Consider the following 107,080-nt stretch of genomic DNA (forward strand, 5'->3'; position numbering starts at 1 on the left):
GCATGTCGTCCGGCGAGATCTTGCCGCCGTCCTTGAGCTTGGACTCGATCAGGTCGTTGATCCGCTGGCTGCGCGAGCCGTAGCCCCAGTCCCGGGTGAGGAGGTAGGGGTACTTCTTCTCGTCGATGACCGACTGGTTGGCGGTGACGATGTAGCCGCGCTTCGGGTTGTACTCGTAGGGCAGCTCGGCGTAGGGGACGTAGCCCTTCCAGTCGTACGAGGAGTCCCAGCCGGGCGCGGGCAGGGTGCCGTCGTAGGCGGTGCCCTTGGTGCGGACCGGGATCTTGCCGGGCGCCTGGTAACCGATGTTGCCGGCGGTGTCGGCGTAGATCAGGTTCTGGGACGGGACCTCGAAGTCCTTGGCCGCGGCCCGGAAGCTCGTGAAGTCCTTGGCGCGGTTGAGCGCGAAGACGGCGTCCATGGACTTGCCGGGCTGCAGGGCCGTCCAGCGAAGGGAGACGCCGTAGCCGGTGCCGCGGTCGGGGGCGGCGTTGCCGACGGGGGCCGTCTGACCGACCCTCTCCAGTTCGGTGGAGCGGTCGGAGACCAGCGGGCCGTGCTCGGTGGAGCGGATGGTGATGGGGCGGTCGTCCTCGCCCGCGACCTTGATGACCTCGTCGCGGGTGACGAACGCCTTGGTCTTGCCGTCGACGACGTAGCCGTCGGTGCCGATCTTCTCCAGGTAGAGGTCGGTGACGTCGGCACCGAGGTTGGTGAAGCCCCAGGCGATCGAGTCGTTGTGTCCGATGATCACGCCGGGCATGCCGGAGAAGGTGTAGCCGGCGACGTCGTAGCGGCAGGTCGCGGAGACCGAGCGGCAGTGCAGGCCCATCTGGTACCAGAGGGACGGCAGCATCGGCGCGAGGTGCGGGTCGTTGGCGAGCAGCGGCTTGCCGGAGGTCGTGTAGTTCCCGGAGACGACCCAGGAGTTCGAGCCGATGCCGTTGCCGTTGGGGCCGAGCAGGGCCGGGATCTCGTCGAGGGCGTCGGAGAGCGCGGCGAGCTGGGACTGGATGCCGTTCTGCCCGCCGGAGGTGCCGGTGCCTCCGGAGGCCGCGTCGCCGCCCTCCTTCGGCTCGGCCTCGGGGTCGAACTTGCCGGTGACCTTGTCGACGGCGCCGCGGTCGACGATCGGCTGGTGCAGCTCGTACGGGTACCCCGGGTAGAGGTCCTTGATCTGCTGCGGCTTCAGCCGGCTGGTCATCAGGGAGCGGTCGATCTCGTCCTGCATGTTGCCGCGCAGGTCCCAGGCCATGGCCTTGAGCCAGGCCACCGAGTCGACCGGGGTCCAGGGCTCGATCGTGTAGTCGCCGGTGAAGGCCAGGGCCGCGTACTCGACGGAGATGTCGGCCGGGTCCCGGTCCTTGAGGTAGGCGTTGACGCCCTCGGCGTAGGCCTGGAGGTTCTTCTTGGTCTCCGCCGACAGGACCTTGTCGTACTCCTCCTGCGCGACCTTGCGCCAGCCGAGGGTCCGCAGGAAGGCGTCGGTGTCGACCTGGCTCTTGCCGAACATCTCGGAGAGGCGGCCGGCCGTCGTGTGACGGCGGACGTCCATCTCGTAGAAGCGGTCCTGGGCCTGGACGTAGCCCTGCGCGCGGAACAGGTCCGCCTCGTTGTCGGCGTAGATCTGCGGGATGCCGTTGGCATCGCGCTTGACCTCGACGGGTCCGGAGAGCGCGTCGAGGCGGATCGAGCCGGTCGTCTGCGGGAAGGAGCCGCGGACGGTGCTGACGCCCCAGTACGCCCCGTACCCGACGCCCGCGACCAGCGCGAGCACCAGGACGAGGACGATCAGGCGGGCTCGCCGTCCCTTCTTCTTCTTGGCAGGGGGCGCGGTCGTGTTGGAGGGCATCGCTGTCCTTCGAGGGGCAGGGTGGTCCTGGAGTACGGGAGCAACCTTAGGCGCAGCGTCCGGAGGCCCCGGACGCGGAGTCAGGAAGAGATCCGTTCTTATACGGACTGTTGTGCGATCACACACCAAGAGGGCGTCAAGGATGCGTTAAAGATTAGGTAAGGTAACGAAGTACCGGTGCCGCAGGAACGATCCCTTCGCGGCGCCCGGAACACCTTTGAGGGGAAGGAACGGCCACTGACTGTCCATCAGCTCAACGAACTCCTGCTCATCTGCTCGCTCGTGCTGCTCATCGCTGTCGCGGCGGTGCGCATCTCGTCCCGGAGCGGGCTCCCCAGCCTGCTGCTGTACCTCGGGATCGGGGTCGCCATAGGGCAGGACGGCATCGGCAACGTCGCCTTCGACAACGCCGAGCTGACCCAGGTGATCGGCTATGCCGCACTTGTGGTGATCCTGGCCGAGGGTGGCCTGGGCACCAAGTGGAAGGAGATCGAACCCGCGTTGCCCGCGGCGGTCATGCTGTCGACCGTCGGCGTCGCGGTGAGCGTGGGCATCACGGCGGCGGGGGCGCACTACCTCGTCGGGCTCGACTGGCAGCAGGCCCTCATCATCGGCGCCGTCGTCTCCTCCACCGACGCCGCCGCCGTCTTCTCCGTGCTGCGCAAGGTGCCGCTGCCCTCACGCGTCACCGGCGTCCTCGAAGCCGAATCCGGCTTCAACGACGCCCCCGTCCTCATCCTGGTCGTCGCCTTCTCCACCGTCGGACACGTCGACGCCTGGTACGTCCTGGTCGGCGAGATCGCCCTGGAGCTCGCCATCGGCGCCGCCATCGGCCTCTCCGTCGGCTTCCTCGGCGCCTACGGGCTCCGCCGCATCGCCCTGCCCGCCTCCGGCCTCTACCCGATCGCCGTCATGGCCATCGCGGTCGTCGCCTACGCCGCGGGCGCCATGGCCCACGGCTCCGGCTTCCTCGCCGTCTACCTGGCCTCGATGGTGCTCGGCAACGCCAAGCTGCCGCACGCCCCGGCCAACCGCGGCTTCGCCGAGGGTCTCGGCTGGATCGCCCAGATCGGCATGTTCGTCCTGCTCGGTCTGCTCGTCACCCCCCATGATCTCGTCAACGACTTCTGGCCCGCCGTCGTGATCGGCCTCGTGCTCACCGTGGTCGCCCGCCCCACGGAGGTCCTGGTCAGCCTCCTCCCCTTCCGCATCCCCTGGCAGGAGCAGGCCCTGATGTCCTGGGCCGGCCTGCGCGGCGCCGTCCCGATCATCCTGGCCACCATCCCGATGGTGGCCGAGATCGAGGGCAGCGAACGGATCTTCAACATCGTCTTCGTCCTGGTCGTCGTCTACACCCTGGTCCAGGGCCCGACCCTGCCCTGGCTGGCCAAGGCCCTGAAGCTCGGCGACCAGGGCGAGGCCGCCGACCTCGGCGTCGAGTCCGCGCCCCTGGAACGGCTGCGCGGCCACCTGCTCTCCGTGGCCATCCCGGAGGCCTCCAAGATGCACGGCGTCGAGGTCGCCGAGCTCCGGCTGCCCGCCGGCGCCGCCGTCACCCTGATCGTCCGCGACGAGAAGAGCTTCGTCCCCGGCCCCGCCACCGTGCTGCGGCGCGGCGACGAACTCCTCGTGGTCGCCACCGACCCGGTCCGGGACGCCGCCGAACGCCGGCTCCGGGCGGTCGGCCAGGGCGGCAAACTGGCCGGCTGGCTCGGCACCGGCGGCACGGCGCCCGTCCCGCCGGACCACCCCCCGACCGGCTTCCGTCGCCCCTTCCGAAAGCCACCCCGGCAAACATCCGGTTAATCCCAGGCCTCAATTCGAACCGGAGGGCGCTTTCCCAGGCGGGAAGGCGCCCGCCCCTGTACCATGAAGGCACACCAGATCGAACCAACTCTGCCTGACGCAGAGCTGGCGCGACCGTATGGCGGCCGAGGCGCCCTTCGCAGTGGGGCCCGGTATCTACCGCAGTTCCGCGCAAGAGGACAGCTCTCGGCGACGCCCGCACCACCATGCCCGGGCCCGCTACCAGGCGGCAGAAAGGCATGGACCGTGGCGTCCACGGTCGTCGCGGAGAAGCGGCCCGGCTATGGCCGGCTGCTGCGCACCCCCGGTGCTCTCTCCTTCCTCCTTCCGGGCTTCGCCGCCCGCCAGCCGTTCGCGATGCTCACCATCGGCATCGTCCTGCTCGTCCAGCACACCACCGGCTCCTACGGCAGCGCGGGCGCCGTCGCCGCCGTCACCGGTGTCTCCATGGCGCTGTTCGCCCCGCAGAGCGGCAAGCTCGCCGACCGCTTCGGCCAGCGGGCCGTCCTCGTCCCCGGTGTGCTGATCCACACCGCCTCCGTCTCCCTCCTCGTCGCGCTGGCGCTCTCCGGCGCCCCGATGTGGGCCCTGTTCCTCGCCGCCATCCCCTCCGGCGCCTCGGTGCCGCAGGTCGGCCCGATGGTCCGGGCCCGGTGGGCGGCGAAGCTGGACAACACTCCGCTGATGCCGACCGCCGCCGCCTTCGAGTCGGTCACCGACGAGTTCACCTTCGTCGTCGGCCCGGTCCTCGCCACCGCCCTGTGCACCGGCATCCACCCGGCCGCCGGCCTGATCACCGAGGCCGCGCTCACCTTGATCGGCGGCCTCTTCTTCGCCGCCCAGCGCAGCACCCAGCCCGCCTACGGCCTGGCCGCCGCGGCCGGCCACGCCGACGGCGAGCCGCACCGCTCGGCCCTGTCCGTCCCCGGCGTCCGCGTCCTGATCGTCGCCTTCCTCGGCATCGGCTCGGTCTTCGGCGGCATGCAGGTCTCGCTCACCGCCTTCTCCGAGGAGATCGGCAACCCGGGCGCCAACGGCCTGCTGTACGGCATCTTCGCCGCCGGCAACATGCTGGCCGGCATCGCCATGGGCGCCGTCGCCTGGAAGATCGGCCCGCGCCGCCGGCTGATCCTCGGCTACGCCGGTCTCACCGTCGCCGCCTCCCTCCTGTGGTCCGTCCACTCCGTCCTGCTGCTCGGCGCACTGGGCCTGGTCGTGGGTCTGTGCATCGCCCCGGCCCTGATCACCGGCTACACGATCGTCGAGACCCTGGTCCCCGCGACCTCCCGCACCGAGGCCTTCACGTGGCTGACCGGCGCCGTGGCGCTGGGCCAGGCAGCCGCCGTCACCGTCGCCGGCCGGCTGGCCGACGCGCACGGCGCGAGCACCGGTTTCCTGGTGCCACTCGGCGGCACCCTGCTCGCTCTGGTCACGCTGGTCGCCCTCCGTGCGCGGCTCGCACCCCACGCGACGAGCCGGGTCGCGGCACGTGGTATCGGTCACCGAGTTCCCGTGCCGGTGGACTGAACCCGCGGAATACGTCACTATGGATCGTCGTTAGCACTCGATGAGTGTGAGTGCCAGGAGGAAGACAAGTGCCGACCTACCAGTACCAGTGCACCGAGTGCGGCGAGGGCCTCGAGGCGGTGCAGAAGTTCACGGATGACGCCCTGACCGAGTGCCCGAACTGCAAGGGACGCCTGAAGAAGGTGTTCTCCGCGGTCGGCATCGTGTTCAAGGGTTCCGGCTTCTACCGCAACGACAGCCGCGGCTCGTCGTCCAGCAGCACGCCGGCCTCGTCGAAGTCCTCCTCGACCTCGACCTCCTCTTCGTCGTCGACGACGTCTTCCTCGTCCTCCTCGGACTCGAAGCCGGCGTCGTCCTCCAGCTCGTCGAGCTCCTCGTCGAGCTCGACGTCGGCGGCCTGACCTCCGTCTCTTCCGTTCTTCCCGGTGCCCCGTCGCTTCCCGCGGCGGGGCACCGGCGTTTTTCGGACGTCCTCGGCCGTCCCCCGGCCGGACCCGCCGGCCCCGGACTGTCGGTCGGACGGGATGGCTAGGGTGGCCACCATGGCGACCCACAGGACTGATCGGACAGCCGCCCGGACGACCGTCGGGGGAACAGGACCGGCGGCGGACTCGTTCGCGGACATCGGCGTGATCGGCGGCTCCGGGTTCTACTCCTTCCTGGACGATGTGACCGAGGTGCCGGTCGACACCCCGTACGGCAGCCCCAGCGACTCCCTCTTCCTCGGTGAGGTCGCCGGCCGACGGGTCGCCTTCCTTCCCCGGCACGGCCGGGACCACCGGCTGCCACCGCACCGGATCAACTACCGCGCCAACCTCTGGGCCCTGCGCTCGGTGGGCGTGCGCCAGGTCCTCGGGCCGTGCGCGGTCGGCGGGCTGCGCGAGGAACACGGCCCCGGCACCCTCGTCGTACCCGACCAGCTGGTCGACCGGACGAAGGCCCGCGCGCAGACCTACTTCGACGGTGAACCCCTGCCCGAGGCCTGGGGCGGGGCGGTGCCCCAGGTGGTCCACGTGACCTTCGCCGACCCCTATTGCCCCGACGGACGGCAGGTGGCCCTGAAGGCCGCCCGGGGCCGGGGCTGGGAGCCGGTCGACGGCGGCACGCTGGTCGTCGTCGAGGGCCCCCGCTTCTCCACGCGCGCCGAGTCGCGGTGGCATGCGGCCGCGGGCTGGTCGGTGGTCGGCATGACCGGCCACCCCGAGGCCGTCCTCGCCCGGGAACTGGGACTCTGCTACACCTCCCTCGCTTTGGTGACGGATCTGGACGCGGGCGCGGAGACCGGGGACGGGGTCTCGCACACCGAGGTCCTCCGCGTGTTCGGCGAGAACGTCGGCCGGCTGCGCGACGTGCTCTTCGACGCGGTCGGCGCGCTTCCCGCGACGGTCGACCGGGACTGCCTGTGCACGCGGGCCCACGACGGGTGGGACCTGGGGATCGAACTGCCCTGACCTCGGGGCCGGGGTCGGGCCGGTGAGGGCTGGCCGCCCGCGAGGTCCGGACTCGTTCCAGGTTCGCCGACCCCGGGCCACCGCGGCAATCGCTCGCGGGGGTGAGGAAGTTATCCACATACGCCTGGTTTTCCACAGGCCCGAGCGGGATCGCGACAGGTGCGGGACGGTGGACCCGGTTCGCCGACAGGTGGACCCCGCTCGCCGGACCGTCCGGTGAACGGCCGTGCCACGACAGGCGGTTGCGCGATGACCACGAACTCCTGCCTCACCCACACCCCGGCCTCGGTGCCCGCGCCGTGCGGGCTCCCCTCCTTCGATCCGCTGCGCGTGCGCGGCGCGCGGCTACGGCTGCGCCGGGCGCTGCGGCGCAGGCGACGGGCGCCCGCCGCGGTGCTCGCCATGACGGCGGCCGCGCTCGCGGCGGCCGGCGCCGCCGGGGCCGACGACCCGGCCCCGCAGCCTCCTCCACCACCCGCCCGGGCGGCGCACCGGCCGGCCGTCGTACCGCTCGTGTCCGCGCCGGTGCGGATCGCCGACGCGGCCACCGTACGGCTGCTGCGACCCGGCGACCGGGTCGACGTGATCGCCGCACCCGACTCCATGACGGGTGCGACGGGAGAGGCCCGGGTGGTCGCCTCGGGCGCGCGAGTGGCCGAGGTGCCGCGGCCGGGCGAGACCCGGCCGGACGGCGGGGCCCTGATCGTCCTGTCCGTTCCACGGTCGACGGCGACGGCTCTCGCCGGGGCGGGGATGACATCCCAACTGGCGGTGACACTGTGCTGATTCGCACGGACGCACTGTCAAGTCACCGTCCCGTGTGTACGGATTGGACGCGTTCGCGCCGGGCGCGGCGTAATGGCTCCGCACACTGCACACGCGACGAAAGGCACCTTGGTGGCCGAGAAGAAGGAAAGTCTGCTGGGAGGCTTCAAGGCCTTCCTGATGCGGGGGAACGTGATCGACCTGGCGGTGGCGGTCGTCATCGGCGCCGCGTTCACCAACATCGTGAACTCGGTGGTCAAGGGCATCATCAACCCGCTCGTGGGTGCCTTCGGCACGAAGGACCTGGAGGGGTACTCGTCCTGCCTCAAGGACCCGTGCAAGATCGTGAACGGCGAGATGCAGGGCATCCAGATCCAGTGGGGCCTGGTGCTCAGCGCCGTCCTCAGCTTCGTGATCACGGCGGCAGTCGTCTACTTCCTGATGGTCCTGCCGATGGCCAAGATCCTCGCCAAGCGCGCCGCGCACGACAGGGCGAAGGAAGGCGTCCAGGAGACCCTGGAGGTCAGCGAGCTGGAGGTGCTGAAGGAGATCCGCGACCACCTGGTCTCCCAGCGCGGCCCCAGCTCGGGGTCTCCGGCGGGTTCCAGCACCTGAGGCGGCGGGGCGCACCCCACCTCCTGACCGACCGTCCCGGTCGGTGTCAGAGGTGGTGCGGCGGCTTCTCGTCGAGGAAGCGCGCGAGGTCGGCGGCGCTGCCGCCGGCCGGAGGCCGCTCACCCCACCCGCGGTCCGTGTCGTCCGCGGACTGCTGGTCCAGCGGATCGTCGAAGACCAGTGCCGGCCGGGGTCGGGAATCGGAATCGTTGTCGGACTGCTTCGCTGCTCGCGATCCGTGGGCGGGGGCGGTGCTCATGTTTTCAGGGTACGCCCGGAGCACCGCCCCGTACCCTCCCGATCCGGGCTCTGATCTGCGGGATTCCGCGCCTCGGTCCCGTCATCGGTCCTTGTGCCGGTCCGTTCACCGGTCCTTCGGGTCGAGCAGCCAGAGGCCGAGGACGACGAGGAACGACAGGACCAGGAATCCCGCGCCCCACCAGGCGGTCCCGGTGTCGCCGGACATCCACTCGTCGACCACGACGGTGAGCCCCCACAGCTGGCCGATGACCACCGTCAGGGCCAGGGTGAGGCGGGCGGTGAGCTTGGAGGAGCGCTCCGGTTCCTGCTCGGTGCCTGCGCCCGGGCCGGGGCCGGTGTGGCGGATACGGGGGTCTCCGTAGCCGCTGGTGGGGCGGATCTGCGGGTAGCGCTCGTGGACCGGGCGGTTGAGCCGCGGCTGGGCGCTGCCGGGGGTGTAGACGGGTCGGGGTGGCGGGCTCCCGGGGCCGGCGGGGTCGCTGGGGCCAGCCGGGTCCTTGGGGAAGGGGGTTTCGCTCATGTCCGTCGGCTCCCTTCGGCGGCGGGAGCACCGGCGCCAGGGCAGCCGAGGCGTTCGGCGAGACCGGGACGTTCGTCGCCGAGCTGGCGGCACAAGCCCTCGCGGACACTTTCTCCAGAGCGCGTGGTGCCCACGGCCCAGACGCTGCCGTCTGTCTCCTCGACCAGGAGCACCTTGGGCAGGCCGCGGGGCGGTGGGCCCGCGGTGACCTCGCCGGTGCGGGCATCGAAGACGCCCTCATGGCAGGGGCAGTACAGCTCGCCCTCGCTCCCCCGGTCGTTGCGCCAGAGCACGGCGCAGGCGAGGTGGGTGCAGACGGCGGAGTAGCCGGCCAGGGTGCCGTCGGCGAGACGGATGGCGACGGCACGGTCCTCGTCGTCGGGGTAGCGGAAGGCGATCGAGTCGCCGGGCAGGAGCTGGTCGGCGATCCTCTTCGGCTTCGGGGCGCCGTCGTCGCTGTCGCCGTGGCGGTGCAGGATGCCGGAGGCGACGCCGATGCCGCCGACCGCGAGGCCGCCGGAGACGGTGGCGACGATCCGCAGGTAGTCACGGCGGGTGGTGAGCGAGTCGGCGGCGATCCGGTCGTGGAGGGCCGCGTGGGCGGCGTCGGCGGGCCGGTTCGGGTCGCCCGGGTCGGTGACCGCGCCGGCGCCGGTGTCCGGGGGTGGTTCGGTGAGGCTCATCGGACATCCACTCCGTTGACTTCGACGATGGGCAGACCGCCGGGGACCGGCCACTGGACTCTGTCGGCGGGGACGACCATCGCCACTCCGGTGGAGACGGTGGTGGACCCGAAGGTGAAGGAGTCGGCGACCTCGACGCCGGGGCGTTCGGCGCGGAGTTCGTCGAGGGTTCCGTAGAAGAGGGCGCCGGTGGGGCAGACGGTGGCACACATGGGGGCGAGGCCGTAGGCGGTGCGGTCGTAGCAGAGGTTGCACTTCATCTGCAGCTTCGCCTGGAGGTCGATCTTCGGGACACCGAAGGGGCAGGCGTTGACGCAGTTGGCGCAGCCGATGCAGCGGGTGGTGTCGGCCTGCTGCACCACGCCGTCCGCGGTCACCAGGATCGCGTCGGCGGGGCAGACCTCGGCGCAGGGGGCGACGGGGTCCTCGCAGTGCATGCAGACGGTGGGAAGGGAGGCGACGGAGTGGCCCTCGTCGGGGTAGTCGAGGTGGATCATCGACTTGCCGCGGTGGGAGTCGCATTCGCGGCAGGCGGAGACGCAGGCCTGGCAGCCGATGCAGCGGCCGGGGTCGATGAAGATCGTGCGTCCCATCATGTGCGGCTCAGCTCCTCTCCGAGGTGCCACGGCCTTGCGGGGACGTGGGCGGCAGGGGGTCGTCGCGGGAGACCTGGGTCTCCGGGTAGGCGACGTGGCCGGGGGCGGTGGGCGGTGCGGGGACCTCGTCGATGCGTTCGGCGGCCTCGATGCGGGCGGCGCAGACCTTGTACTCGGGGATCTTCGACCGGGGGTCGAGGGCGTCGATGGTCAGCGCGTTGGCCGCGGTGGGCACGGGCCAGTGATAGGGGACGAAGACGGTGTCGGGGCGGATGGCCTCGGTGACCAGGGCGGGGAAGACCTCGCTGCCGCGTCGGGTGACGACCCGGACCGGGTCGCCGTTGCGGAAGCCGTGGGAGGGGTGGACCTCGACCCAGGGGCGCGGGGTCTGTTCGACGAGGGCACCCAGGCGGCGCGTCTGGTTGCCGGAGAGGAAGTGGGCGACGGTGCGGCCGGTGGTGAGTGAGAGGGGGTATTCCTCGCTGTACGGGTCCATGGGCGGGTGCCATTCGACGACCTGCATATGGATCTTGCCGTCGGCGTGGTAGGTCCGGCCGTCCTCGAAGAGGCGGGGGGTGCCGGGGTGGTCGGTGGAGGGGCAGGGCCAGGCGATGCCGCCGGTCTCCTCCAGCCGGTCGTAGGTGATGCCGAAGTAGTCGTTGACCGTGCCGGCCGAGGCGATGCGCAGTTCCTCGAAGACGGCGCGGGAGTCGGGGAAGGCGAACTTGTCACCGGCGCCGAGGCGCTTGGCGAGTTCGCACATGACCCAGGTGTCGGTGCGGACGCCGGCCGGGGGTTCCTGGGCCTTGTTGTGCTTGACGACCCGGGCCTCGGCGTTGGCCATGACGCCTTCGTCCTCGGCCCAGACGGTGACGGGGAAGACCACGTGCGCGTTGGCCGCGGTCTCGGAGAGGAAGAAGTCGAATTGGGCGTGGAACTCGGTGGTGTCGTAGCCCTCCTTCACCGTGGCGTAGTTGGGGAGGGAGACGAAGGGGTTGTTGCAGATGCCGATGAGGCCGCGGATCTCGCGGCGCTGCATCTGCCAGACCATCTCCATCATGGAGGTGCCGGCGGGCGGGAGTTCGGCCTCGGCGATGCCCCAGATCTCGCAGATCTGGCGGCGGTGCTCGGGGTCGGAGATGGAGCGCCCGCCGGGCAGCAGGTCGGACTTCTGACCGTGCTCACGGCCGCCCTGGCCGTTGCCCTGGCCGGTGATGGTGCCGTAGCCGGCACCGGGGCGGCCGATGTTCCCGGTGGCGACGCACAGGTTGATGATCGTCAGGCAGTTCTCGACGCCCTGGGAGTGATGTTCGACGCCGCGGGCGTGCCAGGCCATGGCCTTGCCGGCGCCGGCGAACATGCGGGCGACCTGGACGATCTGTTCCGCGGGGACGCCGCAGATCTCGGCGGAGCGGGCGGGCGGGTATTCGGCGACGGTCTCCTTCACCTCCTCCCAGCCGGCGGCGTGGGCGGCGAGGTAGGCCTCGTCGGTGAGGCCCTCGGCGACGACGACGTGGAGGACGGCGTTGAAGAAGGCGGAGTCGGTGCCGGGCCTGAGTGCGACGTGGATGTCGGCGGTGCGGGCGATGGCGGTCTCGCGCGGGTCGACCACGATGAGGGTGGCGCCGCGGTCCCGGGCTCCCCAGAGGTACTGGGTCATCACGGGGAAGCATTCGCCGACGTTGGAGCCGGCGATGAGCAGGCAGTCGGTGAGGAGGATGTCGGAGAAGGGGTTGCCGGCCCGGTCGATGCCGAAGGAGAGCTTGTTGGCTCCGGCGGCGGAGACCATGCACAGTCGCCCGTTGTAGTCGACGTGCCGGGTCTTCAGGGCGACCCGGGCGAACTTGCCGACGAGATAGGTCTTCTCCGAGAAGAGGCTGGCGCCGCCGAGCAGACCGAAGGCGTCGTTGCCGTACTCGGTCTGGATGCGGCGGATCTCGGCGACGGTGAAGTCGAGCGCCTCGTCCCAGCCGACCTCGCGGAACGGCTCGTCGCGATTGCGGCGCATGAGCGGGGAGGTGAGCCGGTCGGGGTGGTTGACCTGCTGATACGCGTTGATGCCTTTGGGGCAGAGCCGCATCCGGTTGATGTCGTGGTTGCGGGGTTCGACGCCGAAGACCTTGCCGCCGTGGTCGACACGCAGATACATGCCGCACTGCACGCCGCAGAAGCAGCAGTGGGTGGGGACGAGGGTCTCGCCGTTCTGGTCGGCGTGCCAGCGGTCGGCGGGGATGCCGCCGGCGTCGCGGAAGTCGCGGGTGCCGGGCGGGGCGACAGAGGGGTCAAGAGGTAGCGGGGAGGTCACTTGAAGCCCTTCTTGACATGGGTGAGGTAGGCGGTGCCCCGTAGGACGCGCTTGCAGCGGGGGCAGTACTCGGCCCATTCGTCGAAGTCGAGCCTCAGATCGCGCATGGTGCCCTGGAGGTTCTCGACGTAGGGGGCGGTGTCGATGGGACGGCCGCAGCGGCGGCAGCCGAGCAGGCCGTCGGCGCTGACCTCGCCGGGGGCTCCGGCCGCGGCGGCGGCGCCGGTCACGGCACCGGCCGTGGCGGCCGGCTCGCCCTTGCGGCGGGCGGTGTACTTGAACAGCTGCATGCCGACGGCGGCCGGCCGCTGCACGATGTGGAAGAACTTCCCGAAGGGGATGTAGATGAGGGTGAAGACCACGGACACCATGTGGAGGATCGCCAGGAACTCGTAGCCGCCGCCGTGCAGGAAGATCGAGGAGAAGGTGAGCAGCAGGCCGGTGACGGAGATGACGATGAGGGCGATCAGCGGCACCAGGTCATAGGCGAAGCGCTGACCGGTGATGGCGCCGCGGTCCTTCATCCGGCGCCACAGGAAGTAGGAGGCGCCGGGGATGACGAGGACGGCGGCGATGTCCAGGCCGTGGAACATGAGCCAGCCGACGACGTTCAGCGCGTCGAAACCGAGGATCTTGAAGCCCCAGATCCGCATCTCGTAGCCGGGCCCCGAGCCGGTGGAGGAGGTGAAGGTGAACCAGCCCCAGGTCAGCGGGAAGGTGATGAGGGCGGCGAGCACGCAGCCCCAGAAGATCAGCTGGTGAGCAGCCCAGCGGGCGTGCGAGCGGGCGCCGAGGAACTTCTGGAAGCCGAGGTAGGTGGCGATCATCCGGGGCAGGGCGGTGGGCGCCCTGCGGAAGTTCTCGACGGAGAAGAGTGCCCGCCAGCCCTGCTTGAGCAGGCGTCGGGCGCCGGGGGCGGAGACCCACACGGTGTAGCGGTAGGCGACGCCGAAGGCGAGGAAGACGGTGGCCACCGCGTACGGAAGGAGGGCCGAGTCGAAGTCCCGCAGCAGCCGGCTGCCGAGGACGATCGCGAGGATCAGCAGCACGGAAACGGCGACCCCCGCGAGGGTCGCACGGCGACGCACCTGGGCGGGGGTCTGCGGCGGTCGGTCGGCGACGACGGGCGGCGGCTCGGCGGGGGCCTGCGGTGGCTCGATCACGCGGCCACCCTAGGGCTGAACAGCCACTTTCGCCCTTTTTGCACCACCGATGGGTGAGTCCCTGACGGATGGACCCGGAAGTCGGCGGGTCAGACCGCGTACAGCCCGTGGCCCCGGAAGACCTCGCGGGCGGAGGCGATCTGGTCCGGGGTCGGGGACGGAGTGTGGTGGAGGGTGAACGGCTTGGCGAGTGCTCGCCATTTCGCTTCGCCGAGCTTGTGGAAGGGGAGGATGTCCACGCGGGAGACATTGCCGAGGCCGCCCGCGAAGGCGGCGACTCCCTCGATGTTGGCAGCATCGTCGGTGAGTCCGGGGACGAGCACGAAGCGGACGTGGACCTCCTGGCCGAGGTCGGCGAGGCGGCGGGCGAAGTCCAGGGTCGGGCCGAGCGGTCGGCCGGTGACCTTCTTGTACGTGTCCGGGTCCCAGGACTTGATGTCGAGAAGCACCAGGTCGGTGTCGCGCAGCAGGGCGTCCGTGGCCCGGGCGCCGAGGAAGCCCGAGGTGTCGAGGGCGGTGTGCAGACCGAGCTCGTGCTTCATCCGGTGCAGCAGCTCGCCGGTGAAGACGGGCTGGAGCAGGGGCTCGCCGCCCGAGACGGTGGCCCCTCCGCCGGAGGCCGCGATGAAGCGGGTGTACTTGCTCGCTTCGGCGACGACGGCGTCGGCGGAGGTGCGCTTGCCGTTCCGCATCCGCCAGGTGTCGGGGTTGTGGCAGTAGAGACAGATGAGGGGGCAGCCGGAGAGGAAGGTGACGAAGCGGGTGCCGGGGCCGTCCACGCCGGTGGACAGGTCCCAGGAGTGCACCGACCCCTCGGCGGTGCGGTGGGTCACCGCGGCGGCCGGGGTCGCGGGGAGGGGCGGGATGTCCGAGCCGAGGAGTACGGCCATGGCAGGCCTCCTGTCCGGGAGGAACGAGGTCGAAGGGAGGGGTGCAAAGGGGAACCGGGGCTTCGCGCGCGCGGCGCCGGGGCTCGGGTGAGGGTCGGGTCCCGGCGCCGCACGGGTCGGTGAGGGCCGGCCGGTGAGGGCGGAGGCTGACGGCCGGCCTGCGGGCAAGGGCTACAGGGAGCCGTGGAAAGTGCGGTTCAGGACGTCGAGTTGCTGTTCGCGGGTGAGGCGGACGAAGTTCACCGCGTATCCGGAGACCCGGATGGTGAGCTGCGGATACTTCTCCGGGTGGGTCATGGCGTCGAGGAGCACGTCGCGGTTGAGGACGTTGACGTTCATGTGGAAGCCGTCGCTCGCCATGTAGCCGTCGAGGACTCCGGCGAGGTTCTTGATCCGCTCCTCGGGGGTGCGGCCCAGGCCGTCGGGGGTGACGGTGTTGGTCAGCGAGATGCCGTCCTCGGCGTCCTCGTACGGGAGCTTGGCGACCGAGAGGGCCGAGGCGACGTAGCCGTGGGTGTCTCGGCCGTTCATCGGGTTGGCGCCCGGGGAGAACGGCTCGCCGGCGCGGCGCCCGTCGGGGGTGTTGCCGGTCTTCTTGCCGTAGACGACGTTGGAGGTGATGGTCAGGACGGACTGGGTGTGTTCGGCGTTGCGGTAGGTCGGGTGCTTGCGCACCTTCCTCATGAACTCCTCGACCAGCCAGACCGCGATCTCGTCGGCGCGCTCGTCGTTGTTGCCGTACGCCGGATAGTCGCCCTCGATCTCGTAGTCGGTGGCCAGGCCGGTCTCGTCGCGCAGGACGGTGACCCGGGCGTACTTGATGGCGGCCAGCGAGTCGGCGGCGACCGAGAGTCCGGCGATGCCGCAGGCCATGGTGCGGCGCACGTCGCGGTCGTGGAGGGCCATCTCGACGCGCTCGTAGGCGTACTTGTCGTGCATGTAGTGGATGACGTTCAGCGCGTGGACGTACACGCTCGCCAGCCACTCCATCTGCTCGTCGAACTTGCCCATCACCTCGTCGTAGTCGAGGACGGCGGTGGTGACGGCGCCGGTGTCGGGGCCGACCTGGGCGCCGGACTTCTCGTCGCGGCCCCCGTTGATCGCGTAGAGGAGGGTCTTGGCGAGGTTCACGCGGGCGCCGAAGAACTGCATCTGCTTGCCGACGGGCATCGCGGAGACGCAGCAGGCGATGGCGGTGTCGTCGCCGAAGCGGGGCCGCATCAGCTCGTCCGACTCGTACTGGACGGAGGAGGTGTCGATCGAGACCTTGGCGCAGAACTCCTTGAAGCCCCGGGGGAGCTGCGGCGACCAGAAGACGGTCATGTTCGGCTCGGGGGCCGGGCCGATGTTGTAGAGGGTCTGCAGATAACGGAAGGAGGTGCGGGTGACCAGCGGACGGCCGTCCTCGCCCATGCCGGCGATGGACTCGGTGACCCAGGTCGGGTCGCCGGAGAACAGCTCGTCGTACTCGGGGGTGCGCAGGAAGCGGACTATGCGCAGCTTGATGATGAAGTCGTCGACCAGTTCCTGGGCCTGCGCCTCGGTGAGGAGGCCGGCTTCGATGTCGCGCTGCAGATAGACGTCGACGAAGGTGGAGGTGCGGCCGAGTGACATCGCGGCGCCGTTCTGCTCCTTCACGGCGGCGAGGTAGGCGAAGTACAGCCACTGCACGGCCTCGCGACCGGTGCGGGCGGGGCCGGAGATGTCGTGGCCGTAGGAGGCGGCCATCTCCTTCAGTTCGCCGAGGGCCCGGATCTGCTCCGCGAGCTCCTCGCGCAGCCGGATGGTCTCCTCCAGCGAACGGTTTTCGGCGGGGAGGGAGTTGAGCTCGTCCTTCTCCTGCCGCTTCACCTCGATCAGGCGGTCGACGCCGTAGAGAGCGACGCGGCGATAGTCGCCGATGATGCGGCCTCGGCCGTAGGCGTCGGGGAGTCCGGTGACGATGCCGGCCTTGCGGGCGGCACGGATCTCGGGGGTGTAGGCGTCGAAGACACCGGCGTTGTGGGTCTTGCGGTACTCGGTGAAGACCTTCTCGAGGTCGACGGAGACCGGGTAGCCGTAGGTCTCCAGGGCGCCGGCGACCATGCGCCAGCCGCCGTTCGGCATGATCGCGCGCTTGAGCGGGGCGTCCGTCTGGAGGCCGACGATCAGTTCCCTGTCGCGGTCGATCCAGCCGGGGGCGTGGGCGGTGATGGTGGAGGGGATGTCGTACGCGACGTCGTACACGCCCTTGGCGCGCTCCTCGGGGAACCTGTCCGTGATGGCCCGCCACACGGCGGTGGTCCGCTCGGTGGGGCCGGCGAGGAAGGAGTCGTCGCCCTCGTACGGGGTGTAGTTCTGCTGGATGAAGTCGCGGACGTCGATGGCGTCGCGCCAGAGTCCGCCCTTGAAGCCCTTCCAGGCGCCGTCGTTCACCGTCGCTTCAGCAGGGGTCGCCGTCACTGCCCGCACCGCCTTCTCGATCTTCTCGAACTCTCGGAACAGCCGTTCGCTTGTTTCCATTGCACTCCGCCCGATCGATCGAACCGGTCGGCAATGGTCACCACTCGACAGCCGAAGGTCCCTTTCCGGATATGGGAGAAGGCCCCGCCTCGGCAGGGCCTTTCCCGGCGTCCGGCAGGGCCGGTCAGCTGGGGGCCTCGGCGCCCTTGCGGGCGTAGAACCACCAGGTCACGACGATGCAGCTGAGATAGAAGCCGACGAATCCCCACATCGCGCTGGTCACGGCCACCGAGCCGAAGAGGGCGGGGATGAAGAAGAAGCCGTAGGCGGCGATGGCCGAGGTGAAGCCGGTGACGGCACCGGACTCCATCTCCGCCTGCTTCAGCGCCCGGGCGTGTTCCGGGGTGCCCTCCGTCAGGCCCTTCAGATGGGTCCCGCGGAAGATCACCGGGATCTGGCGGAAGGTCGAGCCGTTGCCGATACCGGAGAAGAGGAAGGCCGCGAGGAAGCACAGGAAGAAGCCGAGGAAGGAACCGCCGGCGCCGCCCGAAGGAAGGAAGGTGATCACTCCGATGATGGCCGCCGCCATGCCCACGAAGGACAGGATCGTGACCCGAGCGCCGCCCCACTTGTCGGCGATCCAGCCGCCCGCCCACCGGGCGAGGGCGCCGACCGCCGGGCCCATCCAGGCGTAGGTGGCGACGGAGTAGTCCGGGAAGGTGGTCTTGATCAGCATCGGCAGGGCCGCGGCGAAGCCGATGAAGGAGCCGAAGGTGCCGACGTACAGCCAGGTCATCAGCCAGTTGTGCTTGCGCCTGAAGATGATCTTCTGCTTACGGAACGGGGTGGAGGCGACCTTCAGGTCGTTCTGGCCGAACCAGGCGACGGCGGCCAGGACGACGACGACCGGGACCCAGACGAAGGCCGCGTTCTGCAGGTGGACGGGGGTGCCGTCGGCCTTGTGCTGGGCGGAGCCGATCGCGATCGTCGACCAGGTGATGACGATCGGGGTCAGCAGCTGGACCACGGACACGCCCAGGTTGCCGAGGCCGCCGTTGATGCCGGTCGCGCTGCCCTTCCTCGCCTTCGGGAAGAAGAAGCCGATGTTGGCGAGGGAGGAAGCGAAGTTGGCGCCGCCGATGCCGCACAGCGCGGCGATGGCCACCATCACCCCGTACGGGGTCGACGGGTCCTGGATCGCGATGCCCAGCCAGATCAGCGGCACCACCAGGACCACCGTGGACAGGGCGGTGAAGCGCCGCTGCCCGATCATCGGGCCGAGGAAGGTGTAGAAGATCCGGGCCGTGCCGCCGGTCAGGCCGGGGATGGCCGTCAGCCAGAACAGCTGGGAGGTGGAGAAGCCGAAGCCGACGTCCTTCAGATTGGTCGCGGTGACCGACCACACCTGCCAGACCACGAAGGCAACGAGCAGCGCGGGGACCGCGATCCACAGGTTGCGGTTGGCGACCTTGCGGCCGATGGACTTCCAGAAGAGCTCGTTCTCCGGCTCCCAGTCGGTGATCGGCCGGCCGGGACCGTACTGCTCCGCGTCGTACGAGACGGGCGCCGGCCCGCCCGTCGTTCTGCTGTCCTGGACTACGGAACCCATGACGCTTCCCTGACTTCCCTGAAATTCCCTGGTTTTCCCCGCACTTCGCCGCACGAGGGACGCACATCGACGTGAGGACTCGGTGTGCCGCCCTTCCAGGCTCCGCCCGCGCCCCGGGCGGCGTGAGAGCCGATCGTCGGCAGAGGGGATGGGCCTAGGTCCCGTCGGTTCCGGGCCGTAGGGACGTCGGGTAGGGGCAGGGTGACCCCTGGGTCGGGGAGGCACCGGGCGGGACGTACCCGAACACGGTCCGGCGCCCCGCGTCCGGAGCCTCCCGTCACCGTCGGTGTCGCGCTGGGCGCAGGCCGGACGGGCGTGCTGTTCTGTCGTGCATGACGCAACCTTTTCTTCCGCTCACCGCGCGGTCGCGCGACGAGGCGCACCGGGCGGCCACGCCCCTCGAGTTGTTCTTCGACCTGTGCTTCGTCGTGGCCGTCGCCCAGGCCGGGGCCGAGCTCGTGCACGCCGTCGCGGAGGGGCACGCCGGGACCGGGATCCTGAACTACGCGATGGTGTTCTGGGCCGTGTGGTGGGCCTGGATGAACTTCACGTGGTTCGCCTCGGCGTACGACAACGACGACGTGCTCTACCGGGTGGTCACGCTCGTGCAGATCGCCGGCGTGCTGATCCTGGCCGCCGGGGTGTCGCGGGCCTTCGCGGACCACGACTTCCTGGTCGTGTACATCGGATACGTCGTGATGCGGCTCGCGCTCTCCTCGCAGTGGCTGCGCGCCGCGCACCACGCCACCGACCCGGCCGAGCGGACGATGTGCCGCCGTTACGCCGCCGGGGTGGTGGCGTGTCAGATCGGCTGGCTGGCGCTGCTCTTCGTGCCCGAGGACGCGCGGCCGTGGGTGTTCCTGGTGATGGCGCTGGCCGAGATGGCGGTGCCGGTGTACGCGGAGAAGGACGTCACCACGCAGTGGCACCCGCACCACATCGCCGAGCGCTACGGCCTCTTCACCATCATCGTGCTCGGCGAGACGATCGCGGCGGCGACGGTGGCCGTGAAGTCGGGAGTCACCGAGAACGACGCGCTCGGCGAGGTCCTGCCGATCGCGGCCGGCGGGCTCCTCATCGTCTTCGCCGCCTGGTGGATCTACTTCGTCGTGCCCGCCCACGACCGGCTGGCCTCCAACCGGCAGGGCTTCCTCTGGGGCTACGGCCACTATCTGATCTTCGCCTCGGCCGCCGCGATCGGCGCGGGCATCGAGATCGCGGTCGAGCAGGCGGTCGGGGAGGCGCACATCACCACCCTCGCCGCGGCCTCCGCCGTGACCATCCCGACCGCGATCTTCCTGATGTGCGTGTGGCTGCTGCACGCCCGCTACTTCAAGGTCGGGCTCGCCCAGCAGGCCGTACTGCCCGTGGCGTCCCTGGCGATCCTGATGTGCTCCTTCGCCGGGCACTGGGCAGTGTTCGCGGCCGGTCTGGTGGCCGCCGCGACCGTGGCGGTGGGTGTGACGCTCACCGCCACCAACCCGGCCACCCGCCGGCCCCGCTCCACCACCCCGTCCGCCCGCGCCTGACCGGGCATGACCGCGCCCGACCGGGCTGCCTGAACGGACCTGAACGGGCCCGAAGGGACAGGCCGGACCTCGACAGGGCCCGATCGCGCTCCCCTCGGTCACAATTCCTCACATGATCTTCCGGCTGCTCGGTCCGCTCACCGTCGGCGATCCGCCCGTGCCCGCCGCCGTCGGCGGTCCGCGGGTACGGGCGCTGCTCGCGCTGCTCCTCCTCGACGCGGGCCGGATCGTGCCGACCGGGCGTCTCGTCGACGGGCTGTACGGGGACGAGCCGCCGGCCGGGGCCGCGAACGCCCTCCAGTCGCAGGTCTCCCGGCTGCGCCGGGCGGGGCTGCCGGAGGGGGTGACGGTGGAGCATTCGGCCGCCGGTTACCGGCTTGCCGGGGTCGGCGGCGAGGACGTGGACGCGCTGCGTTTCGAGCGGCTGGCCCGGGAGGGGGCCAGGGCCGGGGCGGCCGGGGACGCCGTACGGGCCGAGGAGCTGCTGCGGGAGGCGCTCGGGCTGTGGCGCGGGCCCGCTCTGGCGGACGTACGGGAGGCTCCGTACGCCGAGGGGCAGGCCGCCCGCCTCGACGCGCTGCGGCTCGACGCCCTGGAGGAGTGGGCGGCGGCCCGGCTCGCGACCGGCGGGGATCCCGCCCCGCTGGTACGCGCGTTGGCCCAGGCGGCGACGGCGCATCCGCTGCGCGAGCGGCTCCGGGCGCTCCAGATCCGGGCGCTCGCCGGAGCGGGGCGGCAGGCGGAGGCGCTCGCGGCGTACGAGGAGGTGCGCGGGGCGCTCGCGGAGGCGCTGGGCGCGGACCCTTCCGCCGAACTGGCCGCGGCGCACCTCGCGGTGCTGCGCGGCGAGGCGACGTCCCGGCCCGCTGCCGCCGCCCGGCCGCCGGTGCCGCTGACCGACTTGGTCGGGCGGGAGCGCGAACGGGAGCGGTTGGGGGTGCTGCTGGCCGCCGCGCGCCTGGTGACCCTGGTCGGGCCGGGCGGCGCGGGCAAGACGCGACTCGCGCTGGAACTCGTACAGCGGGAGCAGCAGCGGGAGCGGCAGCGGGTTGAACCAGGCGCCTTCGAGGCGGTGTTCGTGGACCTGAGCGCGGTCGGTCCCGGGGAGGTGGCGGGGGCGTGCGCGCGGGCGCTCGGGGTGCGCGATGGGGGCGCGGACGCGCTTCTGAGGGCACTCGCGGGCCGGGCGGTGCTGCTGGTCGTGGACAACTGCGAGCACGTGGTGGCGGAGGCGGCCCGGCTCGTACGGGTGCTGTTGGCCGGTTCCGGCGGGCTGCGGGTGCTCGCGACCAGCCGGGAGGCGCTGGGCATCACGGGCGAGTCGCTGCTGCCGCTGGGCGCGCTGGCGGCGCGGGCGGCGGAGGAGCTGTTCCTGAGGCGCGGGGCGGCGGCCCGGCCCGGATTCGCGGAGGCGGTCGCCGGCCCGGACGCGGACCCGGACGCACGCGCGCGCGTGCGAGAGGTCTGCGCGGCGCTCGACGGGCTGCCGCTCGCCCTGGAACTGGCGGCCGCCCGGCTGCGGACGCTGACCCTCGGCGAACTGGCCGACCGGCTGGGGGACCGGCTCGGGGACCGGCGAGGAGACCGGCGAGGAGACCGGTTCCGGGTGCTGTCGCGGGGCGACCGGACGGCGCCGGAGCGGCATCGGACACTGGCCGCGGTGGTGGACTGGAGCTGGGAGCTCCTGGACGAGGAGGAACGGACGGCCGCGGCACGTTTCTCGGTGTTCCGGGGCGGTGCGACGGCCGAGGCGGCGGCCGCCGTGTGGGGCACGGACCTCGCGGACGCGGAAGACCTCCTGGCCTCGCTGACCGAGAAGTCGCTGATGGAGGCGGGGTCCGACGGGAGCACTGGCAGCCGGTTCCGGATGCTGGAGACCGTCCGCGCCTACGCGGCGGGCCGGCTGCCCGCCGACGATCCCGCCCACGCCGCCCACACGGCCCACTTCCTGGCCCTGGCCCGCGCCGCCGACCCGGAGCTGCGGGGCCCTGACCAGCTCGACCGGCTCGCCCGGCTCGACGCCGAGGACCCGAACCTGCGGGCCGCGCTGCGCCGGGCGACCCCGGCGGACGGGCTTCGGCTTGTCGCCGCGCTCACCGGGTACTGGTGGCTGCGCGGCCTGCGCGGGCAGGTCGCGGGCCTGGTGGCGGAGCTCCTGGAGAGAGTGGACGCGGCGGACCTGGTCGACCGGGGCGCGGGGGAAGTCCTGGACGGACTCGGCGAGGAGTACGCGCTGTGCGTGCTGACCGCCGGGGCGCGGGACCCGGAGCGACCGGAGCGGCTCGCCCGGGCGCGCAGGCTCCTGAGGGAGCGGGCGGAGCCGCTGCGGCAGCCGTTCACGGCGTTCCTGTGGGCGACGGCGGTCGGGCCGGAGGACCGCCTTCCGGTCCCGGCCGACGCCTGGTCCCGCGCCCTCGGCCTGGCCGGGCAGGGGCACCTGGCGCTCGCGCACGGCGACCGGGACACGGCCGAACAGGCCCTGACGGCGGCCCTCGACGCCTTCCGCGCCCTCGGCGACCGCTGGGGCACGGCCACCGCCCTCGAAGGCCTGGCGGGCCTCTCCCCCGAGCCGCTCCCGCTGCTCGCCGAGGCCCTCGACCTCTTCGAGTCCCTGGGCGTCGCCGAGGACATCGTCGACCTGCTCGGCCGCCGCGCCGCCCTCCACGAGGCCGCCGGCGTGCCGGAGGCAGCCCTCGCCGACCGGGCCCGCGCGGCCGGGACGGCCCGGAGGGCGGGCCTCCCTGACCCCGGCTGACTCCTGTTGTCGGCGGCGGTCAGCACGCGGTGCGCGGTCCGTCAGCGCGCCCCGCCACTCTCCTTCCCGACACGGCGATCGCCCGTTCGCCGGCACCGCACTCCGACCGGAGGGAACCGCCATGCAGCACCACCACAGCACCACCGAGAGCAGCCGGCAGAGCAGCCCGCTCCCCCGCACCGCGCTCGTCACCGGTGCCTCCCGCGGCATCGGGCGCGCCATCGCCCGGCGCCTCGCGCGGGACGGAATGGTCGTCGCCGTGCACTACGGAAGCGACGCCGCCGCCGCGCAGGAGACCGTGGAACTGATCGCCGGCGAGGGCGGGCGGGCGTTCGCCGTGGGGGCCGACCTGACGGGCCACGAGGGCGTGCTCGCGCTGGTCGAGGGCGTACGGGCCGGGCTCGCGGCCCACGCCGGGGACGGCGGGCTCGACGTGCTGGTCAACAACGCGGCCGTCACGACGTCCGGCGGGCACCTCCAGGAGGAGACGGCCGAGGCGTTCGACCGCGTCTTCGCGGTGAACGTGCGGGCCCCGTTCTTCCTGGTGCAGCAGCTGCTGCCGGTGCTGCGGGACGGGGGCGCCATCGTGAACATCGGGTCCGCCGTCACCCGGATCTCGCTCGCCGACGAGCTGGCGTACGCGATGACGAAGGGCGCCATGGAGACCTTCACCCGGACGCTCGCGAACGTCGTCGGCGCCCGCCGGATCACCGTGAACACGGTCGCGCCGGGCCCGACGCAGACGGCCTCGCTCACCGCCGCGATGGCGGCGGTGCCGCAGCTGGAGGAGATGCTGATCGCCGGTCAGGCGCTGCCCTGGGTGGGGCAGCCGGAGGACATCGCCGATCCGGTGGCGTTCCTGGCCTCGCCGGGCGGCCGCTGGATCACCGGCACGGTGGTCGACGCCTCGGGCGGCACCTACCTCGGGCCCAAGCGCTGACGCCCGTACCGTGACGCCCGTACGGCATCCCCTGCCGCCGACTTCCGTGCTACCCAGGACGTATGACTGAGCAGCAGCGCACCGAGCAGCAGCGCAAGGGACCGCTCGACGCCCTCACCGACGTGGCCGGCCTCCGGGTCGGCCACGCGCGCGTGGCGGGGGAACGGGCGCTGTCCGGCACCACCGTCGTGCTCGCACCCGAGGGCGGCATGGTGGCCGCCGTGGACGTGCGGGGCGGTGGGCCGGGCACGCGGGAGACGGACGCGCTGGATCCGCGCAATGTGGTGCAGCGGATCGACGCCGTGGTCCTGACCGGCGGCAGCGCTTACGGGCTCGACTCGGCGGGCGGGGTGATGGCCTGGCTGGAGGAGCAGGGGCGCGGGGTGCGGGTGGGGCCCGATCCGGCGCACGTGGTGCCGGTGGTACCCGCCGCCTGTGTCTTCGACCTCGGCCGGGGCGGGGACTTCGCGGCCCGGCCGGACGCCGCGACGGGGCGGGCGGCGGTGACGGCGGCCGCCACGAGCGGGCCGCACGCGCGCGTGACGACGGGCGCGGTGGGCGCGGGCACCGGGGCGGTGGTCGGCGGCCTGAAGGGCGGGGTGGGGACGGCGAGCACCGTGCTGGAGTCGGGGATCACGGTCGGCGCGCTCGTGGTGGTCAACGCGGTCGGTTCGGCGGTCGATCCGGCGACGGGCGTGCCCTTCGGCGCGTACTTCGCGGGCGGCCGCCCGGACCACCCGGAGCCGGCCGTGCACGAGGCGGCGCAGCGGCGGCTCGCCGAGGCGCGGGCGAGGCTCGCCCCGCCGCCGCTGAACACCACGCTCGCGGTGGTCGCGACGGACGCGGCGCTGACCCGGGCACAGGCGCACAAGCTCGCGGGGACCGCGCACGACGGCATCGCTCGCGCCGTCCGTCCGGTGCATCTCCTGAACGACGGCGACACGGTGTTCGCGCTCGCCACCGGGGCGCGCGAACTGCCCTCCGCGCCGGGTCCGCTCGCCCTGAACGAGATCCTCGCGGCGGGCGCGGACACCGTCACACGGGCCATCGTGCAGGCGGTGCTCGCGCCCACTGCCGGGGCCTACGGGCCTGGTGGGGACTTCCCCGCGTACCGGGAGCTGTACGGGGGCGCGCACGACGGCTAGCCCGCGCCGTCGACTGCCGGTATACCGAGGGGAGTTGGGGAATATGCCACAGGGGCGTGGGAACTCGTTGTGCGCCCCCGTTCGTTTTCCCGAACGCCGGACACGATGTCAGACCCAGGGACTACGTTTAGCAAGCAGCAAGTGACATGCGGCGACGGCCTGGAGACCCTCTTGAACGATCCGCAGGATCAGTCACACGATCCGTACGAGACGACCGAGACCCACCTTGAGCGACTCCTCGGCCGGGCGCTCAACTCCTTCGATCTGCCCGACTCCACGATCGAGCGCCTGGAGTCGGCCCTCGCCCACTCCACCGCGCTGTACTCCTCGCACCACAGCGCGTCGCTGCACCGCACCACCTACCGTCACACCTATCTGCTCCCGGACGGCACGGCGCCGAGCCTGTGGGAGCTGGTCCACAACTCCGGCCGGGGCGGCACCGACCAGCACGAGCTGTACGTGGAGGAGGCCGAGGCCCGGCTCGCCGCGTCGCGGCTGCCGGCCGGGCCGTCGCTCGGCTGGACCGCGGAGCGTCCCGACGGCACGCCCGTCGACGAGGACGGCGACCTGGAGATCCTCAGCGCCCTCCTCGCCCGCCCGATACCGGCCCAGCCGAGGATGTACACGCCGGACGACTCCGCGGACCACGCGCGCCGGGTGCTGCGCCGCGCGGAGAACGCGGACCGGCCCGGCGAGGCCACGGCGCGCCGCCTGCGGCTCGCCTTCGCGCACCACATCACGCAGGCGCTCGGGCGCCACTGCTCCGCGGAGGGCGGCCGGGACGCCGGCTTCACCCTCTACGAGCACCAGTTCCTGCTGGTCGACGGCAGCGAGCTGAGCCTGTGGGAGGTCGAGCACACGGCGACCCCCGACGGGCGTCACATGTGCGAGGTGTACGAGGAGGAGCGCGCCGCGCGCGAGGCGATGGATTCCCGCAGCCGCCGCAGCCGGGTTCTGTGACGGCCCGCGGCCGGGTCCGCTGACGGTTCGCGGCCGGGTTCGCCGACGGTTCGCGGCCGGCCCCTGGCATGACGAAGGGGCGGCGCGCATCCGGTGCGCGCCACCCCTCCTCGTACCCCTGTTGAGTCCTACGACTGCCTGGGCCCGGGCCTGCCGGGTCAGGAGACCAGCTCGGGCTCCTTCGCCGCCGGGCCTTCCGGGGCGCCCGGAGCGTCCGAGGCCTCGTCGTCGCCACCGCCCTCCAGGTGCTGCTTCGGCTTGGCCGGGAGGGCGAACATCACCAGGAAGATGCCGGCGAGCACCACGGCCGCCCAGCCCAGGGAGTTCTGGAAGGCCTCGGTGAAGGCCTTGCCGGTCTCCTGCGGGAAGGCCTTCAGCCGCTGCTCGTCGATGGCCCCGAAGAACACCACCGAGACGAGGCCGAGGCCGAGCGCGTTGCCCATCTGACCGGTCGTGTTGATCAGGCCGGAGGCCGAGCCGGCGTGCTCGCGCGGCACCTCGGAGAGCACGGCGTCGGTCAGCGGCGCCACGATGAGGCCCATGCCGAGGCCCATGACGACCAGGGCCGGGATCATCTGCCACGGGTGGATGTCGGTGCCGTAGCGGCCGGCGAGGAAGAAGTAGAGCAGGATGCCCGCGCCCATGGTCAGCGCGCCCGCCTGGAGCACCTTGCGGCCGAAGCGCGGCACCAGCTGCTGCACGGAGAGGCCCGCCGCGGTGGAGACCGCGATGGAGAACGGCACACCGGTCAGACCGGCCTTGAGCGGGCTCCAGCCGAGGCCGATCTGCATGTAGAGCGTCCAGACCAGGAAGAAGATGCCCATCACGACGCCGAAGGTCAGCTGGACGGCGATGCCGCCGGCGAAGGACTTCACCTTGAACAGCGACAGCTCGACGAGCGGGGAGCCGTCCTTCTTCGTCTTGTACTTCTCGTACGCGACGAGGGCGCCGAAGACGAGGACGCTGCCGGCCATCATCAGGTGGCCCCACAGCGGCCAGTCGAGCTCGCGGCCGCGGGTCAGCGGGTAGATCAGCATGAGCAGCGCGACCGTCACCAGGAGCACGCCGACCATGTCGAGCTTCAGCGCCTTCGGGGCCTTGGACTCGGTGATGAAGCGGCGGCCCAGGATCAGGGCGACGATGCCGACCGGCAGGTTGATGAGGAAGATCGGGCGCCACTCCAGGCCCGCGATGTTCCACTGGGTGAGCAGCGCGCCGAGCAGCGGGCCGGAGACCGCGCCGAGGCCGATGATCGCGCCGAACAGGCCGAAGACCTTGCCGCGCTCGTGCGCCGGGAAGGTGGCGTGGATGATCGACAGGACCTGCGGCACCATCATCGCGGCCATCGCGCCCTGGAGCAGACGGGAGCCGACCAGCATCTCCTGGTTGGCCGCGAAGCCGCACAGCGCGGAGGCGAGGGTGAAGCCGGCGGTGCCGAGGAGGAAGAGGCGCTTGCGGCCGTAGATGTCGCCGAGCCGGCCGCCGGTGATCAGACCCGCGGCGAACGCGAGCGCGTAGCCGGCGGTGATCCACTGGATGACCGCGGGCGAGGTGCCGAGGTCCCGCTCGATGCTGGGGATCGCGATGTTGACGATCGTGGCGTCGACCAGGTCCATGAAGGCGGCGGTCATGACGATGGCCAGGGCGATCCAGCGTCTCCGGTCGGTGGCGGCCGCGTCGGGAACGGCCGCGGGGAGGGCGTCGTGTGAACTCATACGAGGAAGCTAGGAGTCATATAGGTCAGCTCATGTCCTAGATGCGCCGCATGCTGGATAACATGACGGACACACCGGCACGACTCCTGAATCTGCTGTCGCTCCTCCAGACCCCGCGCGAGTGGCCGGGCAGCGAGCTGGCCGAGCGGCTCTCGGTCTCGCCGCGCACGATCCGCAGGGACATCGACCGGCTGCGCGACCTCGGCTATCCGGTGGAGGCGAGCAGGGGCGCGGTGGGCGGTTACCGGCTCGTGGCGGGTACGGCGATGCCGCCGCTGCTGCTCGACGACGAGGAGGCCGTGGCCATCGCGGTCGGACTGCGGGCCGGGGCGGGTCACGCCATCGAGGGTGTCGAGGAGGCCTCCGTACGGGCTCTGGCCAAGCTTGAGCAGGTGCTGCCGTCGCGGCTGCGGCACCGGGTGTCGACCCTCCAGAACGCGACGATCCCGCTCACCCGCGGGGACGGGGCCACCGTCGCGCCGCAGACCCTGACCGCGCTCGCGGGCGCGGTGACCGGGCAGGAGAAGCTGCGCTTCGGCTACCGGGCGGGCGACGGCACGGAGAGCCGGCGGCTCGTGGAGCCGTACCGACTGGTGTCGACGGGGCGCCGCTGGTACCTCGTCGCGTACGACCTGGGGCGCGAGGACTGGCGCACCTTCCGGGTCGACCGGGTCACCGAGCCGTTCCCGACCGGGGCCCGGTTCGCGCCGCGCGAGCTGCCGGCGGGGGACGCGGCGGCGTACATGGCGCGGTCGATGGCGCGGGCGCGGGCGCAGGGCGAGGTGGACCTCGACGTGGAGTTCGCCGCGCCCGCCGAGTTCGTCGTGGCCCGGCTGCCGGCGCATCTGGTGCCGGTCGCGACCGGCCCGGACCGCTGCCGGCTTCGGGCCCGGGTGGCCGACTCGGTGGAGTGGCTGGCCCTGCGGCTCGCCCTGATGGACGTGGACTTCACCGTCCACGCGCCGGATCCGCTGATCGCGTACATGCGGGACCTGTCGGCGCGGCTGGCGGCGGCGACGGAGCCCGCGTGACGGGCCGGACGGGGGCGCGCGCCCGCCGTGGGGGGTGCGCGGGGGCCGTTCCGGTGGCCACGTCCCCCGCTCCCGTCGGTGGGCGCCGGCCTGGCGGGGGGGGTGGGGCGAGGCGGCTCCCGGCCGGTGGGTGGGGTGCGGCTCCGCCCCCGGCGGGGTTCGGGTCGCCGGGGGTTCGCTGTCGGGCGCGCTAGGCCACCGCGTCGAAGCCGGTGTCGCGGGCCATCTTCTTCAGTTCCAGGAGCGCGTGCTTCTCAATCTGGCGGATGCGCTCGCGGGTCAGTCCGTGCTCCTTGCCGACCTCGGTGAGGGTGCGCTCGCGGCCGTCCTCGATGCCGTAGCGCATACGGATGATCGAGGCCGTGCGGTTGTCCAGCTTGTCGATCAGGTCGTCGAGCTCCTCACTGCGCAGCAGCGTGAGGACGGACTGCTCGGGCGAGACCGCCGAGGTGTCCTCCAGGAGGTCGCCGAACTGCGTCTCGCCCTCGTCGTCCACGGACATGTTGAGCGAGACCGGGTCGCGGGCCCAGTCGAGGACGTCGGTGACCCGCTCCGGGGTCGAGCCCAGCTCGGTGGCGATCTCGGCGGGCTCCGGCTCGCGGCCGTGCTCGCGGTTGAACTCGCGCTGGACCCGGCGGATGCGGCCCAGCTCCTCCACCAGGTGGACGGGCAGCCGGATGGTGCGGGACTGGTCGGCTATGGAGCGCGTGATGGCCTGGCGGATCCACCACGTCGCGTACGTGGAGAACTTGAAGCCCTTCGCGTAGTCGAACTTCTCGACCGCGCGCACCAGGCCCGCGTTCCCCTCCTGGATCAGGTCGAGCAGCGGCAGTCCGCTGCGCGGGTAGCGCCTGGCCACGGCGACGACGAGCCGCAGGTTGGACTTGATGAACAGGTCCTTCGCCCGCTCGCCCTCGGCGACCAGCGCCTCGAGCTCCTCGCGGGTCGCCGCCGTCTCGGTCTCGCTCTGTCCGTCGAGGATCTGCCGGGCGTAGACACCCGCCTCGATCGTCTGGGAGAGCTCGACCTCCTTGGCGGCGTCGAGCAGGGGCGTGCGCGCGATCTCGTCGAGGTACATGCCGACCAGGTCGCGGTCGGCGATCTCCCCGCCCACGGCGCGAACGCTGCTTGCCCGGCGCTCTCCGCTCGCGGCGGAGGTCTGACGACGGGCGACGGCACGGGTTGCCATGCGTGCTCCCTTGCTGAGTAGGTCGCGACACCCTCGCGGGTGCCCTGCATCCGACGGAAACAACGACTGGAATCAGGACAGAATTCCCACCCGGCACATGGATTTTCGCGATCATGCAGTATCCTGCGCCGCCGACACGTCGTCGGCATGCCGCCCGACCACCCGCCGCGACCCGCGGACACGCAGGTCAGGGCGGGCAAAGCGGGCGATCCGGGCCCTCCCGCAGGGCCCACCACGACGACGTCGCCAGGACGCCCGTGAGACGGCCGTCACATCCGGAGCAGTGGCGTCCTCGGCTCCGCTCCACTGCCGAAGACGCACCCGCCGCCCTCCCGGTTGCTCAGCCGAACTGGACCGAGCGCTTGGCGAGCCCCATCCAGAAACCGTCGATGACACTGCGCTCCTCGCCCAGGTCGCCGGCCGCGTCCGCCGCGCCCATCGTGACGAAGAGCGGGGCGAAGTGCTCGGTGCGGGGGTGAGCGAGGCGGCCCGCGGGGGACTTGCGCTCGAAGTCGAGCAGCGCGTCGACGTCGTGCGCGGCGAGCGCCTCGCGCCCCCAGGCGTCGAACTCGGCCGACCAGCCTGGCACGCCCCCGCCGGTGTGGCGCAGGGCCGCCAGGTTGTGGGTGAAGAAACCGCTGCCGACGATCAGTACGCCCTCGTCGCGGAGCGGGGCGAGCCTGCGGCCGATGTCCATGAGCCGGCGCGGGTCGAGCGTGGGCATGGAGATCTGGAGCACGGGGATGTCGGCGCCGGGGTACATCTCGACGAGCGGCACGTACGCGCCGTGGTCGAGCCCCCGGTCGGGGATGTCCTGCACGGGCGTGCCGGGCGCGCGCAGCAGCTTGCGGACGGCCTCGGCGAGCTCGGGCGCGCCGGGGGCGGCGTACTGGACCCGGTAGTAGTGCTCGGGGAAGCCCCAGAAGTCGTAGACGAGCGGCACCGGCTCGGTGGCACCGAGGGCGAGCGGGGCCTCCTCCCAGTGGGCGGAGACCATCAGGATCGCCTTGGGGCGGGGCAGTCCGGCGGACCAGGCGGCGAGCTCGCCGGGCCAGACGGGGTCGTCGGCGAGCGGCGGCGCGCCGTGCGAGAGATAGAGGGCCGGCATCCGTTCCGGCGTGGCGTCGTTCATGGCGTCCGCCTCCTTACCGCGCGTCGGGGCGATGGGAATCCTTGAAGTTTCAAGCTCAATGCTCGCGTCCACCTTAGACCCGATCTAGTTCAACTTTCAAGAATTGCCCGTACCATGGATCCATGACCGAACCACGCTGGCTCAGCGACGAGGAACAGCGCGTCTGGCGCTCCTACCTCCACGCCACCACCCTCCTGGAGGACCATCTCGACCGCCAGCTGCAGCGCGACGCCGGGATGCCCCACATCTACTACGGGCTCCTCGTCAAGCTCTCCCAGGCGCCGCGGCGCCGGATGCGGATGACGGAGCTGGCCAAGGACGCGAAGATCACCCGCTCTCGGCTCTCGCACGCCGTCGCCCGTCTGGAGAAGAACGGCTGGGTGAGCCGCGAGGACTGCCCCTCCGACAAGCGCGGCCAGTTCGCCGCGCTGACGGACGAGGGGTACGAGGTGCTGCGCAGGACCGCGCCCGGCCATGTCGTCGCCGTACGGCAGGCCCTCTTCGACCGGCTCTCCCCGGAGCAGGTCGAGCAGCTGGGCGGGATCATGCGTACCCTCGCCGAGGGCCTGCAGCCTTCGGACCCGAACGCGGACCTGCCCTGGCTCCGCTGAGCGGAGCCAGGGCAGGATGCGCCGGATCGGTGGCCCACCCGGATCCCGCCGGGGACCCGGGTCGGTGCCTCAGTGCGCGATGACGGGGATCTTCAGCTCGTCCTCGGCACCCGCGCCGGAGTCCGCAGCGGAGCCGGAGCCCGCGACCGCGCCGGTGCCCGGCCCGCCGGTGTTGATCAGGGTGGCGGCGAGGGTCGCCGAGACGACCAGGATGCCGACCGCCCACCAGATGGCGGCCGAGTAGCCCTCGACCATGCCCTGGAGCTGGAGCAGCTTCTGCGCCGCCGGGGTGGTCGCGCCCGACGCGTGATCCACCAGGTACGCGGTGGTCGCCGAGGCGGCGATGGTGTTCAGCAGGGCCGTACCGATGGCGCCGCCGACCTGCTGCGAGGTGTTGACCATCGCGGAGGCCACACCGGCGTCACGCGGGTCGACCCCGAGCGTGGCCAGCGACATGGCCGGCATGAAGGCGGTGCCCATGCCGAGGCCGAGCAGCAGCTGCGCCGGCAGGATCAGACCGGCGTACGAGGAGCCGATCTCCAGCTGGGTCAGCAGCAGCATGCCGACGGCGGCGGTCAGGAAGCCGGGGCCCATCAGCCAGCGCGGCGGGACCCGGGTCATCAGCCGCGTACCGATCTGGGTGGAACCGGTGATCATGCCCGCGATCATCGGCAGGAACGCGAAGCCCGTCTTGACCGGCGAGTACCCCTTCACGACCTGCAGGTAGTAGGTCAGGAACAGGAACAGTCCGAACATCGCGATGACGGCGAGGCCGAGGGAGAGGTAGACACCGCCGCGGTTGCGGTCGGTGACGACGCGCAGCGGCAGCAGCGGGGACTTCACCTGCGACTCGACCACGGCGAAGGCCACGAGCAGCACACCGGAGGCGACGAACAGACCGATGGTGGTCGGGTCGCTCCAGCCGTCGGACTCGGCGCGCGTGAAGCCGTAGACCAGGGAGACCAGGCCGAGGGTGGAGAGCAGCACGCCGGGGATGTCGAGCGGCGAGCGGTTGCGGCCGCCGGCCGGCTCACGGATCACGAAGTACGCGCCGAGCGCCGCGACGATCGCGAACGGGATGTTGACGAAGAAGGTCCAGCGCCAGTTCAGGTACTCGGTGAGGAAGCCGCCGAGGATGAGACCCACGGCGCCGCCGCCACCGGCGATCGCACCGTAGATGCCGAAGGCCTTGGCGCGCTCCTTGGCGTCGGTGAACATCACCGCGAGCAGCGAGAGGGCGGCGGGCGCGAGCAGCGCTCCGAACGCGCCCTGCAGCGCACGGGCGCCGAGCATCATGGCCTCGCCGGTGGCCGCGCCGCCGAGGGCGGAGGCCGCGGCGAAGCCGATCAGACCGACCACGAAGGTGCGCTTGCGGCCCCACAGGTCGGCGACCCGGCCGCCGAAGAGGAGCAGACCGCCGAAGGCGAGCGCGTAGGCCGTGATGACCCACTGCCGGTTGCCGTCGGATATCCCCAGGTCCTGCTGGGCGGAGGGCAGCGCGATGTTCACGATCGTGGCGTCGAGCACCACCATCAGCTGGGCGAGCGCGATGAAGACCAGGGCTTTCCAGCGGCTCGGGTCCGCCTGCACGGGCGGGGACTGGGCGATTTTTGACATGGGGGTAGCCACCTCTTGGCGCAGAAGGCTGAAAAAGGACGTCGTCAAGCCGTCAGGGACTGACGAAGGCAGTCACGGGGTGCCGCGAGAGCGGCAGGCATCTCGGTCGGAGTCGGAGTCGGGGTCGAGTCGGGGTCCGGGTCGGGGTCGGGGTCCGGGTCGGAGTCCGGGTCGGGGTCGGGGTCCGGGTCGGGGTCGGGGGCGCGGGCTCAGCGGCCCGAGCAGGTCTCGCTCCTCAGGGTCTCCAGGGTCGCGGCGGCACCGGGCAGTTCGGAGCGCGCGGGCGCCTCCAGGCCGTCCAGGAACAGCTGCAGATGGCGGTGGACGAAGCGGTCCATGTTCAGGCAGGCCGTCCCGGGCAGCGGCCGGGTCAGCTGCGAGACCGCGACCAGGAGGTCACCGACGCCGACGTCGGTGCGCATCCGGCCGGCCGCCTGCGCCCGCTCGACGAGACCTTGGACGGCCTCCTCCAGTCGCGAGCGCTCGGCCAGCAGATCGGGGTGGTGCTTGTCGAAGTCGCCGTCGAGCATCGGGCACAGGGCGCCGACCCGCTCGTCGGCGGCGGCGTGGGTGAACCGGCGGAGCGCGGCGAACGGATCGCTCTCCTGCTCGGCGGCCTCGTGCGCCCGCTCGGTGATGCGGGCGGTGAGCGAGAGGACGACCTCACGGACGAGGTCGGCACGCTCGGGGAAGTTGCGGTACAGCGTGGCGTTTCCGACGCCCGCCCGGCGGGCTATCTCGTCGAGCGGCACCTGGGCGCCGAACTCCACGAACATCTCGCGGGCCGCCGTGACGATCCGCTCCCGGTTGCGCAGGGCGTCCGCCCGGGGGCGGGGCGTCCTGCGGGCCGGGGCGGCGGGCGCGGCAAGCACGTCGGCGACTGCCGCTTCGGCGGGGCTCATGCTCACTGCCGTACCTCTCCTGCCCACTGCCGCACCTCTCCCGAGTGATCCGGGGACCGAGTCCCCACTTCGTCGAACACAGGCGTAAACGGGGACTGCTTCCCCGGTTATTTCCTGTCCGACTTGTGACCTGCGTCACATCCCCCGGTCGGGCCACCCGGCGCGCGCCTCTCGATCACCCGCCACAGGCTGATCGCAACGACCGACCGGAGAGAGGCCACCGCATGCAGGAGACCCGCCGACGGATACGCAGACCCATCGCCCTGGCCTCGGCGGCCGCCCTCGCGATCGCCGCCCTGGCAACGGCCAGCACGACCCTGCCCGGCCCGGCCCCCGCCTCCGCGGGCCCGGTGGCCGCCGGTTCCGGGGAAGCACCGCTGGGGCCGTGCCGGATCGCCACGACGATGGGTGTGCAGATGTCGGAGGGACTGCCGACCGCCCCCGGCTACGCCCGCTCCACCGGGCGGATCAGGGCCCTCAACCTGATGATCGACTTCCCGGACGCCCCCGGGCAGGGCACCGCGATGAGCCGCTTCCGCGAGTTCTTCCCGCAGACCGCCGACTGGTTCCGGGTCAGCTCCTACGGCCGCCTCCACTACACCCCCGAGACCCCGATACCCGACTGGCTGCGGATGCCCCGCCCCTTCTCCTCGTACGGGGTCGAGCGCGGCTCTCCGTACGAACCGGGCTACCGCGGGCTCGTCCAGGACATCGTGAAGGCCGCCGACCCGCGCGTGGACTTCAGCGCCTACGACCTGGTCAACGTGCTCGTCACCCCGAACGCCGGGCCCTCGGCCCTCGACACCGTGCTGTCCGTGACCTTCTCCGGCAACGACGACGCCCCCTACGCGGACGGCGTCCCGCTCGCCAACACATCCTTCGTCTACAGCCGCCAGGACGACGGCTCCGGCAGCTACGCCGACACCGGCTACCGGGTCCTGCCGCACGAGAACGGGCATGTCTTCGGACTGCCCGACCTCTACACCGTCGACGGCGGCGGCACCGTCGGGCACTGGGACATCATGTCCGAGGACTGGGGGGCCAACAACGACCTGCTCGGCTGGCACAAGTGGAAGCTGGGCTGGCTCGACAACGACCAGGTCGGCTGCGCCTCCCGGCCCGGCGACGTCGAGTACACCCTCACCCCGCTGGCCACCACCGGCGGCCGCAAGCTCGCCTTCGTCCCCCTCTCCGGCACCTCCGGATACGCGGTCGAGGCGCGCACCCGCGAGGGCAACGACGAGGCGGTCTGCAAGACCGGCGTCCTCGTCTACCGGGTCGAGACCGACGTGGACACCGGGCACGGCCCGGTCACCGTCGCCGACAGCGACCGCTCCAGCGGCGGCTGCACCCGGCGCCCCAATGTGCACGCCGAACTGTCCGACGCCCCCTTCGGCCCCGGCGAGACGTTCACCGACCGGACCAACGGCATCCGGATCAGCGTCCTCGACGAGGACCCGGAGACCGGCGGCTACCGGATCCGCGTCACGCGCTCATGACCGGCCGGGCCCGGGACCGGCGACTTCTGCGCGCAGCTCGCGCTTGAGGATCTTGCCGGTGGCGTTCCGGGGCAGCTCCGCCTCCCGTACGAGGACGTGCGCGGGCACCTTGAAGGCGGCGAGCCGTGCGCCGACGTGCGCCCGCAGCTCCTCCGGGCCGGCCGTCGCGCCCGCCCGGAGCCGTACCACGGCGGCGACCTCCTCGCCGAGCTCCGGGTGCGGCACGCCGAGAACGGCGGCCTCGGCGACGTCCGGATGGGCGTGGAGCACGCCCTCGACCTCCCCGCAGTACACGTTCTCGCCGCCCCGGATCACCAGGTCCTTGATCCGGTCGACGACGGTGACCCGGCCGTCCCGCACCCGCGCCAGGTCGCCCGTACGGAACCAGCCGTCCGGTGTGAAGGCGGCCCGGGTGGCCTCCTCGTCGCCCCAGTAGCCGCGGATCAGCGACTGGCCGCGCAGCCACAGCTCGCCGACGCCGTCGGCGTCCGGCCGGTCGATCCGCACCTCCACGGCCGGGGCGGGCCGGCCCACGCTGTCCGGGTGCGCCCGGTACTCGGCGCCGAAGTTGGCGAGCACGCCGCCGCAGGTCTCGGTGAGGCCGTAGCCGTTGCGGGGCTCGATCCGCTCCCCGTACGCGGCGGTGATCCGCGCCACGATCTCCGGCGGGGCCGCCGCTCCCCCGGTGTTGATCATCGTGACGGTGGTCAGCGGGTCGCCGGTGCGCTCGGCGAGGTCGAGCAGCTGGAGCGCGGTGGTGGGGACGCCCGCGTAGTGGGTGACGCCGTGGGTCCGGATCAGCTCCAGGGCCTTCGCCGGGTCCCACTTGCGCATCAGGACGAGCGAGCCGCCGGCCGCCATGACCGAGTAGAAGGAGGTGAAGGCGGCCACGTGGAAGAAGGGGAAGGTGGTGAGCGAGACCGGCACCGGCCCGGCGCCCGGCCGCTCGCCGCGGCGCACCGCGGAGGCGGCGGCGAACCAGCGCGGGTTCATGGCCGCGCCCACCTGTGCGAGATGGGTGGCGACGGCGCCCTTGGGGCGGCCGGTGGTGCCCGAGGTGTAGATGATCGTCGCGTCCTGCTCCGGCAGCACGTCGACGGGCGGCGGGCCGAGACGCGGGTCGGTGTCGGGGACGTACGCCTCGAAGCCGTCCGGGGCCCGGGCCTCGTCGGGCGTCCCGGGCTGCTCGCCCTCCTCTCCGTGGAAGACGATGGCGGGTACGGCGCGCTCGCGGGCCCAGGCGGCGACGCGCGGCACCCGCTCGCCGTCCACCAGCAGCACGCGCGGCGCGCAGTCGTCGAGCGCGTACGCGAACTCCTCCGCCGTCCACCAGGCGTTGAGCGGTACGGCGACGAGTCCGGCGAGCTGGGCGGCCCAGAAGGCGATGTGCCACTCGGGGTGGTTGCGCATCGCCACGACCGCCCGGTCGCCGGGGCGCAGTCCGTGCACGTCGACCAGGCGGCGGGCGAGGCCGCAGGCGGCGTCGAAGAAGGCGCGGTAGCCGAGCACGCCGTCCTCGGACACGAGGAAGGGCCGGTCGCCGTAGCCCCAGGTGGCCTCCACGAACTCGCGCAGGGTGCGCGGCCCGCCGGTGTACGCGCCGTCGGCGACGGCGAAGGGCGCGCCGGGCGCGGCGAGCGCGGTGAGCGCCCCCGTGGACGGGTCGGCGTGCTGGTCGGCGTGCTGGTCGGCCACTGCGCCCTCTTCTCTGCTCCCCGGGCGGCTCCCCGGACGGCTAAGCGCTTGCTCAGCTCGGCCGCCGACGCTACCAGCAGGGCTTGCGCTCAGGAAGGGAGCTCTGTCCGTACGCACTCCTGACCACCCGGTACGCACTCCTGTCCGTCCGGTACGCGTTCCTGACCACCCGGTACGCGTTCCTGGTCGCCGGCCGCCACGAATAGGCCCACCCGCGCCGCGCCCACCACGCGCGGCAGCAGGAAGGCCCAGAAACGGGTGAGCGGGGCCCGCTCCAGCCAGTGCGGGTCCTGGTGGCCCAGGGCCTCGTGGCCCGCCGCGACCGCGACGACCGCCGCCGCGACATCGCGGGCGGTGACGTCGGGCGCGAGCAGCCCCGCGCGCTCGGCCCGCACCACGATGCCCTCGACCCACTCGCGCCACAGGCGCCTCAGGTCCCGGTCGGTGCGGGTCCGCTCCGGGGCCGCGCTCAGCGTGAAGCCGGCGCGCAGCACCGGATCCGAGCCGAGCCCCTGGACGAGCTCGTGGCTGGCGTCGATCAGGATCTGCAGCGGCAGCGCCTCGCGCTCCCGGGTGATCCGCAGCAGCCGGTCGCCGGCCGCCGCGACGACCGCGTCGGCCAGCGCCGCCTTGCTGGGGAAGTGGAAGTGCAGGGCTCCGCTGCTGACTCCGGCGCGGGCGCTGATGGTCGCGAGCGAGGCGACCTCGAAACCGTCCCGGTCGAAGAGCACCGCCGCCGACTCGACAAGGGCGTTGCGGGTCCGGATCGCCCGCTCCTGCTTGGCCAAGGAGCCTCCGTCACCGACCGTGGGGATGCCTTCACTCTCCTCGACTGTAACAAACCGGTCCTGCGGTTTTTCACCGTTTTCCATAGAGGAGAAAGAGACCGCGGAGCCTCCCGCAGGAGCCTCCCGCAGGAGCGAGCTGTTCACATGCCGGAAGCCGGAGTGCGCGGCACCCGTTCAGTCCCGCGCGGGCAGCCGGACCGGCAGCGCTCCGTATCCGTTCAGGAGGAAGGTCGGAAGCGGCGCCAGCTCGTCGGCGGGGCAGGCGAGTTCGAGGTCCGGGAAGCGCTCGAAGAGGGCTTCGAGGGCGATCGTCGCCTCCAGGGTGGCGAGCGGGGCGCCGAGGCAGCGGTGCACTCCGTGGCCGAAACCGAGCGGGTCGCGGTCGGTACGGAGCACGTCGAAGCGGTCTGCGTCCGGGCCGTGGCGCTCCGGCTCCAGGCCGCCGGCGGCGAAGTTGACGAGGATCGGGTCGCCCTGGGCGATCTTCACCCCGTCCAGCTCGATGTCCTCGACGGCGAAGCGCAGCGGCGAGTAGGCGGCCGGGCCGTGGGTGCGCAGGGTCTCGGCGACCACGTCGTCCCAGCTCGCGCGCCCGGCCCGGACATGGGCGAGCTGCTCGGGGTGGGTGAGCAGCGCGGCGGCGGCGTTGACCACGAGCGCGGCGGTGGTGTCCTGACCGGCGGCGATCAACAGGAAGAGGGAGCCGAGGAGTTCGTTCTCGGTGAGGGCGTCGTCGCCGTCCCCGTCGCGGGCGGCGATGAGGGAGGAGGTCAGGTCGTCGCCGGGTACCTCGCGGCGGGCCGCGACCAGCGCGCCGAGCAGCCGGAAGGCGGTGCCGCGGGCGGCCTCCATGGTCTCGGCGGAGACGCTGGAGCTGAAGACGGTGCGCAGGGCGGCGGTGAGTTCGACGCGGTCGGCGCCCTCGGCGACGCCGAAGAGCTCGCAGATGACCTGGAGCGGCAGCGGTTCGGCATAGCCGGTGCGCAGTTCGGCGGTCTCGCCCGTGGCGAGGCGTTCGGCCAGGCCGTCGAGGAGCGTGGTGGCGATCTCCTCGACGCGGGGGCGGAGCGCGGCGGTGCGGCGGGCGGTGAACGCGGCGGCGACCAGACGGCGCAGGCGGGCGTGCTCGGCACCGTACGAGAAGAGCATGTTCTCGTTGGCGACCCAGGGGTAGAGCGGCCACTCGGGGGTGATCCGGCCCTCGGCGAAGGCGGGCCAGTGGCGGCGGGCGTCCTTGGAGACGCGCGGGTCGACGAGCAGCCGCTCGACGTGCTCCTGGCGGACCACGGCCCAGGCGCCGACGCCGCCGGGGAGCTCGATCGGGACGGCGGGGCCCTGCTCCCGGAGGGCGGCTGCCTCGCCCGCGAGATCACGGCCGGTCACGTCGAGGGCGTACGGGCAGCCGCCCGCGCCCGCGAGGGCGACAGGTCCGGCGGCGGGGGCGGGGGCCTCGTGGTGTCTGTCGTGGCCCAGGGCGGCCTGGTGCGCGTCCTGGTGCATGTCGCTGCGCTCGTCCATGCGGTGTTCTCCGTCTTCGGGATCGGGTACGTCTCCACGGCTCCGGGCCGTGGCGGCTGCGTGCCGTCGCGACACGATGCCCGTTGTGGCGCCGTACGTCACGGGGCGCGGTGCCGCGGACCCGCTCCGTCGCGGTCCGCGGTCCGCGTGTGCCCCCCACCACCCGCACGCGCGGCCGAGGAGAACAGGACGTCCCCTCCCCCTGGTAGAGCCTGATCGGCCCGGTCGAGTTCCACCGGCCGGTCGAGTTCCCCGGTCGGGACGAGTTCCACCGGCCCGATCGAATTCCCCCGGTCTGGTCGAATTCCCCGGTCGGGGGTTCATCGGTCCGGGGTTCATCGGTCCGGCGAACGGCCGGCTCGACTCCGTTCGCCTCCCGGCCGCCGCGTCAGTCCGACGTGGCGGCGTCAGTCCGACGTGGCGGCGAGCGCGGCGGCGCCGTTCTCGCGTGCCCGAGCGGCTTCCTCGTAGGCCAGTTTCGCCCGCTCGGGCGTGAAGTCGAGGCGGACGAGCACGCCGGGTACGGCGATGGCGCTCACCATGGTCCGCATCAGGTCGGCGACCCGCTCCACCATGTCCGCGTGCCGGGTCATGATCTTCGACAGCACTTGAACCCCGGTGAAACTGCCGGTGAACAGGGTGGCGGCGGAGGAGATGTCCACGTGCGGCAGCAGTTCGCCGGCCGCCTTCGCCCGGGCCAGGACGTCGGTGTTGTGGCTGATCCAGCCCTGCATCGGTACGCCGCGGTCGAGGCCGTCGTACGGCGAGCCCTGGTCGACGGTGAGGCGCACGCTGCCGCGCACCATGGGGTCGCCCACGTGCAGCAGGTACGCCAGGACCAGCGCCTCGTCGGTGAGCTGCTGCAGGAAGAGCTCCCGCTCCGGGACCGGCGGCAGCGCCGCGACCTGCCCGGCGAGCACCTCCTGGGCCAGCTCCTCCTTGGAGGCGAAGTGGAAGTAGAGCGCGCCCTTGGTCACCCCACACCTCTTCAGGACCTCGGAAATCGTGGCGGCCTCATAGCCGACCTCGTCGAACAGCTCCGCTGCCGCGAGCACGATCTTCTGGCGCGTGCGGATGGCTCGTTCCTGTTGTGCCACTACATCCTCCGTACCTCGCGGGCCCGAAGGAGACCGGGAGGCTGGTATTCCAACGGCTCACATGGAGTGATGAGTCGGCGGCCGGTCCACTGGAACCCCGTCGGCAGTAGGGTGAGGCCGGCGAGCCCGGTTTCTTCACACGTCCACATTTCAAGAATAAAACCAGCTAGCCGGTTTGACAAGGGAAATTGAAACAAAACCGGTTGGTACGTATCTTGTTGGGCAAGGTCACCTCTTCCCTGCCGGTCACACTCTTAACGGGGGAGCCGATGCTCCAGCACGCGGAGGCACCACTCAGACACGACGGCGACAGCGACGACGCTGCCGCCGTCGCCACGGCTGCCGGTACGGCGGTCGCTACAGCGGTCGGTACGGCGGTCGCAAGCGCCGACGTGGCGGCGCTCTCCCGCCTGCTCTTCGACGGCGACGGGCGCGAACGCGTGCACGGCGAATGGCGCCGGCTGATCGCCGGGGCCGCCTTCGCGCACCGGCCGGGCCTCACCTTCGCCGAGCGCGCCACGCTCTCCTACGAGCGACTGCGGCTGGTCAACGACACCGTCGCCGGCCCCGCCGCGGAGGCCCTGGCATACGACGCGCGCCGACTCGCCGCGCTGCACGAGTGGACCGGATTCGTCGACGGCGGCGTCTGCACGCTCGCGAGCATCCACTACAACCTGTTCCTCGGCAGCCTCCTCGATCACGACGGATATCGCCGCGACTTGACGGACTACACGTCGATGACGCGGACCGGTACCTTCCTGTGCACCGAGCTCGCCCACGGCAACGACGTCGCCGCCCTGGAGACCGTCGCCGTCCTCGACCGCGAGACCGGCGGCTTCGTGCTGCACACCCCGAACCCCGGGGCGGGGAAGTTCATGCCCAACACCAGCCTCACCGGCGGCCCCAAGACCGCCGTGGTCGCCGCCCGGCTGCTCGTCGACGACCAGGACCAGGGCGTCTTCCTCTTCCTCACCCCGCTCAGCGACGCGGACGGGCACCTGCCGGGCATACGAGTGCGGCCGCTGCCCGAGCGCACCGGCACGCCGGTCGACCACTGCCTCACCTCCTTCGAGCACGTCCGGCTGCCCCGCGAGGCCATGCTGGAGGCCGCTCACGGCCGGCTCGACAAGGACGGACGGCTCGTCAGCAACCTCGGCAACCGGCGCAAGCGGTTCCTGCGCTCCGTCGGCCGGGTCACCATGGGCAAGCTCTGCATGAGCGGCGGCACCCTCGGCATGGCCCGCGCCGCGCTCGCCATCGCCGTCCGCTACGCCCACCACCGCGAGGTCGCCGCGCCCAAGGCCGGCGAGCGGATACCCCTGAGCGCGCACCGCACCCACCACGGACGGCTGCTGCGCTCGCTCGCCACCTCCTACGCCATGACCTTCCTGCACCGCGAGGTCCTCGACCGCTGGTGCGACCACGACCCGACCGACCCGCGGCAGCGCGAGGACATCGAGCGGCTGATCGCCGTCGCCAAGGGCTGGATCACCTGGCAGGCCCGCGACATCGCCGTCGAGGCCCGCGAACGCTGCGGCGCGCAGGGCCTGTTCCCCGCGAACGGCATCTCCGACCTGACGTTCAACATCGAGGGCGGCATCACCGCCGAGGGCGACAACCTGGTCATATGGGCCAAGGCCGCCTCCGAGCTGGTCTTCGCCCACGAGGCCGGCCCCGACGAGCGGGCCGACATCGGCGACCTCACCGACCTCACCGACCTCGGCTTCCTGCGGGACCTGCACGCCCGCGTGGAGCGCATCTGGCAGACCCGGGCCCGCGCCGCCCTGCGCGGCGGCCCCTCCGGCGACCCGATCGGCCGCTGGAACGAGACCTCCGGCGCCGCCCTGGAAATGGTCGCCGCGCACGCCCGCACCGCCGCCGCCGACGCCTTCCTCGCCGCCGTGGACCGGGCCGGCACCCCGGGCAGCCGACTCCTCCTGGAGCAGCTGGCCCGCCTCTTCCTCCTCCACGAGCTGCGCCCGCACACCGGCGACCTGCTCGCCGCGGGCCACCTCACCCCCGCCCAGGTCGAGGCCCTGCACCCGACGACCGAGCACACGGTCGCCGCACTCGCCCCGCACCTGATGCCCCTGGTGGACGCCTTCGACCTGCCGCCCGAGTTCCTGGCGACGGCCCCGATCGCGAACGCGGACTACCTGGACCGGTTCGACACCTGAGGCGCCGGACCCCGGTGGTCTCCATCCGCTACCCTGTTCACTGGTCTCGCCTTCGTAGCTCAGGGGATAGAGCACCGCTCTCCTAAAGCGGGTGTCGCAGGTTCGAATCCTGCCGGGGGCACCAGCGCAAAGGCCCCCTACCGGTATCGGTAGGGGGCCTTTCGTGTGTCCGTCGGTGCGGGGGGGGCGGTCAGTGGGGGAGGTCCGGCTGGGTGAAGGTGTCCGGGATCGGGAGGGTGGACCAGTGGGAGACCGGCCAGGCGACGACCACCGCGCGGCCGACGACGTCGGTCAGGGGGACCATGCCCGCGTGGGGGTCGGTCTGGTGGTAGCGGGAGTCGAGGGAGGCCTGGCGGTGGTCGCCCATGACCCAGAGGCTGCCGGGCGGGACGGTGACCTTGAACTGGCCGGCGGGGTCCTGGCTGCAGGGGGTGTTGCCGGGGTAGACGTAGGGCTCGTCGAGGGGGTGGCCGTTGACCTTCAGGGGGCCGGTGCCGTTGCACTCGACGGTGTCGCCGGCGACCCCGATCACCCGCTTGATCAGGTGCTTCTCACCGGCCGCCGGCATCAGGCCGATGAAGCCGAGGACGTTCTGGAAGGCGTTGGGCTCCGGCACCGGGCTGTTCGCCAGCCAGTCGGCGGGGTCGCGGAAGACGATGACCTCGCCCCGCTCGGGCTCGGAGCCGAACCACGGGGTCAGCTTGTCGACCAGGACGCGGTCGTCCAGCTGCAGGGTGTTCTGCATCGAGCCGGAGGGGATCAGGAAGGCCTGGAGCAGGAAGGTCTTGATCAGGAAGGCGAGAACGAGCGCCACGGCGACCAGGAACGGGATCTCGACCCACATCGGGCGCTTGCGCTGCGCGCCCTTGCCCTTGTTCCTCCCCCCGGGAGCCGCCGTCTCGTCCTCCGCGCCCGATCGCGCGTCCACCACCATGTCGCCCACTGCTGTCCACCGCCGACTCGCCACGTCCATGCTTACGAACCGGACCCTATGCCCGTCGGGCGCCCCAGCCGGGCCGCTCCGGCCTCACACACCACGTACGAGTGACGTCAGCGGAGCTCCTCCGGGCAGGCCGTGCCGCGCGGGAAGAGCTTGTACGGGGCGCCCAGGCGGTAGGTGCCGGCCTTCGGCGCGACGAGTTCGGTCCACTCGTCGCCCTCCGCGTCCGGCTCGGCCTTCAGGAGGCAGCCCTCCTCGTTGGCGAAGACCTTCGGGATCTCGACGCCGGACTCGGCGTCCGCCTCCTCGCGGGCCTGCTTCGACGCCTCGGTCTCCTGCGGCGGCTCGATCTTGCCGCCGTTCTCGTCGAGGAGCGCCAGCCACGGCGAGTACGGGACGCGGATCCTGATCCGGGCCGGGCGGTCGAGCGTCAGCACCACCTCGTCGGCCCCGGCGCGCCGCACCTGGGCGGGCGCGTCGGCCAGCGGGGTCGGGTCGGTGACCGCGTACAGCCGCCAGTTCGCGTCCGACCACACCTGCTTCAGATACGGCAGCCCGTCGTCGACCAGCTCCGCCTCGCGCTCCGCGCCCGAGTCCGGGGCCCCGGTCGGAAGCACCACGTAATGGACGGCCCAGCGGCCGAGCCAGTCGTGGTAGTTCGCGGCGTTGAGGGTGTCGTCGTAGAAGAGCGGGTTGCGCTTGAGGTCGGCCTGCCGGTTCCAGCCGCGGGCCAGGTTGATGTACGGGGCGAGGGCGGAGGACTCGCGGTGGCTGGACGCCGGTACGACCTCCACCCGGGCCTGCTCGGCGCCGCGCACCTGGAGCTGGTTGATCAGCGGTGCCACCTCGCGCGCCCAGGACGCGTCCGGGGCGGTGCGGATGACGTCGTCGACGCCCTTGAAGCCGATCCACACGTTCAGACCGGCGAAGGCGAGCACGAGCGCGTACCAGCGGCGCGAACGCGGCCGGGCGTACGGCAGGGCGGCGAGCAGCACCACCCCGGCGAAGAGCATGACGAGCCGGCTGACGTTCGACCCGATCTGGGAGTCGATCAGCCAGGTGAGCAGGGTGCCGGCCGAGTAGACGGCGGCGGCCGTGCGCACCGTGCGCCAGTCCTTCGGGACCAGGAGGAGGACCAGGACGCCGAAGAGGAAGGGGAGCGACGTCGAGGCCAGGCTCATCGGCTGGGTGCCGGAGAAGGGGAACAGCCACGCCGAGAGCGCGACCACCGCGACCGGGGCGAGGCCGACGGCGTACGCGCCCGGGCGCCGCTTGTTGAGGAAGAGCGCCGCCGCGACCACGCCGAGGAACAGTCCGGCGACCGGGCTGCACGCGGTCGCCAGCGCGGCGAGCGGCGCGGCCACGGCCGCCTTCGCCCAGCGGTGGTAGCGCCAGCGGTGCGGCCAGCAGAAGACCGCGGCGACCGAGCCGATCGCGAACATCATCCCGAGGCCGAAGGTGACCCGGCCGGAGAGCGCGTTGCAGAGGAAGGCGAAGGCGCCGGCGAGCGCGCACGCCAGCGGATTGCGCACGGCCCGCACCCGCACCAGGATCAGCGCGGTCAGGGCCGCGGACAGCGTCCCGGCGATCATCATCGTGGTGCGGACGCCGAGCACGGACATCACGTACGGCGAGACGACGCTGTACGAGACCGGGTGCATGCCGCCGTACCAGGCGAGGTTGTACGCCGAGTCCGGGTGCCGGCCGACGAACTCGGCCCAGGCGTCCTGCGCGGCCAGGTCTCCGCCGCTGTTGGCGAAGAAGAAGAACCACAGGACGTGGGTGAGGGCCGCCACGGCGGTCGCGACGAGCACCGGGAAGCGGCGCTTGCTCCGCCAGGAGCGGCGACGGCTGCCGGGCGAGGGCGATTCGGGGGCCTCCGGGTCCGCGGCCGGCTGCTGTTCCGCGGCCGGGCGCTGCGCCGGAAGTTCTATTCGCGAAGGTGAAGACACGTTAGGTTTGCCTCCGGCCTCACGGGTCCCCTCGGCGGTGCTCAATGCGGCCCTCTCCCGTGCAGCCCTTCTCCTCGTTCCCCCAGGGAACGCTAACAGGCGGGCGCCCGGGGAGCCCCCGGGCGCCCGTCCGATCAGCCCAGTCGGGTCAGCTTCTCGCCGAAACCGGGCTCCACGAGGTCCTTCGCGAGGGCGACCGGCGCGCTGACCGCGCCCGCGCCGGTGCCGATCGACACCTGGCCGACGACGTCCCCGGCCTTGCCCGCGTGCGGCGGCTTCTTGCCGCCGTCGCCGAGCTGCAGGCTCACCTTCAGGCCCGGCCAGCCGACCGCCTTCAGGTCCTTGGTCGACACGACCGGCGTACGGCCGCCGAGACCGTCGTCCACGTAACCGACGACCTGGTCCTTCTTCACCACGGCGGCCGAGGTGACATCCTCCTGCGCCTTCTGGATGACCTTGAGGCTGTTGGAGATGGCGAGTTCCAGCTTCTGCCAGAGCTGCGAGGCGTCCTTGGCCCCCATGACGATGCCGATGATGCGGCGCTTCTGGCCGTCGACGACCGTGTACGCCGACCACAGCAGGTTGCCGCCGGCCGGGGTGGAGGAACCCGTCTTGATGCCGGCCACACCCGGCTTCAGGAGGATCGAGTTGTTGTTGATGATCTTCTTCGGGATGCCGTCGATCATGATCTCCGGCGTGTCCACGATCTCCCGGAGCACGTCGTACTGCATCACCGCCTTACCCAGCTTCAGCTGGTCCAGCGGCGTCGACACGGTCGTCGCCTGCAGACCGGACGGGTCCGTGTAGGTCGACTCCGTCATGCCCAGCTCCTTGGCCGCGGCGTTCATCTTCTCGACGAACGCGGCCTCCGAACCGGCGTCCCAGCGCGCGAGCAGCCGCGCCACGTTGTTGCCCGACGGGATCATCAGGAGCTGCAGCAGCTCCTTCTCGCTGTAGGTCTGGCCGGCCTCGATGGGGGCCGTCGACTCGTCCGGCGCCTTCGCCTGCTCGCCGGCGGTCTTGTCGACCTCGATCTCCGGACCGCCCTCCTTCCCCTTGATCGGGTGGTCGCGCAGGATCACGTAGGCGGTCATGGTCTTCGCCACGCTCGCGATCGGCGCCGGCTTCTGCGGGCCGTACGTGCCGAGCGAACCGACGCCCTCGACCTCGGCCGCGCCCTGGCCCTCGGACGGCCACGGCATCTGCAGCGCGCCGCCCTCGAAGGTGTACGTCGGGTTGGCGGACAGCACCAGCTTGGCGTCCGGGAGCGGGCGCACGAACTGTACGACCGCAAAGACGATCAGGAGGAGCAGGACCAGCGGGGTCCAGATCTTGAACCGGCGGAAGGTGGTCCGCAGCGGCGTCTCCGGCGGCGGCGGGGTGTTGGTCAGCTCCGCGAGGATCTCCAGCGGCGGACGGGGCGGCAGCGGCTGCTGCCTGGTCCGCTCCGGCTCGGTCAGCGCCGCCGGTACGGGCGCGGGCGCCGCGGCCCTGGCCTCGGCCGGCCTCGGCTGCGCGGGCTTCGGCTGCGCGGGCTTCGGCTGCTCCTGGGTGATGTCGCCCTTGAGGGGACGGAAGGTCGACGGCGGCAGCTTCAGGGCCGTCGTCGGCTGGTCGACCGGCTTCGCCGCGGGCTTGGCCTCGGGCTCGGCCTCGGGCTCGGGCTTGGCCTCGGCGGGCGGCGTGAACGCCTTGAAGACGGCCGTCGGCTGGTCCACGGGCTTCGCCGCGGGCTTGGGCCCGGACTCCGCCTCGGACTTGGCCGCGGGCGGCGTGAAGGCCTTGAAGACCGCGGTGGGCTGGTCCACGGGCTTGGCGGCGGGCTTCGGCTCCTCGGCCGCGGGAGCCTTCGGCTCCTCCTCGGCCTTCTGCTCCGCCTTCGGCTCGGCCGGCTTGCGCGAGGCGAACCACGACTCGCCCTCGGGCTTCGCCTCGGGCTCCGGAGCCTCCTCGGCATCGGCCTCCGCCGCCGCCTCCGGCTCCTCGTCCTCACCCGCCTCCGAGTCCACGTCCGAGTCCGCCTCCGCGTCTACGTCCGCAACCGACTCGCCCTCGGCCGCGTCCTCCGTCCCGGAAGGCTCGGCGTCCGACGACTCGGCCTCCGAAGCGTCCGCCTCGGGCTCCGCGGGGTCGGAAGACTCCGAGGGCTCCGGCTCCCCGGCCTCGCCCTCCGGCTCGTCCTCCGGCGCCGTCCGCGGGGCCAGGGCCCGGAAGACGGCCGTCGGCTCGTCCACGCGGCCCTGGAGGACGGACAGTCGGGGGTCCTTGCCGTCACCGCCGACCGCGCTCTCCCGCTCCTCCGCCTTGTCGGGGGACTCGCCCGCCACCGTGCCTCCTCCATCGCTCATGCGTTCACGCCTACGTCCGAACCGTCTACCAGTGTCCTGTGTGAACCCCTTGGCTCCGGTGCTAGACGAGAACGACATACCTACTGGTTCCCGTACGAAGCACCCAGGCACTCTCGACAGATGAATGTGAGAGGGGTCACCCTGTCATTCATCCACGCGGGGAGGCATGGATGGGCAGGAGCCGCAGAACTATTCCGGAGGAGCTTCTGCTGCTCGCTCTGGACCCGGCCACGGGTACCACAGCGCAGCCGCAGTCGCTCGACCTCGGCCTGGCCGGAGCACAGCTAGTGGAGCTGGCTCTGGCAGGACGGATAGCCCCTGACGGGGATCGTATCGCCGTGGTGATGCCACGGCCGACCGGAGATCCGACTCTGGACTCCGCACTGGAACTGCTGCGCAGGCGCGGCAGTCCGGTCCGGGCCGTCCATTGGATCGGCGGGCCCCGACTGGGGCTGCGCCAGACGTATCTCTCGCATCTGGAGCGCTGCGGCATGGTGCATGCCGTGGAGGGCCAGATGTGCGGGGTGTTGCCGACGACTCGCTACCAGGCGACCGACACGGCCATCAGCCGGGAGATCAGAGCCCGGCTGGACAGTGCGATCCGCACCGGCGTACCGCCGGACCCGCGGACCGCGGCGCTCGCCGCCCTGGCCCACGCGGTCGGTCTCGGCAAGCACCTGTACCCCGGCAACGAAGGCAGGTCGTCGCGGTCCCGACTGCGCGACCTGATCCGGCACGACCCGATGGGCGGACTCGTGGCGCACGCCGTGATGGACGTCCAGAACGGCGTGGGCGCCCAGCCCCGCCGGAGCCCCACGGCGGGCCCGGGCGGCGGCGTGCCGTCCCAGCCGCGCCGCGGCGGCACCATGGCGCGCGCCGCCATGTGACGTACGCGCACACCCCCACGTACGCGCGCACGCACACGTACAGGCACAGGCACACGCACACGTACACGCGCACGCACACGCGCGCACAAGAACAGCGCTCCACCTCCGCACCGCCACGTACGGGACGGCCGTCGACGACGGCCGTCCCGTACGCGTACACGTGCACGCACGCATATGCCCGCGTCTGGTCATTCGCCAGCGCACACAGCACCTTTGGTGGCAGTCTGCCAAGCGGTAGATACTCACAGCTACGCAGCCGACAGCCGGAGGTGCAGTTTCCGTGGCGTCCAACGTCAACCCCACCGTCAGGCGACGCCGATTGGGACAGGAGCTGCGCCGGCTCCGGGAGGCGAAGAACATGACGGCCGAGCAGGTCGCCGAGCGCCTGCTCGTCTCCCAGTCGAAGATCAGCCGCCTCGAGAACGGGCGCCGTTCCATCAGCCAGCGTGACGTCCGCGACCTGTGCGGGGTGTACGAGGTCGAGGACGAGCGGGTGGTCGACTCGCTGATGCAGATGGCCAAGGACTCGCGCCAGCAGGGCTGGTGGCACGCCTTCGGCGACATCCCGTACAGCGTCTACATCGGTCTGGAGACGGACGCGGAGAGCCTGCGGGTGTACGAGCCGCAGATCATCCCGGGCCTGCTGCAGACCCACGCGTACGCCGAGGCCGTGATCACCGGCGCGCTGCCCGAGTCCACCCCGGCGGACATCGACAAGCGGGTCACCGTGCGCACCCGCCGCCAGGACCGGGTCAAGGACGACGAGCGTCCGCTGCGCCTGTGGGCGGTCATCGACGAGGGCGCGCTGCGCCGGGTGGTCGGCAACCGCCAGCTGATGGTGGAGCAGTTGGAGCACCTGGTCGAGCAGTCGCACCTGCCGCACGTGACCGTGCAGGTGCTGCCGTTCCACATGGGCGCGCACCCGGGCATCAGCGGCCATTACGCGATTCTGGAATTCCCGGACACCTCCGACTCGTCCGTGGTCTACATCGAGGGCGTGACGAGCGACCTGTATCTGGAGAAGGCGCAGGATGTCGCGAAGTACAGCGTCATGTACGAGCATCTGCGGGCACAGGCGCTGAATGTGGAGGACACCCGGGAGTTCGTGACGGAGATTGCGAAGCGGTACGCCGACGGAAAATAGGACGTCCTGGGCTTCCTGCGCGTCGCGGGCTGAATGCCGCTATTCGGCGGGGCTCCGGGGAAGAGGCCGGTACGGTACACCCCTGACTCGCTCCAGCGGAAGCCCGCTTGGAATATGCCATCCGGTCGGGTGAACGCCGGCCCCGCACGACGGGGCCGGGCAGTAGCGTCGATCACGCCAAAGCAAGCAAGAACCTTGGCGCATCACCTACTGGCAGCATTCGCACTCGATGAACCGGAGTTGAGAAGAATGGCGATTATTCAGGGCGGTACGGACAGCTGGACGAAGTCCTCGTATTCCGGCGGCAACGGCGCCTGCGTCGAGGTCAAGTCCCCCGTCGTGAACGCGATCGACGTGCGTGACTCGAAGGCCCCCGAGGGCCCTTCGATCTCTTTCGGACCGGGGTCGTGGAACGCGTTCGTGGGCAAGGTGAGCGCCGGGGTCCTGTGACCCCGCGCGCATCACGCGCCACACCGAGGAATGAGCCCTCTCGACCGGTCCGCCGTCCTGGCCGAGGGGGCTCGGCCTTGCCCGGCCAAGAACATCGAACGCCGGCCGAAAAACTTCGAACGTGCGTACAACCCCTCCCCTCGGTCGTGAGTCTGACGTGGCGCGCCCCTGATGCGCCTGGTCAGACCGAGGAGAACCCACCTTGTCCCACGCACGTCCCGCCCGTCGCCGGCTCGCCGCAGCCGTCGTCACCGTGCTCGCCGTCACCGTCGGCGCGACCGCGCTGGCCGCCCCGGCGATCGCCGCCCCCGCCGCCGAGGGCACGACGGAAGCGGATGCGACCACGACGAGCGTCGCCCCGTTCCCGAAGAAGAGCACCGTCTTCGGTGCGGGCGCCACGGGCTACCTGGCCCTCGCCCAGACCGCGCCGTACGGCGAGGAGGCCTACTCCCTGACCCGATACTGGGTCCCTGCGGACGGCTCCGCCGCGCAGGAGCTGAACTGGGCCACCAGGATCGAGAGCACCGGCTCGGGCGACATCGTGGCCTCCAGCGGAGGCGGCCGAGCCGACCTCATCGACATGGCGACCGGGCAGAAGCTGCGCTCGGTGCAGACCGGCAGCGATGTCACGTACGCGGGGGCGGCGGGCAAGGCCCTGTTCACCACGATGCTCAACGCGTACGGGGACCGGATCCTCCACATGAACGCCGTCGGCACGGCGACGGGCAAGATGACCGTCGGCATGCCGGGCGACGCCATCAACGTCGAGGTCGCGCCCGGTACGGCCGAGCACGCGCTGCTGACCTACACCACCGGCTCGGGTGCGGACAAGAAGTTCATGGCGACCACGATCGACCTCGCCACCAACACGGTGACCGAGGCGTACCACGCCTCCGCCCAGGGCGACATCGCCCTGTCGGCGACGCACGTCGCCTGGGTCGAGTACGACGCGGACGGTGTCGCCACGGTGGTGACCGTCGACCGCGCCACGAAGGAGACCCGGAAGACGGTCGTCGGCAAGGCCTGGCGGCGCGACATCGAGGTCGGTCTGGTCGGCGACTGGGTCACGTACGGCACGCGCAGCGGCCTGACCGACCTGGAGAAGGACCCGCTGTACGCGCTGACCGCGCGCAGCCTGAAGGACGGCGTCACCACCCACAAGCTCCTCGACCACACCCTGTCGGCCGTCGTCGCCCCCGACGGCGCCCAGATCGTGCGCGGTGGCACGGTCGAGCAGGGCGAGGGCCTCTACCGGATCGTCCAGGGCACCGACGGGCTCCCGACGGCCACGCTGGTCGCGAGCAGCGGCGAGTCCACCAAGGTCGCCCTGCTGGGCTCGAAGGTCCCCGCCGTGATCGACCTCGACCAGAACCGGGGCCGGGCGCGGCTCGAGTGGACGCTGTCCCGGTACAACGTGCACGCCAGGATCACCCTGCGGCACGTCCGCACCGGCAAGATCTTCAGCACGACCTTCACCCAGCCGGAGAACGCGGTCGTGCGTCTCGACTGGGAAGGCCTCCTCAACGACGGCAGGTTCGAGAGCGCCTACAACGGCGACTACACCTGGCAGATCGACGCCGAGCCCATGAACGGCATCGGCCCGAACCTGGTCGCCTCCGGCACGTTCAAGGTCGTCCGCAAGGCCGCCCCGCACGACTTCAACGACAACGGCTCCCCGGACGTGCTCCTGCGCGACAGCAAGGGCAATCTGTGGCGCGCCGATTCGTACTACGACCCCTACAACCACCGTCTGACGTCCGGGGAGCAGAAGCTCCTCGGCAGCGGCTGGGGCGGCTACAACATGATCGAGTCCGCGGGCAACATCGCCGGTGCCGCCCACGCGGACATCGTCGCCCGCGACACGTCCGGTGTTCTGTGGCACTACCTCGGCAAGGGCGACGGCACCTTCGCCGGCCGTTACAAGATCGGGACCGGCTGGGGCGGCTACAACAAGATCGCCGCCGGAAGCGACCTCAACGGCGACGGCAAGGCCGACCTCGTCGCCACCGACACCGCCGGGGTCATGTGGCTCTACAAGGGGACCGGCAGCTGGAGCGCGCCCTTCGCGCAGCGGGTGAAGATCGGTACGGGCTGGAACGGCTACAACCAGATCACCGCCACCGGCAACATCGCCGGCGCCGGCGCCGGCGACCTCGTCGCCCGTGACACGTCCGGTGTCCTGTGGCTCTACCTCGGCAAGGGCGACGGCACCTTCGCCTCGCGCGTCAAGATCAGCTCCGGCTGGGGCGGCTACAGCCACCTCGTCGGCCTCGGCGACGCCGACCGCGACGGCCGTCCGGACCTGTTCGCGGCCAACGCCGGCAACACCGACACGTACCTGTACAAGGGCACGGGCAGCTGGAGCGCCCCGTTCGCCCAGCGCGAGTACAGCGACCTGCCCAACAGGTGGCCCACCTCCATCGCCTGATCCGGCGGCCCGAAGGCCCCGGTCCCGAGGTGTCATCACGCCGGGACCGGGGCCTTCGGCGTACGGGTACCGGCGGCACCGGCACCCTGAAGTTCACAGACATGAACAGAGGTCAGCAAGCCGAACGATTTTACTGTCCCTTGACCTTCCTCCGCATTGTCCCCGCCCCCCAACTCCCCACACCATGAACGGCGTTCACAAGGCGGACCGGACCTCATGGAGGGCGGGCAATGAACAGTCTCGACTGGGCCGTGCTCATCGGCTATTTCGGCGTCATGGTCGCGATCGGAGTCTGGTCCCACAAGCGCGTGGACGACGTCTCGGACTTCTTCACGGCGGGCGGCCGGATGCCCTGGTGGCTGTCCGGGATCTCGCACCACATGTCCGGCTACAGCGCGGTGATGTTCACCGGCTACGCCGGCATCGCCTACACCTACGGCGTCACCTCCTACGTGACCTGGTCCTTCCCCATCGCGATCGGCATCGCCGTCGGCGCCCATCTCTTCGCGCCCCGGCTCAACCGGCTGCGCTCCCGGCTCCGGGTGGCCTCCCCGCTGGAGTACCTGAAGAACCGCTACAACCTGCCCACCCAGCAGGCCCTCGCCTGGTCCGGCGTGCTGCTCAAGATCGTGGACGTGGGCGCCAAGTGGGCCGCCATCGCCACCCTGCTGTCCGTCTTCACCGGGATCTCGCTCGACCAGGGCATCCTCATCACCGGTGTCATCACCGGCGTCTACTGCACGGTCGGCGGCCTGTGGGCGGACGCGCTCACCGAACTCGGCCAGTTCGTCATCCAGTTGCTCGCCGGTCTGGCCATGCTGGTCGCGGTGCTCGGCAGGCTCGGCGGGATCGACGCGCTGTGGACCGTGTGGGACCGGCCCGAGCTCCAGGGGCACACCGCGCCGACGGCGGGCCCGTACACGCTGACCTTCCTGCTCGCGTATCTCTTCATCAAGACCTTCGAGTACAGCGGCGGCATGTGGAACCAGGCCCAGCGTTACATGGCCACCCCCACCCCCCGCGAGGCCACCCGATCCGGCCGGCTGTCCGCGCTGCTGTGGCTGATCTGGCCGCTGGTGCTCTTCTTCCCCATGTGGTGCGCGCCGCTGCTCGTCACGCCGCAGAAGCCCGACGCCTCCGACGCGTACGCCCTGATGACCGAACAGCTCCTGCCGCACGGCCTGTTGGGCCTGGTCGTCGTCGGCTTCTTCTCGCACACCATGGCCATGTGCTCCTCCGACGCCAACGCCATCGCGGCCGTCTTCACCCGGGACATCGCCCCCGTCCTCAGCAAGGCGGCCCGGACCTGGACCCAGCGGGCCGGACTGCTCGCCGCGCGCTGGTCGACGGTCGCCTTCCTCGCCCTGTCGATGGCGGTCGCCACCCAGGTCGACTCCCCCACCTTCAAGGACATCATCACCGTCGTCATCAAGTGGGTGGCCGGGCTCATGGGGCCGATCGCCATCCCGTTCATGCTGGGCCTGCTGCGCACCTTCCGGAAGTCCGGCCCGACGGCGGCGCTGGTCTCCTGGGCCGCCGGCCTCTTCGCCTTCTGGCTCACCAACTACGGCCTGGACGGCGTCGAGCTGCAGATCCAGATCGTGGCCCCGCTCGCCACCTCGCTGATCCTCTACGTCCTGATCGGGTTCGTGAAGCCCGAGGCCACACCGGAGCGCGACGCGCTGCTCGACCGACTGGACGGCGGCGACGGCGGCGACGGCTCGGTGGCCCTGCCGGCCCAGGGTTCCGGCGACCGGACGGGTCAGCCCCTCGGGTAGCGGGTCAGCCAGCCCGAGGCCAGGTCGGCGGGGCCGTGCAGGGCCGCCCCCTGGGTCATCTCCATCGCGAAGTCGTCCGCGAGCGCCAGGACCGTCGCACGGCCCTCCAGTTCGGCCAGCCAGGCCGGCGGGAGGGCCGTCTCGCCGTGCAGGGCGCCGAGCAGCGCCCCGGTGAGGCTGCCGGTCGCCGCCGACGGGCCGTCGTGGTTGACCGCGAGCCGCAGCCCGTGCCGGACGTCCTCGCCCACCAGCGCGCAGTACACGGCGGCGGCGAGCTGTCCCTCGGCCCGGTCCTCGGCCGCCCCGAGCGCGGTCACCCGCCCGTCGTCCGGCGCCCCTTGCCGTACGGCGCCGAGCGCGGCCTCCAGGGCCTCGGTCACCCGCTGGTGGCCGGGGCGCGCGGCGAGCTGGGCGAGCGCGGTGGCGACGGCCGCGTCGACGCTGCCGCCCCGGGCCAGGCCGTGCACGACCACGGCGAAGGCGCCGGCCGAGAGGTACGCGGCGGGGTCGCCGTGCGTCTGGGCGGCGCACTCCACCGCCAACTGGCACACCAGCTGCGGCTCCCAGCCGACGAGCAGCCCGAAGGGCGCCGAGCGGACCACGGCGCCGCTGTCGGCGGCCTGCGGGTTCTTGGGCCGGTCCAGGGTGCCGAGCCGCCCGTCGCCGAGGCCGGTGAGGCAGGCCCGGGCCGGGTCCCGGCGGGCGTACAGCCACTCCTCGCGGGCCAGCCAGCCGAGGTCGGTGCGCCGCTCGTCGGGGCCCCAGTCGCGCTGGGTGGCGGCCCAGCGCAGATGGGCCTGGTGCACGTCGGTGGGCGGGTGCCAGTGGCCGGTGTCGCGGCGGACCTGGGCGCGGATCAGGCCGTCCACGGTGAACAGGGACATCTGGGTGGCGGCGGTGACGGCGCCGCGCCGCCCGTAGGCGGGGGCGAGCTCGGTCAGGCCCTCGGGCCCGTGCGCGGTGCGCAGCTCCGCGAGGGTGCGGGCGGCGGCCCCGGCGCCGAGGGCGTCGCCGACCGCGCCGCCGAGCAGGCAGCCGCGGACCCGCGAGCGGAAGTCCTGCTGTTCGGTGCGGCCCCACACGGCCGCGGCTGTGGTGGTCACGACGTGCCCTCCCCCGGTACACCGGTCCGCTCAGCACTGTAATAGACCGGATGCGCTCGTTCGGGAGCCGGAACGTTATGTGTTCCGTCACCCTTCAGGCCGTTTTTGACCAGATTTCCGCCTTACTGTGATCCCTCACTCCGGGGGCAGCAGCGGCAGCAACTCCGGCAGGTGCCCGTCGGAGGCGCGGGCCGCCGCCTGCCGCTCCTCGGACACCTCGCCGTACAGCGTCGTGCGCGGCCGGGAGGGGCGGCCGGCCGCCTCGGCGATGGCCTCCAGGTCGCGGATCGAGCGGTACGAGCCGTAACGGGAGCCCGCCATCCGGGAGATGGTCTCCTCCATCAGCGTGCCGCCGAGGTCGTTGGCGCCGGAGCGCAGCATCGCGGCGGCGCCCTCCGTGCCCAGCTTCACCCAACTGGTCTGGATGTTGGGGATGTACGGGTGGAGCAGCAGCCGGGCCATGGCGGTGACGGCGCGGTTGTCGCGGGTGGTCGGGCCGGGGCGGGCGATGCCGGCGAGGTAGACGGGCGCGTTGGTGTGGATGAAGGGCAGGGTCACGAACTCGGTGAAGCCACCGGTGCGTTGCTGGATGCCGGCCAGGGTGCGCAGATGCCCCAGCCAGTGCCGGGGCTGGTCCACGTGCCCGTACATCATGGTCGAGGAGGAGCGGATGCCCAGCTCGTGGGCGGTGGTGACCACCTCGATCCAGGTGGCGGTGGGCAGCTTGCCCTTGGTGAGCACCCAGCGGACCTCGTCGTCGAGGATCTCGGCGGCGGTGCCGGGGATGGAGTCGAGCCCGGCCTCCTTGGCGGCGGTCAGCCACTCGCGGATCGACAGGCCGGTGCGGGCGGCGCCGTTGACGACCTCCATGGGCGAGAAGGCGTGCACGTGCATGCCGGGCACGCGTTCCTTCACGGCCTTCGCGATGTCGAAGTAGGCGGTGCCGGGCAGATCGGGGTGGATGCCGCCCTGCATGCAGACCTCGACGGCGCCGACCTCCCAGGCCTGGGCGGCCCGGTCGGCGACCTGGTCGAGGGAGAGGGTGTAGGCGTCGGCGTCGGTGCGGCGCTGGGCGAAGGCGCAGAAGCGGCAGCCGGTGTAGCAGACGTTGGTGAAGTTGATGTTCCGCGTGACGATGTACGTCACGTCGTCGCCGACGGCGGACTCGCGGACGGCGTCGGCGACCGCGCACAGGGCGTCGAGGGCCGGGCCGTCGGCGTGGAGGAGGGCGAGGGCCTGCGGGTCGGTGAGCCGGGTCGGGTCGTCGGCGGCCGTGCTCAGGGCCTCCCGCAGGTCGGCGTCGATCCGCTCGGGCGCGCGCCGGTCCGGCACCAGGCCGGGCGCGGCGGCCTCGCGCAGCGCCTCCCAGTCCCCGTACACCTCGTCGAAGTCGGCGCGGCGGTCACCGGTGCGGCCCTCGGTGTCGATGGTGCGGTGCAGGTCGGTGCGGCCGGTTCCGTCGCCGGCCCGGAACGCCTCGTCGGGCTCCTGCCAGGGCAGGCCGCGGACGGGCGCGTCGGGGTTGGCGAGGCCGGTCCCGGCGTCGGCGAGCGCGCGGACGTGCGGAACGATCCGGGGGTCGAGCCACGGCTCGCCGCGGCGTACGAACTCGGGGTAGACGCAGAGGCGTTCGCGCAGCTCGAAGCCGGCGGCGCGGGAGCGCTCGGCGAGCTCGTCGATCCGGGGCCAGGGGCGTTCGGGGTTGACGTGGTCGATGGTGAGCGGGGAGACCCCGCCCCAGTCGTCGATGCCGGCGGCGATCAGGCGCTCGTACTCGGCGTCGACGAGGTTCGGCGGGGCCTGGAGGCAGGCGGCGGGGCCCATGATGAGGCGGGCCACGGCCACGGTGGCGACCAGGTCGTCGAGTTCGGCGTCCGGCATGCCGCGCATCGCCGTGTCCGGCTTGGCGCGGAAGTTCTGGATGATCAGCTCCTGGATGCCGTGATAGGCACGGGCGATCCGGCGCAGCGCGAACAGCGACTCGGCGCGCTCCTCCGGCGTCTCGCCGATGCCGAGCAGCAGGCCGGAGGTGAAGGGGACGGAGGAGCGGCCGGCGTCCTCCAGGACCCGCAGCCGGACGGCGGGCTCCTTGTCCGGCGAGCCGTGGTGCGGGCCGCCGGGCTCGGACCACAGCCGGGTCGCGGTGGTCTCCAGCATCATCCCCATCGAGGGCGCGACGGGCTTGAGCCGCTGGAGGTCGGTCCAGGAGAGCACCCCGGGGTTGAGGTGCGGGAGGAGCCCGGTCTCCTCCAGGATCCGGATCGACATGGCCCGTACGTACGCGATGGTGTCGTCGTACCCGTGCGCGTCCAGCCACTCGCGGGCCTCGGGCCAGCGGTCCTCGGGCTTGTCGCCGAGGGTGATGAGGGCTTCCTTGCAGCCGAGTTCGGCGCCGCGGCGGGCGATGTCCAGGACCTCGTCCGGGCTCATGAACATGCCGTGCCCGGCCCGGCGCAGCTTCCCGGGCACGGTCACGAAGGTGCAGTAGTGGCACGTGTCCCGGCACAGCCGGGTGAGCGGTATGAAGACGCTCTTCGAGTACGTGATGACCCCCGGCCGCCCGGCGGCCGCGAGCCCCGCGTCCCGCACCCGCCCGGCCGTCCCGACCAGATCCGCCAGGTCCGCCCCCCGTGCCCTGAGCAGCACGGCCGCCTCCCCCACATCGAGCGCGACCCCGTCCCGGGCCCGCTTCAGGGCCCTGCGCATGGCGTTCTCGGTGGGACGGGCGTCGTGGGCGTCGCGTGCTGCCTGGTGATCCGTCATGGACCGAGCATACGAGCGGGCGCCTCAGAGGTACCGCGCGTATGCGTCAAGGACGTCGAGCACCTCCTTCTCACCGCCGGGCGGCAGCTGGAGCACCACCTCCGGGCAGCCCAGGTCCTCGTAGTGGGTGAGCTTGCCGGGGTTCGGGTGGACGGCGTAGGGGACGACCTGGAGGGACTCCGCGGGGCGGCCGGCCGCCTCCCAGGCCTCGCGGAGGAGGGGGAGGCTGGTGGAGAGGCCGCGGCCGCCGATGGGCATCCAGCCGTCGGCGTAGTCGGTGACGTGCGAGAAGAGCCCGGGGCCGGCCGCGCCGCCGACCAGGGTGCGCGGGGCGCCGGCGAGCGGCTTGGGCCAGGCCTCGGAGGCGCTGACGGAGCGGCCGAAGGCGCCCTCGTACGCGGTGGGTTCGGCGGCCCACAGGGCGCGCATCAGGTGCACGGCGTCCCGGGTGCGCTCGCGGCGGGTCGGCCAGTCGACGCCGTGGTCGGCGGCCTCCTCGCGGTTCCAGCCGAAGCCGACGCCGAGGGTGAAGCGGCCTCCGGAGAGGTGGTCGAGGGTCGCGATCGTCTTGGCGAGGGCGATCGGGTCGTGCTCGGCGACCAGCGTGATGCCGGTGCCCAGGAGCAGGCCCTCGGTGACGGCGGCGGCCTGGCCGAGCGCCACGAAGGGGTCGAGGGTGCGGGCGTACTCGCGGGGCAGCGCACCGCCCGCCGGGTAGTCGGACTCCCGGGAGACGGGGATGTGGGTGTGCTCGGGGAGGTAGAGCCCGGCGAAGCCGCGCTCTTCGAGGGCGCGGGCGAGGCGCACGGGGGAGATGGTCTCGTCGGTCAGGAAGATCGTGGTCGAGATCCGCATGGGGGCACGGTAGGGGGTGGGGCGTGGAATTCCGAGGGGTGTGCGGTACGCACGGCCGGATTCCGCGCCGGAGGTGCCTCTCGCGTTGTTCCGCCGTTCACGCGGGCGCGCCACAGTCATGGGCATGACGGATACGACTCGACGCGCGCTCCTCATGACGGGCGCGGCGACCGCGTTTACGTTGGGCACCGTGAGCTTCGCGCATGCTGCCGACCCCGCGGCTGACGGCGTCCTCAGCCGCACCGTGCGCGGCACCCTGCCGCCCGGCTCCCCCGACTTCGTGTACCTGCCGGTGGAGCTGCCGCACGGGGTGCGCGAGCTGCACGTCGCCTACGCCTACGAGCGGCCCGCCGTGCCCGCCGGCACCCAGGGCAACGCCCTCGACATCGGCCTCTTCGACCAGCGCGGCACCGCCCTCGGCGGCCAGGGCTTCCGGGGCTGGTCGGGCGGCGCCCGCAGGGAGTTCTTCGTCCGCACCGACGACGCCACGCCCGGGTACGTGGCGGGGCCGCTGCGGGCCGGGACCTGGTACGTGGCGCTCGGCCCGTACACGGTGGCGCCGCAGGGACTCGCGTACACGGTGACGATCACCCTCCGCCTCGGGCCGTCCGCACCCGCCGTACGCCCGGCGTACCCGCCGGAGCGGGCCCGGGGCCGGGGCCGGGCCTGGTACCGGGGCGACTGCCATCTGCACACCGTGTACTCCGACGGGCGCCGCACCCCCGCCGAGGTCGCCGCCCTCGCCCGCGCCGCCGGCCTCGACTTCGTCACCGGCACCGAGCACAACACCCACGCCGGGCACGGCGCCTGGGCCGAGCACGCCGGCGACGACCTGCTGATCCTGCTCGGCGAGGAGGTCACCACCCGCAACGGCCACGTGCTCGCCCTCGGCACCGCCCCCGGCACCTTCGTCGACTGGCGCTACCGGGCCCGGGAGAACCGCTTCGGCCGCTTCGCCCGCGAGATCCGCCGGTCGGGCGGCCTCGTCGTGCCCGCGCACCCGCAGGCCACCTGCATCGGCTGCGCCTGGAAGTTCGGCTTCGGCGACGCGGACGCGGTCGAGGTGTGGAACGGCCCCTACACGCCGGACGACGAGGTGGCCCTCGCGGGCTGGGACGGGGCCCTCGTCCGGGGGCGCTGGACGCCGGCGATGGGCAACAGCGACGCGCACCGGGACCCCGACCGGGTCGGGACGCCGCAGACGGTGGTGCTCGCGGACGAGCTGAGCCGGGAGGCGGTTCTCGACGGGCTGCGGGCCGGGCGCTCGTACGTCGCCGAGTCGTCCGCGGTCTCCGTGGACTTCACGCTCACCGACACCCGCGGGCGCACCGCCGGCCTCGGCGAACGCCTCACCGTCCCGGCGGACGAGCCGGTCACCGCCCGCCTCCGTGTCACCGGCGCGCCCGCCGGCGGCACCCTCCGCCTGGTCACCGACCAGGGCCTGCTGCACACCGCGCAGGGCGTGGACTCGGTCGAGTGGACGACGACGGCCGCGTACGCGACCTATGTACGGGCGGAGGTCCGCCACCCGGTCACGGCCCCGCCGCTCCCGGGCGCGCTCGCGGCCTTCACCAACCCGGTGTTCCTCTCCGTCGCGGAAGGGCTCACACCTGGTACTCGGTGAGATCGATGGCGTGGACCCGCAGCGGGTACCCGTACACCGGGTGGACGGTCTCCCGCTCCGGGGCCATGCCGAGCTTGCGCATCACGTTCTCCGAGGCGGTGTTCCCGACCCGGGCGATGCTGATCACCCGGTCGAGCCCGCGGTCCTGCAGCCCGAACTCCAGGGCCGCGTGCGCCGCCTCGGAGGCGTACCCCTGCCCCCAGTAGGGCCGCCCGAGCCGCCAGCCGATCTCGACGGCGGGCAGCACCTCGGGCAGGAAGTCCGGCACGGAGAGTCCGGTGAAGCCGATCAGCTCCCCGGACCCGAGCAGCTCGACCGCGAAGAGTCCGAAACCCTCCTCGTCCCACTCCTCCTCGGCCCGCTCGATCCCCTCGGCGGTCTGCTCCAGGTCGCGTACGGCCCCGTCGCCGATCCAGCGCATCACCTCGGGGTCGGCGTTGATCTCGGCCATCGGCACGAGGTCGTCGTCGCTCCAGCGACGCAGCAGCAGGCGGGGGGTGAGGATCTCGGTCATGCCCCCATCATCCCGTGGCGCGCTGGTGCGCGGCCAGGTCGCCGTAACCGCCCCGCTCCCACACCCGCTCCCGGAAGGCCTGGAGCGTGAGCGGCCGGACGTCCTCGCCGGGGACGTCCCGCAGGTGGACGGTGCCGCAGCGGTGGCAGTACCAGCCGTGCGACCACAGCTCCTCGGCCCGGTGGCGGCCGCGGGTCTGCCGGACGAACGCCGCCCGGCGCCTGACCAGGACGCCGGTCACGAGGAGGGCGACGCACAGGGCGAGGCCCGAGACCCATCCCAGGAACGCGAGATCGGGATCGGGGCCGAGAGCGGGCGGCGGCCCCCCGAAGTACCCGTACGCCCCGTCGGGCACCTCCTCGAACGCCCGCCCAGCGAACACCCAGCCCAGGAAGGTGCCGACGGCGACCAGGCCGGCGAACACGCCGAGGCAGCCGAGTCCGTACGTCGGCGCCTTCGGCATCGGCGCCAGCGCCTGCGACAGCGCGGTCGTCACCCGCCGGGTCACCGTCCGCATGTCCCCGTCGCTGTCCCGCTCGCGGCTGGTGACCGCGTCCCGGCCGGCCAGGTACACGGCGGGCACGGCCTGCACCAGGTCGTCCCGCCCGCAGCCCGGGCAGGTGTGGCCCGTCATATTCATGTGTCCCCCCGTCATCGGTCTGCGTACGGTAACGCGCATGTTGACGCGCCTTGAGACCTATTACGATTCCGTGCCCCGGTCCGCCGCCCGCGCCGAGGACTTCGGGCCGCTCACCCTCTTCGTACGGGAGGGGGCGGGCTGGCCGTACTACGCGCGGCCCGCGCTCGGGCACGCCGGGGCCGGGGAGGTTCCGGTCGAGGCGGTGGAGAAGGTGCGGGCGCGGCAGCGGGAGCTGGGGGTGCCGGAGGCGTTCGAGTGGGTCGCGGAGACGACGCCGGGGCTGCGGGCGGCGGTCGAGGCGGGCGGGCTCGTGGTGCACGAGCACCCGCTGATGGTCCTGTCGGCGGACGCGGAGGAGCTCCCGGCCCCGCCGGAGGACGTCACCGTCCGTATGGTCGGCGCGGACGACCCGGGCCTGGCGAGCGCGGCCGCCGCCCCGTACGCCGCCTTCGGCGTCGCCCCCGCGCGCGGCGCGGCCGACCAGGTCGCGGCCCGTCTCACGGCGGGCCTCACCCGCCTCGCGGCCGCCTTCGACTCCACCGGCACCGCCCTCGCGGCGGGCCAGCACCAGCCCGTCGGCCCGGTCACCGAGGTCGTCGGCGTGGGAACCGTCCCCGCGGCCCGCCGCCGGGGCCTCGGCCTCGCGGTCACCGCCACCCTCGTCGCCGACGCCCGCGCGCTGGGCACCGAGACGGTCTTCCTGTCCGCCACGGACGAGACGGTGGCCCGCCTCTACGCCCGGCTGGGCTTCCGCACGGTGGGCACGGCGCTGATCGCGGAACCTGCGGAGCAGGCCGGGTAGCTCACACGGCGAGCGTCAGCCCGCGGCGGGCCGCTCACCGTCCCCCGCATCCGCCTCCGCGAAGACCTCGTCGAGCACCGCGCGCCCACACCTGGATCGTGGCCGGGTGCAGCGACCAGTTCTTCTTCTCGTCGTACGGGGAGGACATGGGCGCATCGTAGGAGGGACGGGCGTAACCCCGGCCGCCCGGGCGGCGTTCACGCGGCATGAAGAAGATCCTCACCGCCTTCGCCCTGACCTCCTTCGCCGTGACCGGAGCCGTGGCCGGTGGCCTCGCCGCCGCCGGGACGGCCGCCGCCGACACCGGAGGCGCCAACCTGCCCTCCGTGGTGCCGCTGAGCGGGGTCCTGATGCCCCAGGCCAAGCCGGCCTCCGCCGAGCAGATGCCCGGCGCCAACAAGCTGGTCGAGGGGCTGCTCCCCGGGCAGTGACCCCGGGCGAGCGGCAGAACGACGAAGGTGGCGGGACCCCCCACGGGCCCGCCACCTTCGTCGCTTCCGTCACCGGACGGCCGAGGAGTCCATCAGTCCTCGACGACCAGCGACGGCGTCTCCTTGGTGAGTACCTCGCCCCGGAAGAACGCGGGGCTCTTGGCGCGCATCACCAGCATGATCACCAGGCCGAGCAGCAGCAGCCCGACGCCGATCACGAACACCGACCCGACGCCGAAGACCGCGGAGCCGGAGCCGTACGCCGGGTCCCACATGTCGTACAGCGTCTTGCCGAAGACCGCCGACAGGAGCACTCCGCCGAGCAGCGGGAAGAGGCCCTTGAAGACCAGGTCGCGGAAGGACGAGGTCAGCTCGCGGCGGAAGTACCAGGCGCAGGCGAAGGCGGTCAGCGCGTAGTAGAAGCAGATCATCAGGCCGAGCGCGTAGATCGTGTCGACCAGGACGTGCTCGCTGACCAGGGTCATCACCGTGTAGAAGACGCCGGTGGCGACGCCGGCCACGATCGTGGCCTTGCCGGGGGTCTTGAAGCGCGGGTGGACCTTGGCGTACGAGGCGGGCAGGGCCTCGTAGGCGGACATGGCCAGGACCGTGCGGGCCACCGGGATGAAGGTGGTCTGGAGGCTGGCGGCGGCCGAGGCGAGCACCGCGAGGAAGAGCAGGATGCCGAGGGCGGGGCCCATGACCGGGCCGGCCAGGGCGGCGAAGACGTTGTCGGAGGTCTCCGGGTTGGCCAGGCCGAGGCCCTGGTCGCCGGAGCCGACCACCATCTGGGCGGCGATGCCGGTGGCGAGGTAGGAGCCGACCAGGACGACCATGGCGATGAGCGCGGCGCGGCCGGGGGTCTTCTCGGCGCCGACGGTCTCCTCGTTGGCGGTCAGGCAGGTGTCCCAGCCCCAGTACATGAAGATCGACAGCGAGAGTCCGGCGGTGAACGCTCCGAAGGACTGCACCGCGAAGGGGTTCATCCAGGACCAGGAGAAGTCGACCGAGGTCTCGAAGGAGCCGGCCTTCGACAGGGCCATGCCGACGAAGACGGCGAGGACGACGAGCTGGAGGCCGACGAGGGTGTACTGCACGCCCTTGGTGGCGGTCATGCCGCGGTAGCTGATCGCGGTCGCGGCGGCGATCAGGGCGAGGCAGGTGAGGATGTGGACGGCCTTGTTGCCGTCCAGGGCGCCGATCGAGGGGTTGCCCGTGATCTCCCCGGCGAGCAGCCAGAAGTACGAGGTGGCGACGCCGGCCAGGTTGGAGAGCACGATGATCGTGGCGATCACCAGGCCCCAGCCGCACATCCAGCCGAGCTTGGGGCCGAAGGCCTTCACCGTCCAGGTGAAGGAGGTGCCGCAGTCCGGCATGACCTTGTTGAGCTCGCGGTACGCGAATGCGACGAGCAGCATCGGCAGGAAGCCCGCGAGGAAGACGGCGGGCATCTGGAGGCCGACCTCGCCGGCGGTGGAGCCGAGCGTCGAGGTCAGGCAGTAGACGGGGGCGACGGTGGAGACGCCGATGACGGCGCTGCCGAGGAGGCCGACGGAGTTGCCGCCGAGTCCCTTGCTGCGCACGCCATCGGTGCCGCCCCGCGCCGGGACGCCCCGTACCGTGTCTCCGGCCAGGGGCCGCACATCCACCTGAGTCATGAACAGGACGTTAAGTGCTGCGCTTTCCACATCCGGAAGATCGAAATCCGCTCACCTGAGCGATCACGGCCTTGCATTGAGCGGGTCGAATCGGGCGCTCACCAGAGATTGAAAGATCGACTGACAGGGTGGACCAGCCAAGCATCCGGGCCGGAACCAGGTGTCCGATATACGGAAACCGCAGCCGCGCCCGGATTCGCCCGTTTCCGACTTTCCCTGTGACGTGCGTCACCCCGGCCAGACCACCGCCTGCAGCTCGCTGTACGCGTGCAGCGCGAACGAGCCGACGTCCCGCCCCACACCGCTCTTCTTGAAGCCGCCGAAGGGCGCCTCCATGTTCCGGCCGATGGTGTTCACACCGACCCCGCCGGCCCGCAGCCGGGCCGCGACCCGGAAGGCGCGGGCCACGTCGCCGGACCACACGTAGTCGATCAGCCCGTAGTCGCTGTCGTTCGCGAGTGTGATGCCCTCCTCCTCGTCGTCGAAGGGCACCACGACCACCACCGGGCCGAAGATCTCCTCCCGCACCACCCGCATCTCGTTGGTGCAGTCGGCGAGCAGCGTCGGCGCCACGTAGAAGCCCCGGTCGAGCCCCGGGCCGTCCGGGCGCTCGCCGCCCGTCACGACCCGCGCGCCCTCCTTCCGGCCGAGCTCCACGTACGCCTCGATCCGGTCGCGGTGGGCCGCCGAGATCACCGGGCCGACCACCGTGCCGCGCTCCGCCGGGTCGCCCACCTTCAGATACCCGGCGTACGCGGCCAGCTTCCCGACCAGTCGCTCGTAGATCCCGCGTTGGGCGAGCACCCGGGTCGGGGCCGTGCAGATCTGCCCGCTGTAGAAGGAGAAGGTCGTGCCGATGCCCGTCACGGCCGCGTCCAGGTCGGCGTCGTCGAAGACAAGCGCCGCGCCCTTGCCGCCCAGCTCCATCAGCTGCCGCTTCAGGCCGCGGCCGCAGACCTCGCCGATGGCCTGGCCCACGGCCGTGGAGCCGGTGAACGAGACCATGTCGACGGCCGGCGAGTCCACGGCCGCCTCGCCCACGGCGGGCGCCGAGCCGGTGACCAGGTTGACCACCCCGGCCGGCACCCCCGCCTCCGCCAGGGCCCGGACCATCGCGAACACCGACAGCGGGTCCTGCGGGGCGGGCTTCACCACGACCGTGTCGCCCATGGCGAGCGCCGGGGCGATCTTGCCGGCCGGGTTGGCCCAGGGGTTGTTGTACGAGGTGATGCAGGTGACGACGCCGACCGGGCGCCGTACCGCCACCGCCCCGAACACCCCGGCCTTCCCCATCGGCCCGGCCTCGTTGATCTGCGGCGGCAGCGCCTGCTCGACCGGCTCCAGGGCGCCCCGCGCGTACCGCCGGAAGCGGGAGGCGCCGACCGCGACCTGCATGCCGCGGGCCGTCGCCGTGGTGGCGCCGGTCTCCGCACGGGCCAGCTCGGTGTGCGCCGCGGCGTCCCGGGCCATCAGGTCGGCGGCCCGGTCGAGGATCGCGGCCCGCTCCTGCGGCCTCGTACGGGACCAGGAGGCGAAGGCGGCACGGGCGGCCTCGGCGGCCTCGTACACCTGGGCCCGGGAGGCCTCGGGGGCGTGCCCCACGAGCTCCTCGGTGGCGGGGTTGATCACCGGGTAGTGCCCGCCGTCGGGCTCGACCCACTCCCCGCCGATGTACAGCCGCTCGGTGATCTCGTGTGTCATCGGGTGCTCACCGTCCTCGTGTCCCGGCCCGAGCGCAGCACTCGCCCGGGGATCGCGCCCGTGACCTCGTCGTCGCGGATCGTCTCCACGCCGTTGACCCGTACGGACACGATGCCGACGGCCCGCGAGTCCAGGCGCGGACTGGCGCCGGGCAGGTCGTGCACGAGGGTCGCCGGGCCCGCGTCGATCCGCTCGGGGTCGAAGAGCACCAGGTCGGCGTGGTGCCCCTCGGCGATCCGGCCCCGCTCGCGCAGCCCGAAGAGCCGGGCCGGGTCGTCGCTGAGCATCCGCACGGCCTGCTCCAGGGGCACCAGCCCGCGGCCGCGCAGACAGTCGCCGAGGAAGCGGGTGGTGTACGGGGCGCCGCACATCCGGTCCAGATGGGCGCCCGCGTCGGAGCCGCCGAGCAGGACGTCCTCGTGCTGCCAGGTCTCGGCGCGCAGCGCCCAGGACGCCGGGTCGTTGTCGGTGGGCATCGGCCACAGCACGGTGCGCAGGTCGTCGTTGGCGCAGATCTCGACGAGCGCCTGGAAGGCGTCCTGGCCGCGCTCGGCGGCGATGTCCCTGACGACCCGGCCGGTCAGGCCCTCGTTCTCGCGGCTGTAGGTGTCGCCGATGACGTACCGGCCGAAGTGCGCGAGCCGCCGGAAGACACCGGCCTCCTTGGAGTCCGCGCGGCGCAGCATCTCGGCGCGGACGTCGGGGTCGCGGAGCCTCGCGATCCGCTCGGGGACGGGGAGGGAGAGGATCTCCCCCCAGCCCGGGATGAGGTTGAGGGCGCAGAAGGTGCCGAGCGACATGTTCATGGGGGTGAGGATCGGCATGGTGAGCGCGACGATCCGGCCGCCGGACTTGCGGGCCCGCTCGGAGGCGAGCAGCTGGCGCGGGACGCGTTCGGGGACGGTGGCGTCGATGGTGAGGACGTTCCAGTTGAGGGGCCGCCCGGCGACGGCGCTCATCTCGACGAAGAGCTCGATCTCGGCGTCGGAGAACTGGTCCAGGCAGCCGGCGACGATGGCCTCCAGCTGCGTGCCCTCGTGCTCGCCGACCGCCTGCGACAGGGCGAGCAGTTCGGCGGGGCGGGCGTGCCGGGAGGCGACGGGGGCGCCGTCGCCGTCGGAGTGGGTGGACGACTGGGTGGTGGACAGGCCCCAGGCGCCGGCCGCCATGGCCTCCTTGAGGAGTCCCACCATGCGCGCGAGCTGCTCGGGCGTGGGCTGCCCGCCGACGGCGTCCGCGCCCATCACGTACCGGCGCAGGGCGCAGTGGCCGACCATGAACCCGGCGTTGACCGCGATCCGGCCCTCCAGGGCGTCCAGATACTGCGCGAAGGACGACCAGCCCCAGTCGACGCCCTCCTCCAGGGCCTTGAGGGCCATGCCCTCGACCTTGGACATCATCCGGCGCGTGTAGTCGGCGTCCTCGGGCCGGTCCGGGTGGAGCGGGGCGAGGGTGAAGCCGCAGTTGCCGCCCGCGACGGTGGTGACGCCGTGGTTCATGGACGGGGTGGCGTACGGGTCCCAGAACAGCTGGGCGTCGTAGTGGGTGTGCGGGTCGACGAAGCCGGGGGCGAGGACGAGGCCCGTGGCGTCCTCGGTGGTGGCCGCCGTCTCCCCGGGCCCGGGGAGGACGATCCGGCCGTCGCGTATGCCGACGTCGGCGACGCGGGCGGGGGCGCCGGTGCCGTCCACGACGGTGGCGCCCTTGATGAGGTGGTCGAGCATGGCGATCCGTGACCTTTCTGCGCGTGGACGCGGGTGCGCCCCGGACCGGGGCCGCCGCGGGGGCCTCAGGCCGGGGCCGTGCGGGCGGCGGTCCGGGAAGGCGCCGCCCGCGCTCGGGTCCGCTACTGTCCGGCCGCCTGCCGGAAGCGGGTCGTGCGGTGGACCGGGTCCGTGTCGATCTCCGGGATCACGTGCTCGCCGATCAGCTTGATCGTGTTCATCGTGTCCTCGTAGGAGATGCCGATCGGCAGGCCGAAGGACAGCTGGTCGGCGCCCGCCTGCTCCCAGCGCCTGCACTGGGCGAGGACCTCCGAGGGGTCGCCGCAGATCATCAGCTCCTCGGCGATGAGGAGTTCGATGATCTCGGCGGAGTACTCCGGCAGGAGCTCCGGCCACTCGGGGACGCCCTCCGGCCGCGGGAAGGTGTCGTGGTAGCGGAAGAGCAGCGACTGGAGGTAGTTGAGGCCGCCGCCGACGGCGATCTCGACGGCCTTGTCGTGGGTCTCGGCGCAGATCGCGGTCGAGGTGACCATGACGTTGTCGTTGACGAAGTCGCCGACCGCCTTGGCCTCCTTGATCGCGTTCTTGTAGGACTCGACGACCCACTCCATGTCGGAGACCTTCTGCACGCTGAAGCCGAGCACGCCGAGCCCCTTCTTCCCGGCCATCGCGTACGAGGCGGGCGAGCCGGCCGCGTACCACATGGCGGGGTGGGACTTCCCGTACGGCTTGGGCAGCACCTTGCGGGGCGGGAGCGACCAGTGCTTGCCCTGGAACCCCTCGTACTCCTCCTGGAGCCACATCTTGGGGAACTCGGCGATGGTCTCCTCCCAGATCTCCTTGGTGTGGTTCATGTCCGTGATGCCCGGGAAGAAGCCGAGGATCTCGTGGGAGCCGGCGCCGCGGCCGGAGCCGAACTCGAAGCGGCCGCCGGAGAGGTGGTCGAGCATGGCGACCTTCTCGGCGACCTTCACCGGGTGGTTGACCTGGGCGAGCGGGTTGAAGATGCCGGAGCCGAGGTGGATGCGCTCGGTGGCGTGGGCGAGGTAGCCGAGGTAGACGTCGTTGGCGGAGAGGTGGGAGTACTCCTCCAGGAAGTGGTGCTCGGAGGCCCAGGCGTACTTGAAGTCCGACCGGTCGGCCTGGATGACGTACTCGGTCTCCTCCATGAGCGCCTTGTGCTCGGCCTCGGGATCGGTCTCGGCCCGCTTGCCGACGTATCCCTGTACGAAGATCCCGAATTCCAAGGAAGTTCACCACCCTTGTGAGTTTCTGACGTTCCGTCAGATTCTTTGATGCACCCGGCCCTGTCAATACCTGACGATGCGTCAGGTCCCACCTAGAAGAGCTTCACGCCCGCCAGCCAGCCGCCGTCGATGACGAACGGCTGACCCGTGATGTACGAGGAGTCCCCGGCCGTCAGGAAGAGCGCGAGGGCCGCCACCTCCTCCGGGCGCCCGATCCGGCCCAGTGGCACCAGGTCGCGGTAGAGCTCGGCGGTGGCCGCCGGGTCGACGCCCTCCGGGTTGCTCATCGCGGTGTCGATCGCGCCCGGGCAGACCGCGTTGACCCGGATGCCCTTCGGCGCCAGCTCAAGGGCCGCGACCCGGGTCAGGCCGAGCACCGCGTGCTTGGTCGCCGCGTACGCCCCGACCCCCGCCATGCCCGTCACACCCGTGTACGAGGCGGTGTTGACGATCGTGCCGCCGCCGGCCGCCTCGATCTCGGGCGCGACCGTACGGATCCCCAGGAAGCAGCCCACCTGGTTGACCTGGACGAGGGCCTGGAACTCCTCCAGGGGCGTGGACACCAGCTCGTTGAAGCGCAGGATGCCCGCGTTGTTCACCAGGCCGTCGACCCGCCCGAAGCGGTCCTTGGCCGCGGCGACGGCCGCCGCCCAGTCCGCCTCGCTCGTCACGTCCAGGTGGACGTACGCCGCCCGCTCCTCCCCCAGCTCCTTGGCCAGCGCCTCGCCCGGGGCGTCCAGGACGTCGCCGAGCACCACCTTCGCGCCCTCGGCGGCGAAGAGCCGCGCCTCCTGCTCGCCCTGCCCGCGCGCGGCGCCCGTGATGACGACGACGCGTCCGTCCAGCTTGCCCATGCAGTGGTCCTCCTAGAGGTGGGGGGCGACCTCGGTCGCGAACGCGGCCATCTGGTCGGTGAGTTCGGTGCGGCTCCGGGAGCGGAACCGGACCTGGATCTGCTGCACGCCCATCGCGCCGTAGGCGCGCAGCGACTCGGCGAGGGCCTGCGGCTTGCCGGTGAGGGCGCGCCGGCCGGTGTCCCAGCCGGGCTCGCCGACGTACAGCGCCTCGGTGATCGCGCCGACGGTGATCGGGGCCTCGATCCCGGCCTCGGCGCGCAGCCGCCGCAGCTTCGCGATCTGCTCGGCGAGCCGGTCGCGGGGGTCGCCCTGCGGCAGCCAGCCGTCACCCCTGAGCGCGGCCCGGCGCACGGCGGCGGGCGAGGAGCCGCCCACCCAGACGGGCACCCGGTCCTGGGCGGGCCGGGGCCGCTGGCCGAGGTCCCGGAAGGCGAAGCGCCGCCCCGCGTGCTCCGGGTACTCCTCGGGCCCGAGCGCGGCCCGCAGCGCGTCGATCGTCTCGTCGAGCACCCCGCCGCGCCCGGCGAAGTCCGCCCCGACCGCCTCGAACTCCTCCTGGACGTGCCCGGCCCCGACCCCGAGGACGAGCCGCCCGCCGGAGAGGTGGTCCAGGGTCGCGTACGCCTTGGCCGTGACCAGCGGATGGCGCAGCCCCACGACGGCGACGTGGGACAGCAGCCGGACCCGCTCGGTGGCGGCGGCGAGGTAGGCGAGCGTGGCCACCGGGTCGTACCAGACGGTGCTCATCGCCGCGGCGAGCCGGCGCGGGATGGCGACGTGGTCGCAGCAGGCGATGTAGTCGAAGCCGTGGGCGTCGGCGGCCCGGGCGACGGCGACCAGGTCGTCGGGCCCGGCGGCGACCTCCCAGGGTTCGGCGTAGAGGGTGCTCTGGGACTGGACGGGCAGCTGGATCCCGTAGACGACCATGGGACTCCCCTCTCACGATCTGACGATCCGTCAGTTCTGTTCGGGGAGCAATGCTGTCCGCTGACGCTCCATCAGACAAGGGGTCGGGTCCGGTCGCGTGTCCGGCCGGTCCGGCCGCGCGACCCGGGTCAGGGCCGCCAGAGGCCCTCGGGAGTCAGGCCGAGGAGTTCGATCGCGTTGCCGCGCACGATCCGCTCCACGACGTCCGGTGCCAGGTGGGCCGTCTGGGCCTCGCCGACCTCCCTCGACCTGGGCCAGGTGGAGTCCGAGTGCGGGTAGTCCGTCTCGTACAGCACGTTGCCCACGCCGATCGCGTCGAGGTTGCGCAGCCCGAAGGCGTCGTCGAAGAAGCAGCCGTAGACGTGCTCGGCGAACAGCTCCGACGGCGGGCGCAGCACCTTCTCCGCCACCCCGCCCCAGCCGCGGTTCTCCTCCCACACCACGTCCGCGCGTTCGAGGATGTACGGGATCCAGCCGATCTGGCCCTCCGCGTACATGATCCGCAGGTTCGGGAAGCGCTCGAACCTGCCGCTCATCAGCCAGTCGACCATCGAGAAGCAGCAGTTGGCGAAGGTGATGGTGGAGCCGACCGCCGGCGGCGCGTCGGCCGAGGTGGACGGCATGCGGCTGGACGAGCCGATGTGCATCGCGATGACCGTGCCGGTCTCGTCGCAGGCCCGCAGGAACGGGTCCCAGTGGTCGGTGTGCACCGAGGGCAGCCCGAGGTGCGGCGGGATCTCGGAGAAGGCCACCGCCCGGACGCCCCGCGCCGCGTTGCGCCGCACCTCGGCGGCGGCGAGCTCGGGGTCCCACAGCGGGATCAGGGTGAGCGGGATCAGCCGCCCCCGCGCCTCGGGCCCGCACCACTCCTCGACCATCCAGTCGTTGTAGGCACGGACCCCGAGGAGCCCGAGTTCACGATCGGAAGCTTCGGTGAAGGTCTGTCCACAGAAGCGGGGGAAGGTCGGGAAACAGAGCGCGGACTGGACGTGGTTGACGTCCATGTCGGCCAGGCGCTCGGGGACGCTGTACGAGCCCGGGCGCATCTGCTCGTAGGTGATGACCTCGAGCCGGATCTCGTCGCGGTCGTAGCCGACGGCGGTGTCGAGCCGGGTGAGCGGGCGGTGCAGGTCCTCGTAGACCCACCAGTCGCCGATGGGGCCTTCGTCCCCTTTGGCGCCCATCACGGGGGCGAACTTTCCGCCCAGAAAGGTCATTTCCTTCAACGGGGCGCGGACGATCCGCGGGCCGGTGTCGCGGTGACGGGACGGGAGCCGGTCCTGCCAGACGTGCGGGGGCTCCACGGTGTGGTCGTCCACCGAGATGATCTTGGGGAAGCTCTCCATGCGTTTCACGGTAGCGCCGATCTGACGATCCGTCAGTAAACTGACGAGCACGACCGGTCCGCACCGCTCCGGATCGGCCGACCCGATGCTGACGCGCGCCCTCCGGACAAGGCAGACTGTCTCGGGCGAAACCAGCGGTACGGGCAGGGGGAACTTATGGACCGTGAGAACGGGCCGCGTGTTCCGGGACAGCGGACTCCGGCACCGGGTTCGGTCGGCGCCACCGGCGACCGTGCCGACGCGGACACGGGCGTCGCCGACGCGGGTACGGGCGTCGCCGACGCCGGGTTGAGCTTCGCCGTGCTCGGGCCCGTACGGGCCGCGCGGGGCGGCGAGGCGCTGCCCACCGGGTCGCCGCAGCAGCGCGCGCTGCTCGCCGCCCTGCTGCTGCGGGACGGGCGCACCGCCACCGCCGGCGAGCTCATCGACGCCATCTGGGGCGAGGACCCGCCCTCCCAGGCGCTCGCCGCCGTCCGCACGTACGCCTCCCGGCTGCGCAAGGCCCTCGACCCGGGCGTGCTCGTCAGCGAGTCCGGCGGATACGCCATACGCACCACCGCGCTCGACCTGAGCGCCGCCCACGAGCTGGCCGCCGAGGCGGAGAAGCTGCGCGGCGGCGGACGGCGCCAGGAGGCCCGCGACCGGCTGAACGAGGCGCTCGCGCTGTGGGACGGCGAGGCGCTCGCCTCGGTGCCCGGCCCGTACGCCGAGACCCAGCGCACCCGACTCGAGGAATGGCGTCTCCAGCTCCTGGAGAGCCGGCTCGACCTCGACCTGGAGGTCGGCGCGCACGCCGAGGCCGTCTCCGAACTCACCGCGCTCACCGCCGCGCACCCGCTGCGCGAACGCCTCCGCGAGCTGCTGATGCTCGCGCTCTACCGGTCCGGCCGGCAGGCCGAGGCGCTCGCCGTCTACGCCGACACCCGGCGGCTGCTCGCCGACGAGCTGGGCGTCGATCCGACCCCCGAGCTCGCCCGCCTCCAGCAGCGGATCCTCCAGGCCGACGCCGAACTCGCCCGGCCCGTCGAGGAACCCGCCCCGGCCGCCGCGCCCGTCGCCCGCCCGGCCCAACTGCCCGCCACGGTGCCCGACTTCACCGGCCGCGCCGCCTTCGTACGGGAGCTGAGCGAGCAGCTCGCCACCGCCGAGGGCTCCGTCATGGCCGTCTCCGCCCTCGCCGGCATCGGCGGCGTCGGCAAGACCACGCTCGCCGTGCACGTGGCCCACGAGGCCCGCCCGCACTTCCCGGACGGACAGCTGTACGTCGACCTCCAGGGCGCGGGCGCGCGGGCGGCGGCGCCGGAGGCGGTGCTCGGCGCGTTCCTGCGGGCGCTCGGCACCCCGGACTCCGCGATCCCCGACTCGCTCGACGAGCGCGCCGCGCTCTACCGCTCCACGCTCGACGGGCGCCGCGTCCTGGTCCTGCTCGACAACGCCCGGGACGCCGCCCAGATCCGCCCGCTGCTCCCCGGCACGGCGGGCTGCGCGGCCCTGGTGACCAGCCGGATCCGCATGGTCGACCTGGCGGGCGCGCATCTGGTGGACCTGGACGTGATGTCCCCGGAGGAGGCGCTGCAGCTCTTCACCCGGATCGTCGGCGAGGAGCGGGTGCGGGCCGAGCGCGAGGCGGCGCTCGACGTGGTCGCGGCGTGCGGCTTCCTGCCCCTCGCCATCCGCATCGCGGCCTCCCGGCTCGCGGCCCGCCGCACCTGGACGGTGTCCGTGCTCGCCGCCAAGCTCGGCGACGAGCGGCGCCGCCTCGACGAGCTCCAGGCGGGCGACCTCGCGGTCAAGGCCACCTTCGAACTCGGCTACGGCCAGCTCGAACCGGCCCAGGCCCGCGCCTTCCGCCTCCTCGGCCTCGCCGACGGCCCGGACATCTCGCTGGCCGCCGCGGCGGCGGTCCTGGATCTCCCCGAGTGGGAGACGGAGGACCTCCTGGAGGCCCTCGTCGACACGTCCCTGGTCGAGTCGGCGGCCCCGGGCCGCTACCGCTACCACGACCTGGTGCGGCTCTACGCGCGTGCGTGCGCGGAGAGGGACGAACAGCCGCCGGCGGAACGGGAGGCGGCGCTGTCGCGGCTGCTCGACTTCTATCTGGCGACGGCGGCGCGGGTGTACGCGATCGAGCGGCCGGGCGATCGTACGGTGGACCACCTGGAGACCACCGACCGCGCCGGGCTGACCTTCGCCGACGCGAGCCAGGCCCTGGACTGGCTGCACGCCGAGGCCGAGTGCGTACTCGCCTGCGCCCAGCAGTCGCTGGGGCGGCCCTTCCTGCGCCGGGCCGTGGACCTGCTGATGTCCGCCAAGGACCTGGCCGAGTCGGGCGCCAACTCGCATCGCTACGAGACGGCCGCGAAGGCGGTCCGGGACGCCGCGCGCGGTTTCGGCGACGCCCGCTCGGAGGGGCGTGCCCGCACCACCCTCAGCCAGCTGTACAGCACCGCCGGCCGGTTCGAGGAGGCCGCCGAGGAGGCGCGGATCGCAGACGAGCTGAGCCAGGAGTCCGCGGACCCGTGGACGGTGGCGAACGCGCCGAACGAGCGGGGCATCCTCGCCCTCTACGAGAACCGGCACGCGGACGCGGAGGACCACCTCTCGAAGGCACGGGAGGCCTTCCGCGCCGATGCGAACCACCCGGGCGAGGCGAGCGCGCTGTGCAACCTCTCGCGGGTGCACCTGGCGACCGGCCGGGTGGCGGGTGCCGTGGACCTGGCGATGCAGGGCATCGCGATCTACGAGTCCGCCGACGCCGGGCTTGCACTGCGGCTCGCGAACGGGAAGTACGCCCTGGGTCTGGCGCTCACCGCCGCCGAGCAGACCGCGCGGGCGCGGGACGTGCTGACCGAGGCGCTGGCCGTGTTCCAGGAGAGCCGACAGCAGTTGTGGCACGGCATGACCCTGTTCCGGCTGGCCGAGGTCCATCTCGTCGACCGCAGGCACGCGGCGGCCGCGGCCAGCGCCGAGCAGGCCCTGTCCGTGCTCCACGGCATCGGCGGCGACTGGCGGCGGGCGAACGTCCTGACCGTCCTCGGCCGGAGTCTGGCCGGGCTCGGGCAGATCGACCGCGCGCGGGCCTGCTGGGGCGACGCCCTCGCGGTCTTCGAGCGGCTGGCCTCCCCCGAGGCCGAGGAGGTCCGGGGCCTGCTGCACCCGGCCGCTGCGGCCTGACCGGGCAGGGGCGTTCATCAATCGTTTATCGCCCCACGGCACTCTTGGAGTTGTCGATTCGTCGTGTCGGGGGGCAGACGGATCGGCGCGAGGCCCCACCGTTAAGGTGATCGGCTTTGGACGTCGTCCGCCCGGCGATTCACGGGGGAATCTCCGGGCGAGCGGCTCTTCTATCCGCCAGTCCGACAATTTCAGGAGTCGACTCCATGGCCGACAACCTCAAGCCCGCTGACTCGCACGCCACCGGCGAGGACATCACCACGCTGGACTCGCACGCCACGAGCGAGCCGATCAAGCCGCTCGACGCGAACTCCGGCATCACGACGCTGGACTCGCACGCGACCAGCGAGCCGATCAAGCCGCTGGACTCGCACGCCACCGGCGAGACGATCTGACGGCAGGCTCCTCAGCCGCACCATCACGGGGGATCGATTCCGGCGGCGCCATCGGGGGAGTCGCCGGGGCCGGGCGGGGACGTACGGAGCACGGGCTCGGGGGACGCTTCAGGGGACCGGGGGGAAACCTGGGGCTGAGTCCGCGCGGTCCGTACGGGACCCGGAGGTGGAGGGGTCGGGCGAGCCGCCCGGCCCCTCCACCGCATTTCGGCCATGGACCTGACGGATTCGGCGCGAAAGGCTCGCTCCCGCGTTCGACCTCGGGTGATGATCGAACCCGGCCGGGACGGCAGGTGGTGGGGACCGCCCGTCGGAACGGCCGGCACGCCACGCGCGCGCAAAGGGGGGAGGGCCCGGCCCGGGAGACCGGTCCGGGCCCTTGGCGTGTCGGCCGGGCGGCGGGGCGCGCGCCGTCAGCGGGCGGCGGCCCTGGCCCGGAGCTCGCCCTTCAGGACCTTGCCGCTCGCGTTCCTCGGCAGCGCCTCCACGAACTCGACGGCCCTCGGGACCTTGTAGTTCGCCATCTCGCGGCGCGACCAGGCGATGACGTCGTCGGCCGTCAGGGGCGAACCCGGGCGCCGCACCACGTACGCCCGGCCCACCTCCCCGAGCCGGGCGTCCGGGACGCCCACGACCGCGACGTCGGCGATGTCCGGGTGCAGGCCGAGGAGTTGCTCGATCTCCGCCGGATACGCGTTGAAGCCGCCCACGATGAACATGTCCTTGATCCGGTCGGTGATCCGCAGATTGCCGGACTCGTCCAGGACCCCCACGTCGCCCGTGCGCAGCCAGCCGTCCGGGTCGATCGCCGCGGCCGTCGCCTCGTCGTCCTCGAAGTACCCGGTCATGACGTTGAAGCCGCGGACCAGGACCTCGCCGGAGGGCGAGAGGCGCACCTCCGTTCCGGGGATCGCGCGGCCCGAGGTGTGCGCGACGACCTCGGCCGGGTCGCCGCGGCGGCACATCGTGACGATGCCGCTCGCCTCGGAGAGGCCGTACGCCGTGAGGACCGTGCCCACGCCCAGGTGCGACCGCAGCCGCTCGACGAGCCGCAGCGGCACCACCGCCGCGCCGGTGACGACCAGGCGCAGGCTGGACAGGTCGTGCGCGCCGCGGGCCGGGTGGTCGAGCAGCGACTGGTGGAGGGTCGGCGGGCCGGGGAGCACCGAGATCCGCTCGGCCGCGATGTTGGCGAGCACGGTGTCCACGTTGAAGACCGGCTGCGGCACCATCACCGCCCCGCGCAGCAGACAGGCGATGATCCCGGCCTTGTAGCCGAAGGTGTGGAAGAAGGGGTTCACGATCAGATAGCGGTCGCCCTCGCGCAGCCCGGCGAGTTCGCTCCACACCTCGTAGCAGCGCAGGGTCTGCTCGTGGGTGATGACGGCTCCCTTGGGGCGGCCGGTGGTGCCCGAGGTGTAGACGATGTCGGAGGGGTCCGAGGGGGCGACGGCGTCGGCCCGGGCCCGTACCCGCGCCGGATCCACCCTGTCGCCCTCCGCGAGGAAGGACTTCCAGGTGGTGTACGCCGGGTCGTCCGGCACCGTGTCGCTGAACACCACCACCCGCCGCAGGTCCGGGAGTTCGGCGCCGGCGCGGCGCAGCGAGGCGACGTAGGAGGTGCCGAGGAAGGTGCCGGTGACGAAGAGCAGCCGGGCCCGGGAGCGGGCGAGGACGTCGGCGGCCTCGGCACCCTTGAAGCGGGTGTTGAGCGGGACGAGGACGGCGCCCGCGCTCACCGCGCCGAGCGCGGCGACGATCCAGTCGAGGGTGTTGGGCGCCCAGATCGCGACCCGGTCCCCGGCCCGTACGCCGGTGGCGAGGCACGCGGCCGCCGCCCGCTCCACCCGGGCGCCGAGTTCGGCGTACGAGACGCGGGTGCGGCCGTCGACGACCGCCTCCCCCGGCCCGTACCGCCCGGCCGCCCAGCGCACCAACTCCGGTATCGAGCCCACGTCCGGTATCGAGCCGCGCTCCATCCCGACCCCGCCTCCCATAGCTGACTATCCGTCAGATTAGCTGTAGCCTGACGCGCTGTCAGCCATCGGACCAGCGAGACCAGCGTGGGGGTTGCCGTGCTCAAGGACCGCACAGCCGTCGTCGGAATAGGCCAGACGCCCTTCGCGAAACACCTCCCCGAGTCCGAGAAGACGCTCGCCTGCCGGGCGGTCCTCGCCGCCCTCGACGACGCCGGGATCGACCCGTCCGAGGTCGACGCCTTCGCCTCGTACACGATGGAGGACACCGACGAGGTCGAGGTCGCCAAGGCCATCGGCGCCGGCGACGTCACCTTCTTCTCCAAGGTCGGCTACGGCGGCGGCGGCTCCTGCGCCACCGTCGGCCATCTCGCCGCCGCCGTCGCCACCGGCATGGCGAACGTCGGCGTCGCCTGGCGGTCCAGGAAGCGCGGCTCCGGCCCCCGGCCGTGGAAGAACACCGCCGTCCAGCTGCCCACCCCCGGCCAGTGGACCCGGCCCTTCGGACTGCTGCGGCCCGCCGACGAGATCGGCATGCTCGCCCGCCGCTACATGCACGAGTACGGCGCCACCCGCGACCACCTCTTCAACGTCGCCCTCGCCTGCCGCAACCGCGCCAACCAGAATCCGGACGCGATCATGTACGAGCGCCCGCTGACCCGCGAGATGTACATGACCTCCCGCTGGATCAGCGAACCCCTCTGCCTCTTCGACAACTGCCTGGAGACGGATGGGGCGTTGGCCTGTGTCGTCGTCTCCGCCGAACGCGCCCGCGACTGCCGCCAGAGGCCCGTCTACGTCCACTCCGCCGCCCAAGGCCTGCCCGCCCAGCACCACGGCATGGTCAACTACTGGAACGACGACCCGCTCACCGGGCCCGCCTGGACCGCCGCCCGGCAGCTGTGGAAGACCGCCGACTTCGGCCCCGAGGACGTCGACGTCGCCCAGATCTACGACGCCTTCACCCCGCTCGTCCCGCTCTCCCTGGAGGGCTACGGCTTCTGCGGCAGAGGAGAGGGAGCGGCCTTCACCGAGGGCGGCGCCCTGGAGATCGGCGGCCGGCTGCCCCTCAACACCGGCGGCGGCGGGCTCTCCGAGGCGTACGTCCACGGCTTCAACCTCATCACCGAGGGCGTGAAGCAGCTCCGCGGCGCCTCCACCGCCCAGGTCCCGAACGCCGCCACCTGCCTCGTCACGGCGGGCGAAGGCGTCCCCACATCGGCCCTACTGCTCAGGAGCTGACCCGATGCTGACCCCTCTCATCGACGAGGACGGCGCCCCCTTCTGGGAGTACGCCGCCCGGCACGAGCTGCGCGTTCAGAGCTGCACGGACTGCGGCGAACTGCGCTTCCCGCCCCGCCCCTGCTGCCCGCACTGCCGGTCCTTCGACAGCGAGTGGCGGCTGATGTCCGGCCGCGGCCGGATCTGGTCCTACGTCCTCCCCCACCCGCCGCTGCTGCCCGACTACGCCGCCCAGGCCCCGTACAACGCGGTCCTCGTCGAACTCGCCGACGCCCCCCGCATCCGCCTCGCCGGCAACGTCGTCGCCGCCCCCGGCGCGCCCCTGAACTCGGTCGACCTGGTCCGGCTGCGGATCGGCGCCGCCGTGAAGGTGGCCTTCACCGAGGTCGACGGCGTGACCGTGCCCCGCTGGCTCCTGGAGCGCGGATGAGCACCTCCGGCGTCCGGGTGGAGCGGGACAAGGAGACCGGGGTCGCCGTCATCACCCTCGACCGGCCCGAGAAGCACAACGCCGTCACCCTGGAGATGGCCCGCCGGCTCGGCGAGGTGTGGCGCGGTCTCCGGTACGAGGACGAGGTCCGCGCGATCGTCGTCACCGGGGCCGGGGGGCGGGCCTTCTGCACCGGCATCGACCGCGCGGACGCCGGCCGGGTGCCGCAGCCCTCGTCCCCGTACACGATCGACGATCCGCTGATCGCCCTCGGCCCCAAGGCCAACGACCTGTGGAAGCCGGTCATCGCCGCCGTCGAGGGCATGGCCTGCGGCGGCGCCTTCTATCTGCTCGGCGAGGCCGAGTTCCTGATCGCGGGCGAGGGCGCCGAGTTCTTCGACCCGCACGTCACCTACGGGATGGTCAGCGCCTTCGAGACCATCCACATGGCGCAGCGGATGCCGTTCGGCGAGGTCGCCCGGATGGCCCTGATGGGCGGTGCCGAACGCATCTCGGCCCGGCGGGCGTACGAGACCGGGCTCGTGAGCGAGCTGACGGCGCGCGGCGGGGCGCTGGCGGCGGCCGTGCGCGCCGCCGAGGTGATCGCCGCCTCCCCCACGGAGGCGGTGCAGGGCACCGTACGGGCCCTGTGGACGGCCAAGGAGGCCACCAGGTCCCAGGCCCTCGCCCAGGCCCCGCACCTGGTGACGCTCGGGAACCTGCCGGCGGAGCGGCAGGCCGAGCTGTTCACGGGGAGGCGCGGGGGCGCGGGCGGAGGCGGGACCGGGACCGGGGGCTTCCGGGTGCGCTGAGGCGCGATGCGTCAGGCGGCGTCGCGGTTCGCGAAGGCGACCTCGCACTTGGCGTACTCGGAGCCGTCGCCCTTGCCGGTGTACGGGGTGCTCGCCTCGGTGGACTTCGAGGCGCCGCCCTCCACCCGCAGGTCGTTGACCTGCGCGATCGCGAGGTCGACGGTCTTGCCGGCGTCACCCTTGAACTGGAGGGTGGCGTCGTACAGGTACGCCGAGGAGTCGCTGTTGGTGAAGGTCAGCTTGGCGACCAGGTTCTTGCCGTCCGCGCTGAGCGCGCACTCGTCGATCTTGATGTCGCGCATGACGCGGTCCCTCGACGAGCCGCCGACGCCGCTGACGCTGCCCGAGGAGCTGCTGCCGGAGGTGGAGCTGCCGTCGGAGCCGCTGCTGGAGTGGTTGGAGCTGCCGGAACCGTGGCTGCTGCCGCCGCCGCAGCTGGCCCCGTGGGAGCCGCGGGCGCCGGTGAGGGCGACGACGGCGAGACCGAAGACGGCGATGGCACGGACATGACGAAGCTTCACGCTTCAACCCCCGTTGAGTGTGTGTGCGAGTGCACAGGCAGAGTGACGGTACCCGTCCGCGATGTTCGTTGACAGGCGCACGACACCCTACTGGACGCTGACGCCCTCGCTTTCACACCGCCTGGCCTGACCGACGTTCTTCGAGTTCCGCATCGCAACATGACCGTCTTGGAGACGGGTTCGTCGTGTGCGCGTCACCCTAGCGCCGCCCCTCCGCCGCATGGCGGGCCCCCCGGACCCGGCGTAGCGTCGACAGCGAGAGCCGGACCAAGGGAGGCCGATCGGTGATCCGCAACATCGTCGGCTCCGTCCTGGCCCTCGCCGGAGCGACGGCCGCCGTCTGGAGCCCCTTCCGTGCCTGGTACGACGGCCGTCACGGGCGCGACTACCCGATCGAGGACCTCTTCTCCGGCATCACCGACGCCAGGGCCGAGGTCATCGGCTCGATCCTGCTGCCCTTCGCCTTCGCCGCCGTGCTCACCCTGGCCGGGGTCGTCTTCCGCGTCCGCTGGCTGGTCGCCCTCGCCGGCCTCGTCGTGCTCGGCTTCACCATCCTGTGGATGGTCCGGGTCGGGCAGGCCGAGGGCAGCCTCACCGTCGGCTCCGACGGGCGCGGCCTCGGCGACGGCGTCGCGAACGCGCTCGGCGGCGCCTTCCTGCTGCTCCTCGGCGCGGCCGTCATGTCGGGGCGCCCGAAACCGCACGCCACCCGGGTCGACCGGCCGTACGCGCCCACGCACCCGACCCTCGACGGCCCGCCGACCAGGACGCTCGACCGGCCGCACCCGCCGGAGCAGGCCCCGCCGCCGTCCTCGGACGTGCCGTGGGACCCCGGGCGCGACGAGACGCCGCCGCCCCCGGAGCACCCGGCCTAGGGGGTGTCCGTACGGGCTATGCGCCGCGGTTGGTCGCCGTGCCCTTCACCGCGTCGAGCGCGTACACGCAGCGGTCCTTGCTGCACGCGTACACGACACCGTTGCGGGCCACCGGCGAACCGGTGATCTCGCCGCCGGTCGCCAGCTTCCAGCGCAGCTGACCGCCGCTCGCGTCCAGCGTGTAGAGCACGTGGTCGGCGGAGCCGAAGTGCACCCGGCCGTCGGCGACCACCGGGGCGCCGATCAGCTCGCCGCCCGCCGCGAACCGCCACTTCGGGGTGCCGGTGACCGCGTCGAGGGTGTAGAGCGCGCTGCCGCTGCCGACATGCACGTTGCCCGCCGTGACCAGCACCGGCTCGGTCGACTGGCGCGGCTCGGTCGCGATCCGCCAGCGGTCCTTGCCGGTCGTGGCGTCGAGCGCGTACACCGTGCCGAGGTGGTCGGCGAGGTACACCCCGCCGCCGGTGACCGCCGGGCCGGGCGCGAAGGCGGGCGGCGACAGGAACACCGCCGGCGCCTCGAAGTGCCAGCGCACATGGCCGCTCGCGATGTCCACGCAGAGCACCCGGGTGCCGGCCGCCACGTACACGCAGCCGTCCTCGGCCGGGGCGAGCCGCACCGGCACATGGGCGCAGGAGGCGGCGTCGCCGATCGGGTACGACCAGCGTTCCGTGCCCGTACGGGCGTCGAGCGCGGCGAGCCGGGCGTCGCGCCACACGTACACGGTGTCGCCGTGCACGGCCGGCCCGCCCTCGGGCGTCTCGAAGTCGGTCTGGGCGCCGGTGATCTCCCACAGCTTGGCGCCGTTGGAGGCCTCCCAGGCCTGGACGCCGCCGCCGCGGGTGCCGGTGACGACGGTGCCCCGGTCCACCTGGAGGGAGTACACCCAGGAGTCCGTGTGCAGCCGCCAGCGCTCGCCGCCGTCGTGCGCGTCGAGCGCGTACAGCGTCGGGCCGTCGGAGGCGTGGATACGGCCCCCGGACACCGCCATCGACCAGGCGACGTCCCGCGTCTTGAACTGGCGCCGGCCGCTCGCCGTGTCCAGGGCGTGCACCTCGAAGGAGGTGACGTAGAGCAGGTCGCCGTCGACCACGGGGGTGCCCCACACGTCGTTCGACATGCGGAACCGCCACGGCCGCCAGTGCGCGGGCGCCTCGTGCGCCTGGGTGGCCGCGCCGGCCGCCCCGGTGGCGTCCGGGGTACGGGCAGGGCCGGGCAGCGGGCGGGAACCGGGCGGCGGGCCCGGCTCGGCGCCGTTCGCGCCGCCGGGCGGGCGGATCCAGCCGGTGGCCGTGTCCGCCGGGGAGCCCGGGCCGATCCGGACGGCGGCGCGCGTGTCGGCCACCCGCGGGCCGGGGCCGATCGGCACGGCGGCGCCGGCCAGGCGTACCGGACCGGGATCCGAGGCCGACGCCGACCCCGACCCCGGCACCGACGCCGGTACGGGCACGGGCGCCGAGGCCGGCGCGGAGTCGCCGGCCGGACCGGCGTGCCGGCCGCCGGGGAAGCGGGGGTCGCCGCCGCCCTGCTCGGCGGGCGCGCGCGGCGGGCGCGGCGGCATCGGCGGCTGCGCCGGGGCGGACGGGACGGTCCGGCCGCCGCGGCGGGTCTCGATCATGGCGACGGCGCTCTGCGGCAGCCAGGCCGCGGCGGTGCCGCTGTCGTCCTCCCCCGAGCCGAAGAGGTGCGGGGCGAGCATCGCCTGCAGATCGGCCGGGGTGGGGCGCTGGGCGACGTCCATCTGCATACAGGCGTCGATCAGCGGCCGCAGCTCGTCCGGCAGCCCCTCCAGGTCGGGGCCCTCGCGCAGCAGCATGAACACGGTCTCGACCGGGTTCGCGCCGTGGAAGGGAGCGTGCCCGGTGGCCGCGAAGACCAGCATCGAGCCGAGCGAGAAGACATCGCTGGCGCCGGTGACACTGCGCGAGTCGCGGGCCTGCTCGGGCGACATGTAGGCCGGGGTGCCGACGGCGACATTGGTCATGGTCAGGCGCGTGTTGGAGACGCCCGACGCGATGCCGAAGTCGATCACCCGGGGGCCGTCCTCGACGACGAGGACGTTGGACGGCTTGAGGTCGCGGTGGACGAGGCCGGCGCCGTGGATGGACTGCAGGGCCTCGGCGACGCCGGCCGCGAGCCAGCGCACCGCCTGGGCCGGGAGCGGCCCGCACTCGTTCACTATCTCTTCGAGGGAGGGCGCCGGCACGTACGCGGTCGCGAGCCACGGCACGGCGGCCCGCGGGTCGGCGTCGACGACGGCCGCCGTGTAGAAGCCGGAGACCGCGCGGGCGGCCTCGACCTCACGCGTGAAACGGACCCGGAACAGCTGGTCCTCGGCGAGCTCCGTCCGCACGGTCTTGATCGCCACGCGCCGCCCGGACGCCGAGCGCGCGAGATAGACGAGCCCCATTCCGCCCGCGCCGAGCCGGCCCAGCACCTCGAAGGGCCCGATCCTTCTCGGGTCGTGCTGCGTCAGCTGCTCCACTTGCCTGCCACCTCCCCGTAGGGCCATGAGATTACGGCCCCGTGGACCCTGATTGTTCCTGTCCGGGGCGGTGGTTGCGAACCCGGGGGCGGATCGGGGTGTCCCATCTCATTTCGGCGGCGTGTCGGAGGGCGGGGCGGCGGCCGCGTCGGCGCGCCCGGTGTCCGGTTCCTCCCGCTTCGCGGCGTCCTCCGGGTCGGGCTCGGCAGCCGGCTCGGCGGGCGGCTCGGCCAGGACGGCGAAGCGGGCGCCCTGGTTGTCGTGGAGGACGGCGATGCGGCCGTACGGGGTGTCGACGGGGCCTTCGGCGACCCGGCCGCCGAGGCGGACGGCGGTGGCGCAGGCCTCGTCGCAGTCCTCGACGGCGAAGTAGACGAGCACATGGCCCGGCATCTCGGCCGGGAAGGCGTCGGTGATCACGGCCCGGCCGCCGAAGGCGGTGTCGTCCCCGGGCCGGGAGCCCGGCGGCGACCACACCCGGTAGTCGAAGCCCTCGGCCCGGCCCTCCTCGGCGGGGTCGACCTGCCGGCCGAGCCAGCCGAAGACGCTGGCGTAGAAGGTGTCGACCGCCTCCGGCCGCCGGGTGTACACCTCCAGCCAGCAGAAGGACCCGGGCTCGCCGGTCACCTCGAAGCCGTCGTCGTCCCCGGCCTGGCGCAGCCCGAAGACCGCCCCGCCGGGGTCGGCGGCGAGCGCGAGCACTCCGAAGGGCCCCACCGGGTACGGCTCCATCACCATCTGCCCGCCGGCCGCCTTGACCCGGGCGGCCAGCGCCCCGGCGTCGTCGGCGGCCAGATACACGGTCCAGGTGGTCGGCATCCGCCCGTCCCGCTTGGGTACGAGCCCGGCCACCCGCCGTCCCCGCAGCAGCGCCTCGTCCCGCGAGGCGTCGAAGCTCCAGCCGAAGAGCTCACCGTAGAAGCGCTTCCCCCCTTCGAGGTCGGGAAGCTGCGCGTCCACCCAGCAGGGGGTGCCCTGTGCGAATACGGCCATGCCACCAGAATGGGTCGGCTCGGGCGGCCCCGCACGCGCCCGAAAGCGAACGATTGTGCCCTTTCGGGTGCCGGAGCCCTTGTCCCGCTTGGGTTGTCCACCGAAGTTGTCCACAGCCTGTTAATAAGCCTTATGAGGTGCGCACGGTGGTCCGGACCTCGCCGCGCGGGGTCCGGAGGGTCCGCCCGGGCCCGCCCGCAGGCCCCGCTCGAAGCCCCTGCTCGAAGCCCCCGCAGAGGCCTGCCGGAGGGGGTGCACCCCATTTGCAGTCGGCCGAATCGCGCGTCGATCACCCGTCGGTAAGCTGACGGCATGACAGGACAAGTACGCACCGTCGACGGCCGCGTGGCCGGACGACGCGGCCAGGCGACGCGGCAGAAGCTGCTCGACTGCCTCGGTGAGATGCTCAGCTCCTCGCCCTACCGGGACGTCAAGGTCATCGACGTGGCCCGGAAGGCGGGTACTTCGCCCGCGACGTTCTACCAGTACTTCCCTGACGTCGAGGGCGCCGTCCTCGAGATCGCGGAGGAAATGGCCAAGGAAGGCGCCGGGTTGACCGAATTGGTCTCCGGGCGGTCCTGGGTCGGCAAGGCCGGCTGGCAGACCTCCGAGGAGCTGGTCGAGGGATTCCTCGACTTCTGGCGCAAGCACGACGCGATCCTGCGGGTGGTGGACCTCGGGGCCGCAGAGGGCGACAAGCGGTTCTACAAGATCCGCATGAAGATCCTGAACTCGGTCACCAACTCCCTGACGGACGCGGTGAAGGAGCTCCAGTCGAAGGGCAAGGTCGACAAGGACGTCAGCCCCGCGGCGATGGCGGGCTCGCTGGTGGCGATGCTGGCGGCGGTCGCCGGCCACCAGAAGGGCTTCCAGACCTGGGGCGTGAAGCAGGCCGAACTCAAGCCGAACCTCGCCCTGTTGGTGCACCTGGGGATCACGGGCAAGAAGCCGACCAGGTAATCGCCCGTCCCCCTTCATCAGCCGTCCGTCCTGTCGCGCCGGCGGCGGCCCCGTCTCCGTTACGGGGAACCGCCGTCGGCGTTCTGCTGCCCGGACCCGCCCCCTCAGGGCAGGCGGGTCAGCCGGAAGAGGCGGATCTCGCGCTCGATCCGCGCCTGGTACGTGGCGTAGGGCGGCCAGAAGACGAGCGCCGCCCGCCAGGCCTCGGCGCGTTCGTCGCCGGTGAGCAGTCGGGCCCGTACGGGGAGGCTCTCGCCGCGCCAGCTGATCTCCGCGTCCGGGTGGGCGAGCAGGTTGGCGGTCCAGGCGGGGTGGCCGGGGCGGCCGAAGTTGGAGCCGACGAGCAGCCAGCCGCCCCCGGGCTCGGGCATGCAGGCGAGCGGGGTGACGCGGGGCCGCCCGCTCTTCGCGCCCTTGGCGGTGAGCACCACGCCGGGCAGCATGCGGGCGCTGAGCAGCACCTTTCCGCCGGTGAGCCGGTGCACGGCGCGGTCCATGGCGGGGATGAAGCGGGGGGCGACCTTCGCGAAGGCGCGGGTCGAGGAGACCTTCTGCAGCATGCGCAGTCCGACGGGCATCAGGCCACCTCTCCCGGGGTCGCGCCGAAGAGTCCGCCGTGCTCGGCGGCCCGCGCCCGCAGCCGTACCGCGGGGCCGAAGAGGAGTTCGTCGGCGGTCGCCCGCTTGAAGTACAGATGGGCGTCGTGTTCCCAGGTGATGCCGATGCCGCCGTGCAGCTGGACCGTCTCGGCCGCGGTCGCCCGCTGGGCGTCGAGGGCCTGGGCGAGGGCGAGTCCGGCGGAGACGGGATCGCCGTCCCGGGCCGCGCAGCGCGTGAGCGACCGCGCCGACTCGATCTGGACGAGGAGGTCCGCGAGCCGGTGCCTGACCGCCTGGAAGGAGCCGATCGGGCGGCCGAACTGCTCGCGCGTGGCGGCGTGTTCGACGGTCCGGTCGAGTGCGCCGCGGGCGGCGCCGACGGCCTCGGCGGCGAGCATGACGGCGGCTCCCCGCCCGGTGGCGGCGAGCGCGCCCGGCACGTCGTGCGGCTCCTCGCCCAGCAACTCGGCGCGGACATGGCGGAGTTGGACGGTCGCCTGGGAGCGCGTGAGGTCGAGCACGGGTTCCCGGTGCCGTACGAGCCCGTCCGCGCCCTTCTCCACGAGGAAGAGCAGCGTACGGCTGCGCGGGAAGCCGCCGGTGTGCGCGGCGACCAGGAGCAGTCCGGCGCTGTGCCCGTCGAGGACGTGACCGGCCTCCCCGTACAGGGTCCAGCCCTCGCCGCCGGGCGCCGGGGCGGCCTGGATGCCGCCGGCGCGGCCGCCGCCGGCCCAGGGGGTGGCGGTGTTGTCGCCGGTGAGGCCGAGGGCGAGCGGGAGGGAGCCGCCGGGCAGGGCGAGGGCGCAGGTCAGGGTGCCGTCGGCGATCCGGGGCAGGAGTGCGGCGCGCTGCCGTTCGGTGCCGAGGGCGGTGATGAGCGGGGCGGCGAGGGCGCCGGTGGCGAGCAGCGGGGTGGGGGCGAGGACGCGGCCGGTCTCCTCGCAGGCGAGGGCGAGTTCGACGGGCCCGCAGCCGGCTCCGCCGTACGCGGCGGGGAGAGCGAGCCCGGGGAGGCCGAGGGTGCCGGCCAGGGCGGCCCAGAGCCCGGTGTCGTACCCCTCGGGGGTGGCGACGGCGGCGCGGAGGTCGGCGGGGCCGGCGCGTTTGGCGAGGAGTTCGCGCAGGGTGCGGCGGATCTCCCGCTGCTCTGCGGTGTCGGTGACCGTGCCGGTGTCGGCGACCGTGCCGGTGCCGATGTCACTGTCGCTGCCGCTGCCGCTGTCGCTGTCCATGGACTGGGGCTCCCCTCCGTATCTGACGGGCCGTCATGCTAGAGCCGTGCGGGACAGAAGCACAGACCGCCGGGGCCTCCGGATCCGGCCTTATCTGATGTACCGTCAGATTCATGCCCACCACCACAACCGGCCGCCGCCGGCGCGTCGCCGTCGTCGGCATATCCCTCTCCGACGTCGGCCGGGTCGACGAGGCCACGCCCTACGCCCTGCACGCCCAGGCCGCCCGCCGCGCACTCGCCGACAGCGGCCTGGACCGCTCCGTGATCGACGGCCTCGCCTCGGCGGGCCTCGGCACCCTCGCCCCGGTGGAGGTCGCCGAGTACCTGGGCCTTCGGCCGCGCTGGGTGGACTCCACCTCGGTCGGCGGCGCCACCTGGGAGGTCATGGCCGCGCACGCCGCCGACGCCATCGCCGCCGGGCACGCGAACGCCGCCCTGCTCGTGTACGGCTCGACCGCCCGCGCCGACATCAGGGCGCGCCGCCGCACCGGCAACCTCTCCTTCGGCGCGCGCGGCCCGCTGCAGTTCGAGGTGCCGTACGGGCACAGCCTGATCGCCAAGTACGCGATGGCCGCACGCCGCCACATGCACGAGTACGGCACGACCCTGGAGCAGCTCGCCGAGGTCGCCGTCCAGGCGCGGGCGCACGCGGCGCTCAACCCGGAGGCGATGTTCCGCGACCCGATCACGGTCGACGACGTGCTCGGCGGCCCGATGATCGCGGACCCCTTCACCAAGCTGCACTGCTGCATCCGCAGCGACGGCGGCTGCGCGGTGCTGCTCGCCGCCGAGGAGTACGTGCCGGACACCGCGAAGGCGCCGGTGTGGATCCTCGGCGCGGGCGAGCACGTCTCGCACACCACGATGTCGGAATGGGCGGACTTCACCGTCTCCCCCGCCGCCGTCAGCGGCCGGCTGGCCTTCGAGCGGGCGGGGGTGCGCCCGTCCGACATCGAGGTCGCCGAGATCTACGACGCCTTCACCTACATGGCCCTGGTGACCCTGGAGGACCTGGGCTTCTGCGCGAAGGGCGAGGGCGGCGCGTACTTCGCCGAGAAGGACCGGCTCCCGGTGAACACGGACGGCGGCGGCCTGTCGGCCTGCCATCCCGGGATGCGCGGCCTGTTCCTCCTCGTCGAGGCGGTGCGCCAACTGCGCGGCGAGGCACCGGGGTTGCAGGTGCGCCGACCGGACGGCTCGCCGCCGGAGCTGGCGGTGGCGTCGGGGACGGGGGGCTGGTTCTGCTCCTCGGGGACGGTGGTGCTGGGCCGGAGCTGAATCTATACAGTCGTCATAGACAGACGTGTAGGACATCCGTATAGTCGTCGGTGCGGGGCGGAAGCGACCCCGCACCACCCGACACGGGAGTCCTGCCATGACCAGCTCCGTCCGTTCCGCCCACCCCGCCCGTACCGTCCTCGTCTCCGGCGCCTCGATCGCCGGCCCCGCCCTCGCCCTCTGGCTGCACCGCTACGGGTTCGTCCCCACCGTCGTCGAGAAGGCCCCCGCCCTGCGCACCGGCGGTTACAAGGTCGACCTGCGCGGCGACGCCATCGGGATCTGCGCCCGGATGGGCATCCTCGACGAGGTGCGGGCCCGCTCCACGGACATGGCCGGCGGCTCGTACGTCGACTCCCGCGGCCGCACGATCGGCGAGCTGCCGGCCGAGGTCTTCGGCGGCCGGGAGGAGGGTGACGACGAGATCATGCGCGGCGACCTGGCCGGGATCCTGTACGAGCGCACCCGCGCCGACGTCGAGTACCTCTTCGGCGACTCGATCGCGAGCCTGGCCGAGGACGCGGACGGGGTCACCGTCACCTTCGACTCCGGCACCGTCCGCCGCTTCGACCTGGTGGTCGGCGCGGATGGCCTGCACTCGCACACCCGGCGGCTCGTCTTCGGCGAGGAGCGGCGGTTCAAGCGGTACCTGGGCGCGTACATCTCGATCTTCACCGCCCCCAACCACCTGGGCCTGAAGCGCTGGGAGACGTACCACGCCCTCCCCGGCAAGCTGGTGTGCGTCTACAGCTCGTCCGGCGAGACCTCCGCGAAGAACCTCTTCGTCTTCCGCTCGCCGCAGGAGCTTCCCTACTCCCACCGGGACGTCACCGCCCAGAAGCGCCTGCTGGGCGAGGCGTTCGCGGGCGACGGCTGGGAGATCCCCCGGCTCATGGGACACGCGGAGACCGCCGACGACTTCTACCTCGACTCGATCAGCCTGATCGAGATGGACCGCTGGTCGCGCGGCCGGGTCGTCCTCCTCGGCGACGCCGCCCACTGCGCCTCCCCCGCCTCCGGCCAGGGCACCGGGCTCGCCCTCGCCGGCGCCTACGTCCTCGCCGGCGAACTCGCGGCGGCGGGCGGCGACCACCGCGTGGCGTTCGAGGAGTACGAGCGCGTGATGCGGCCGGGGGTCGAGCAGAACCAGCGGATGGCCGAGGGCTTCGTGAAGGAGATGACCGCGGACACCAGGTGGAAGATCGCCCTGCGGATGTTCATGGTGCGGACCCTGCCGAAGACCCCGTGGAAGAACCTGATCGCGAAGAAGATCCGCGAGGACATCCAGAAGGCGGCGAACGCGGTCCCGCTGAAGGAGTACGGGACGTACGAGGCACACGCGGCAGCGGCGCCCGGGGCCCGTCGCCTGGCCTCATGATGGTCGCCATGGACGACGAACTGGACGACGAGCGGCGATTTCTGGAGGCCCTGCGGTCTCTGCGGGTCTGGGACACCGAGCTGCCCGGCTTCGATCCGGCGGACGTGCCGGAGGAGCCGGTGGCGCTCTTCCACACCTGGTTCACCGGGGCGGTCGCGGCCGGGGCCGTCGAGCCGCACACGATGGCACTGGCCACCGCGGACGGCGAGGGGCGGCCGGACGTGCGGATCGTGATGCTGCACGGGGCGGACACGCGCGGCTGGCACTTCGCCTCGCACGCGAGCAGCGCCAAGGGCCGCCAGCTGGCCGCCCGGCCCGAGGCGGCGCTCACCTTCTACTGGCCCGTCCAGGGCCGCCAGGTGCGGGTGCGGGGCCGGGTGGTGACCGGGACGCCCGAGGAGGCGTACGCGGATCTGCACGCCCGGACCACCGGAGCGCTCGCCTCCGCGCTCGTCGGGCACCAGAGCGAACCCCTCGGCTCGCTCGACGAACTGGCCGGGGCGAGCGAGGCGGCCTGGGAGCGGGCGCGGCGCGAGCCGGAGGCCCACGCACCGAGCTGGACGCTGTACGTCGTCGAGCCGGAGGAGGTCGAGTTCTTCCAGGGCGACGAGCGGCGCCGGCACATCCGGCTGCGCTACCGCCGCCGTCCCGGGGACACCACCTGGACGCGCGAACTCCTCTGGCCCTAGGGCCTGTCCGGCGGATCAGGGCCGGACAGGCCCTAGCCCTGGTTGTCGTACATCTCGCCGATCTCCTTCGCGAAGTCCCGCAGCACCGCCCGCCGTTTCAGCTTCAGCGACGGCGTCAGATGGCCGCTCGACTCCGTCCACTCGGTGGTCAGGATCCGGAAGGCGCGGATCGACTCCGCCCGCGAGACCAGGCGGTTGGCGTCGTCGACACCCCGCTGGACCACGGCGAGGAGATCGGGGTCGCGGGCGAGTTCCCACAGCGCGAGGTGGTCCTTGTGGCGTGTGCGGCGCCAGTGGAGCAGGCCCTCGTGGTCCAGGGTGACGAGCGCCGAGACGTACGGGCGGTCGTCGCCCAGGACCATGCACTGGGCGACCAGCGGGTGGGCGCGCAGCCAGTCCTCCAGCGGGGCGGGGGCCACGTTCTTGCCGGCGGAGGTGACGATCATGTCCTTCTTGCGGCCGGTGATCCGCAGATGGCCCTCGTCGTCGAGGGCGCCGAGGTCGCCGGTGGGGAACCAGCCCTCGTCGGTGTACGGCAGGGCGACCCCGCGCTGGGCGTCCCAGTAGCCGGCGAAGACGTGCCCGCCCTTGAGCCAGATCTCGCCGTCGCGGGCTATCCGCACGGCGGTGCCGGGCAGCGGGCGGCCGACGGTGCCGGGGCGCGGGCCGTACGGCGGGGTGACGGTGGCGGCCGCGGTGGTCTCCGTCAGGCCGTACCCCTCGTAGACCTCGATGCCCGCGCCGGAGAAGAACTCGGCGAGCCGGGCGCCGAGCGGTGAGCCGCCGCTGATGACGTGCCGGACGCGGCCGCCGAGCACGGCCCGGATGCGCTTGTAGACGAGCGGTTCGTACAGGGCGTGGGCGGCGCGCAGGCCGAGGGCGGGGCGGGCGGCGGCGGCCGTGCTCTGTCCGTAGCGTTCGGCGACCTTGGCGGCGCGGTCGAAGGTGGCGGCCCGGCCGGAGCGTTCGGCGGTGGCGCGGGCGGTGTGGAAGACCTTCTCCAGGACGTAGGGGATGGCGAGGAGGAAGGTGGGCCGGAAGGCGGCGAGGTCGGCGAGGAGTTCGTCGCCCTCGACGCTCGGCGCGTGCCCGACCCGGACCCGGGCGCGGACGCAGCCGACGGCGACCATCCGGCCGAAGACATGGGAGAGCGGCAGGAAGAGCAGGGTGGAGGCGGGTTCCCTGCCGGCCGATCCGAACACCGGGTGGAGGAGCGCGACCGCGTTGTCGACCTCGGCGAAGAAGTTGGCGTGGGTGAGGGCGCAGCCCTTGGGGCGGCCGGTGGTGCCGGAGGTGTAGACGAGGGTGGCGAGGGTCTGCGGGGTGAGCAGTCCGCGGCGGGCGGTGACGGCCTCGTCGGTGACGTGGGCGCCGGCCTTGCGGAGCTGGTCGACGGCGCCGGTGTCGAGCACCCACAGCTGTCCGAGGGAGGGCAGCTGGCGGCGCTCGTTCGAGACCAGGCGGGCCTGGGCGGCGTCCTCGACGACGCAGGCGGCGGCGCCGGAGTCCTGGAGGATCCAGCGGATCTGGTAGGACGAGGCGGTGGGGTAGAGCGGGACGGTGATGAGTCCGGCGGCCCAGGCGGCGAAGTCGAGCAGGGTCCACTCGTAGCGGGTGCGGGCCATGAGCGCGAGCCGGTCGCCGGGGCGCAGGCCCTGGGCGATGAGTCCCCGGGCGACGGAGTGCACCTCGGCGGCGAAGGCGGAGGCGGTGACGTCGGTCCAGGTGCCGTCGGGGCCCTTGCGGGAGAACAGCGGGGCGGCGGGTTCCTCGCGTGCGGTGTCGTACGGCAGGTCGGCGAGGGAGCCGCGGCGCGGCGGCGGCACGAGCGCCGGTACGGAGGCCTCCCGCACGATGCCGTCGACGCGGACCAGCTCGGGCTGAGGTCCGGGCCGTGGCTCGGGCGTGCGCTCGGGGACGGGCATGTGCGGCTCCTCAGGGCGAGAACCGGACAGTAACCTTACTTCCGAGTAAATCTAGGGCGTGGAGAGGGATTTGGACAGATCCGGGGCCAGGTCGGCCAGGCCCCGCCATGCGAGCCCCATCAGCGTCCCGGCCGCCCGCTCCGGGGACACCCCGGACTGCCCGTTCGCCCAGTTCGCCAGCGACTCGGCCGCGCCGACCAGCGCCTGCGCGAGGCCCTCGGCGTCGCAGGGCTCCCGCGCGGCGGCGGCGATGAGCCGCCCCACGTACGCGATGATCCGCTCCCGCATCCGCTCGGCCTCGGTCGCGAACGGCTCGCCCTGCGCCCGCGCCTGCCGGCTCAGCACCGCCCAGGCGTCGGGGCGCTCGGCGGTGTGCGTGAAGAAGGCGAGCACCCCCGCCCACAGCCGCTCCTCGGCCGGCCCGTCGCCCTCCACGGCGTCGGCCACCACCCGGAGCAGCGCCTCGGACTCGCGCCGGATGCACGCGGTGAACAGCTCTTCCTTGGAGTGCAGATAGAGATAGACCAGCGGCTTGGACACCCCCGCGAGCTCCGCGATCTCGTCCATCGACGTCGCCTGGTAGCCCCGCCGGCCGAAGGTCCGTACGGCCGCGTCCATCATCTGCCGCTCGCGCACCTCGCGCGGCAGCCTCCTCGTCCCCGCCACACCGGCCACCCTACGGGTACGCGCGAGGCCCGCGCCCCCGAAGGGGAACGGGCCTCGGAACCGGGTGCTGAACGGCGTCAGGCGGCAGCGGCGACCGGGGTCTTCTGCTCGGCCGCGGGGGCGTCCGCCAGGTTGTCGACCGGGGAGGCCGAGACGGACTCGTAGGCGGCGACGTCCAGGATCTTCTCGCGGGCGGAGACGATCACCGGGACCAGGGCCTGACCGGCCACGTTGGTGGCGGTCCTGACCATGTCGAGGATCGGGTCGATCGCCATGAGCAGGCCGACGCCCTCCAGCGGGAGGCCGAGCGTGGACAGGGTCAGGGTGAGCATGACCGTCGCGCCGGTGAGGCCGGCGGTGGCCGCCGAGCCGATGACCGAGACGAAGGCGATGAGCAGGTACTCCTTGACGCCCAGCTGCACGTCGAAGATCTGCGCGATGAAGATCGCGGCGAGCGCCGGGTAGATCGCGGCGCAGCCGTCCATCTTGGTGGTGGCGCCGAACGGCACGGAGAAGGAGGCGTACTCCTTCGGGACGCCGAGGCGCTCGGTGACCCGCTGGGTGACCGGCATGGTGCCGACCGAGGAGCGGGAGACGAAGGCCAGCTGGATGGCGGGCCAGGCGCCCTTGAAGAACTGGATCGGGTTCAGCTTGGCCACGGTCGCGAGCAGCAGCGGGTAGACGCCGAAGAGGACCAGGGCGCAGCCGATGTAGACGTCGGCGGTGAAGGTGGCGTACTTGCCGATGAGGTCCCAGCCGTAGTTCACGATGGCGCGGCCGATGAGGCCGGCGGTGCCGATCGGGGCGAGCCGGATGACCCACCACAGGGCCTTCTGCAGCAGCTCCAGGACGGACTCGGAGAGGGTCAGGATCGGCTGGGCCTTCTCGCCGAGCTTGAGGGCGGCGATGCCGGCGACGGCGGCCATGAAGACGATCTGCAGGACGTTCAGCTCGGTGAACGGCGTGATGACGTCCGTCGGCACGATGCCGGTGAGGAAGTCGATCCAGCTGCCCTTGTGCTCGGGGAGCTTGCCGTCCTTCGGCGTGAGGCCGGTGCCGGCGCCCGGGTTCGTGATCAGGCCGATCGCGAGGCCGATGGCGACCGCGATCAGCGAGGTGATCATGAACCAGACGAGGGTCTGCGCGGCGAGCCGCGCCGCGTTGTTGACCTTGCGGAGGTTGGTGATCGAGACGAGGATCGCGAAGAAGACGAGCGGGGCGACGGCCAGCTTGAGCAGCTGGACGAAGATGCCGCCGACCTGACTCAGGGTCTCCTGGAGCCAGCCGACGTCCTGGCTGCGGGCGACCCAGCCGAGCAGGACGCCGAGGACGAGACCGGCGACGATCTGGGCCCAGAACGGGACCTTGGGTATACGGGACTTCGTCACGGGCGCGGACGAGGACGCGGACACGGACACACTCCACTGGTGCGTATCGGGGAATACGGGGACGGGGGTGCGGCACTCACACGCGCTCGAAGCGCGGGCGCCGCTGCATGATGCCGGGTCAGAGCTCGCGGCAACAGACCGCGGACATACAGCGGCACAGATCGACGTGCAGGCGCGCCACGAGCGGGGTGCTCGCGGCATCGGGGAGGCGCACTGGGGTCGTCATGCCCCGTACGTTAACACTTGAACTTTGAGAACCTCAAAGCCATTCTTTGAGGCAAGATCGGGCCAGGACGGGCCGAATCCCCTTGGAAACGCAGAAAACCCCAGGCGGGAGCCTTCGAAGCTCCCGACCGGGGGTTCTCGTGACGAAGCGCGTGAGGTGCGTTACGCGGCATCCTCGGCGGAGCGGTTGGCCTCCAGGCGGCCCTTCGCCCGGTCCACCTTCTCGACGATCTGGATGCTCATCTCGTCCCGCTGCCTGCGCAGCAGCACGAAGCTGAGCGGCGCGGAGATGACGAGCGAGAGCAGCAGGACCCAGAGGAAGTTGGAGTCGCCGAGGCCGCGCGGCAGCACGCCGACGTAGACCAGGCCCCACAGCGCCAGGAAGCTGCCGGCGAAGATGCCGAGGCGCATCAGGGTGTAGCGGAGCATTTGCGTGTCCCTCCCATACCGGACGAGCGTCACTCCAGTGAAGCACGGAACGGCACCCCACCCGGGAGCGGGGCCCGGGGTAATCCCTTGAGCGACCCACCCGTAAGGGATACTCTCCGCTCATGGCCCTTACCTTCGAGCTGGATCCCGCCGTCGACCGCGAGCTGCGCGACGGCGTCCTCGCCCTCTGGGCGGACGTGTCCAACGCGGGCGGCGCCGTCGGTTTCGTCCCGCCCGTGACGCCGGAGGAGATCCGGCCCGCGCTGCTGAGGCACCTGGTCGGGATGGCCGAGGGCGGCACGCGGCTGCTCGTCGGCCGCGACGAGGACGGCGAGGTCGCCGCGACGGCCTTCTACACGTCCAACGGGCACCCGCTGATGCGGCACTGGGTGTGGCTGTACACGGTGATGGTGCACCCCGAGCACCAGGGCAAGGGATACGGGCTCGACCTCATGGCGGCGGTCGAGGAGGCCGCCCGTACCGGCGAGGGCTTCGGGCACGTCGAGGCGATCCGGCTCACCTGCCGGGGCGGCACCGGCGTCGACGCCTTCTACGCGCGGGCCGGCTACAAGGAGGTCGGACGCGTCCCGGCCGCCATCCGGGTGGCCCCGGGTGACGACCGCGACGACATCATCATGCTGCTCCAGCTGACGTAGCCGAGCGTCAGAGGCGCATCGGCTGCGGCGACTCGCGGCGCGCCGCGTCCGGGCCCGGGTACTCGCGGATGACCTCGTAGCGCGTGTTGCGCTCGACCGGCCGGAAGCCGGCGTCCTGGATCAGCTCCAGGAGGTCTTCGCGGGTCAGCTTGTTCGGGGTGCCGTAGTTGTCGGCGTCGTGCGTGATCTTGTACTCGACGACCGAGCCGTCCATGTCGTCCGCGCCGTGCTGGAGCGCCAGCTGGGCGGTCTGCACGCCGTGCATGACCCAGAAGACCTTGACGTGCGGGACGTTGTCGAAGAGCAGCCGGGAGACCGCGAAGGTCTTCAGGGCCTCGGCGCCGGTCGCCATCGTGGTGCGCGCCTGGAGCCTGTTGCGGACCTTGCCGTCCTGCATGTCGACGAAGTCGTGCTGGTAGCGCAGCGGGATGAAGACCTGGAAGCCGCCGGTCTCGTCCTGGAGCTCGCGCAGCCGCAGCACGTGGTCCACGCGGTGGCGCGGCTCCTCGATGTGCCCGTAGAGCATGGTCGAAGGGGTCTTCAGACCCTTCTCGTGCGCGAGCCGGTGGATCCGGGACCAGTCCTCCCAGTGGGTGTCGTGGTCCACGATGTGCTGCCGGACCTCCCAGTCGAAGATCTCGGCGCCGCCGCCGGTCAGGGACTCCAGACCGGCCTCGATCAGCTCGTCGAGGATCTCCGAGGCCGAGAGGCCCGAGATGGTCTCGAAGTGGTGGATCTCGGTGGCGGTGAAGGCCTTGAGGGAGACGTTCGGCAGCGCCTTCTTCAGCTCGGAGAGCGAGCGCGGGTAGTAGCGCCAGGGCAGGTTGGGGTGCAGCCCGTTGACGATGTGGAGCTCGGTGAGGTTCTCGTTCTCCATCGCCTTCGCGAGGCGCACGGCCTCCTCGATGCGCATGGTGTACGCGTCCTTCTCGCCCGGCTTGCGCTGGAAGGAGCAGTAGGCGCAGGAGGCGGTGCAGACGTTCGTCATGTTGAGATGCCGGTTGACGTTGAAGTGAACGACGTCGCCGTTCTTCCGCGTCCGCACCTCGTGGGCGAGGCCACCGAGCCAGGCGAGGTCGTCCGACTCGTACAGGGCGATGCCGTCCTCACGGCTCAGCCGCTCGCCGGCGAGGACCTTCTGCTCCAGCTCACGCTTGAGCCCGACGTCCATCACGGCCGCCTCCCTTTTCTCCGAAACCAGGCCTGCCAACCGTACTCTCAGACCTCTTCCGGCAGATCTCCGACCCGGTTCTCCCACTTGGTGGAGAGCACGATCGTGGTGCGGGTGCGGGAGACGCCCTTGGTGCCGGAGAGGCGGCGGATCGTCTTCTCCAGGCCGTCGACGTCGCTGGCGCGGACCTTGAGCATGAAGGAGTCGTCGCCGGCGATGAACCAGCAGTCCTCGATCTCGGCCAGGTCCTTCAGGCGGCGGGCCACGTCCTCGTGGTCGGCGGCGTCGGAGAGCGAGATGCCGATGAGCGCCGTGACGCCGAGGCCGAGGGAGGCCGCGTCGACGGTGGCGCGGTAGCCGGTGATGACACCGGCGGCCTCCAGGCGGTTGATGCGGTCGGTCACGGAGGGGCCGGAGAGCCCCACGAGCCGGCCGAGTTCGGCGTACGAGGCGCGGCCGTTCTCGCGCAGGGCCTGGATGAGCTGCCTGTCCACGGCGTCCATAGGGAAAAACCTTCCATTGTCCAGCGGTACCGCGAGTTTAGGTATAGAATCTAAGGTACACAGGGGCCGACACCCTGTGAATCTTTCAGTGGATCAAAGACGATCTTTCAGGAGTGGTGTTCACCGTGTACACGATCGAGATGGCCTACGCCCGTATGCGCGAGCTGCAGGACCTGGCCAACCGCTCGCGTGCCCACCAGCCGTCCGCCTCGAAGCGCGGTGCGAAGAAGCGCGCCGCCGCCAAGAAGCGCTAGTGCCCTAGTCGGGACGGGAGGCGGCACCACCGAGCTCTCCCTCCCAACGGCGGTACAGCCCGTGCGGCACCCCTGCCGCGTCGAGCACCCGCCCGGCGACGAAGTCCACGAGGTCCTGGATGTGCGTCGCCCCCGTATAGAACGCCGGAGAGGCGGGCAGCACCACGGCGCCCGCCTCGTCCAGCGCCACCATGTGCTTGAGGGTCTGCCCGTTCAGCGGCGTCTCCCGCACGACGACCACCAGCGGCCGCCGCTCCTTGAGCGTCACGCTCGCCACCCGCTGCAGCAGGTCCTTCGACAGACCGAGCGCGATCCCCGCCACCGCGGCCGTCGACGCCGGCACCACCAGCATCCCCTTCACGGGGTACGAGCCCGAGGACGGCCCGGCGGCCAGGTCACCGGCCGGCCAGTACCGCACACCGCTCACATCGGCGTCGAAGGTGTCCGGCTTCCCGTCGGCGCCCCGCGCCAGCCAGGCCGCCAGGTCCTCGCGCCAGTGCGCGTCCCGGAACGCGATCCCTGTCTCGTCGAGCAGCGTCAGCCGCGAGGCCCGCGAGACCACCAGATCGACGCTCTCCCCCGCCGCGAGCAGCCCCCGCAGCACGGCGGCGGCATAGGGCGTCCCCGACGCCCCCGACACCCCGACCACCCAGGGACGACGCTGCTTGCTGTTGTTCGGCTCCACGCCGCCGAGCCTATCCGGCGGGGTACGTGCCCGGCGCGCTCAGGCCACCCGGCCGACCTTGACCACGTACACGGTGACCGTCTCGTCGTCCGGGCGGTACAGCACGCGCCAGTCCCCCACCGGCGGCCGGTAGTAGCCGGAGCCACCGAGTGCGCGTGCCTCCTCGGGCCTCGGCTCGTCCGCGAGGGAGAGCCTCGGCTCGTCCGCGAGGGAGCGAATGGCGGCACCCCGCCCACCAGTTGCCCCAGCTGGTTACGGGCTTCTACGAGCGGATAGGTCTCCCTAAAGAAACGGTACACACCTGCAGGCCTGTACGACTCGGCTTCAGAGTCGGACGGTCAGGCCCAGACCGACAGGCCGCGCACCAGAAGATCCAGCAGCGCGCACCCGAAGAGCGCGATGCCGATGAAGCCGTTGACGGTGAAGAACGCCCGGTTCAGGCGGGACAGGTCGTGCGGCTTCACGATGGAGTGCTCGTAGCAGAACGCCGCCGCCACGATCACCAGACCGGCCCAGAAGGACACGCCCGCGTCCGTGGCGAGCGCGTACCAGACCAGCAGGCCCGTGGTCACGACCGCCGACGCCCGCGCACCCCACAGCGCGGCCGGGACGCCGAAGCGGGCCGGGACCGACATGACGCCCTGCGCGCGGTCCGCCTGGACGTCCTGGCAGGCGAAGATCAGGTCGAAGCCGCCGATCCAGATGCCGACCGCGAGGCCGAGGATCACCGCGTCCCAGGACCACTCCCCCGTCACCGCCAGCCAGGCGCCGATCGGGCCGATGGACTGGGCGAGACCGAGGATCGCGTGCGGGAAGTTGGTGAACCGCTTCCCGTACGGATAGACCACCATCGGGATCACGGCGAGCGGCGCGAGCGCCAGGCACAGCGGGTTGAGCAGCGCCGCCGCGCCCAGGAACACGACCACGGCCACCCCGGCGCCGGTCCACGCGGACCGCACCGACACCGCGCCCGTCACCAGCTCGCGGTTCGCCGTCCGCGGATTGCGGGCGTCGATCTCGCGGTCGATGATCCGATTGCACGCCATGGCGAAGGTCCGCAGACCCACCATGCAGACCGTCACCAGGAACAGCGTCCACCAGTGGATCCGCCGGTCGAGCTGGAACATCGCGGTGAGCGAGGCGATGTACGCGAAGGGCAGCGCGAAGACCGAGTGCTCGATCATCACGAGGCGCAGGAACGCCTTCGTACGGCCCGGCTGGGCGCCGGGCACGGCGGCGGTGGTCACAGCCCGTACTCCTTCCAGCGGCGGTCCACCAGAGCCGCCGTCGCCGGGTCGGACTCGACCATGTCCGGCCAGCCGCCGTCCCGGGTGTAGCCCTCCTCGGGCAGCTTCCTCGTGGCGTCGATGCCCGCCTTGCCGCCCCAGAACTGCTGGTAGGAGGCGTGGTCCAGGTGGTCCACCGGCCCTTCCACCACCGTCAGATCCCGGGCGTAGTCGGTGTTGCCGAGGGCCCGCCAGGACACCTCGTGCAGGTCGTGCACGTCGCAGTCCTTGTCGACCACGATGATCAGCTTGGTCAGCGACATCATGTGCGCGCCCCAGATGGCGTGCATGACCTTCTGCGCGTGCTTCGGGTACTTCTTGTCGATCGAGACGATCGCGCAGTTGTGGAAGCCGCCGGACTCCGGCAGGTGGTAGTCCACGATGTCCGGCACGATGATCTTGAGCAGCGGCAGGAAGAACCGCTCCGTCGCCCGGCCGAGCGGGCCGTCCTCGGTCGGCGGCCGGCCGACCACGATCGACTGGAGCAGCGGACGCCTCCGCATCGTGACGCAGTCGATCTTCAGGGCCGGGAACGGCTCCTGGGGGGTGTAGAAGCCGGTGTGGTCGCCGAACGGGCCCTCCGGCAGCATCTCGCCGGGCTCCAGCCAGCCCTCGATCACGACCTCCGCCTGCGCCGGGACCTGAAGCGGGACGGTCTTGCAGTCGACCATCTCGATCCGCTTGCCCTGCACGAAACCGGCGAAGAGGTACTCGTCGATGTCACCCGGCAGCGGCGCCGTGGACGCGTACGTGACGGCCGGCGGGCAGCCGAAGGCGATCGCGACCGGCAGCCGCTCGCCGCGCTCGGCGGCGACCGCGTAGTGGTTGCGGCTGTCCTTGTGGATCTGCCAGTGCATGCCGATGGTGCGCCTGTCGTGCCGCTGGAGGCGGTAGAGGCCCAGATTGCGCACCCCGGTCTCCGGGTGCTTGGTGTGCGTCAGGCCCAGGTTGAAGAAGGAGCCGCCGTCCTTCGGCCAGGTGAAGAGGGCCGGCAGCGTGTCGAGGTCGACGTCGTCGCCGGTGAGCACGACCTCCTGGACAGGAGCCTCCTTGACCTTCTTCGGGGGCACGTGGACCATCGAGCCCAGCTTGCCGAAGGCCTCGCGGACCCCGACGAAGCCGTGCGGCAGCTCCGGCTTGAGCAGCCCGCCGATCTTCTCGCTGATCTCCTCGTACGACTTCAGGCCGAGCGCCTTGAGCAGCCGGCGGTCCGTCCCGAAGACGTTCATCGCGAGCGGCATGGCGGAGCCCTTGACGTTCTCGAAGAGGAGCGCCGGGCCTCCCGCCTTGTTCACCCGGTCCACGATCTCCCCGACCTCCAGGTACGGGTCGACTTCGGCCTTGATGCGCTTGAGGTCGCCTTCGCGCTCCAGCGCCCGGAGCAGCGAGCGGAGATCGTCGTAAGCCATAGGGGTCAGTATCGGTCACCGGCTAGGCTGGGCGCGTCACCGGGGCCGCCGAAACCGCTGCCCGCCGTTGCTTCCAGGGGGCTGTCCCACATGCTCAGGGCGTTGATGTTCATCCTGCCGCTGGCGCTGGTCATCTACTCGCTGATCGACTGCCTCAACACCCCCGAGGACGAGGTCAAGCACCTCCCCAAGGTCGTCTGGGTCATCATCATCCTGCTGTTCTGGATCGTCGGACCGATCGTCTGGTTCGCGGCCGGCAAGCTGCGCCGCGCCCCGGCCGGCGGCCGCACGCCGAGCGAGTGGCACGCCAACCACCGCCACGAGTGGGTCGCCCCGGACGACAACCCCGAGTTCCTGAAGTCGCTCCGCGAGGAGAACAAGAAGGACGAGTCGCTCCTCAAGGACTGGGAGGCGGACCTGCGCCGCCGCGAGGAGGAGCTGAAGAAGCGCGAGCGGGGCGAGGACGGCGAGTCCTGACGTGGAGCTACGGCTCCTGGTCACCTTCGAGAAGGTCGCCGTGCTGGGGTCCTTCACCCGGGCGGCGACCGAGCTCGCGTACGCGCAGTCCAGCGTGACCGGCCAGATCCGCGCCCTGGAGACCTCGCTCGGCGTCGAGCTCTTCGAGCGGCTCGGCTCCCGGATCCGGCTCACCGAGGCCGGTGAGCGGCTGCTGCCGTACGCCCGGCAGATCATCGCCCTCGCCGACGAGGCCCGCACCGCCGTCACCGGCGACGGCGAACCGGCCGGCACGATCGCCGTCGGCACCATGGAGTCCCTCACCTCCTACCGGCTGCCGCCGCTCCTCGAACTCTTCCACCACCGCTACCCGGGCGTCCGGCTCGCCCTGCGCCCCACGCTCGGGGACGCGACCCGGCAGGCGCTGCGCGAGGGCACGTACGACCTCGGTCTGCTGATGGAGCGGGAGACGGAGCACGAGGGCCTGGACAGCGAGGTCCTCACCGAGGAGCCGCTGGTCCTGGTGGCCTCGCCGCGCCACCCGCTGGCCGGGCGGACCGGGCTCTCGGCCGGGGAGGTCGCGGGTGCCGCGCTCGTGGGCACGGAGCCCGGCTGCGCCTACCGGGATCTGTTCGAGGCCGAACTGAAGCCGTACGGGCCGGTGTTCACCGAGTACGGCACGATCGAGGCCAGCAAGCGGGGCGTGGCGGCGGGGCTCGGGATCGCACTGCTGCCCCGGATCGCCGTCTCCGCGGAACTGGCGTCCGGGGCGCTGGTGGCCCTCGACTGGCAGCCGCCCTTCACCCTCTTCACGCAGATCGCGTGGCGGCGGGGGAAGCGGCTTCCGGAGCACGTCCGGCTGTTCGTGGAGCAGGCGCGGCGGCTGGTGTCCGAGGAGTCGCCGAGGTCTTCGCGAGGGTGACCTTGAGGCTGGCCAGGACGATCAGCGGGACGCCGAGCGCCTGGACGAGCCCGATGTGGTGCCCGTACACGAGCCAGTCGGCGAGCATCGCGACGGCGGGGTAGGTGAAGGCGAGTACGGCGATCTTGGCCGTGGGCAGCTTGGCGTACGCCGCGTACATCAGCACGTACATCACCCCGGTGTGGATGATCCCGAGGCCGACGAGCCAGCCCCATCCCGCCCCGAGCCGGGCGGCCTCGCCGAAGTCGGCGAAGGGCAGGAGCAGCGGGATGCCAGTGGTGACCTGCACGAGGGCGACGAGGTGGGGGCGTACGCCGCTGATCCGCTTGGTCACGATCGTCGACAGGGCGTAGAGCACGGCGGCGGCGAGGGCGAGACCGAGGCCCGTGAGGGAGGCGGTGTCGCCGGGCCGGACGCCGGAGACGAGGACGAGTCCGGCGAAGGCGACGGCGAGCCAGCCGAGCTTCGCCGCGCTGATCCGCTCCCGTAGGACGGCCGCGCCGAGGACCACCAGGAAGAACGGCTGGGTGTGGTAGACGACGGTGGCGAAGGAGATCGAGGTGGCCTCGTACGCCTCGAAGAGGAACACCCAGTTGAAGACGATGAGCGCGCCGCCGAGCGCCGCGAGCCCGAGCTTCCGCGGGGTGAACCCGTGGCCGGTGAAGAAGCCGCGGGCCAGGCTGTAGAGGCCGAGGGCGAGGGCCCCGAAGAGGCACCGGAAGAAGACGACGGTGAAGGGGGAGGCCCCCGACTCGACGACGAAGATGCCGAGGGTGCCGGAGAGCACCATGGCGGCGGTCAGTTCGAGGGTTCCCCTGGCCTGGTTCGCGCTGGTCTCGTTTCTCATGCCGACGACGTTACGAACGGGCCTCCTGCCCGGTCCACGAGCCAGTGGGGCGTCCTGCCGATCGGGTCATCGGGGCCACCGATCGCCCCAGGTCGAGGACGCTCAGGCCGAACATGAGGACCCCGAGCGGGACGTGTGCGGCGGGCTGGTGGGCGATGCCGAGGATCACCTGCACCGAGGCGAGCACGAGGAACCCGGTGGAGTACAGGACCGGGCGGGCCGGGCCGCCGCCGGGCTTCCAGGCGAGGACGGCGGCGAGCACGTACAGCATCGTCGCCCCGTACATGACCCGGGCGCCGACGCTGTGGAGGGTCTCGCCGTAGGAGGTGGAGAGGAGCAGCCCGGCGGTCGTGGCCTGGAAGAAGAGGGTGAGGGTCTGGAGCCCGACGGCGACGCGGGTGAAGAGACGGGTTCTGCCGGTGCTGCTTTCGCTCATGACGAATTCCTTTTCGCTGGGCCTCCGGGAGGGTGTTCCGTATCCCCGACGAGACGGCACCGCGAAATGTGAGGCGGGGGACATGGGTGTGGACGGATCGACCGAGGTCGTCGGCGAGCGACGCCATCTGATCAACCTGGCCTACCGGCTGCTGGGTTCGGTGGCGGAGGCCGAGGACGCGGTGCAGGAGACGTACGCGCGTTGGTACGGGCTGTCGCGCGAGCGGCAGGACGCGGTCGGGAACCCGGGCGCGTGGCTCACCACGGTCGCCACCCGGGTCTGCCTGGACCAGCTGGGCTCGGCGCGGGCGCGGCGGGAGCGCTACGTCGGCGAGTGGATACCCGAGCCGCTGCCCGACCGCACCGAGTGGGCCGACGACCCGGCGGACCGGATCACCCTGGACGAGTCGGTGAACATGGCGTTCCTGGTGGTCCTGGAGTCGATGACCCCGGCCGAGCGGGTCGCCTTCGTCCTCCACGACGTCTTCCGCTACCCCTTCGCCGAGATCGCCGCGATGGTCGGCCGCACCCCGGCCGCCTGCCGCCAGCTCGCCGCCTCGGCCCGCCGCCGGCTCCGCACCCCTGCGCCCTCACCGGCCGCGGCCCCGGCCACCGCCCCGGCCGGCCTGGTGCGCGCCTTCAAACGGGCCTGGGAGGCCAAGGACATCGACGCCCTGGTCTCCCTGCTGGCCCCGGACGCCACCCTGGTCGCCGACGGCGGCGGCCTCGTCGGCGCGGTGCTCCGCCCCCTCGAAGGCGCCACCCGCATCGCCGACTACCTCCTCTTCATCGCCGCCAAGGCCCCCGGCCTCACCCTCCTCGAACGCACCGTCAACGGCACCCCCGGCCTGGTCGCCCAACACACCGGCACCACGGTCACGGTCGCCGCCTTCGAGACCGCGGGCGACCGCGTCACCCGCATCTGGGCCGTCCGCAACCCGGAGAAGCTGGGCCTCTGGCAGCCCGGCGGCCCGGGGGAGGACGCCGGGGCATGAGGCCGGTCCGGTCCGGTCGGCTCAGCGGGAGTCATCGAGGAGACACCGCGTAGTCCTCGTAGTCGCCTGATCAGTGCGAAGTCCTGGTTGAGGGCGACGAAGTCGCGCAACTCCCTTTCGTACGCGGCAAACGCGGCGCGGTGGTCGCCTGGCGCGGCGGCGAGCTCGCCCGCGTGGAGCGGTGGCCCGCCCTGCGGCAGGGCGGGCAGGGTGCCGGTTCAGCCAGCAGGCCAGGGTGGGGCCGCCGACGCCGGCGCCGGAGATCAGGACGCTGATGCCCTTGTGGCAAGATCGCCGGATGCTACGACTCACGGACTTCATCATCGACTGCCCGGACACGATGAAGCTGGCAGCCTTCTACGCCGAGGTGACGGGGCTCCCGGTCAAGAAGGACAGCAACGAGCACTGGGCCGGCATCCGGTTCGGAGACATCGAGCTCGCCTTCATCCAGGTGGAGGACTACCGCGCCCCGCAGTGGCCCGACAGCGAGCACCCCAAGCAGTTCCACCTCGACTTCGAGGTCGACGACATCGAGACCGAACAGCGCCGCGTCCTGGCCCTCGGCGCGACCCTGATGCGGGACTGCATCGGCCCCGACGGCTACGGCTTCCGCGTCTACGTCGACCCCATCGGTCACCCCTTCTGCCTCTGCCGCAACAAGGGCGTCATCTGGACCGACCAGGGCCCGGTCTGGCCCAAGCGCGACCAGTAGGCGCCGCGCAGGCCTTTGCCCGTGCGCTCAGGCCCAGCACGTGACCGCCCGGGTCCTGGGGGTGGTGGGCCTTGCGGGCTTCTGGTGTGGCCGCCCTCTCTCCGAGTGTGGCCCCCTCCACCACCGCCTCAAGGGCGCTCCCTTCGGTCGCGTCGCTGCGCGATGGCCTGC

Annotated in this window: 91 protein-coding genes and 1 tRNA gene (1 of these 92 only partly in view); 40 read left to right on the forward strand and 52 right to left on the reverse strand. The window is 72.2% G+C overall.

Annotated elements, in window-relative coordinates:
• Positions 1-1,852 carry the 5' portion of a penicillin acylase family protein gene (locus AB0M18_RS23910; RefSeq protein ID WP_365761211.1) on the reverse strand. Its footprint begins 890 nt before the window's first position, so only the first 1,852 of its 2,742 coding nucleotides appear in the window; it begins with the start codon at positions 1,850-1,852; its stop codon lies off the left edge, out of view.
• A 237-nt stretch (positions 1,853-2,089) separates the two neighbouring features.
• Between AB0M18_RS23910 and AB0M18_RS23915 the strand changes: the two genes are divergently transcribed.
• From AB0M18_RS23915 to mscL, 6 genes are all read left to right on the forward strand, one after another.
• Positions 2,090-3,658, forward strand: a complete 1,569-nt coding sequence (locus AB0M18_RS23915) for a potassium/proton antiporter (RefSeq protein WP_365761391.1) — start codon at positions 2,090-2,092, stop codon at positions 3,656-3,658.
• Positions 3,659-3,904: 246 nt separating this feature from the next.
• A complete protein-coding gene (locus AB0M18_RS23920; protein WP_365761213.1) occupies positions 3,905-5,185 on the forward strand; it encodes an MFS transporter in 1,281 nt (426 codons plus the stop codon).
• Between the two features lie 68 nt (positions 5,186-5,253).
• Entirely contained in the window at positions 5,254-5,586 is a 333-nt protein-coding gene (locus AB0M18_RS23925) for an FmdB family zinc ribbon protein (RefSeq protein WP_365761215.1), read from the forward strand.
• Positions 5,587-5,727: 141 nt separating this feature from the next.
• Positions 5,728-6,636 (forward strand): S-methyl-5'-thioadenosine phosphorylase, encoded by a 909-nt coding sequence (locus tag AB0M18_RS23930; protein WP_365761217.1) that lies wholly within the window; start codon positions 5,728-5,730, stop codon positions 6,634-6,636.
• A gap of 249 nt (positions 6,637-6,885) precedes the next feature.
• Positions 6,886-7,422 carry a hypothetical protein gene (locus AB0M18_RS23935; RefSeq protein WP_365761219.1) on the forward strand — a complete coding sequence of 179 codons (537 nt, stop codon included), beginning with the start codon at positions 6,886-6,888 and terminating at the stop codon, positions 7,420-7,422.
• Between the two features lie 111 nt (positions 7,423-7,533).
• Positions 7,534-8,016, forward strand: a complete 483-nt coding sequence (gene mscL, locus AB0M18_RS23940; RefSeq protein WP_365761221.1) for a large conductance mechanosensitive channel protein MscL — start codon at positions 7,534-7,536, stop codon at positions 8,014-8,016.
• A gap of 46 nt (positions 8,017-8,062) precedes the next feature.
• Here mscL and AB0M18_RS23945 read toward each other — a convergent pair whose 3' ends face one another.
• The 9 genes from AB0M18_RS23945 to AB0M18_RS23985 form a co-directional block, all read right to left on the reverse strand.
• Positions 8,063-8,275 (reverse strand): hypothetical protein, encoded by a 213-nt coding sequence (locus AB0M18_RS23945; protein ID WP_365761223.1) that lies wholly within the window; start codon positions 8,273-8,275, stop codon positions 8,063-8,065.
• Positions 8,276-8,380: 105 nt separating this feature from the next.
• Positions 8,381-8,797, reverse strand: coding sequence for a hypothetical protein (locus tag AB0M18_RS23950; protein WP_365761225.1), 417 nt, complete (start codon positions 8,795-8,797; stop codon positions 8,381-8,383).
• Complete coding sequence (locus AB0M18_RS23955) at positions 8,794-9,480, reverse strand: Rieske (2Fe-2S) protein (protein WP_365761227.1); 687 nt, start codon at positions 9,478-9,480, stop codon at positions 8,794-8,796. The genes AB0M18_RS23950 and AB0M18_RS23955 overlap by 4 nt, the downstream gene beginning before the upstream one ends.
• Positions 9,477-10,076: a 4Fe-4S dicluster domain-containing protein gene (locus tag AB0M18_RS23960; protein WP_365761229.1), complete on the reverse strand. Its 600-nt coding sequence runs from the start codon at positions 10,074-10,076 to the stop codon at positions 9,477-9,479. The genes AB0M18_RS23955 and AB0M18_RS23960 overlap by 4 nt, the downstream gene beginning before the upstream one ends.
• Positions 10,077-10,083: 7 nt before the next feature.
• Complete coding sequence (locus AB0M18_RS23965; RefSeq protein ID WP_365761231.1) at positions 10,084-12,381, reverse strand: molybdopterin oxidoreductase family protein; 2,298 nt, start codon at positions 12,379-12,381, stop codon at positions 10,084-10,086.
• Entirely contained in the window at positions 12,378-13,544 is a 1,167-nt protein-coding gene (locus tag AB0M18_RS23970; protein ID WP_365761233.1) for an MFS transporter, read from the reverse strand. Before AB0M18_RS23970 ends, AB0M18_RS23965 begins: the two co-directional genes overlap by 4 nt.
• Positions 13,545-13,633: 89 nt before the next feature.
• Entirely contained in the window at positions 13,634-14,434 is an 801-nt protein-coding gene (gene pflA, locus AB0M18_RS23975; protein WP_365761235.1) for a pyruvate formate-lyase-activating protein, read from the reverse strand.
• A 171-nt stretch (positions 14,435-14,605) separates the two neighbouring features.
• On the reverse strand, positions 14,606-16,936 hold the full coding sequence (pflB, locus tag AB0M18_RS23980) for a formate C-acetyltransferase (RefSeq protein WP_365761237.1): 2,331 nt from the start codon (positions 16,934-16,936) through the stop codon (positions 14,606-14,608).
• A gap of 124 nt (positions 16,937-17,060) precedes the next feature.
• Positions 17,061-18,485 carry an MFS transporter gene (locus tag AB0M18_RS23985; protein WP_365761239.1) on the reverse strand — a complete coding sequence of 475 codons (1,425 nt, stop codon included), beginning with the start codon at positions 18,483-18,485 and terminating at the stop codon, positions 17,061-17,063.
• Positions 18,486-18,817: 332 nt separating this feature from the next.
• On the opposite strand from AB0M18_RS23985, the gene AB0M18_RS23990 reads away from it, so the two are divergent.
• The 5 genes from AB0M18_RS23990 (at position 18,818) to AB0M18_RS24010 (ending at position 25,814) form a co-directional block, all read left to right on the forward strand.
• The gene (locus AB0M18_RS23990; RefSeq protein ID WP_365761241.1) at positions 18,818-20,014 is read left to right on the forward strand and encodes a low temperature requirement protein A; all 1,197 of its coding nucleotides are present in this window, start codon (positions 18,818-18,820) and stop codon (positions 20,012-20,014) included.
• A gap of 112 nt (positions 20,015-20,126) precedes the next feature.
• Complete coding sequence (locus AB0M18_RS23995) at positions 20,127-22,769, forward strand: BTAD domain-containing putative transcriptional regulator (RefSeq protein ID WP_365761243.1); 2,643 nt, start codon at positions 20,127-20,129, stop codon at positions 22,767-22,769.
• A gap of 121 nt (positions 22,770-22,890) precedes the next feature.
• On the forward strand, positions 22,891-23,709 hold the full coding sequence (locus tag AB0M18_RS24000; protein WP_365761245.1) for an SDR family oxidoreductase: 819 nt from the start codon (positions 22,891-22,893) through the stop codon (positions 23,707-23,709).
• Positions 23,710-23,771: 62 nt separating this feature from the next.
• On the forward strand, positions 23,772-24,854 hold the full coding sequence (locus AB0M18_RS24005; protein ID WP_365761247.1) for a P1 family peptidase: 1,083 nt from the start codon (positions 23,772-23,774) through the stop codon (positions 24,852-24,854).
• A gap of 171 nt (positions 24,855-25,025) precedes the next feature.
• Positions 25,026-25,814, forward strand: coding sequence for a DUF6227 family protein (locus AB0M18_RS24010; protein WP_365761249.1), 789 nt, complete (start codon positions 25,026-25,028; stop codon positions 25,812-25,814).
• A 158-nt stretch (positions 25,815-25,972) separates the two neighbouring features.
• Here the strand turns inward: AB0M18_RS24010 and AB0M18_RS24015 are convergent, their stop codons facing one another.
• Entirely contained in the window at positions 25,973-27,529 is a 1,557-nt protein-coding gene (locus AB0M18_RS24015; RefSeq protein WP_365761251.1) for an MFS transporter, read from the reverse strand.
• 62 nt (positions 27,530-27,591) lie between these two features.
• Between AB0M18_RS24015 and AB0M18_RS24020 the strand changes: the two genes are divergently transcribed.
• Entirely contained in the window at positions 27,592-28,560 is a 969-nt protein-coding gene (locus AB0M18_RS24020; protein ID WP_365761253.1) for a YafY family protein, read from the forward strand.
• A 190-nt stretch (positions 28,561-28,750) separates the two neighbouring features.
• On the opposite strand, the gene AB0M18_RS24025 is transcribed toward AB0M18_RS24020, so the two are convergent.
• Both AB0M18_RS24025 and AB0M18_RS24030 read right to left on the reverse strand, forming a co-directional pair.
• Complete coding sequence (locus tag AB0M18_RS24025; RefSeq protein ID WP_265866345.1) at positions 28,751-29,749, reverse strand: sigma-70 family RNA polymerase sigma factor; 999 nt, start codon at positions 29,747-29,749, stop codon at positions 28,751-28,753.
• A gap of 340 nt (positions 29,750-30,089) precedes the next feature.
• A complete protein-coding gene (locus tag AB0M18_RS24030; protein ID WP_365761256.1) occupies positions 30,090-30,881 on the reverse strand; it encodes a class III extradiol ring-cleavage dioxygenase in 792 nt (263 codons plus the stop codon).
• 122 nt (positions 30,882-31,003) lie between these two features.
• On the opposite strand from AB0M18_RS24030, the gene AB0M18_RS24035 reads away from it, so the two are divergent.
• The gene (locus AB0M18_RS24035) at positions 31,004-31,492 is read left to right on the forward strand and encodes a MarR family transcriptional regulator (protein ID WP_365761258.1); all 489 of its coding nucleotides are present in this window, start codon (positions 31,004-31,006) and stop codon (positions 31,490-31,492) included.
• Between the two features lie 69 nt (positions 31,493-31,561).
• Here the strand turns inward: AB0M18_RS24035 and AB0M18_RS24040 are convergent, their stop codons facing one another.
• Both AB0M18_RS24040 and AB0M18_RS24045 read right to left on the reverse strand, forming a co-directional pair.
• Complete coding sequence (locus AB0M18_RS24040; RefSeq protein WP_365761260.1) at positions 31,562-33,109, reverse strand: MFS transporter; 1,548 nt, start codon at positions 33,107-33,109, stop codon at positions 31,562-31,564.
• Between the two features lie 209 nt (positions 33,110-33,318).
• Complete coding sequence (locus AB0M18_RS24045) at positions 33,319-34,011, reverse strand: TetR/AcrR family transcriptional regulator (RefSeq protein ID WP_365761262.1); 693 nt, start codon at positions 34,009-34,011, stop codon at positions 33,319-33,321.
• A 224-nt stretch (positions 34,012-34,235) separates the two neighbouring features.
• On the opposite strand from AB0M18_RS24045, the gene AB0M18_RS24050 reads away from it, so the two are divergent.
• Positions 34,236-35,510: a M6 family metalloprotease domain-containing protein gene (locus AB0M18_RS24050; protein ID WP_365761264.1), complete on the forward strand. Its 1,275-nt coding sequence runs from the start codon at positions 34,236-34,238 to the stop codon at positions 35,508-35,510.
• Here AB0M18_RS24050 and AB0M18_RS24055 read toward each other — a convergent pair.
• The 4 genes from AB0M18_RS24055 to AB0M18_RS24070 all read right to left on the reverse strand — a co-directional run bounded on the left by AB0M18_RS24055 (position 35,505) and on the right by AB0M18_RS24070 (position 40,608).
• Positions 35,505-37,205, reverse strand: a complete 1,701-nt coding sequence (locus AB0M18_RS24055; RefSeq protein ID WP_365761266.1) for a class I adenylate-forming enzyme family protein — start codon at positions 37,203-37,205, stop codon at positions 35,505-35,507. The two genes, AB0M18_RS24050 and AB0M18_RS24055, sit on opposite strands and share 6 nt — an antisense overlap.
• Before the next feature lie 89 nt (positions 37,206-37,294).
• On the reverse strand, positions 37,295-37,993 hold the full coding sequence (locus AB0M18_RS24060; protein ID WP_365761268.1) for a ScbR family autoregulator-binding transcription factor: 699 nt from the start codon (positions 37,991-37,993) through the stop codon (positions 37,295-37,297).
• A gap of 174 nt (positions 37,994-38,167) precedes the next feature.
• Positions 38,168-39,511 carry a cytochrome P450 gene (locus AB0M18_RS24065; RefSeq protein WP_365761270.1) on the reverse strand — a complete coding sequence of 448 codons (1,344 nt, stop codon included), beginning with the start codon at positions 39,509-39,511 and terminating at the stop codon, positions 38,168-38,170.
• Positions 39,512-39,918: 407 nt separating this feature from the next.
• Positions 39,919-40,608 carry a ScbR family autoregulator-binding transcription factor gene (locus AB0M18_RS24070; RefSeq protein WP_365761272.1) on the reverse strand — a complete coding sequence of 230 codons (690 nt, stop codon included), beginning with the start codon at positions 40,606-40,608 and terminating at the stop codon, positions 39,919-39,921.
• Positions 40,609-40,877: 269 nt separating this feature from the next.
• On the opposite strand from AB0M18_RS24070, the gene AB0M18_RS24075 reads away from it, so the two are divergent.
• Together AB0M18_RS24075 and AB0M18_RS24080 are read left to right on the forward strand one after the other, a co-directional pair.
• A complete protein-coding gene (locus AB0M18_RS24075) occupies positions 40,878-42,785 on the forward strand; it encodes an acyl-CoA dehydrogenase (RefSeq protein WP_365761274.1) in 1,908 nt (635 codons plus the stop codon).
• Between the two features lie 48 nt (positions 42,786-42,833).
• Positions 42,834-42,909, forward strand: a tRNA-Arg gene (locus tag AB0M18_RS24080).
• A gap of 66 nt (positions 42,910-42,975) precedes the next feature.
• Here the strand turns inward: AB0M18_RS24080 and lepB are convergent.
• The 3 genes from lepB to AB0M18_RS24095 form a co-directional block, all read right to left on the reverse strand.
• Positions 42,976-43,719 carry a signal peptidase I gene (gene lepB / locus AB0M18_RS24085; protein WP_365761393.1) on the reverse strand — a complete coding sequence of 248 codons (744 nt, stop codon included), beginning with the start codon at positions 43,717-43,719 and terminating at the stop codon, positions 42,976-42,978.
• Positions 43,720-43,835: 116 nt separating this feature from the next.
• Positions 43,836-45,521 carry an MFS transporter gene (locus AB0M18_RS24090; protein WP_365761395.1) on the reverse strand — a complete coding sequence of 562 codons (1,686 nt, stop codon included), beginning with the start codon at positions 45,519-45,521 and terminating at the stop codon, positions 43,836-43,838.
• 290 nt (positions 45,522-45,811) lie between these two features.
• Entirely contained in the window at positions 45,812-48,025 is a 2,214-nt protein-coding gene (locus tag AB0M18_RS24095; RefSeq protein WP_365761276.1) for a D-alanyl-D-alanine carboxypeptidase, read from the reverse strand.
• 170 nt (positions 48,026-48,195) lie between these two features.
• On the opposite strand from AB0M18_RS24095, the gene AB0M18_RS24100 reads away from it, so the two are divergent.
• The 5 genes from AB0M18_RS24100 to AB0M18_RS24120 all read left to right on the forward strand — a co-directional run bounded on the left by AB0M18_RS24100 (position 48,196) and on the right by AB0M18_RS24120 (position 54,712).
• Positions 48,196-48,912, forward strand: coding sequence for a GPP34 family phosphoprotein (locus AB0M18_RS24100; RefSeq protein WP_365761278.1), 717 nt, complete (start codon positions 48,196-48,198; stop codon positions 48,910-48,912).
• Positions 48,913-49,192: 280 nt separating this feature from the next.
• On the forward strand, positions 49,193-50,056 hold the full coding sequence (locus AB0M18_RS24105) for a helix-turn-helix transcriptional regulator (RefSeq protein WP_365761280.1): 864 nt from the start codon (positions 49,193-49,195) through the stop codon (positions 50,054-50,056).
• Positions 50,057-50,305: 249 nt separating this feature from the next.
• Positions 50,306-50,506 carry a DUF397 domain-containing protein gene (locus AB0M18_RS24110; RefSeq protein WP_365761282.1) on the forward strand — a complete coding sequence of 67 codons (201 nt, stop codon included), beginning with the start codon at positions 50,306-50,308 and terminating at the stop codon, positions 50,504-50,506.
• Between the two features lie 202 nt (positions 50,507-50,708).
• A complete protein-coding gene (locus AB0M18_RS24115; RefSeq protein ID WP_365761284.1) occupies positions 50,709-52,934 on the forward strand; it encodes a VCBS repeat-containing protein in 2,226 nt (741 codons plus the stop codon).
• Positions 52,935-53,164: 230 nt separating this feature from the next.
• Positions 53,165-54,712 (forward strand): sodium:solute symporter family protein, encoded by a 1,548-nt coding sequence (locus AB0M18_RS24120; protein WP_365761286.1) that lies wholly within the window; start codon positions 53,165-53,167, stop codon positions 54,710-54,712.
• On the opposite strand, the gene AB0M18_RS24125 is transcribed toward AB0M18_RS24120, so the two are convergent.
• The 3 genes from AB0M18_RS24125 to AB0M18_RS24135 form a co-directional block, all read right to left on the reverse strand.
• Positions 54,697-55,815: an ADP-ribosylglycohydrolase family protein gene (locus AB0M18_RS24125; RefSeq protein WP_365761288.1), complete on the reverse strand. Its 1,119-nt coding sequence runs from the start codon at positions 55,813-55,815 to the stop codon at positions 54,697-54,699. The genes AB0M18_RS24120 and AB0M18_RS24125 overlap by 16 nt on opposite strands.
• Positions 55,816-55,950: 135 nt before the next feature.
• Entirely contained in the window at positions 55,951-58,578 is a 2,628-nt protein-coding gene (locus AB0M18_RS24130; RefSeq protein ID WP_365761290.1) for a bifunctional FO biosynthesis protein CofGH, read from the reverse strand.
• Positions 58,579-58,602: 24 nt separating this feature from the next.
• Positions 58,603-59,433, reverse strand: a complete 831-nt coding sequence (locus tag AB0M18_RS24135) for a TIGR03619 family F420-dependent LLM class oxidoreductase (RefSeq protein ID WP_365761292.1) — start codon at positions 59,431-59,433, stop codon at positions 58,603-58,605.
• A 118-nt stretch (positions 59,434-59,551) separates the two neighbouring features.
• On the opposite strand from AB0M18_RS24135, the gene AB0M18_RS24140 reads away from it, so the two are divergent.
• Positions 59,552-61,057: a CehA/McbA family metallohydrolase gene (locus AB0M18_RS24140; protein ID WP_365761294.1), complete on the forward strand. Its 1,506-nt coding sequence runs from the start codon at positions 59,552-59,554 to the stop codon at positions 61,055-61,057.
• Here AB0M18_RS24140 and AB0M18_RS24145 read toward each other — a convergent pair.
• Together AB0M18_RS24145 and AB0M18_RS24150 are read right to left on the reverse strand one after the other, a co-directional pair.
• The gene (locus tag AB0M18_RS24145) at positions 61,038-61,571 is read right to left on the reverse strand and encodes a GNAT family N-acetyltransferase (RefSeq protein ID WP_365761296.1); all 534 of its coding nucleotides are present in this window, start codon (positions 61,569-61,571) and stop codon (positions 61,038-61,040) included. The two genes, AB0M18_RS24140 and AB0M18_RS24145, sit on opposite strands and share 20 nt — an antisense overlap.
• A gap of 7 nt (positions 61,572-61,578) precedes the next feature.
• Complete coding sequence (locus AB0M18_RS24150; RefSeq protein WP_365761298.1) at positions 61,579-62,205, reverse strand: hypothetical protein; 627 nt, start codon at positions 62,203-62,205, stop codon at positions 61,579-61,581.
• A gap of 43 nt (positions 62,206-62,248) precedes the next feature.
• On the opposite strand from AB0M18_RS24150, the gene AB0M18_RS24155 reads away from it, so the two are divergent.
• On the forward strand, positions 62,249-63,013 hold the full coding sequence (locus tag AB0M18_RS24155; RefSeq protein WP_365761300.1) for a GNAT family N-acetyltransferase: 765 nt from the start codon (positions 62,249-62,251) through the stop codon (positions 63,011-63,013).
• Between the two features lie 206 nt (positions 63,014-63,219).
• Positions 63,220-63,444, forward strand: a complete 225-nt coding sequence (locus AB0M18_RS24160; RefSeq protein WP_365761302.1) for a hypothetical protein — start codon at positions 63,220-63,222, stop codon at positions 63,442-63,444.
• 92 nt (positions 63,445-63,536) lie between these two features.
• Here the strand turns inward: AB0M18_RS24160 and AB0M18_RS24165 are convergent, their stop codons facing one another.
• From AB0M18_RS24165 to AB0M18_RS24195, 7 genes are all read right to left on the reverse strand, one after another.
• On the reverse strand, positions 63,537-65,102 hold the full coding sequence (locus AB0M18_RS24165; protein WP_365761304.1) for an APC family permease: 1,566 nt from the start codon (positions 65,100-65,102) through the stop codon (positions 63,537-63,539).
• A gap of 228 nt (positions 65,103-65,330) precedes the next feature.
• Positions 65,331-66,803: an aldehyde dehydrogenase family protein gene (locus AB0M18_RS24170; protein WP_365761306.1), complete on the reverse strand. Its 1,473-nt coding sequence runs from the start codon at positions 66,801-66,803 to the stop codon at positions 65,331-65,333.
• Positions 66,800-68,527: a D-aminoacylase gene (locus AB0M18_RS24175; RefSeq protein WP_365761308.1), complete on the reverse strand. Its 1,728-nt coding sequence runs from the start codon at positions 68,525-68,527 to the stop codon at positions 66,800-66,802. Before AB0M18_RS24175 ends, AB0M18_RS24170 begins: the two co-directional genes overlap by 4 nt.
• A 122-nt stretch (positions 68,528-68,649) precedes the next feature.
• The gene (locus AB0M18_RS24180) at positions 68,650-69,774 is read right to left on the reverse strand and encodes an LLM class flavin-dependent oxidoreductase (protein WP_365761310.1); all 1,125 of its coding nucleotides are present in this window, start codon (positions 69,772-69,774) and stop codon (positions 68,650-68,652) included.
• Positions 69,775-69,866: 92 nt separating this feature from the next.
• Positions 69,867-70,628, reverse strand: a complete 762-nt coding sequence (locus AB0M18_RS24185; RefSeq protein WP_365761312.1) for a glucose 1-dehydrogenase — start codon at positions 70,626-70,628, stop codon at positions 69,867-69,869.
• A gap of 12 nt (positions 70,629-70,640) precedes the next feature.
• Positions 70,641-71,558 (reverse strand): TIGR03619 family F420-dependent LLM class oxidoreductase, encoded by a 918-nt coding sequence (locus tag AB0M18_RS24190; RefSeq protein WP_365761314.1) that lies wholly within the window; start codon positions 71,556-71,558, stop codon positions 70,641-70,643.
• A gap of 128 nt (positions 71,559-71,686) precedes the next feature.
• On the reverse strand, positions 71,687-72,904 hold the full coding sequence (locus tag AB0M18_RS24195; RefSeq protein WP_365761316.1) for an amidohydrolase family protein: 1,218 nt from the start codon (positions 72,902-72,904) through the stop codon (positions 71,687-71,689).
• A gap of 156 nt (positions 72,905-73,060) precedes the next feature.
• Here AB0M18_RS24195 and AB0M18_RS24200 point away from each other — a divergent pair, with 156 nt between their 5' ends.
• Both AB0M18_RS24200 and AB0M18_RS24205 read left to right on the forward strand, forming a co-directional pair.
• On the forward strand, positions 73,061-76,078 hold the full coding sequence (locus AB0M18_RS24200) for a BTAD domain-containing putative transcriptional regulator (protein ID WP_365761318.1): 3,018 nt from the start codon (positions 73,061-73,063) through the stop codon (positions 76,076-76,078).
• 206 nt (positions 76,079-76,284) lie between these two features.
• Positions 76,285-76,473: a hypothetical protein gene (locus AB0M18_RS24205; RefSeq protein WP_365761320.1), complete on the forward strand. Its 189-nt coding sequence runs from the start codon at positions 76,285-76,287 to the stop codon at positions 76,471-76,473.
• 413 nt (positions 76,474-76,886) lie between these two features.
• Here AB0M18_RS24205 and AB0M18_RS24210 read toward each other — a convergent pair whose 3' ends face one another.
• The gene (locus AB0M18_RS24210) at positions 76,887-78,452 is read right to left on the reverse strand and encodes a FadD3 family acyl-CoA ligase (protein ID WP_365761397.1); all 1,566 of its coding nucleotides are present in this window, start codon (positions 78,450-78,452) and stop codon (positions 76,887-76,889) included.
• An 84-nt stretch (positions 78,453-78,536) separates the two neighbouring features.
• On the opposite strand from AB0M18_RS24210, the gene AB0M18_RS24215 reads away from it, so the two are divergent.
• From AB0M18_RS24215 to AB0M18_RS24225, 3 genes are read left to right on the forward strand one after another with little or no spacing between them, the layout of a single operon-like run.
• Positions 78,537-79,691, forward strand: coding sequence for a lipid-transfer protein (locus AB0M18_RS24215; RefSeq protein WP_365761322.1), 1,155 nt, complete (start codon positions 78,537-78,539; stop codon positions 79,689-79,691).
• A gap of 4 nt (positions 79,692-79,695) precedes the next feature.
• The gene (locus tag AB0M18_RS24220; protein WP_365761324.1) at positions 79,696-80,121 is read left to right on the forward strand and encodes a zinc ribbon domain-containing protein; all 426 of its coding nucleotides are present in this window, start codon (positions 79,696-79,698) and stop codon (positions 80,119-80,121) included.
• Entirely contained in the window at positions 80,118-80,933 is an 816-nt protein-coding gene (locus tag AB0M18_RS24225) for an enoyl-CoA hydratase/isomerase family protein (protein WP_365761326.1), read from the forward strand. The genes AB0M18_RS24220 and AB0M18_RS24225 overlap by 4 nt, the downstream gene beginning before the upstream one ends.
• Before the next feature lie 11 nt (positions 80,934-80,944).
• On the opposite strand, the gene AB0M18_RS24230 is transcribed toward AB0M18_RS24225, so the two are convergent.
• The gene (locus tag AB0M18_RS24230) at positions 80,945-81,454 is read right to left on the reverse strand and encodes a hypothetical protein (protein ID WP_365761328.1); all 510 of its coding nucleotides are present in this window, start codon (positions 81,452-81,454) and stop codon (positions 80,945-80,947) included.
• A 284-nt stretch (positions 81,455-81,738) separates the two neighbouring features.
• Here AB0M18_RS24230 and AB0M18_RS24235 point away from each other — a divergent pair, with 284 nt between their 5' ends.
• Positions 81,739-82,329 carry a hypothetical protein gene (locus tag AB0M18_RS24235; RefSeq protein ID WP_365761330.1) on the forward strand — a complete coding sequence of 197 codons (591 nt, stop codon included), beginning with the start codon at positions 81,739-81,741 and terminating at the stop codon, positions 82,327-82,329.
• A 16-nt stretch (positions 82,330-82,345) separates the two neighbouring features.
• On the opposite strand, the gene AB0M18_RS24240 is transcribed toward AB0M18_RS24235, so the two are convergent.
• Positions 82,346-84,814, reverse strand: coding sequence for a PQQ-binding-like beta-propeller repeat protein (locus tag AB0M18_RS24240; RefSeq protein ID WP_365761332.1), 2,469 nt, complete (start codon positions 84,812-84,814; stop codon positions 82,346-82,348).
• 108 nt (positions 84,815-84,922) lie between these two features.
• Positions 84,923-85,807: a VOC family protein gene (locus tag AB0M18_RS24245; protein ID WP_365761334.1), complete on the reverse strand. Its 885-nt coding sequence runs from the start codon at positions 85,805-85,807 to the stop codon at positions 84,923-84,925.
• A gap of 312 nt (positions 85,808-86,119) precedes the next feature.
• Between AB0M18_RS24245 and AB0M18_RS24250 the strand changes: the two genes are divergently transcribed.
• Positions 86,120-86,767, forward strand: coding sequence for a TetR family transcriptional regulator (locus tag AB0M18_RS24250; protein WP_365761336.1), 648 nt, complete (start codon positions 86,120-86,122; stop codon positions 86,765-86,767).
• Between the two features lie 104 nt (positions 86,768-86,871).
• Here AB0M18_RS24250 and AB0M18_RS24255 read toward each other — a convergent pair whose 3' ends face one another.
• Complete coding sequence (locus AB0M18_RS24255) at positions 86,872-87,345, reverse strand: nitroreductase family deazaflavin-dependent oxidoreductase (protein ID WP_365761338.1); 474 nt, start codon at positions 87,343-87,345, stop codon at positions 86,872-86,874.
• Positions 87,345-88,598, reverse strand: a complete 1,254-nt coding sequence (locus tag AB0M18_RS24260; RefSeq protein ID WP_365761340.1) for an acyl-CoA dehydrogenase family protein — start codon at positions 88,596-88,598, stop codon at positions 87,345-87,347. Before AB0M18_RS24260 ends, AB0M18_RS24255 begins: the two co-directional genes overlap by 1 nt.
• A 113-nt stretch (positions 88,599-88,711) precedes the next feature.
• On the opposite strand from AB0M18_RS24260, the gene AB0M18_RS24265 reads away from it, so the two are divergent.
• The 3 genes from AB0M18_RS24265 (at position 88,712) to AB0M18_RS24275 (ending at position 91,945) form a co-directional block, all read left to right on the forward strand.
• Complete coding sequence (locus tag AB0M18_RS24265; protein WP_365761342.1) at positions 88,712-89,878, forward strand: acetyl-CoA acetyltransferase; 1,167 nt, start codon at positions 88,712-88,714, stop codon at positions 89,876-89,878.
• Between the two features lie 97 nt (positions 89,879-89,975).
• The gene (locus tag AB0M18_RS24270; protein ID WP_365761344.1) at positions 89,976-91,256 is read left to right on the forward strand and encodes an FAD-dependent monooxygenase; all 1,281 of its coding nucleotides are present in this window, start codon (positions 89,976-89,978) and stop codon (positions 91,254-91,256) included.
• Between the two features lie 8 nt (positions 91,257-91,264).
• Complete coding sequence (locus AB0M18_RS24275) at positions 91,265-91,945, forward strand: pyridoxal 5'-phosphate synthase (protein WP_365761346.1); 681 nt, start codon at positions 91,265-91,267, stop codon at positions 91,943-91,945.
• A 32-nt stretch (positions 91,946-91,977) separates the two neighbouring features.
• On the opposite strand, the gene AB0M18_RS24280 is transcribed toward AB0M18_RS24275, so the two are convergent.
• The 4 genes from AB0M18_RS24280 to AB0M18_RS24295 all read right to left on the reverse strand — a co-directional run bounded on the left by AB0M18_RS24280 (position 91,978) and on the right by AB0M18_RS24295 (position 96,578).
• Positions 91,978-93,870, reverse strand: coding sequence for an AMP-dependent synthetase/ligase (locus tag AB0M18_RS24280; RefSeq protein WP_365761348.1), 1,893 nt, complete (start codon positions 93,868-93,870; stop codon positions 91,978-91,980).
• 51 nt (positions 93,871-93,921) lie between these two features.
• A complete protein-coding gene (locus AB0M18_RS24285) occupies positions 93,922-94,491 on the reverse strand; it encodes a TetR/AcrR family transcriptional regulator (RefSeq protein ID WP_365761399.1) in 570 nt (189 codons plus the stop codon).
• Positions 94,492-94,613: 122 nt separating this feature from the next.
• Positions 94,614-95,948, reverse strand: a complete 1,335-nt coding sequence (locus AB0M18_RS24290; protein ID WP_365761350.1) for a dicarboxylate/amino acid:cation symporter — start codon at positions 95,946-95,948, stop codon at positions 94,614-94,616.
• A 363-nt stretch (positions 95,949-96,311) separates the two neighbouring features.
• Positions 96,312-96,578, reverse strand: coding sequence for a DUF4229 domain-containing protein (locus AB0M18_RS24295; protein WP_365761352.1), 267 nt, complete (start codon positions 96,576-96,578; stop codon positions 96,312-96,314).
• 122 nt (positions 96,579-96,700) lie between these two features.
• Between AB0M18_RS24295 and AB0M18_RS24300 the strand changes: the two genes are divergently transcribed.
• On the forward strand, positions 96,701-97,234 hold the full coding sequence (locus AB0M18_RS24300) for a GNAT family N-acetyltransferase (RefSeq protein WP_365761354.1): 534 nt from the start codon (positions 96,701-96,703) through the stop codon (positions 97,232-97,234).
• Between the two features lie 7 nt (positions 97,235-97,241).
• Here the strand turns inward: AB0M18_RS24300 and mqnE are convergent, their stop codons facing one another.
• The gene (mqnE, locus tag AB0M18_RS24305; protein WP_365761356.1) at positions 97,242-98,405 is read right to left on the reverse strand and encodes an aminofutalosine synthase MqnE; all 1,164 of its coding nucleotides are present in this window, start codon (positions 98,403-98,405) and stop codon (positions 97,242-97,244) included.
• A gap of 47 nt (positions 98,406-98,452) precedes the next feature.
• Positions 98,453-98,908: an Lrp/AsnC family transcriptional regulator gene (locus AB0M18_RS24310; RefSeq protein ID WP_265866400.1), complete on the reverse strand. Its 456-nt coding sequence runs from the start codon at positions 98,906-98,908 to the stop codon at positions 98,453-98,455.
• Between the two features lie 125 nt (positions 98,909-99,033).
• On the opposite strand from AB0M18_RS24310, the gene AB0M18_RS24315 reads away from it, so the two are divergent.
• Positions 99,034-99,162, forward strand: a complete 129-nt coding sequence (locus AB0M18_RS24315; protein ID WP_365761407.1) for a hypothetical protein — start codon at positions 99,034-99,036, stop codon at positions 99,160-99,162.
• A gap of 4 nt (positions 99,163-99,166) precedes the next feature.
• Here AB0M18_RS24315 and AB0M18_RS24320 read toward each other — a convergent pair whose 3' ends face one another.
• The 4 genes from AB0M18_RS24320 to AB0M18_RS24335 form a co-directional block, all read right to left on the reverse strand.
• Positions 99,167-99,847, reverse strand: a complete 681-nt coding sequence (locus tag AB0M18_RS24320; RefSeq protein ID WP_365761359.1) for a UbiX family flavin prenyltransferase — start codon at positions 99,845-99,847, stop codon at positions 99,167-99,169.
• A 39-nt stretch (positions 99,848-99,886) separates the two neighbouring features.
• A complete protein-coding gene (locus AB0M18_RS24325) occupies positions 99,887-100,066 on the reverse strand; it encodes a type II toxin-antitoxin system RelE/ParE family toxin (RefSeq protein WP_365761401.1) in 180 nt (59 codons plus the stop codon).
• A gap of 119 nt (positions 100,067-100,185) precedes the next feature.
• Positions 100,186-101,094 carry a menaquinone biosynthesis prenyltransferase MqnP gene (gene mqnP / locus AB0M18_RS24330; protein WP_365761361.1) on the reverse strand — a complete coding sequence of 303 codons (909 nt, stop codon included), beginning with the start codon at positions 101,092-101,094 and terminating at the stop codon, positions 100,186-100,188.
• Positions 101,091-102,542, reverse strand: coding sequence for a menaquinone biosynthesis decarboxylase (locus AB0M18_RS24335; protein WP_365761363.1), 1,452 nt, complete (start codon positions 102,540-102,542; stop codon positions 101,091-101,093). Before AB0M18_RS24335 ends, mqnP begins: the two co-directional genes overlap by 4 nt.
• Positions 102,543-102,632: 90 nt before the next feature.
• On the opposite strand from AB0M18_RS24335, the gene AB0M18_RS24340 reads away from it, so the two are divergent.
• Entirely contained in the window at positions 102,633-103,019 is a 387-nt protein-coding gene (locus AB0M18_RS24340; RefSeq protein ID WP_365761365.1) for a PLD nuclease N-terminal domain-containing protein, read from the forward strand.
• 1 nt (position 103,020) lies between these two features.
• Positions 103,021-103,920 (forward strand): LysR family transcriptional regulator, encoded by a 900-nt coding sequence (locus AB0M18_RS24345; RefSeq protein WP_365761367.1) that lies wholly within the window; start codon positions 103,021-103,023, stop codon positions 103,918-103,920.
• On the opposite strand, the gene AB0M18_RS24350 is transcribed toward AB0M18_RS24345, so the two are convergent.
• Positions 103,808-104,767, reverse strand: coding sequence for a DMT family transporter (locus tag AB0M18_RS24350; protein ID WP_365761369.1), 960 nt, complete (start codon positions 104,765-104,767; stop codon positions 103,808-103,810). The two genes, AB0M18_RS24345 and AB0M18_RS24350, sit on opposite strands and share 113 nt — an antisense overlap.
• A 10-nt stretch (positions 104,768-104,777) precedes the next feature.
• On the reverse strand, positions 104,778-105,203 hold the full coding sequence (locus AB0M18_RS24355; RefSeq protein ID WP_365761371.1) for a hypothetical protein: 426 nt from the start codon (positions 105,201-105,203) through the stop codon (positions 104,778-104,780).
• Between the two features lie 82 nt (positions 105,204-105,285).
• Between AB0M18_RS24355 and sigJ the strand changes: the two genes are divergently transcribed.
• Positions 105,286-106,197: an RNA polymerase sigma factor SigJ gene (sigJ, locus tag AB0M18_RS24360; protein ID WP_365761373.1), complete on the forward strand. Its 912-nt coding sequence runs from the start codon at positions 105,286-105,288 to the stop codon at positions 106,195-106,197.
• A 298-nt stretch (positions 106,198-106,495) separates the two neighbouring features.
• A complete protein-coding gene (locus AB0M18_RS24365) occupies positions 106,496-106,909 on the forward strand; it encodes a VOC family protein (RefSeq protein ID WP_365761375.1) in 414 nt (137 codons plus the stop codon).
• The last annotated feature ends 171 nt before the right edge of the window (positions 106,910-107,080 follow it).

The sequence above is a fragment of the Streptomyces sp. NPDC051909 genome, from assembly GCF_040681095.1.
In the GTDB taxonomy this organism is placed as follows: Bacteria; Actinomycetota; Actinomycetes; order Streptomycetales; family Streptomycetaceae; genus Streptomyces.

What these genes read in the sequence shown, in the direction of transcription:
- AB0M18_RS23930 (WP_365761217.1), top strand. Translation starts at nt 5,728, where the DNA reads ATGGCGACCCACAGGACTGATCGGACAGCCGCCCGGACGACCGTCGGG.
- AB0M18_RS23935 (WP_365761219.1), top strand. Translation starts at nt 6,886, where the DNA reads ATGACCACGAACTCCTGCCTCACCCACACCCCGGCCTCGGTGCCCGCG.
- AB0M18_RS23945 (WP_365761223.1), bottom strand. Translation starts at nt 8,275, where the DNA reads ATGAGCACCGCCCCCGCCCACGGATCGCGAGCAGCGAAGCAGTCCGAC.
- AB0M18_RS23950 (WP_365761225.1), bottom strand. Translation starts at nt 8,797, where the DNA reads ATGAGCGAAACCCCCTTCCCCAAGGACCCGGCTGGCCCCAGCGACCCC.
- AB0M18_RS23955 (WP_365761227.1), bottom strand. Translation starts at nt 9,480, where the DNA reads ATGAGCCTCACCGAACCACCCCCGGACACCGGCGCCGGCGCGGTCACC.
- AB0M18_RS23960 (WP_365761229.1), bottom strand. Translation starts at nt 10,076, where the DNA reads ATGATGGGACGCACGATCTTCATCGACCCCGGCCGCTGCATCGGCTGC.
- pflA (WP_365761235.1), bottom strand. Translation starts at nt 14,434, where the DNA reads ATGGCCGTACTCCTCGGCTCGGACATCCCGCCCCTCCCCGCGACCCCG.
- pflB (WP_365761237.1), bottom strand. Translation starts at nt 16,936, where the DNA reads ATGGAAACAAGCGAACGGCTGTTCCGAGAGTTCGAGAAGATCGAGAAG.
- AB0M18_RS23985 (WP_365761239.1), bottom strand. Translation starts at nt 18,485, where the DNA reads ATGGGTTCCGTAGTCCAGGACAGCAGAACGACGGGCGGGCCGGCGCCC.
- AB0M18_RS23990 (WP_365761241.1), top strand. Translation starts at nt 18,818, where the DNA reads ATGACGCAACCTTTTCTTCCGCTCACCGCGCGGTCGCGCGACGAGGCG.
- AB0M18_RS23995 (WP_365761243.1), top strand. Translation starts at nt 20,127, where the DNA reads ATGATCTTCCGGCTGCTCGGTCCGCTCACCGTCGGCGATCCGCCCGTG.
- AB0M18_RS24000 (WP_365761245.1), top strand. Translation starts at nt 22,891, where the DNA reads ATGCAGCACCACCACAGCACCACCGAGAGCAGCCGGCAGAGCAGCCCG.
- AB0M18_RS24005 (WP_365761247.1), top strand. Translation starts at nt 23,772, where the DNA reads ATGACTGAGCAGCAGCGCACCGAGCAGCAGCGCAAGGGACCGCTCGAC.
- AB0M18_RS24015 (WP_365761251.1), bottom strand. Translation starts at nt 27,529, where the DNA reads ATGAGTTCACACGACGCCCTCCCCGCGGCCGTTCCCGACGCGGCCGCC.
- AB0M18_RS24020 (WP_365761253.1), top strand. Translation starts at nt 27,592, where the DNA reads ATGACGGACACACCGGCACGACTCCTGAATCTGCTGTCGCTCCTCCAG.
- AB0M18_RS24025 (WP_265866345.1), bottom strand. Translation starts at nt 29,749, where the DNA reads ATGGCAACCCGTGCCGTCGCCCGTCGTCAGACCTCCGCCGCGAGCGGA.
- AB0M18_RS24030 (WP_365761256.1), bottom strand. Translation starts at nt 30,881, where the DNA reads ATGAACGACGCCACGCCGGAACGGATGCCGGCCCTCTATCTCTCGCAC.
- AB0M18_RS24035 (WP_365761258.1), top strand. Translation starts at nt 31,004, where the DNA reads ATGACCGAACCACGCTGGCTCAGCGACGAGGAACAGCGCGTCTGGCGC.
- AB0M18_RS24040 (WP_365761260.1), bottom strand. Translation starts at nt 33,109, where the DNA reads ATGTCAAAAATCGCCCAGTCCCCGCCCGTGCAGGCGGACCCGAGCCGC.
- AB0M18_RS24045 (WP_365761262.1), bottom strand. Translation starts at nt 34,011, where the DNA reads ATGAGCCCCGCCGAAGCGGCAGTCGCCGACGTGCTTGCCGCGCCCGCC.
- AB0M18_RS24050 (WP_365761264.1), top strand. Translation starts at nt 34,236, where the DNA reads ATGCAGGAGACCCGCCGACGGATACGCAGACCCATCGCCCTGGCCTCG.
- AB0M18_RS24065 (WP_365761270.1), bottom strand. Translation starts at nt 39,511, where the DNA reads ATGGACGAGCGCAGCGACATGCACCAGGACGCGCACCAGGCCGCCCTG.
- AB0M18_RS24075 (WP_365761274.1), top strand. Translation starts at nt 40,878, where the DNA reads ATGCTCCAGCACGCGGAGGCACCACTCAGACACGACGGCGACAGCGAC.
- lepB (WP_365761393.1), bottom strand. Translation starts at nt 43,719, where the DNA reads ATGGTGGTGGACGCGCGATCGGGCGCGGAGGACGAGACGGCGGCTCCC.
- AB0M18_RS24095 (WP_365761276.1), bottom strand. Translation starts at nt 48,025, where the DNA reads ATGAGCGATGGAGGAGGCACGGTGGCGGGCGAGTCCCCCGACAAGGCG.
- AB0M18_RS24100 (WP_365761278.1), top strand. Translation starts at nt 48,196, where the DNA reads ATGGGCAGGAGCCGCAGAACTATTCCGGAGGAGCTTCTGCTGCTCGCT.
- AB0M18_RS24110 (WP_365761282.1), top strand. Translation starts at nt 50,306, where the DNA reads ATGGCGATTATTCAGGGCGGTACGGACAGCTGGACGAAGTCCTCGTAT.
- AB0M18_RS24120 (WP_365761286.1), top strand. Translation starts at nt 53,165, where the DNA reads ATGAACAGTCTCGACTGGGCCGTGCTCATCGGCTATTTCGGCGTCATG.
- AB0M18_RS24130 (WP_365761290.1), bottom strand. Translation starts at nt 58,578, where the DNA reads ATGACGGATCACCAGGCAGCACGCGACGCCCACGACGCCCGTCCCACC.
- AB0M18_RS24135 (WP_365761292.1), bottom strand. Translation starts at nt 59,433, where the DNA reads ATGCGGATCTCGACCACGATCTTCCTGACCGACGAGACCATCTCCCCC.
- AB0M18_RS24140 (WP_365761294.1), top strand. Translation starts at nt 59,552, where the DNA reads ATGGGCATGACGGATACGACTCGACGCGCGCTCCTCATGACGGGCGCG.
- AB0M18_RS24145 (WP_365761296.1), bottom strand. Translation starts at nt 61,571, where the DNA reads ATGACCGAGATCCTCACCCCCCGCCTGCTGCTGCGTCGCTGGAGCGAC.
- AB0M18_RS24150 (WP_365761298.1), bottom strand. Translation starts at nt 62,205, where the DNA reads ATGACGGGCCACACCTGCCCGGGCTGCGGGCGGGACGACCTGGTGCAG.
- AB0M18_RS24155 (WP_365761300.1), top strand. Translation starts at nt 62,249, where the DNA reads ATGTTGACGCGCCTTGAGACCTATTACGATTCCGTGCCCCGGTCCGCC.
- AB0M18_RS24160 (WP_365761302.1), top strand. Translation starts at nt 63,220, where the DNA reads ATGAAGAAGATCCTCACCGCCTTCGCCCTGACCTCCTTCGCCGTGACC.
- AB0M18_RS24165 (WP_365761304.1), bottom strand. Translation starts at nt 65,102, where the DNA reads ATGACTCAGGTGGATGTGCGGCCCCTGGCCGGAGACACGGTACGGGGC.
- AB0M18_RS24170 (WP_365761306.1), bottom strand. Translation starts at nt 66,803, where the DNA reads ATGACACACGAGATCACCGAGCGGCTGTACATCGGCGGGGAGTGGGTC.
- AB0M18_RS24175 (WP_365761308.1), bottom strand. Translation starts at nt 68,527, where the DNA reads ATGCTCGACCACCTCATCAAGGGCGCCACCGTCGTGGACGGCACCGGC.
- AB0M18_RS24185 (WP_365761312.1), bottom strand. Translation starts at nt 70,628, where the DNA reads ATGGGCAAGCTGGACGGACGCGTCGTCGTCATCACGGGCGCCGCGCGC.
- AB0M18_RS24190 (WP_365761314.1), bottom strand. Translation starts at nt 71,558, where the DNA reads ATGGTCGTCTACGGGATCCAGCTGCCCGTCCAGTCCCAGAGCACCCTC.
- AB0M18_RS24195 (WP_365761316.1), bottom strand. Translation starts at nt 72,904, where the DNA reads ATGGAGAGCTTCCCCAAGATCATCTCGGTGGACGACCACACCGTGGAG.
- AB0M18_RS24200 (WP_365761318.1), top strand. Translation starts at nt 73,061, where the DNA reads ATGGACCGTGAGAACGGGCCGCGTGTTCCGGGACAGCGGACTCCGGCA.
- AB0M18_RS24205 (WP_365761320.1), top strand. Translation starts at nt 76,285, where the DNA reads ATGGCCGACAACCTCAAGCCCGCTGACTCGCACGCCACCGGCGAGGAC.
- AB0M18_RS24210 (WP_365761397.1), bottom strand. Translation starts at nt 78,452, where the DNA reads ATGGAGCGCGGCTCGATACCGGACGTGGGCTCGATACCGGAGTTGGTG.
- AB0M18_RS24220 (WP_365761324.1), top strand. Translation starts at nt 79,696, where the DNA reads ATGCTGACCCCTCTCATCGACGAGGACGGCGCCCCCTTCTGGGAGTAC.
- AB0M18_RS24225 (WP_365761326.1), top strand. Translation starts at nt 80,118, where the DNA reads ATGAGCACCTCCGGCGTCCGGGTGGAGCGGGACAAGGAGACCGGGGTC.
- AB0M18_RS24245 (WP_365761334.1), bottom strand. Translation starts at nt 85,807, where the DNA reads ATGGCCGTATTCGCACAGGGCACCCCCTGCTGGGTGGACGCGCAGCTT.
- AB0M18_RS24250 (WP_365761336.1), top strand. Translation starts at nt 86,120, where the DNA reads ATGACAGGACAAGTACGCACCGTCGACGGCCGCGTGGCCGGACGACGC.
- AB0M18_RS24255 (WP_365761338.1), bottom strand. Translation starts at nt 87,345, where the DNA reads ATGCCCGTCGGACTGCGCATGCTGCAGAAGGTCTCCTCGACCCGCGCC.
- AB0M18_RS24260 (WP_365761340.1), bottom strand. Translation starts at nt 88,598, where the DNA reads ATGGACAGCGACAGCGGCAGCGGCAGCGACAGTGACATCGGCACCGGC.
- AB0M18_RS24265 (WP_365761342.1), top strand. Translation starts at nt 88,712, where the DNA reads ATGCCCACCACCACAACCGGCCGCCGCCGGCGCGTCGCCGTCGTCGGC.
- AB0M18_RS24270 (WP_365761344.1), top strand. Translation starts at nt 89,976, where the DNA reads ATGACCAGCTCCGTCCGTTCCGCCCACCCCGCCCGTACCGTCCTCGTC.
- AB0M18_RS24275 (WP_365761346.1), top strand. Translation starts at nt 91,265, where the DNA reads ATGGACGACGAACTGGACGACGAGCGGCGATTTCTGGAGGCCCTGCGG.
- AB0M18_RS24280 (WP_365761348.1), bottom strand. Translation starts at nt 93,870, where the DNA reads ATGCCCGTCCCCGAGCGCACGCCCGAGCCACGGCCCGGACCTCAGCCC.
- AB0M18_RS24285 (WP_365761399.1), bottom strand. Translation starts at nt 94,491, where the DNA reads ATGATGGACGCGGCCGTACGGACCTTCGGCCGGCGGGGCTACCAGGCG.
- AB0M18_RS24295 (WP_365761352.1), bottom strand. Translation starts at nt 96,578, where the DNA reads ATGCTCCGCTACACCCTGATGCGCCTCGGCATCTTCGCCGGCAGCTTC.
- AB0M18_RS24300 (WP_365761354.1), top strand. Translation starts at nt 96,701, where the DNA reads ATGGCCCTTACCTTCGAGCTGGATCCCGCCGTCGACCGCGAGCTGCGC.
- mqnE (WP_365761356.1), bottom strand. Translation starts at nt 98,405, where the DNA reads ATGGACGTCGGGCTCAAGCGTGAGCTGGAGCAGAAGGTCCTCGCCGGC.
- AB0M18_RS24310 (WP_265866400.1), bottom strand. Translation starts at nt 98,908, where the DNA reads ATGGACGCCGTGGACAGGCAGCTCATCCAGGCCCTGCGCGAGAACGGC.
- AB0M18_RS24335 (WP_365761363.1), bottom strand. Translation starts at nt 102,542, where the DNA reads ATGGCTTACGACGATCTCCGCTCGCTGCTCCGGGCGCTGGAGCGCGAA.
- AB0M18_RS24340 (WP_365761365.1), top strand. Translation starts at nt 102,633, where the DNA reads ATGCTCAGGGCGTTGATGTTCATCCTGCCGCTGGCGCTGGTCATCTAC.
- AB0M18_RS24350 (WP_365761369.1), bottom strand. Translation starts at nt 104,767, where the DNA reads ATGAGAAACGAGACCAGCGCGAACCAGGCCAGGGGAACCCTCGAACTG.
- AB0M18_RS24355 (WP_365761371.1), bottom strand. Translation starts at nt 105,203, where the DNA reads ATGAGCGAAAGCAGCACCGGCAGAACCCGTCTCTTCACCCGCGTCGCC.
- sigJ (WP_365761373.1), top strand. Translation starts at nt 105,286, where the DNA reads ATGGGTGTGGACGGATCGACCGAGGTCGTCGGCGAGCGACGCCATCTG.
- AB0M18_RS24365 (WP_365761375.1), top strand. Translation starts at nt 106,496, where the DNA reads ATGCTACGACTCACGGACTTCATCATCGACTGCCCGGACACGATGAAG.